Raw genomic sequence first — 115,343 nt, forward strand, 5'->3', positions numbered from 1 at the left:
TAAGGTCTTTAAGTTAGCTTGCACGCTTTTTAAGTCAGCTTTTGCACTATTTAACTGGGCCAAGTAACGCGCCTCATCTATTTGATACAGCTGCTGCCCTTTTTCAACATACGCACCTTCTTCAAACAAACGTTCGGTGATAACCCCATCCACCTGAGGGCGTACTTGCGACTGGCGCGACGGGCTTATCCGCCCTGGCAATACCATTTCATGCACTACAGGTTGCTGTTTTAACGTAACTACCGACACTGAAGGCGCAGGCATACCTTGCTGAGCACCTTGTTGTGCTTGCTCACCTTCATTTGAACAACCAATAACACCTATTAGCGTCATTAGTGCTGCAGTAACATAAAAGATGCGACTCATAAATTTTCTATTTCCCAATAACTTTCAGATAGAACACGGTCTGGGTTCTATACGGATAAATTAAACGTAAGTTTTGCTTCCAATGCACCGACGTATCCAACCCTATGACTTGAACGCGAGGATAACCGGAAAAGATGTGGCATAGTTAAGCGTTAATTGATACGAATCTACGCTCTTATAGGTCATATTGTGCGCATTTAGCGCGTACAATAAAAGTCAATGAAGCTGAAGTTACCGATGTTGTCGGTCAATTACCGAACCCCGTATACATTATGCGAATAATACGAAGTTTAAGGCCAACGCACGTTCTATTTTAACGAATAATGTTGAGTGAGGGTTTGGTAGGCATGAATAGCTTCCTGAGCATCTTGCTGTGTTCCACCTTTATCGGGATGTGCAAATTGCAGTACACGTTTGTAAGCACGTTTTAACTGCAACAACGTAACTGGCTCATTCTTAGAAAGACCAAGTACATCATGCGCTTTTTCAATATCCCCTTGCGTATAGCTGCCAGTATCTCCCCTCAACATTTTTTGCCAAAACGCGTTTAGCAGAGTATCGACAGTATCACGATCAGCTTCTTCAAAATTTCCCCAGTCGAGATAATACGTTGCAAGTGGGTCAGGAATATCTAAAGCCGTAGCACTTAGTTCATCATTGCTTTGCGGCAATTGACTCTCGTTAAACAGGTTTAGCTTTATACCAAGTGCGTGGATCTCTAACGTACCTTCGCTTTGTTTTATCCAATACTGCCTCAACTGATACAGTGCATTAAACAGAACAAAATGCGTTTTAAAAAGCATTAGCGGGTCTCGCAAAGCATCTTCATCAAAAAGCTGATAAGGCGGTTTTTTTAACATCTCAATAAGCGCATATTCAGTAATACCCTTGATGAACTCACCTTTTTGCGTCGATAGAATATCAACAAGAAGTTCAGCCTGCATTTCGTACGTATGACTGGCGTTTGGTTGTGTATGCAAAACCTATTACCTATAACTTGATGCTGATAAAAAGACCAGTGTACAAATATGTTACGCGCGGGCCTAGTTGAATTTTTCTTTGACGAAAGTAAACCAAATTACCGCTTTCACTGTTAAAGTAGGTTGGTCAAACTAAAAAGAATAACCTTGGAGTTCCCTTGAAAGCACTCATTGCCCTTACCAGTATTGTTGGTTTTTTAATGGTGGTGTTACCCGGACCACTTTATCAATATGCAGGTGTTAGTCTAGGTACCGCATTTACGTCACTTCGTTTTGGTGTATACGTGGGTGGCGCAGCACTAATACTCATTATTTTGCAGGTATTAATTAACCGTAAGAGCGTAAGTTGGGGTAGTACATTGGTATGCGCTGTTCTTGCTCTAGTAGCCGTTGGCATGCCCGTTAGCATGATGAGCAAAGCTAGCGCCGTTCCACCAATTCACGACATTACAACCGATGTTACAAACCCACCTGAATTTGTCGCTATTGCACCGCTAAGAGAAGGCGCACCAAACTCTGTAGCCTATGAAGGTGGTGATGTGACTAAGCAGCAGCTTGAGGCTTACCCTGAAATTAAAACTCAGCTGCTTCCACAACCTGTTAATCAAGTTTACATGGCTGCAGAAAAAGCCATAGCAGCATTAGGCTGGGAGCGAGTGAGTGAAGGCGCACTGCCCAACACACTAGAAGCTACAGATACAACAACATGGTTCGGTTTTAAAGACGATGTGGTCATTCGTTTAACTGCAAAAAGTGATGATACCCTTATTGATATTCGCAGTAAGTCGCGAGTAGGTAAAAGCGACTTAGGCAAAAATGCTGAACGTATCGAAACCTTTATGGCCGAGCTAAGAAAGCAGCTAGGCTATCAATAGGCTCACTTAGAAAATCAAACGCAAACTAAAAAGCCCGTCAGTAAATTACTAACGGGCTTTTTTGTCGTTGTACCAATTTGGTTTAAACAGGGCCATTTCCCACAGAAATCAATTTCTTACTAGTGCGCGAGTTTGAGCACCACTACACCGGCCACGATAAGCGCCACGCCGAAGTAACGTGCTAATGACGACGGGTCGCCGTAAAACATCACCCCCACCAAAAACGTGCCCGCGGCACCTATCCCCGTCCATACGGCATACGCCGTACCTATGGGTATTTGTTTTTGTGCCATCCAAAGGCAGAAACCACTGGCAGCCATGAAACCTATGGCTAGCAGAATTCCCATAACGCGGGTTTCCGCTTCTTGCGACATTTTAAGTCCTACGGGCCATCCAATTTCCAGTAAGCCCGCAACAATCAAATAAATCCAGCTCACTTATATATCCCTTTAAAACAGCAGTTTTGGCTTATATGTAGAAGTATACTTATTCGTTGATAGCAAGATATTCAACGCATCTTAGTATTTTGCTATTCAGCGTTTTTCTGACTAAAGACTTGCCAACTGGATACTCACCATTCCAAGTACTGCTGCATTTAACCGATTAAACCAACGCCAAAAGTTGGGCCGCTGCATATGATGGGCAAAACGTGCCGTAAGCGTACTTAAACCGACAAACCAGACAATAGAAGCACCAATCGCACCACCCACAAACCACCATTTATTTTCCTGCCACTGGCTCGCCAAATTGCCCATTAGCAGCAATGTATCTAAATAAAAGTGTGGATTTAACCAGGTGACCGCTAGCGCAATAAGTAGCGCTTTTTTGAACGACAGCTGCTTCTGCGCCATTTCTAAAACAAGAGCATCATTTGCCAGCGAAGACTTTATCTTGTTAAAAGCGATCCACAACAAAAACGCTACGCCAGCCCACTTGGTAACCGTTACTAGCATTGGGTACTCTTGCAGTAACAAGCCAAAGCCCATGGCCCCCAAGCTAATAGAAATGGCATCGCTTAAAATAAATAGTAAGACAAATAGCGTGGTCCACTGTCTTTTCATCGACTGTTCAATCAGAAAGCTGTTTTGTGCGCCTACTGCGATAATGAGGGTGCCGCCCATTACAAAACCACTGGTTACTGCCGCCAACATGCTAAATGCCTCTTTAAATAATTAATGGAATTAATGTTCTATTGCTTAGTCTTTCATTGCTTGGCTTTTCGATGCCTAGCGCTAGATATAGCCAACCAAACAAGAATTTGAAGTGGCGCTATTTTATACAGCTTGCGATACTTAATTAAATTAATGATACTTGTATTCAATAAGTAAAATTAATAACTTTAACTTTCCTTTCACAGGCTTTAAAAATGCTCGATTACGATGCGCTTCGATGTTTTCATGAAGTACTGCGCTATGGTGGCTTCGAAAAAGGCGCTCAAGCGTTAAACCTTACGCAGTCTGCAGTTTCGCAAAAAATCAAACGCCTTGAACAAAGTGTAGGCGGGCCTGTGATGGTGCGAACCAAGCCCCTTCGTGCTACACCCTTGGGGCAAGAATTGCTTTCGCATATACAAAAAGTGAGCGTGCTTGAAGAAGCACTGAATATAAAAAGTGGTTTAGAAGCTTCCGCGGTACCTATTAGCGTAGCGGTGAATAATGATGTGCTTGCCACTTGGTTTTCACAAGTTATGGCAGCATTCAGCGAAAGGCGAGCCAACCCTGTTCACATTGTTAACGCGGATCAAACCCAAACCCGAGACATTCTTCAGCAAGGCCGCGTTATGGCGTGTATTAGTCAAACGGGCACACCGGTTACTGGTGGTCAGTCGATGAGGCTGGGAACTATGCGCTATCAGCTGTACGCGTCACCAAGGTTTGTTGAACGATATCTTCATAAAGGCATAACGCCTGAAAATGTGATGAACACACCAGGCCTTTTGTACGACGAACACGACGTGACACTGCTTACTGATTTTCAAAGAGAGTGTTTAAATATTGCGCCTACGTTTACGTCATGTCACTGGTATCCTTCGTCTCACGGTTTTGTAAAAATGGCGCTGGACGGCGTAGTGTGGGCTCTACTCCCGGCTCTTCAGGTGGCACAAGAAGTGAAAGAAGGCGAGCTTACTGCGCTTTTCCCAGACAAAGCACTAGCGGTTCCTCTTTTTTGGCACTACGCAACTCTCGAGTCGTCCGCACTTGCCGACCTTACGAAAGCTGTTAAGCAGGTCGCAAAGGCACAATTAAGATAACGCTATATTAAGAGCTAGTAGCATACTCGGCGTTTTTACGCTTTTCTTTCACGCTATACATCAACTTGTCGGCGTTGTTTAACAAGCTTGGTAAGTCTTTGTAGCGTTCTTTAGTGATGTAAGCTCCTACACTCGCTGTGGTGTTTATCACCACGTTATCTGTTCTGATATCACGCTCAGCTAAGCTTTCCTCAATGCGGGCAGCCAGACGTTCAGACTGACCTTCACTGTAGCAGTGACTTAATACCACAAATTCATCGCCCCCTAAGCGTCCCACGGCATCTTGCTCGCGACAGCGGCTCACTAAAATTTTTGCCACGACCTGCAAGACCTTGTCTCCTGCGTGGTGTCCATATTGGTCATTAATTTCTTTGAATTTATCGATATCAATAAACAACAAAGTTAAATAGCCACCCTCTTTATTGAAGCTATTCAGCAGCGACTGCGCCACGCCTTCCCAACCGCTGCGGTTTGACACTTTGCATAACGAATCTGTAGAGGCGCGTTTAAATGCACTCAGCCTATCATCATCAAGCTTTTTAACTTTTCTCGATGTAGCAACAGCAAAGATAAAAGCCTCAATAGTTATACCCAGCACGAGGGCGTATCGGTATAAAAATGGCGATACCTCTGTAAAAACCAAACGAAAAAGCATGGACGAGACCATCACTGCGATCCCAAGCATTACCAAATTTGCACAATGCACGTTGCGATACGCAGCATAAATACAACTTGCTAGCGTACACGTCATGGTTATGAGAGTTATCAAGCTCAACATGCTGTTAATTTTCATAGCACCTGAGACCGGAAGGATAAGCTGAACTACAGAAAACGCGAGTGCAGTACAAGCCATACCTAATAAAAACTGACGCTGCCACACTTTTAGTAGCGATTTAAAATCGAGAAGCTGGTCTAAAAATTTCACACCGGCAAAAACTGTGACCCCAGCAAATAATAAGTGCAGTTGGAAATTCGCAAGAAAAGGGACTTGCGGGAATATAATGTTTAATAAACCTTCTTGAAGCAAAAAGAATATGCCAGCGCTAAAAACGTAAAAGCTATACGAGTAAAACCCATAATTACGCATGCTAGTGCCGAGCATGCCTACGTATAGAGTAAGCGCCAAACAAAAACCAATAAATGAGCTCATTGTGAGCGTGTGGATAGAAGCAAATTTATGAAAGTCACTAAGCGGCACCACTTTAAACGAAACGCGGCGATCCACCTGTGCATTGATATCCAGATAAAAGCGCTTGTTTGAACTGTCGATCATGTATGCTTCGAAGGCACTAGATAATCTATCCACTTTGCGCATTTTGCTATCGTATAGCTGGTTGTAATTAATATAGTTCCGCGGGAAATACAGAACATACTGCGCATCGACATTACAGGTTAATTCGAGTCGCTGATCTCCCGCTTTAAGAGGAAAAATTGTCGAAGCCGGCCCATTAAATTTGTTTTCTAAATTGCAATTAGCAAGCGAGTGGGCACTTGCTGCAAACAAAAAAAGCCCGATAAATAAGCGAATGAAATTGCCTGACACACGCCATGTCATAGATTTGCTTCCTACTGGTACCGCAGCCAAATCCGTGTAGCAAAAATATCCCTGTACAGCTATTACACTAAGATAAGTTATGCTTGGTTATATTTAGGTATAAAAACCAACACACGTTAAGTTTAGTTTATAATTTTCAGCTCGCCTTAAAATTTTCTCCTTAAACACTTAAAATTAATATTTAGAAATATAGTAATCCAAGTTAACAAACCCTCAGACGCTGAACTGAACACCACTTACGCCGTTGAGTTTAGGCCTAGCAAATAAATACCCTTGAAAGCGTTGTACACCTGCATGCTGTAACCACAACCATTCATTTAGGTCTTCTACCCCCTCAACCACTAAAGGAATACCCATTGAATTCGCAAACTCCAGTACCGCCTCAGTAATAGCTTGCCTATGTCCATTTTCATGAATTCCTGTTGTGATTTTTCTGTCTAACTTTATTTTGTCCGGAGAAAAGTCTGCAAGTAACGAAAGCCCAGCATAGCCTGCGCCAAAATCATCAATCGCGATACGGATACCAAAAGAACGAATCTGTTCAATTGCGGTGTGAAACGCATCACTTTCACTAATTATCTCAACCTCAGTTACCTCTACGACTAACTGCTGGGGTTTAAGGCCTGAGGAAGTAGCAAGGCTATGTAAGTATTCGCCTACATTTGCTCGATGGGTAATAGCACCGGGACATAGATTTATCGACAGCGATTGTTCAGAAGAGATTAGCGCCGCCCCCTGCTTTATGGCAATAGCTTTCGTCTCCAAGTCAAATTCGTACTTATCCGCTCCGTCAAAACATCGCATGATATCTTCGGGATACTTACCGTCTTCGCTCCGTATGAGGGCTTCTATGGATGACACTTTCCCTCTACTTGTATCGACAATGGGCTGGAACGCAAACTGAATAGGGGAGTCTTTGTAAGGCATAATGTCTTTTTCTGGTGTGACTATATTTACCGTCAGATTTCTGCGGGCTTCATCAGTGAAACATGTGCGCCATTTACCAGAAGCAAAGCTTTTAAGAAGGGCAAACATCCGGCTTTCCCGTTCGAGTGTAATATCGGGGGGTAACCAGTAACAACTGCTGCCTTCTACTATTGATAAGGCTCGTAAATGCCAATCACCAAAACTTCTCTTGTGAACAACAATTTCCGTTACCTTCACCACATTATTGTGGCGGCTGTCTTTTTTTATGTGCTCAAATAGAATATCTACGTGCTCACTCTCACCTTCAAGTACCTGAAAAAAATACTCTCCGTCGAAAAGCAAAATACCCGTTATATTGTGACGTTCATTAAAGGGTAAAGAGTCACCAGTTATTTTTTGTAAACCTGTGTCATCTACGTGACCAGTCGAATGGCTTCTATAAACTAACTGTTTTAGCACAAGACCCCTCTTTTACTTCATACCCCGATCCATTCTAAAGCGAGGCTGATGTTGTAAATTTGCAGAACGTCCATTTATAGCCGCTGCGGGTAAACCCACATGAATAATCATAGTAGTAAAAACGCCGTTTTCACAAAGTAAGTTCATAAGCGAAGGTTTATTTAACGACGCTCAATGGCCGGTATCGCAAAGTAAGCATCTAAATCTGACTCTTTTAATGCTTCGAGTTTGCGCTTTCTTTGTGCCCTTTCGTTGATAGTTTCGCCGAACACTTCTACATGCAAATCAGCAATAAGTGCCTTACCTTCTTCTTTGCTGATCAAGCCCATTAGTTCGCCTGCGTGCATAAACCCTTGCACTCTGTACTTTTCTGCATCAACCTTCTTTCCATCTTTGCTCGCCTTGTAAAGACTAAGAAGCTGTGTTGTGCAGGCATCTATAAATGTGTCTTTTTCATTCTTGCTTTGCATTCGCGCATCCCTTTTATAAAACCTTTTTACCTTAATGATATTTAATCATTTTAGATAGCGCCAAAAAAGCTAGCTTAGCGTAGCGTTACCCTCGCCATAACGCACTAAAAAATAGCTACAACTAAAGTTCATTGGTGAGAACGCCATTTAACACCTACGCTTTATCAAGTGCTGAAAGTTTAACTTTCATGAAGTCACAGACAAACGTAAGCGAGCATCACTATGCGAGTAAGAATAGCCTTGGGAATGGTCACAGCCATGGCGTTTGCTCCTGCTGTTGCAGCAAAAGGAAATGCTCATCATTGGGAAACGTCACCTCATCATTTATCGGCACTAGTCGGTACCACTTACACAAAGGAGTGTGGCAATGCGTTTACCTTGGGCATTGACTATGAGTACCGACTTAGTGACTTTCTCGGTGTGGGGTTTGTTGCTGAATATGCGTTTGAAGATTTAGATGCCTACACATACTTGCTTGTTGCCGACCTTCACATTACCAACAATTTTATCGCACAAATAGGCCCTGGCGTTGAATTTCACGGCAGCCATAAAATGGAAGTAGCCCGGTTAGGTTTTTTGTATGAATTTGAAATGTCGGGCATTACCGTATCACCCCAGCTTCATTACGATTACCACAGAAACCACAAAAGCGCGGTTGTTGCCGGGTTGGCAATTGGTATGTCGTTCTAAACCACCTGCCCTGCTGCCCAGCCGCTGCTCCACGCCCACTGGAAGTTAAAGCCACCGAGCCAGCCGGTAACGTCAACCACTTCGCCAATGAAGTACAGGCCTTCAACGTTTTTTGCCATCATGGTTTTTGATGAAAGTTCGTTAGTGTCTACGCCGCCTATAGTGACTTCGGCGGTGCGATATCCTTCTGTGCCATTAGGCTTTATTTGCCAATTTTCTAGCGTGTCGGCAATAAGATCGCACTCGCCGTGAGTAAGTTGCTTTACCGGCACATTGCGCCAGTTATGATATTCAATAAAGCTTTGTACCATGCGTTTGGGGAATACTTTATTTAAGCAGGTAGCAAGTAGGGCATCTGGCGTTTCGGTGCGAGCAGTTTGTATAAGTGCCGTAGCATCGTCATTAGGCAGCGTATTAATGCTTAAACTGTCACCCGCCTCCCAATAACTTGAGATTTGCAGCATAGCGGGGCCGCTTAAACCTCGATGAGTAAAGAGCATCGCTTCTTTAAACGTAGTGTCATTACAGCTAGCGTATACATCCACGGCTATACCGCTAAGTTCTGCCAGAGTCTCTTTGTCTTTATCGTGCAAGGTAAAGGGCACAAGTGCGGCGCGTGTGGGTAACACGTTAAGGCCAAATTGCTCGGCAATTTTGTAACCGAATGGCGTCGCCCCCAGCTTTGGCATACTTAAACCACCGGTTGCGATAACTAAAGACTCACAGCTATATTCGCCGTTCGAGGTAGTTAGTAAGTACCCACCTTCAACTTTTTCCACGCTTGTAATTTCACAGCGAGTAGTAATGGTAACGTCTGCTTTTTTACACTCGTTAAGTAATAAGTCGACGATATCTTTGGCGCTGTCATCACAAAACAGCTGACCTAAGGTTTTTTCGTGATAGGCAATACCATGCTCGGCAACCAAGCCTATAAAGTCCCATTGGGTATAACGGCTTAGTGCCGACTTACAAAAGTGAGGGTTTTGCGAAAGGAAATTTTCAGGGCCCGCGTACAAATTGGTGAAATTGCAGCGACCGCCCCCTGACATAAGGATCTTGCGGCCTACTTTTTTGGCATGATCGAGCACTTCTACGCTGCGCCCTCGCGCGCCTGCCTGTGCCGCGCAGAAAAGCCCTGCTGCACCTGCTCCAATCACAATAACATCGCGCTTAATCAAAATTAACCTCTGGGGAACACGGCCAATGGGTGTGTTGTAATCAACTGAACGAACGCACGAGTATTTGGCTTAATGGCATTTTCGTGACTTACGCGTACTTTAAGTTCATCGCCGCTGTCTAGCATAACTGCATATAGTCTGCTTTCGCCTTCATAGCGCACCCACTCCACCGTGCAGTTTGTTTCACTGAGCGTTGCATCTAAACTTAAATCGTCAGGGCGTACCAGCAAATCTACATTGCCGTTAGCACCTTGAAGCGGCGTGCCTGGCACGTTTCCAATTTCAGTAACCACTGTGTTGTCTGCGTTTGCTGCGCTAGCATCGAATGTGGCACTTAAAAAGCTCGCCTCGCCCATAAAACGCGCAACAAAACGGCTTGCCGGCGACGAGTAACAGGCTTCAGGAGTGTCTAACTGCTCAAGCACACCTTTATTAAGTATACCCACTCTATCGCCAACGCTTAGCGCCTCTTCTTGGTCATGGGTTACCCAAATTGCAGGAACGCCAGCCTTTTTAAGCGCATCGCGAATTTCCCAGCGCAAGCTGTCTTTTAACGCTGCATCTAAGTTAGACAGGGGCTCGTCTAGCAATACGTAAGAAGGTTCATGCGCTAGGGTGCGGGCCAATGCAACACGCTGCTTCTGACCGCCAGAAAGGCGTGCAGGTTTTGCATCGCGGAAGTTATCTAGACCTAACAGTTTAAGCCAGTGATCGGCAAGCTTAGTGTCTTTTAAACGAAAACATACGTTTTGCTGAACGGTAAGATGGGGAAATAGCGCAAAGTCTTGGAACACCATGCCAACGTTGCGCTTTTCAGGCGGTACGTGTTTGCTTGCTGTACTTTCCCAATGACCGAGGCTCATAGCGCCTTCTGAAATAGGGATGAGCCCCGCCAAAGCTTGCAAAATAGTAGTTTTACCGCAGCCGGTTGGGCCTACCAGCATCAGAATTTCGTCTTGCCCAAGCTCAAGATTTAACTTGTCGACAACGCGGGTAGACCCATAATTCACTGACAAATTACTTACACTAAGCATTACGAACGATCATCCTCGGTAACGGTAAACTGGGCTTTTCTCTCGCCCGACAGCATGAGAACCAGCCCCACACCAGATAATAAAACAAGCAGAAGCCCAGGTACGGCAGCGCGGCCAAAGTAACCCGCTTCGTAAACACGCCACATATAGGTCGCTAGGGTTTCGAAACCTGTGGGCCCTAACATTAAGGTGGCCGGCAACTCGCGCATGGCTTCTAAGAACACAAGTGCCGCGCCCGCTATCATACCACGAAGGGTGAGTGGTAACGTAACTCGTATAAACGCCTCACGAGGGCTTGCGCCAAGTACACGAGCAGCTTTGACTAAGCCCGAATCTATATTCTCTGCAGTACTTCTTACGCTGCCCACCGCAAGAGGAATAAAACGCAGTACATAGGCCATAACCAATAAGCTTAAGGTTTGATATAGCGCAGGCAAGTACGTAAGCCCTACATATACCAGCGCTGTTCCCATCACAATGCCTGGCACACCAAAGCCGAAATAAGTAATACGCTCCATAAAGCGCCCAGCTTTACCCGCAATGGCTGCATGAGCCACAGGAATGGCTAGTAACACGGCCACAATGGCCGCGATGAATGACGCGTGGGCTGAATTCCACGCATAGCTTAATTCAAAGCCGCCAGTGCCCTCTCGCACTAACCACAGCGTAAAGATGGCGAGGGGAAGTACAATAGCCATAAATACAACGGGCATAGTTGCAAACAACATGAGATTGCGCTGCCAGCGCGCAGGAAATAAGGATAGGTGCCTTCCAGGACGTTCTTGTGCCCCACCTATTCGGCTTTCTATAAACAGAATGAGCCCAACAATCACCATCAGCTGTAGGCTTAGCATAGCCGCCTGACTCAAACCAAAAGCGTTATACTCAACAAAGATAACGCGGGTAAAAGTGTCGAACCCCATTATTGCGGGCGTGCCAAAATCAGATAAAGCGTAAAGCGCAGCAAGCAATGCCCCTGCTGCAACGCTATTAACCACGCGCGGTAGCACCACACGCCATAAACTTGCGCCAAGCGATAGACCCAGTGTACGCGCCGCGTTAACTAGACTTGCATCTAAACTCAGTAAGTTTGAACGAGTTGTCATCATTACAAAGGGATAGGTGTATAGACTCATGACCAGAGCCGAGCCCCACAACCCGCTAATCGGCGGGGTAGAAAACCCCAATACATTTTCTATTTCGCCGCCACGACCGAATGAAAAATACATGGCGAATGCGCCAATATAGCTTGGCAGTGCCAGCGGCGCGGCCAACAATATAAGCCAGAACCGTTTAAATGGCATTTGTACATAGGCAGTTAAAAAGGCAAGGGGCACACCAATAAGCACCGAACCAATGATAGTCAGTACAACAAGAGAAATTGTGTTGCCCAGAACACGGAGATTATGGGTATCGAAAAACTGCGCACTATCTTGGGCTAAAGAAAACAAAACGCCGACGGGCAATAAAGCCATCAGCGCAATAAGAAGTGCCAGTGGATACGACTTTGGCCAGTTTGTCACAGTACGCCAACTTCCCTCATAAGGTTGAGTGTTGGGCGTAAATCAGCCAGTTTACGAAGGTCCATTTCTGGTGGCGAAAGCGTACTTAAATCCGCTAAGCCCTGTGGTGGTTCAACCCCTTGAACCAAAGGTATTTCGTATGCCTCGCGAGCAAGGTAAGACTGCACTTCTTGCGACAGTAGATAACGTATAAAGTTAACTGGTAAGTCGCCGTCGCTCAATGCAACAATACCTGATGCATTAACTAAACAGCCCGCATCACCTTTGCTGTAAGCAAGGGCTACGTTTGCGTTTGGCTTACCTGATTTGAGACGCAAGGTGTAATAGTGATTGGCAAAACCAATATCTACTTCACCACGTTCAACGCCCATCACTACGCCAAGTTCGCCCGCATACTTTTTAGAGTGCTTGTTAATGCCTTTAAGCCAAGATTTTGTTGCTTTTTCGCCTTCTAAGATACGCATCGCGGTAACAAAAGACTGAAAAGACGAGTAAGCCGGCGCCCAGCCCACTTTTAAATCACTATCGGCTAATGCCAATACGCTTTCGGGAATTTGTTCAGGCTTAACGCGCTCTGTGTTGTACGGCAGCGTGCGCACTCGGCCTGTCACTGGTGACCAGCTAGGGTATTGAAAGTCTTCGCGAAGCTGCGCGCGCAAATCATCAGGCAAGGGTTTTGCGGCGCCAGCATCTGTTACAACGCCAATAGAGCCGGTGTCTACAGCCCAAAACAGGTCAGCACGTTTAACGCCAGCTTTCGTTTCTGCAGCAATGGTGTTTGCCAGCGCTGCCGAGCCACCACGTCGAACCTTTAAGTTCAATTTGGGGTTTCGTTTTTCGATGGCTTTAAGAACATTTTCGTACAAACCGCCTTCACCACGACCTAAATAAAGGGTGAGATCACCCTCTAATTTAGGCAAAGACTCAACTGACACGCTGCCTGTTTGGGTCATGGCGTGAGCAAAGCTAAACGGCAGGCTAGTTAATGCACCAGCTGCGGCTAGACCCTGCAAAAATGTTCTACGTTGCATACCCCTTCCTTAAAAAACGTCTTTACGACTTTTCTCTACTTCAACTAACAGTGCGCGAGCGCGATCAAGTTTAGTCTGCATAGATTCTACAACTTTACGCACGGCATCTACGCCCGTATCTTTCGAAATGGCTTGTGGAAGCGTTACGTTAAAATCTTTCTCTAGGTCTTCTACCAAGGCTGCGTCTTTCGCGATCAAGTCACCTTCTACACCTTCAAAACGTTGAAGGTAGGTGTCGTGAACTAACGTTGTTGCCACTTCGTGCAGCTGTTCTGCGTACTTGGCAACAACACGATCAAGACGTGTTTTGATATCGTCGATAACTTCAGGGCCTGTAGTCGGCTCTTTTTCAGTGGTTTGAACTTTGCCTACCAAACCTTTCTTCTGATATTGAGACGCAAGTTTAACTGCGCCTAGCGCCTGCCACAAGGCATGATTTAGCTTCTCTTGCTCTACGCGTACATCAGAAACGGGTTTACCTTCATCAATAGCTACCTTTACACCATAAATTCCTTGCCAAATAGAAGCATAGATAGGCACGTACTGGGTTTCGATAGCCGAGTGAAAATCTACTTCTTCCCAGTACTCGATTAACACGTCTGTTTTTAAAGACTTGTCTTTTGCTTCATACGCATCAACAACACTGCCAAACTTACTTTCTAACCAATGTACTTCTTCGGTGTACTCACCAATATGCGCGTGCAGGTTATTTACGTGATCACCAATTGCACCGTTAGCAAGCGCTTGTGAAGAAAACATCGATAAAGTAACGGCCGAAGCCAGTACTAGGGCGCTTATTTTTTTCAGTGTTATTGTCATAATTTTTCCTAAAACGTTTGTCTTTTCACGCAAATGATACTTATTATCATTAATCAAGTAAAGGTAACTAAACGAGGCTACACGCTAAGTAACGCAGCGTACTAGCCCTTAATTTATCTACGTTTTCGACCAAGAATAATGCAGATGAGTTCATTAACCCCCGCTGAACATATTGATATTCAACGCAATTAGCAAACTGCTAGATCATAGTTGGATTACATTTTAATGAAATTAGCGACCAAGTATACGCATATGTGAATTAATGAATGTTCACAAAAAGCTAAACGAAAAAAGCCCGCAACAATTGTTGCGGGCTTTAAGTATTTAACGCCTTTTTAAAAATTAAAGGCTATCTAACATGGTTTGCGCATCGCTCACGTCAAAACGACCAGGGTCTTCAACGTTTAGCTTTTTAACTTCGCCATCTTCTACAAGCATAGAATAGCGTAGCGAACGCAAGCCACCGAAATTACCTGTACTCATGTCTAAACCAATTTGTTTCGTAAAGAAACCGTTGCCGTCGGCCAGCATGGTAATTTCTTCTGCATTGTTTGCTTTACCCCACGCATCCATAACGAATGCATCGTTCACACTCAGGCAAATAATGCTATCAACACCTTTTGCCTTAAGCTTATCAGCAAGCGTAACATAGCCCGGCAAGTGGGCTTGAGAACAGGTCGGTGTAAATGCACCGGGTACCGCAAACAATACAACGCGTTTATCCGAAAACAGTTCGTTCGTTCCTGGGTTAGTTATTTCGCCATTTTCTAAAAGGCTAAAATCTACTTCAGGCAAAGTGCCCCCAACTTGTATCATGCTACTCTCCTAGATTTTTTTGACACAAATACACATCAAATCTGTGTTTTTTGCTTTCAATAGCCATTGATGCTTTTATTCCTGCCAGCACGTCTGCACTGTTTGGGCGTTTAACCACTACCCGGTGCGTAGCTAGCTTGAGTGCTGGCGGTAACAGCGCATCTGCGTCTGGGTCATGACCAAGCAGTTGCTGAAACAGCCGCATTTCCTTTTTCACCAAGGCTGACTTCTTTTTATGTGGGAACATGGGGTCTAGATAAATAGCGTTCACATCCTCACCAGTGAAGTATTGCATTACCTCAGCGCTATTTCCATGTTGAAGCGACATTTTAGCTGCAAGTTCTGGAAAACTAAGTGCTAATCTGCGAATACCGTCTTCAAGTAAAGCGGCAACCACAGGCGAGCGTTCAATCATAGTGACCTTGCAGCCCACGCTTACCAACACAAATGCATCACGACCTAGTCCTGGCGTCGCATCCACTACGTGCCACGCTTCATTGCCTTTAAGGCCAATCGCTTTCACGATGGGCTCTTTGCGCCCACCGCCATGTTGTTTGCGATACAAACTAGCAGGCGAAGCAAAATCAACCTCAACCGGATTCACTTTTTTCTCGCCTGCGTCGGCAAGGCCAAGCACGCCGTTTTGAGCCTGCAAATACAAGCCTTCGATAGGCTTTTCACTGCTACAGATAACAGGAAAGCCCCATTTTTCGCTAATTGCGCTAATTAGCGCAGCGTCTTCACTATTGCCGTTATCGCAAATAATCAAAGGCACACTCTTAAGCATGACCGTATTGCTCCTTATGCCCTATCCATCTATTGATAATTGCTTGGGCGTGAGAAGGATATTTATCCCAAAGGGTATAGGCGATTTCCTGAACTTTTGGAATGAGTGCAGCGTCGCGAACTAGATCTGCTATTTTAAGCTCTGCCATTCCGGTTTGTTTTGTCCCCATAAACTCACCTGGGCCGCGAATTTCCAAATCCCGCTGTGCTATATAGAATCCGTCATTTGATTCTCGCAATACGCCAAGGCGCTGAGTAGCGGTTTTGGATAGCGGGCTTTGGTACATAAGTACGCACTGACTTTCCACCGCACCCCGCCCTACTCGGCCACGTAGCTGGTGAAGCTGTGCTAAACCCAAACGTTCAGGGTTTTCAATAATCATAATGCTGGCGTTAGGCACGTCTACGCCTACCTCAATAACCGTAGTTGCCACTAATAAGTCTAGCTTGCCATCTTTAAAATCAGCCATGACCTGCGCTTTTTCAGCAGATTTTAAGCGCCCGTGTACCAAGCCAACGTGTAAGTCTGGCAACGCTGTACGCAGGGTAACCGCGGCATCTTCAGCGGCCTGACACTCCAATACTTCCGACTCATCAATAAGCGTACACACCCAATAAGCCTGTCTGCCATTATCTTTACAAGCCTGACGCACGCGTTCTATCACATCGGCCCTGCGTGTATCTGGTAGCACAACGGTTTGTACCGGCGTTCTGCCCGGTGGCAGCTCATCTATGACCGAGGTATCTAGGTCGGCATAAGCTGTCATGGCCAGCGTTCTTGGTATAGGTGTTGCCGTCATAATTAGCTGATGAGGGTAGCGACCTTGCTGTTCACCTTTATCTCGCAGGGCCAAACGTTGATGTACACCAAAGCGGTGTTGTTCATCCACAATAACCAGTGCTAGCTGCTGGTAGTTCACGCTTTCCTGAAAAATAGCATGCGTACCCACCAACATTTGAATATCTCCAGCTTCTAAGCGCGCTAAAACTTCATTGCGAGCTTTGCCTTTTAGCTTTCCGGCAAGCCAGCCTACTTCAATACCTAAAGGTTCTAGCCAGCCACGAAAGTTATTCGCGTGTTGTTCAGCCAATAGCTCTGTTGGCGCCATCAGCGCTACCTGGTGACCAGCTCCAATGGCTGACAGTGCTGCCAGTGCCGCCACTAAGGTTTTACCCGAGCCCACGTCCCCCTGTACTAAGCGCATCATAGGCCGTGCATGCTGCATATCTTTTTGTATATCTTCTACAACCCTCGCCTGCGCGCCGGTAGGTGAAAATGGCAATTGTCCAAGCATCTTATCAATAAGCGGCTGGTTCACACTAATTGGAATACCGGGCTGTGCGTCAGATAGTTTGCGTACTTTCAATACGCTTAAATGGTGTGACAACAGCTCTTCAAGAATTAATCGATACTGAGCAGGGTGCAGCCCCTCTTCCATTTCGTGTACGTCTACATCTGGTGGTGGGCGATGCACCAAATGAAGCGCCTCATTAAGGCTAATTTGGTCATCGTAAATGCCGTCGGGCAGTAGGTCAGCTAGCGCGCCTTTATCTAGAAGTTTTAGAGCCTGATCAGTTAAATTGCGAAGGGTCAACTGTTTGACACCGTCTGTGGTGGGGTAAACTGGTGTCAGTGATTCTTCTGTGGGTGGCGCGTCTTCGTCCACTAGCTTAAATTCGGGGTGCATCATTTCAATGCCCCACTTGCCAGTACGCACTTCACCGAAACAGCGCACCGTATTTCCCGGCGTCATAATTGACCGCTGCACGGCACCAAAGTGGAAAAAGCGCAAAGTTATAGTACCCGTGCCATCACTCAGTTTTACCACCAGCATGCGTTTTTTGCCGTATTGAATGTCGGCGCTCATTACCTCGCCCTGCACGCTTACATGGGTAAACGGGCGGCACTCAGCCACGCTATAAATACGGGTTCTATCTTCGTAGCGATGAGGAAGGTGAAACAGTATATCTTGAAGGGTAAACAAGCCTATTTTATTGAGTTTTTCTGCCACCTTTGCGCCTACGCCTTTAAGCGCAGTAATGGGTGTAGTGGCCAGTGCTTGCATCAAGCGATATCCTTCTTTTGGAACATTAACTATGAAACCTTTGAATTGGCACAAGCTGGTGTTATTCAACGTGTTATAGAAAAAGAAGTGTAAAGGATTGTTCAGGGGTTGGCGAGTACGCTTTAGGCCAGTTTTTTACGCTGGCCTATACAAAAGTGACAGTAAAACCAAAACTTGTACATTGGTTCTTAGTCGGTTTCTAGCGCGTTGGCTTCTGCTTTAGTAATTTGCATTTCTCGCCACCAACTATCATCAGCATCGACTTCACCGATAGCGTTAATAGCAGGCAAAGGCAAGCCTTTGCGCTGGCACAGTTTGTACAAACGCGGGTAACCGTTTTGAAATGCCAATGCCTGACATTCTTCTTCCGGCAACTGCTGTGTGTTGTACATACCCGCAATAGTGCGCTGTCGCTGGGCTTCATAGAGAACCAAAGCTGCGGCCACCGATACATTTAACGACTGCACCATGCCCATCATAGGGATAACGATGTCATGATCGGCAATGGCTTTTGCCTCATCAGAAGCACCGTACTTCTCTTGTCCAAACAAAATTGCGGTGGGTTTAGTGTAATCAACATCACGAAAATCGACAGCGGTATCAGATAAATGGGTGACCAACACCTGCATGCCTTGGCCTTTTAGTTCAGCCATCGCGTCGTTGATATTATCGTGATTGGTTTGGCGCACCCATTGCTGACTGCCCATAGCCGTGCCACGACGAAACTGGTATTTCTTTTCCCACACTGTGTGCACGCGGTGAATACCTACTGCATCACACGTTCTTACTATTGCCGAAACATTATGGGGCTTATGCACATTTTCAAGGCATACCGTTAAGTCAGTTTGCCTTCTTTCCAGCACTTGTCTTATGCGCTGGTAACGCTCAGGTGACATGGCTTACTCCGGCAGTTCCATCACACCATCAATTTCAATCTGTGCGCCTTTAGGCAATGCTGAAACCTGAACCGCAGCGCGGGCTGGGTAAGGCTTGGTGAAGTAACGGCTCATAATTTCATTAACCGTTGCAAAGTGACCAAGGTCAATAAGAAAGATGTTCACTTTCACTAAGTCGTTTGTAGTACCGCCAGCAGCATCACACACCGCTTTAATATTCTCGAAAACTTGTACTGCTTGCGCTTCAAAGTCATCAGAGACCATTTCCATTGTTTCTGCAACAAGTGGAATTTGGCCTGAAAGGTAAACGGTAGTGCCAGCTTTAACCGCTTGGCTGTAAGTACCAATAGCAGCAGGTGCCTTATCGGTCTGAATAATAGACTTAGACATAATAGTTCCTAAATTTTGTAGTAATTAGTGTCGTGATTGACTATGACGAGACACTTTCTGAACTTCCGGCATAGTGCGTATCTTCTTCATTACGCGAGCCAAGTGCACACGGTTGTGCGTGGTAAGTTCAAGGTCAATAAAGTAGATGTTACTCTCTTTTTCTTCAGTTTGCAGACCAATGATGTTGGAATCGCAGCCTGAAATAGTGTTCGTTAATGTTGCCAGTGTGCCCTGATGGTTTATCAGCTCTATACGCAGTGACGCTTTGAATTCGCCTTGCGGGTTGTCGTCCCATTGCATAGGCAGCACGCGCTGTGGCTCTTCTCGCGTTAGCTTGCGGATATTGTTACAGCCAATTTGGTGAATGGTCATACCGCGACCTGGACTTAATACCGCTACAATTTCATCGTCGGGAATAGGATGACAGCAGCGAGAGTAGTGCACAAGCAGGCCTTCTGTACCGCGAATTGCTACATTGCCTTTCTTGTCTGATAAATCTGTTGTGCTTTCACCTAATAAACGACGCGCTACGATTGCACTTAGTTCGTTACCCAGGCCGATATCTACTAGCAAATCGTCAAAATTAGCGTGCTTGGTTTCGGCTACTACACGCTCAATATCAGCATTAGGGATATCATCTAACTTAACACTGCCTAACGCATGACGAAGTAGACGGTTCCCCATGTTCACCGCTTCTTGGGAATGCTGTTTACGCAGATACTGGCGAATACGGGTTCGCGCACGAGCGCTCACCACAAAGTTCAACCAATTTGCATTAGGCTTCGCCTTAGGCGAGGTAATGATTTCTACGGTTTGGCCATTTTCAAGGGGCTTACTTAAGCTGAAGTTTCTGCGCTCAACGCGCACACCTACGCAGGTATTACCTACATCAGAGTGTACCGCGTAAGCAAAGTCGACGGCGGTTGCGCCCATTGGCAATTCGATAATACGCCCGTCTGGCGTAAACACGTAAATTTCATCAGGAAACAAATCAGTTTTCACCGATTCGATAAATTCGAACGACGAACTGGCCGACTGCTGAAGCTCAAGCAAGCTTTGCATCCACTTGCGAGCACGAAGTTGTGCAGTAGTGCCGCTATCGCCTGGCTCTTTATAAAGCCAGTGGGCCGCTACACCTTTATCTGCCATCTGGTCCATTTCCTGAGTACGGATTTGAATTTCAACAGGAATACCATGAGGGCCAATTAATGACGTGTGTAACGACTGATAGCCGTTGGTACGCGGAATAGCGATGTAGTCTTTAAAACGGTTTTCAATTGGCTTATACAAGCCGTGCATAGCGCCAAGCGCGCGATAGCAGCTGTCCACTGATTTAACCACTATGCGAAACGCATAAATATCCATTACCTCGTTGAACATGAGTTCTTTGTTTTTCATTTTCCGGTAAATGGAATATAGGTGCTTCTCGCGGCCTAATACATCAGATTCTATCTCGTAGGCATCAAGGCGTGTCTTAAGCTCTTCGCGAATATTCTCGATGATTTCTTTACGATTTCCCCGAGCCTGACGCACGGCAGATTTTAATGCGCGATGTCGCATGGGGTACATTGCCTGAAAACCTAAATCTTCAAGCTCATTTTTAATATCGTGAATACCCAAGCGATGGGCAATAGGTGCATATATTTCTAGCGTTTCGCGAGCTATGCGACGGCGCTTGTCTGGACGTAAAGAACCCAGCGTGCGCATATTATGGGTGCGGTCGGCAAGCTTGATAAGAATAACCCTGATGTCTTGCACCATGGCCATCATCATTTTGCGGAAGTTTTCCGCCTGCGCTTCTTGTTTCGTGCTAAAGGCAAGTTTATCTAGCTTACTAACACCCTCTACCAGTTCGGCAACAGTCTCACCAAAAGCTTCAGCTAAATCTTCTTTGCTGTAATGGGTATCTTCAATAACGTCGTGTAAAAGAGCCGCCATGATCGTTTCGTGATCAAGGTGCATGTCGGCAAGAATACCGGCCACGGCAACAGGGTGAGTGATATAGGGGTCGCCACTTGAGCGCATTTGTCCATCGTGCGCTTCTTGGGCTAGCACAAAAGATTCCTGAACCAGCTGTACGCGTTCAGCTGATAAATACTCTAAAACTTTCTGCTTTAAACCTTCAAACAAATACACAGTGGAGCGTGACCCTTATCTAACGTTACAACCCTAAGAATACGTTTTATTGTGCAATAAGCCAATACACCAAAAGTAAAGCGCCAGTGCTTTTTTCAAAGCACTGGCGCCAAAATATCGATAAAACCGTTAAAAGGAGGTCTTACTGATCAGATAGAATGTTTGCTACTGATGCAAATTCAGCGTGTTCTTGCTGCTCTTGTGCTTGAAGTTCAGCTTGTTCAAGTGTCGATGCAGTTACAAGACCTTCCTCGATTTCACGAAGTGCTGTAACAGTTGGCTTGTCGTTTTGAACGTCAACCATAGGATCTTTGCCTTCAGTGGCAATTTGACGTGCACGGCGTGCAGCAACAAGCACTAGGTCAAAGCGGTTACCAATTTTATCTACGGCATCTTCTACAGTTACGCGAGCCATGTATTTCTCCGAAAATTAGGTTGAGCAAGTTATTCAAAAAACGGCCGCGTAGTATACACAGATACGTAGCGCGATCCTAGCATTTTGTTTGAATTTGAAGCAGTCAGATCGTGCAAGATGTGCAGCGATCGCAATGCGTTTAAACAAAACACTTATCGTTTGGTAAAGCTTACGCGCTACCGAGCAGTTCGTCCAATAGCACTTGATGACGCATTTGCTGTTTTGCCGTGCGTAGACGCTGGGCAGTAACAATGGCTTCTAAGTCACTTAATGCAGTCGCAAAATCATCGTTAATGATCACGCTATCAAACTCACTAAAATGAGACATCTCTGCTACAGCCTGTGCCATACGCCCAGCAATGACTTCTTCGCTATCTTGACCACGATTATTTAATCGCTGTTCAAGTACATTTAGCGACGGTGGAAGAATGAAAATACCACATGTATCAGGCATAAGCTTTTTGACTTGGCGAGCGCCCTGCCAATCAATATCTAAAAACACATCAATACCGCGGTGCAACGTCTGCTCAATTGTCACGCGAGATGTGCCGTAATAATTGCCAAACACTTCCGCATATTCAAAAAAAACGCCCTGTTCGATAAGCGCTTCAAACTGCTCTCGGCTTACAAAATGATAATGTACCCCGTCTACTTCACCTGGACGCGGTTGACGCGTGGTATGAGACACAGACACCTGCATAGGCGTGGCTGCATTGCCTTCATACTTTTCCATTAGTGCCTTGATGAGGCTTGATTTTCCTGCTCCTGAAGGAGCAGCAAGAATAAATAAATTGCCGAGTAGTGAAGCCATAGGGTATTAAAATTCTATCAAAATGTGGTTATTTCAAGTGGCAATGATAGCATATGAAGCCATTGCGCCGTAACTGTGATTATCGGGTTTATCCATTGATGGTTTGTCCAATTTAATCGCAGGCCGGTGTTAGCAAAATAAATAACAATTATAATTTTCTGAAGATGATGGTGACAGAAAAAGTACTCTGACCCCACGTTTTTTGGAAAGGACAGAGATTGCCCGTGAGAAAGGATAACCATTGGTAATAGGGTAACAACAAAATTAGGAAACAAAGAATGACTCAGCAACTTCTGCCGTGCGTAGAGATAAATCCATCCACTACGCCTGATGCCTGCGTTATCTGGCTACATGGTTTAGGCGATTCTGGCCACGGTTTTGCGCCTATCGTGCCCGAATTAAAGCTTCCTGAATCAATGGCAGTCAAATTTCTATTTCCCCATGCACCTGAACGCCCCGTTACTATTAACGGTGGAATGCGTATGCGAGCATGGTACGACATTAAATCACTGGATTTTGAAAGCCGCGCAGACTTAGAAGGCGTAAAAGAATCTGCTGCACAAATAGAAGCACTTATTGAAGCGCAAATTGAAAGTGGTATTCCCAGTGAACGCATAGTACTTGCTGGATTCTCGCAAGGCGGTGTGATTGCACTTCACTTAGCGCCTAGATATAGCCGTAAGTTTGCTGGCGTTATTGCACTATCAACCTATATGTGTGAGCCATCGCTACTTGCAAGTGAGGCAACAGACACAAACCGTGAAACGCCAATTATGATGGCACACGGTGAACAAGACGAAGTGGTACCCGTATTCATGGGCAACGCGGCGTTTAAAACACTTAGCGAGAGTGGTTTCAACGCTACTTGGCAAACCTACACCATGCAGCATAATGTCTGCATGCAAGAGCTTAATGACGTAAGCGCTTGGCTTCAGAAGGTTTTAAACTAAGTTTTTTGAGGCATTATCCAGTGTGGTTCCAGTGTGATAGCTAGCTACAATACGGCTAGTTATCGCACTGCGTCGAGCGCCGCTCAAACTATTACAATTACATCCACGGGTTGCACTTATGGTTTGTCACTGAACGCCAAAAGCAATATGTTTTAAACATCTTGCTATTCTGCAACCTGATTTCTGCCCCCATTTTTTGCCTTATAAAGATTATCATCGGCTTGTTTTAAGCTAGCGTGCAGCTTGTCGTCGGTAAGCGCGGTAGCCACGCCAAAGCTGGCGGTAATATTGTGATTGATATCACCTTCTACAAACGGGCTTTCTTCAACAACTTTTCTCGTCTTTTCCGCAAGCTTTACGCCTTGGCTCAACGGCGCCAGAGGAAAAAGTACTAGAAACTCTTCTCCGCCGGTACGCGCAACGATGTCTGATGCTCTAACAGCATCCTTGATAATGCTAGTGAAGTGAATTAGTACCTCATCACCGATATCATGCCCATAGGTGTCATTAATCTTTTTGAAGTGGTCTATATCGACAACCACTGCGGTTAATGGGAAATAGGCGCCAGGGTCTTTCATAACGCGTTCAAAAAAGACGGTTTCTAAAAAGCGTCTATTCGGTAACTTGGTGAGGGGGTCAGTATTCGCCTGCCTCATGCGCTCTAAGTTTTCACGCAGCATTTCTTTTCGGCTTTTGTGCCAGAAATTTTCACCAATAAAGGCAACGCAAATAAAGCAAAAGGTTGCAATCAAAAACCGAGAAACATGTTCATCAGGGTATTTCGCAACGATGACATCTTGGTTGTAGAGCATATAGATAGCAAGCACCATGGTGACTGCAACATAAACCATGGCTGGCTTGAATCGCACCACTATTATTTGAATAAATATCAGAGGGAAAATGAAATATAGGCCTGTGCTATTCAACCCTCCGGTATAAACCAGAGCATTAATAGTAAATAAAACGATAACCCCTGCGACATAGTAAAAGACGTCACTTTTCGGAAAAATATGCGACAGCGCAACATTGAGATAAATCACCGAAGCAGAGGTAGCTAAAGCGCCTACTAATAGTGGGTTATCCGTGCCCCAGTTAAGCCATGCCATGAACGCCATAATGGTCGCCCCGACGTAGGAAATGAAGTACAGCGTTAACCTACGCCTTTTTTCTTCAGCCCCATCTTGCTGTGCGTTTTTTAGCAATTGTCCTACTGGCGTGTTGTCCATACTAACAACTGTACTCCCCAAATTTATAAGCGCACTTTTTCATGGTTGTAATCATAGACGCATATTTGCACAAAAACCAAGTAGAAAACTGCGCCTAATTTCAAACATTAACGCAGAAAATGCGTATACTACGAGGTATCTCGTATAGCGTTGTGTTACAACGTTTAAGTTTCTTTTTTACAGAGTTTGGAATAGCCATGAGTCACCTCAACACTACCCGCACCGTTCGAATTGCTACTAGAAAAAGCGCGCTAGCGCTTTGGCAAGCAGAGTATGTGAAGGCAAAATTAATGGAGCATTATCCATCAATGACCGTTGAGCTTGTGCCTATGAGTACACAGGGCGATAAAATTTTAGATACGCCATTGGCGAAAATTGGCGGTAAAGGGCTGTTCATTAAAGAACTTGAAATAGCCATGCTGGAAGGCCGTGCTGATATTGCGGTTCACTCAATGAAAGACGTTCCCGTAGAATTTCCTGAAGGTTTTGGCCTGCACGCTATTTGTGAACGCGAAAACCCGTTTGACGCCTTTGTTTCAAATGATCACGATAGCCTAGACGCGTTACCACATGGCGCAGTAGTGGGCACGTCGAGCCTTCGCAGACAGTGCCAAATTCGTAAATATCGCCCCGATCTCATCATTAAAGATTTGCGTGGCAATGTGAACACGCGATTAGCAAAGCTAGATGCGGGTGAATACGACGCTATTATCCTAGCTTCTGCAGGCCTTATTCGCCTTGAAATGGAATCTCGTATTCGTATGCCGTTGCCTGCTGACATTTCGCTGCCGGCTGTAGGCCAAGGTGCAGTAGGTATTGAATGCCGTAACGACGACGAAGAACTAATTAACTTGCTACAAGCGTTAAATCATACCGACACCAACACCCGTGTTACCGCAGAGCGCGCCATGAACGAAAGATTAGAAGGCGGCTGCCAAGTACCTATTGGCAGTTTTGCTACACTTGACGGCAACACATTAACGTTAACCGGCATGGTTGGGAAACCAGATGGCTCTGAGCTGCTGTTTGCGTCGGCTACCGCATCCCGCGAAAAAGCCACTGACATCGGCGTTGAAGTGGCTGAGGCGCTTTTAGAGCAAGGTGCTGGGGAAATTCTTAAAGCACTTTATAACTAAGTTATATTTAGTAGAAGCGCGCATTCCTAAACACGTAGGAATGCGCAGCAAACTTAAAAGGATGAGAGTTCGATAGAATGCTTCTGTTCACGCGCCCACTGCCAAAATTAAAAGCAAGTGCTTCAGCTTTCGAGCAAGCGGGCATTAACGCGGTAGGGATAGCCACCTCTGACATTATTGATATCTCATCTGAACGAAAAGCCGCAGCGGAGTATTTAGCTTCCAATACAGTAAACGCAATTATTGTTACCAGCGTATACGCTGTGAATAGTGTTATTTCGGGGCTGCGTAACACAGCCACCCCACTCCCTTTGATTATCGCCGTTGGCGATGCCACAGCTCGCAAACTTAAGGCAGGCCTTGAAACGATTTCTTCGGCAAACGTTATTACTCCAAAGGTTCATACATCCGAAGGTATACTGGCAATGCATCAACTTAATGAGGCAAACTGTCAGCATGTCGTTATTATTAAAGGTGAAGGTGGGCGAGACGCCATAGCAAAAGGGTTAGACGAAAACGGTATTTTAGTAAATAGCTTTTGCGTTTACAAAAGAGAGCAACTTACACGCCCAATTTACACAAAACGGTGGAAAATAGGCGAAGTTAGCGGCATTATCGCTACAAGCGAAGCAATGGCACTGCAATTGATAGAACAATTTGGTGACGCGCTCATAACCTTTAAATGGTTAACTGTTAGCAGCCGAATAGCCAAAACCCTTAACAGCAAAGGTGTTAAAGAGGTAGCGGTTTGTCAGCGAGCCACCGATCAGGCACTCATCGCCTGGGTAAAGGATAACTGGGAGTATTGAATGGCCAACAATAACGAAAATAGCCCACAAAAAGAGGAACTCGTAAAAGTGGAAGCTGAAAAAGAAGTAATTGAGTCTTCTGCCACGCAGAGTGAATCGACTGAATCTGGCACTAAGAAAAAGAAATCATCAGGCAATGGCCTGCTATGGTTCGTTGTAATCATTTTGTTCTTAGCCGTAATAGGTATGGCTGGCGCGGGCTACTGGTATTACATGCAGCAGCAGTCGGCTAGCGCAGATTCCGCCAACACACAGCAAAGCAACACGGCAAAGTTAAACAATATCGAACGAGAACGTAGCGAAATCTTAGCGTCTCTAGAAGAAGTGTCGCGAACGAATAAAGCTCTACAAAGTACGGTCGATGAACTTAAGTCTGAAAACGAGAAACTTAGCCTACAGACCGAGTCTACGCTTCAACAGCTTAACAATTTGGAAGGTCGCCGCCCAGCCGACTGGCTAATAGCAGAAGCTGACTATTTAGTTCGCATGGCGGGCCGAAAGCTTTGGCTTGAAAACGATGTTCGCACAGCAATTTTGCTATTGGTTAATGCAGATAAGCGCTTAAAGTCTTTGGCTGACCCGTCGGTACTACCCGTTCGCGCTAACCTAGCTGAAGATATTCAAACGCTACAGCAGCTAAACCCTGTATCGCAAAGTTCGGTAGCGCTTGCCCTTACTGGCATGATTGCGCAAATCGACAAGCTGCCGTTGGATACCTTCGAGAAACCAGAAGATGCTAGCGCAGAAGACACCACCTTGTCAGAATCAGCCGACGACTGGCAGGAAAATTTAGCAAAAGTATGGCGCTCATTGGTTAACGATTTTCTTACGGTTAAAACCATTGAAGGCCCGGTTGAGCCGGTGCTTTCATTAGAAGCGCAGTTCTTGGCAAAAGAGCAGCTTCGCCTACAGCTTATGCATGCACAAACCGCCGCGCTTCAAGGCGATGCGGGTCTTTACAACCAGTCACTTCAGTACGCACAAACGCTGCTTATTGAAAAATACGATACTGAAAAAAGCCAAGTAACTGGCTTTGTAGATGCACTACAAAACCTAATTGCCACCGATATATCACGCCCTATTCCAACAGAGTTAGCGTCACAAAAACCGCTAGAGCGTTTATTGGATAGCCGTGTTAAGCAGGTGTTCGGACAAGGAGCAAGTGCACTATGAAATGGTTAGCTATTGCCCTTGCGGTATTAGCCGCATTCGTTGTTGCGCTTATTGTTGGGCCAATGATACTTGGCGATAAAGGTTACGTACTTATTTCCCTAGGCAGTACTGCTATTGAAATGACCGTGATCAGCTTTTGTATTTTGGTCATTGGTGCCGTTATCGCTTGGTATGTGTTATCCCGTTTTGTTTTGTGGGCGTTAAGCTTAATTACAGGCTCACATAAATGGTTCGGCACCTTAGGTGAACGCAAGCGCAAGCGCGCGTTTTACGATGGACTGCACGCTATGGCCGCAGGTGACTTTGAGTCGGCACAAAAAGCATTAGGCAAAACCACCAACGGTGATTTTGAAGGCGTGAACTATCTAGCCTCAGCGCAAATTGCTTTTGCCAACGACGACTTAGCCAAAGCCCGTTATTTTCTGGTTCAGGCCACGGACTTTCCGAAAGCGAAAGTAGCGGCAACAGTCATGCATGCACGCATTGATGTAGCTGAAGAAAAGTTTGATGCAGCGCTAGAAAAGCTTAACGAACTAGACGAGCAAGACCGTGACAACAAGCAGGTTGTGCAGTTAAAAGCGCAAATTCTTGCCAAGCTAGGTAAATGGCAGATTCTTCAAGAGAATTTATCGGGCTGGCGTAAAGCCTTGCCTAAAGCTGACTACACCACGTGGAGCCAGCGTATTGCTAAAGGTAAGTTTGCCGAAATTGCCAGTAAGCAAGGTGCCGTTGAGCTAAAATCGTATTGGGATACACTGCCCCGCAAGCTGCGCCACGACGACGCTTATCGCGCCGCTTATGTTCAACAACTTCTTGACCAAGGTATGCATGCCGACGCTCAAAATTTATTAGTTGAATGGCAAAAACGTGGGCCGAACAGCGCGTTATTCGCGCTGTTCGCTCAGCTTAATATTCCTGATGCATCGCCATCATTACGTCTACTTGAAAGCTGGATAAAGCAAGACGAAGAAAACGTTGAGCTTTATTCCACGCTAGGTCAAGTGGCGTTCAACTCTGGTGATGACGTATTGGCGGAAAAAGCCCTGCTTAAAGCCACAAAAATGAAATCGCGCAAAGAGGATTTATTGCTTCTGTCTGCCATTAGCGAGCGCAAACACGATACTGCCGCCGCACTTCAGCTTTACAAAGAAAGTCAGCAGCTAGCAGTTTAGCCACATGATGTCGCCAAGCTAACCACGCGTGGCGAGTAAACTGAAAAGCCCCCATTAGTTGACGTTTCAACTGCTGGGGGCTTTTTTGTTTTGAAGATAAAATCGCTAGGCCATGCCTAGCTGCTCATATACCTCGTCTAGCTCGTCACGAATTTTTGCATTGGCGAAACTCAACCCGTTTCCACGTTTTTCATCATCAATAACGCGAACCCAAGACTTACCGTATCTCTCAACTTCATCGTCACTGCATGCATCTGCGTTAAACATGTACAGCGGCTGTGCGTAGTTCATCTGTGCTAAGTTTGCCGTAAGTTGGAAGGGTTTTAGTATTTCGGGCACGGTGGCAAACATGTCAAACCCGCTATAATTCTTCGCCTGTCCGCCGGCAGAACAAATAAGCATGAGATCTTTACCTTTCAGCTTGTCACCTTTGCTGCCATAAGCAAATTGATATTCAAGCACATCATCCAGCCACTTTTTAAGTAACGGTGTCATCGACCACCAATAAATAGGGAATTGAATAACAATACGATCGTGCTCTAAAAGCAGCTTTTGCTCCTTGTCTTTATCAATTTGAAAGTCGGGATACTCGTTGTACATATCGCGGCTTGTGGTCACTTTTCCAGATGCAATAATTTGCTTTTGCCAAGTATTATTCACTCTGGATGTTGCTAAGTTGGGGTGGAATACCAAGTGTAAAATCTTCATAACGCCCTCTTAAATAAGACCAAACTGTTTTAGTGCGGCAGATGCAACTGTTTCTCCGAACTCTTGAACGAAATGTCCGGCCTCCGGCACTTCCATTGGCTCTGGGCACCCCTTAATAACACCCTGCATGAAATGCATAACATCTGGCCCCAACATTTTGTCTTTCATACCAATAGCCATGAAGGTTTCCCCATCCCAATCATTCTTCCAAAAAGAGAAGGCTCTAGTAGAAGTTTCAATACACACTTGATCGGGGTTTGCGACAATTTTGGGAAACTTCAATACCCCTGATAAGTAACTGCTGTCAGGGAATGGTGCAGCGTAAGCGTTAGCTTCGTCTTCATTGATAGTAGGTGCATATTGCTTAAAAAAGTGCGACAGCGACAGCGGATTAGCTTTTACAATATCGTCATGCCATTCAATAAACGCTGGCGCAGTAACAGGCTCCACCAACAGCCCCGTATTCATAATGATTAAACGTTTAAACCGGCGCTGCATATCCATAGGCAATGTAAGCCCAAGTAAACCACCCCAGTCTTGGCATACCAATGTAATGTTTTTAAGGTCTAGGCGCTCAATAAGCTGTATCAAATAATTGCGGTGAAACTCGAAGGTGTAAGTATCTTCACCGATAGGTTTATCTGATTTACCAAAACCTAATAAATCGGGCGCAACGACACGACCACCCGCTTTAACAAACTCTGGAATCATTTTTCTGTATAAATAACTCCAAGCGGGCTCACCATGAAGACAAAGAAATACATTCTCTGCGCCTTTGCTACCTTCATCAATATAGTGGCCACGCAAGCCTTCATACCCTTCAAGATCATCTACATAGTTGGGCTCAAAAGGGTAATCAACGAGATTTTTAAATCTGTCATCGGGGGTTCTTAACGCTTTAATCATCACACATCCTCATAAACTCGGCTTCAACACCACAAATTAGGTCATACGACCTAATCATTGAAACATTAGGTCATCCGACCTAAAATATCAAGCCGTTATTTTGGAAAAATCACCGCGCTTTAGGTAAATTACTCAAAGTGAAGAAAAAATTGATAAGCAAAGGCAGCATGAAAAAAAGCGAAAAATCACAGAAAATATTAGACGTCGCATTAACTTTGCTAAAAAATGAGGGTGACTATGGTGTAACCATGAGGCAAGTTGCTGCTGGTGCAAATATGACATTAAGCAACGTGCAGTATTACTTCAAAAACAAAGATAACTTGCTTGTTACTCTTGCCGACCGTTACTTTCAATCGTGCCTGTCTGAAATGCGCGAAATGCCCAAACTTACGTCTGAAGCTACCCTACATGAAGACCTTACATCCTTAGTAAAAGCGTTTTTATGCCACGGACTTGAATTGTCAGAAATGTGTCGTATATTTCGCGAATATTGGGCAATTTCCACTAGAAATGCTGCCATTGAACAGTATTTAAAGGCCTATTACCAATCATCTGCACAGGTGCTTAATGCTATTTTCAGCCCTGTAGCTGCAACACCAGACAACGCCTCAAAAGCGGTGGCGTTATTCATACCCTTTGTAGAAGGCTATTCGATTACCGCCATGTCGCTAACAACCGACTTCGAAGGTGACGTTAAAGATATGTGCGATTTATTACACATGATTTTGCTTCGCCCATAGTGCGACTTTTAGCATTTCCCTACTCTTCAGCACTTGTAATCTTTTCGGCATTGACGATATAGTAAAAAGGAATTGTTGATTTGTGTTGTGTAATTAACACGAATCAAAGTAACAACTTGTCGGAGTGCTTCACTGGTAATCCAGTAAGCTGAGACCACGAAAGTGGGATCCGTAGAACCTGATCAGGCTAATACCTGCGAAGGGAACAAGAAAATGCAATGTGTGCAATACCAAGCACTAGCTTGGCATTGTGAAGCGAAGTTATTTAGCTGTTGATGCTAAACACACCACGCTTTACGACACTTTGAGTCACTCATAGTCAGTTGTTTAAGTGGGTTACCCAATGAACATCAACACAGGTTAAGCGTGTAATTTTCGTAGCCTAATCTGAATAGCCCGCTAACGTAAAAGGTCTAGCCCCTTCTGCACTTACACTTTGTATTCTCCTTCACTCCTGACAAGCATTTTTAGAACCTATACTTACAAGGTAAAATGCTATGTCGAACAGACGCGAACAACGCCAACAAGCTCAGCAATTCATAAATGAACTAGCGGGCGAAGCTTATCCCAATTCAACTCGCCACTACGAGTGTGGCAGCCGCGACGATATCCGCGTTACCATGCGCCTTATCCACCAGCACGACAGCCTAGTCGGTGGCACCGAAGAAAGCCCCATTCTAGAGCCTAACCCACCAATTCCGGTGTACGATACCTCTGGACCCTACGGCGACCCGCAAGAAAACATAGATGTGCACAAAGGTTTAAGCCCACTTCGCCAAAAGTGGATTGAAGAGCGCAGCGATACCATCGAACTAGCAGGTGTATCATCAAGCTTTGCGAAAGAGCGTGAAAACGACATTTTTACCGAAGATTTCCGCTTTATCCGCAGCCGCAAACCGTTAAAAGCGAAGGCAGGTAAGAACGTCACCCAGCTTCACTACGCAAGGCAGGGCATTATTACCCCTGAAATGGAATACATTGCCATACGTGAAAACATGGGCCGCCAAGCCATTAAAGACGCCGAGCTAACGCAGCAACACAAGGGCGAGCACTTCGGCGCGAATTTGCCCGATACCATTACGCCTGAGTTTGTACGCCAGGAAGTTGCCGCAGGCCGCGCCATTATTCCGTGTAACATTAATCACCCCGAACTAGAGCCAATGATTATCGGCCGCAATTTCTTGGTGAAAATTAACGCCAACATTGGGAATTCGGCGGTAACCTCGTCTATCGAAGAAGAGGTAGAAAAGCTTGTTTGGTCAACGCGCTGGGGCGCAGATACCATCATGGACCTTTCTACCGGCAGAAATATTCACGAAACCCGCGAATGGCTGCTGCGAAATAGCCCGGTACCTCTTGGCACCGTACCTATTTATCAAGCGCTAGAAAAAGTAAACGGCATAGCCGAAGACTTAACCTGGGAGATGTTTAAAGACACGCTCATCGAACAAGCCGAGCAAGGAGTGGATTACTTCACCATTCACGCAGGCGTACTGTTAGAGTACGTGCACCTTACCGCAAAACGGGTTACTGGCATTGTCTCGCGCGGCGGTTCAATCATGGCGAAGTGGTGCTTAAGCCATCACCAGCAAAGCTTTTTGTACGAACATTTCCACGAAATCTGCGAAATTTGCGCTAAGTACGATGTAGCGCTGTCGCTAGGTGATGGCTTGCGCCCTGGAAGCGTTGCCGATGCCAACGATGATGCGCAGTTCTCTGAATTACGTACCTTGGGTGAGCTGACCAAAATAGCCTGGGAATACGATGTTCAGGTAATGATTGAAGGCCCAGGGCACGTACCAATGCACATGATTAAAGCAAACATGGAAGAGCAGCTTAAGCACTGTCACGAAGCGCCGTTTTATACCCTTGGCCCCCTCACCACCGATATCGCTCCTGGCTACGATCACTTCACCTCAGGTATTGGCGCCGCCATGATTGGTTGGTATGGCTGCGCAATGCTGTGCTACGTAACCCCAAAAGAACATTTAGGTTTACCTAACAAAGAAGACGTTAAGCAGGGGCTTATTACCTACAAAATAGCGGCTCACGCTGCCGACTTAGCGAAAGGTCACCCCGGCGCGCAAATACGCGACAACGCTATGTCGAAAGCGCGCTTCGAGTTTAGATGGGAAGATCAGTTTAACCTTGCATTAGACCCCCACACTGCTCGCGCTTATCACGATGAAACCTTGCCGCAGGCCTCTGGCAAAGTTGCGCACTTTTGTTCTATGTGCGGCCCTAAATTTTGCAGCATGAAAATTTCTCAAGAAGTACGTGATGTCGCTAAACAAGCAGAAACCCAAGAGCTTGAGAAAGAAAAAGGCATGAAAGACATGGCTGATGCATTTAATCAGTCGGGTGCTCAGCTTTATCACACAGTAGATAGCAAGGTAGAGTTGCCATGACAAACCGCCACCTTACTAAACCCGTACTAGAGCCACCTAGCATAAGGCTGCCGGCGGTATGGTGCATAGGCGGCGTTGACTCAAGTGGTGGCGCGGGTATAACCCGCGACGCCATCACGCTTGCCGATTTAAGCGTTCATGCCTGTGTGCTCACCACACAACTTACCGTGCAATCAAACCAGCATCTGCTTAGCAAAGAAAGCATGAGTGCATCTGCGCTGAACCAGCAGTGGCAAGTACTTTACGAAGATACGCCACCACGCGCCATTAAAGTTGGCGCTGTCGCAAACGATGAACAAGCGCTTTTACTATGCGCACGTATTCAATCGTTAAAAAAACCTCGCCCCTTTGTGATATGGGACCCTGTGCAGTCTTCTTCATCTGGCGGCATGTTAAGCGACTTAAGCGAAAGCGTTGTTGACGAGTTGCTGAATACAGTTGATTTGGTCACCCCAAATATTGACGAGCTAGCTTGGCTGTCTAATTTGCCGGTAAACGACGATACTAGCCTAGCGTCAGCAATAAACCGGCTTATTGGAAAAGGGGCAAAGAGTGTTTACGTTAAAGGCGGCCACGCCGAGTGGCAAACTCAGGTATATGACACCTTTGTTTGCGCCTCGCACACCCTTCACTTTAGTCAACCGATAATCGATAACGGTAAACTTCGGGGTACTGGCTGCATGTTAGCAAGTGCGATTGCAGGTTTTATTGTTAACGACTATTGCATTGAAGATGCGCTCACCCTAGCAAATGCCTATGTATGCGAAGTAAGGCGAAATACCCTTTGCAAGCCCGATATTAATAGCGCTAAGGTCCATAGTAATGGGACAAGTTTGCCCACGTATTTCCCTCGAACTAACGGTTTTCCCGCAAACGCCGCAAGTTTTCCAAAGGTAGATTTTCACCAAGGTAGCGCTGTTTATTACAATAAAGATTTAAGCCTAAATTTTCCGTCGAACAGCGACGTACCCTCAGAAAGTACAAAAGCTAATATAGTCCAATTTCCTACACTTACTCATACGAACCTAGGCATTTACCCCGTAGTAGACAGCGTTGAGTGGATAGCGAGACTTTGGCCAACGGGCGTAAAAATTATCCAGCTGAGGGTGAAGAAAGGTTCACAACAAGACATTCGCCAACAGATTAAAGATGCCATTGAGTTAGTGGAGCACACCAACTGTCAGTTATTTATTAACGACTATTGGGAGTTAGCCATAGAGCTAGGCGCTTATGGCGTACATCTAGGTCAAGAAGATCTCGACACTGCAGATTTAAACGCTATTCAAAGTGCCGGGCTTAGACTGGGTATTTCAACCCATGGATTCGCTGAAATTCAGCGCGTTCGCGCGCTAAACCCTTCTTACATTGCCCTTGGCCATATATTTCCAACCAATACCAAAGATATGCCGTCTAAACCCCAAGGTGTAGAGCGCTTGGCAAAATATGTGAAGCTGTGTGAAGGCATACCTACCGTGGCCATTGGCGGTATTAATTTATCACGTATAAATGACGTGGCTAAAACCGGGGTTGACGGGATTGCCGTGGTTAGTGCCATTACACACGCGGAGCATCCTCTGCAAGCATACCAAGCGCTAGCGCAGGAGGCAGGTTTTGCTTAAGCACCAGGATATACAGCGTTACAGCAGACAGCTCTTGCTCGACTGTATCGACCACGACGGTCAGTCTAATTTAGCAAGCGCCCACGCGGTGGTTTTTGGGCTGGGCGGCTTGGGAAGCTTAACCGCCCGATATTTAGTTGGCGCAGGTGTTGGAAATATTACACTGGTAGATGGTGACACTGTTGATATCAGCAACTTACAGCGCCAAGTTAGCTACAACGAAATGCATTTAGGCGAGCTTAAAGCTAAGTCGCTGTATAACGAACTTCGCAAAGTTAACTCTGACTTAAACATTCAATTTAAAAGCAAGTTTGCTGATAGTAACAACTTACCAACCTTAATTTCATCTGCCACTTGTGTACTGGATTGCACCGACAACATTACGGTGAGACGGCAGATAAATGCGGCGTCCTATCGCGCCTCTATTCCGCTTTTTATTGCAGCAGCCAGCGGCCTTACATGGCAAGCACTTAATTTGCCGCAAACCTCGGACTCTTGTGGTTGTTACGAGTGCCTAGTAAATAAGATTTCCGTACGTGAAGACTGTTTGAGCAAAGGCGTACTGGGCCCTGTTGTTGGTATGGCCGCTTGCCATCAGGCAACACAAGCATTGTTGTTTTTAGCAAAAGGGTTCCAAGCCGACATTAAGTGGGGACACTACCTAACTGGAAATGCAGGCCTTGGTTCGCTGCAAAGCTTTACGTTACCCCCTTCTTCTAGCTGCGAGGTTTGCAATGACCCCAATTAAAGTAAACGTAAACAATCAACCTATGAACGTGATCTCGCCCATCTCGCTAAGCGAGTTAATTGCCCTTAAACAACTGAATGACGACGGTACCGCCATTGCTAGAAATGCCGCCATAGTGAGTAAAAAAGAATGGCCGACCACTTACCTTAAAGACAACGACACCGTTGATATCTTCACCCTAGTTGCAGGAGGCTAATATGTTAACGCTTGCAAACCACACTTTTTCATCACGTCTTTTAACCGGTACAGGAAAGTTCAGCAACGCCACCACCATGAAAGATGCAGTGGCCGCCACACAAAGTAACATTGTTACCTTGGCAATGAAGCGCGTGGCGAGTAACAGCGCGCAAGACGAAACGCTAACGGCACTTCGAGAGTTAGGGGTTACTCTGCTGCCTAATACATCGGGGGCTAAAAATGCCCAAGAAGCCATATTTGCCGCAGAACTTTCTTATGAAGCGCTTGGTAGCCCATGGATAAAGTTGGAAATTCACCCCGACCAACGCTATTTACTGCCCGACCCAATCGAAACCCTTCAGGCCGCCGAGGCTTTGGTAAAAAAAGGGTTTCACGTTCTGCCCTACTGCGGCGCAGACCCCGTTTTGTGTAAACGACTAGAAGAAGTAGGCTGCGCCGCCGTTATGCCGTTAGGCGCACCCATTGGTAGCAATCAGGGCTTACAAACTAAGCCTTTCTTACAAATTATTGTTGAGCAAGCTTCTATTCCGGTCATAGTAGATGCAGGTATTGGCAAGCCCAGTGAAGCCATGGCGGCCATGGAAATGGGTGTTGATGCGGTACTAGTAAATACTGCTATTGCCACTGCACAAAACCCTGTTGCCATGGCAGAGGCCTTTGCAAGCGCCGTAGAAACAGGCCGAAAAGCGTTTGAAGCAGGGCTTGGTGCAACATCTAATTTGGCGCAGGCTTCTAGCCCGCTTACTGCCTTTTTGGAGCCTGCGGTATGAAGGTAGCACAAGCGCTAATGCATCAAGACTTAGCCCATCTAGCTATGTCAATTAACAGTAAAACGGCGAGTGACGTAGAGCGAGCATTAGGTAAAAAATCACTCTCACTCGATGATTTTATGGCGCTTATCTCGCCTGCCGGCTCACATTACTTGGAAGCCATGGCAAGTCGCGCGCAGGCACTCACTCGCCACCGCTTTGGTAATACCATGCAGCTATTCGTGCCTTTGTATTTGTCGAACCTGTGTGCCAACGAATGTACCTATTGCGGCTTTACCATGAGCAATAAAATAAAGCGCAAGACTCTATCTATAAGTGAAGTACTCACTGAAATTGAAGCCATTAAAGATATGGGGTTTTCTCAAGTGTTGCTGGTAACTGGCGAACACGAAACCAAAGTGGGCATGAACTATTTTGAGCAAACCCTTAGCGCCATTCGCGACAAGGTAAGCTACCTTATGATGGAAGTGCAGCCTCTGAAATGGGAACAATACCAATCATTAAAACATCTGGGGTTAGATGCCGTACTGGTGTATCAAGAAACCTATTCGCCGCAGCAATACGCCAGCTACCATACCCGAGGTAAAAAGCAGGACTTTTTATGGCGACTGGAAGCCAGCGACCGCATTGGGAAAGCGGGTATCGATAAAATAGGTATAGGTGCGCTACTTGGTTTAGGTGACTGGAGAGTTGACAGCGCTATGACCGCTCTTCACGGCAAGTTAATTCAGCAGCACTATTGGCAAAGCCGTGTATCTATTGCCTTTCCGCGCCTGAGAAGCTGCGAAGGTAATAGCACTGGTGGCAACGCGCTTACCAATAACAAACTACCTAACGAGCGAGACCTGCTGCAGCTTATATGTGCCCATCGCTTGTTTAACCCGCAAGCAGAATTATCCCTGTCTACCCGCGAGTCGGCGGTATTCAGAGATGGCGTAATGCCGCTGGGTATCACATCAATGAGTGCTGCGTCACAAACTCAGCCAGGCGGTTACAGCGAGCCCTCGCAGGCATTAAATCAGTTTGATATTGATGACAGTCGCTCGGTGCCAGAAGTGATAAACGCGATTGCAAGTAAAGGGCTAGAGCCTGTTTGGAAAGATTGGATGCCCTTTGAAGCACGTGCATAAATGTTCGCGTTAAAGCACCAGTTAACACGCTGCTTTATCACGCAATAACCGATTAGTTTTTTTAAGGCAAAACAAATAGAAAATTTGTTTTGCTTTCGTGTAAAACCCTCCGTAGAATCCGCCCAAATTTTAGCCAGACGCTATTTTTAAACGTCTGGCTTTTTCGTCTTATTTATCCCATATTACATTTATCAGAAGTTAAGGAATTGGCGTTGGATACCTTTGAATTTATTCAAATTCGAAAATTTATTGTGAAGCTTGGAAAAATGCTTCACAAATACGGTACGCCTGCATTTCGGCTAGAGGCCTATTTAGGCGACGTGGCCGAGTATTTAGGCGTCCATGCCTCTTTTATTTCTACTCCCACCTCGCTCACTTTTGTTATTTGGAGCGACCGTCACGAAGACGAATACAACCACTCGGCGCGATTACAGCCCGGCGATCTAGATATGAACGCGCTGTCGCTAACCGACGAATTAGCCAGCGAACTTCTATCGGGAAATCTTTCGCTAGCTGAAGCCGATAAGCGCCTAAATGAAATAGATGCGATGGGCAGTCCCTACGGTAAATTATCTACCGGTACGGCATTTGCCATGGCCACCGGTGCATTCGCTATGCTAATGGGTGCAAGCTGGAGCGAAATAGGTTGGTCTGCTGCGCTGGGAATTGTGGCCTACTTGTGGACGTTATGGGCAGAACGTTCGAAGCGCGTAAACCTAATGCTAGAGCCTGTTACCGCATTTGTAGGCGGCATTTTAACCTGTGCCATAAGCCAATATGTTGACCCAGGAATTAACATTCCCTTAGTTGTGCTCTCATCGGTGATTGTATTTGTACCTGGGCTTGCGCTGACAATGGGGTTAGCCGAACTATCTTCCCGAAATATGGTGTCGGGCACGGCCCGTACCATGGACGCCATTATGCAGCTATTTAAACTGTATTTCGGTGCATTTCTAGGTGTATCGGTAGGTTTCAGTGTGTTTGGTGAGAACGTGTATACCCCAGCTGAATCCCTGCCCTATTGGGCAACCTGGCTGGCGGTATTTTTACTTTGTATTGCGCTAGTTGCCATATTTAGAACCCGTATTAAGCACATACCCTGGGCACTGGCAGCTGCATTTATTGCTTACAGTGCAACTGCATGGAGCTCAGACTACATGAGCCCAGGGCTTGGTGCGTTTGTGGGTGCATTTGCCCTGGGTATTTTTGCCAATGCGTTCACCCGCATTGCCGATCAGCCCGCCACCATTGTTGCAATGCACGGGCTTATCGTTCTCGTACCGGGGTCTAAAACCTATATCGGCTTGAACTCATTTATGACCGGCCAAGACTTTGTAAAGGCCGACCATTTGGGCCAAGAAGTGTTTCTGATCTTTATGTCGCTAGTGGCTGGGTTAATCTTTGCTAACGTGGTTGTGCCCACCAAAAAGGCGCTATAACGTAAATGCAATAACCTGAAGGTTTCGCGTTTGAGTGCGGCTAGTACCATTAGGCTGCGCAAAATTGCTAGCGCAGCCTAACAAGTGGGCGAGAGTTGCTATTTAAGCAGCTTGATTAACGCTCTTCCTAAGCGGGCGTTAAGCGCACCGGCGGCAATGGCTTCAGCCGAGTTTTCCATGAACTTGGCCGACAAGCTGCCGCCAATCTGGTTGGCTACTTCATCGGTGGCTAGGTCGAATACGCCTTGCGCAGCAATATTTTGTGCCAGCACTTTTAGCAGCTTCCAATTCCCTACAGTGCTTGGCCTTAGCCCATATACACGGGCCATACGGCGAATGGTGCGAAAGCTAATCCATACTACTGCAAAAGTTTGAATAAGGTTGTTAGGGCTTATAAACGCCAAGCTTCCTGCCGTTACCGATTCTTTGTTTAGCACCTTGTGTGCTTTTTCCTGCACCGGCTTTAATACCGCATCTTCGTAAAGGCCGAGTCGTTCTGGCCCCGTCATATCGTCTTGAAGCTGCTGCTGATAACGCTCGAAACAATGGGCCGCGTAAGACCCTCTAGAAAAGCGTTTGCCATGTTGGGTCAACACACGGTCTATTTCTTGTGGCGAGGATGGCATATCCGCTGAAGGCTTTTTACCCGCTGAAGGCTCTCTTTTAAAAGCCAGTAAATCACGGATAACACTCGCGTCTTCCATGGCTGTATTTACTTGCTTATAGCCGCGCCATTCTTTGAAGCTTAGAAAGCTAAAGCAGCTTACGAAGCCCACCAGCAGTGCACTTAAAACGCCTGTACCAATAGGGTGCTCATAAACATTCGCGGCAAGGGTTGTATAGGCTTCAAAAACAAAAAAGCCAATTAACGACACTACCCCAAACCCTAGGGTTGCGGCACCTAAAGAAAAACCGTCTTTCTTAGCTTCAACTTCCCATACATCTTCACCAACCTGCTGCGGAAGCTTGGTTTCAGGCTGCGCAATATCTAACGTTTGTGTTTTAACTTTGGTTTTGTACTTAGGCTTGTTTACCACGCTACTATTTTGCTCGCCCTGAGACGCTTTTTGAGATTGCGTGCTTGTTTCATCTTGCTGATTGCTATTTTCGCCATACAGCGCTTCGCTTCTTTCGCTTCTAGAAATGGACGAACTGGGCGAGTTACTAATATCGGACGAGCTACCCGGCTCAGGGACTTCGTCGAACTTATAGGGTTTATCACTCATTATTGCTCTCCTTTGCCCAGTAAAAACTGAAGCAATCTGTCTACACCCTTACCCGCCAAAATACGCGCTTTAAAATCGCTAGGCACACTGACATTGGGTACTGGGAAGTGGCTGCCCTCTTCCATATCTTTAAGTGTGCTGGGTATGGGTTCAAACGTAGATTCTACATAGTGACCATCGTTGTCTTTATAGCGAATAGCGTCTTCATTGCTGCCGTCGTCGGTGACTTGCATGCTAGATACTAAAAAGTGCTCGAACTGGATAGGTTTTCCATCGAACCGGGCTCTGGCCCCTTCGGTAATTTGCGTAAGCAAAGTAAGTAAATTGGCGCGCTGACTTACCGGCACTAAGTCAGACTTTGTAGCCACAAATGCCACTTTACCTATTTGCTCTTTTTTCAATACATTGCGCGAAAACCACGTACTTTGCCCGTATACAAAGGTATCGGCCAAATGGCTTAAGGTTTCCTTTAACTGATATAAATGCTGCCTGCTATGGTTTAGCCCTTCAAACAAGTCCACCAGAATTATTTGTTTATCGGTTTCTTTAAAAATGGACTGTTTTAACGGCGTTAGCCAAGCACTTTGAAACTTCGAGAAATGCTTATCAAATATTTTAAACCACGGGTGTGACACATCGCTGGTAATGCTTGAGGGCAGCGGCGTAAAACCAAAAGCCTGCCAATCGAAGTCGCTCGACTCCAATAAGAAACTACCCGGCTGAAGCAAAGATATACCGTTAGCTTTAGCTTCAACTAAATAATCACGATAGGCGTTCACAAGCAGTTGAATGCGCTGCTCTGTGGGCTCTTGTTCAAAGTCGAACTGATTAACAAAGGCTTTCCACTGGCTTGCAAAATATTGCTGCGGTCCGCTGCTAAGCTGCGCCCACGCAGAGTCTGACCAATGGGCATAGGTTTTACTTAACATGGGAATGTCAGTAACCCACTCGCCTGGGTAGTCAATAAATTCAAACACCACTTCGCTATGGGGCAAAACATGACGCTTTAGTGAAGCGGTTTCTTTTAAACGCACCACCAACTTGAAACCAAACGCTTCTTCAGTAGCTTTTGGCCACTGGCCGTTTTCAAGATCAGCAATATTCTCTAAATGGGGAAAGGGTTTATAGCCCTCAATGGGCTCAATGCGCATATCAAGCACATGGGATGGCGGCAAATATCGCAGCAAAGGTAAGCAAGCATAACCCTCTTCACTGCGGCTTTTCAACATGGTGATAAGGCTGGTAAATAGCATGGACTTACCGCTTCGACTAAGCCCAGTAATAGTAAATCGGTGCGTTTCTTTGTTAAACGCACTACTTAGTTTGTCGCCGGTTAGCGACGCTATTTCCCGAGTTTTGTCAAAAAGCGTAGCGATATTTTTCTGCATTGTTGTTTTGTGTTCTGCCTTTGCAGCTCCTATACCTTTGAGCCTATCTCAATAAATATAACGTGCCGAGATAGACTGCACTCACTTTATTACAAAGTTAGCTATATAAGAGTAATGAGGTTTTGTGCGTGTAAAAGCAAGGGCAGTGCCATTTAATCAAGCCGCTTAACAGGAAAAGCCAAGTTGCCCTTGGCCTGTAAGTTAATGTTCTCGAGTTTGATTGAAGAGTTTTTTCTTTATACGGTTTTTGCTGGAATGCCAGTGGTTCTTAGGTTTGCGAGGTGCATTCTCGATAACATGTTCAAAATCAATATCCGACTTTTTAGTTGGCGGTACATGTGCACAAAAGAATGTATCAATTTGTGACTGAGCCAGCTTTTCTAGGCTTTCACGATATTGATTAGGGTGACATAGCGGATACGGCGGTACTAGTTCGCCTTTCACCTGCACTAAGACATCGGCAATATAAGCCTGCTGCGTGGGAATGTGCTTAAGCGTTAAGTCGTGATCGGTATGGCCCGGCGTGTACATCACCTGCCAATCGGGAAAACCCGGCAACAGCTGATTGTCGGCAAGCGTAATGTCTGGCGCTAATATCGGGTTGTACCAAATAGGCATTCTAGGCTTGCCAATACGGTTCGCCACCCACCAAGTTAGCAGTAAATCAATACCATGGGCGGTACGCCCTGCAAAGCCCGCATACCATTTAATAGCTTTGGGATGAGAGGCTACCTGCGCCCCAGTGCGCTTACGTAATTTAATAGCGCCACCAGCGTGATCGGGGTGCATGTGGGTAACAACAATAAGCTTTAGGTCTGCTAACGAGCGGCCTAAGGTTTGCGTGATGTATTGACACACCTGGTCTACATCGGCTCGGCTGCAGCCATCAAGCAATAGTATGCCGTTGCTGTCTTCAACAAGATAAATATGCTGGATATAGCCTGCTAATGTGTGAATTTTCATTACCGCTTCCTTTTCACCCGAACCTGCAACGCTTGCTAAAAGTACTTCCTAACAAGTCTACGCACTTACTTTTACTTATCTATATACCGTCGCGCTTTTTACTGTGAAAGTCGCTTGGCATTACAAAGCGTAAAATACTGTGCTAGTACCTGTATGCTATTAGCGATGATTGGAATGAATCCTATCAGAACCTATCTGGTATGACCAGATTCAGCGAACAAGTGTAACATTAAATCCCTAAGCCACATTAGCCCTGGCTCGCCCTCTTGTTGGCTATGCCAATAAAGGTGTGTCTCCAAAGCCGGAAGTTGATACGGCAATTTAGTACTTATTAAATTGTCATCGCTTACCGCATCAGCTACGGAGCCTGGCAAGGTTAACAAAGCGTCTGTATTAGCCACTACATCGGCTGCCGCGCGATAGTTTTGGCAGCGCCACAAAGAAGGCCGACTTACGCCCAATTGTTGAAGCGCAATTTCCTCTACCGACGCTCCTTTAGCACGATTAGACACGGTTATATGACGGGCCGCCACATACTTTTTCCTATCTAAATTCTGTGCCAATGGGTTTTGCTTATTCATAAGCACTTTGTAGGTATCGCGACGCAATAAAGAATGTGAAATAGGCGCGGCAACCGCGCGGCCAATATCAATAACTAAATGAAGGTTTCGATTTGATAGGTCTGCCAACATGGCATCGCGATGTAAGCGAGTGCTCACTATTTCGATATTAGGTGCTTGTTTTTCTAAGGTTGATAGCAGTATGGGCAACACACCTAACTCTAACGATTCCTGCATAGCAACGACAAAGCGCTGATGGCTGTGCAGCGGGTCGAAATCGGCAAACTCGCCAAGCGCTTTTCGAATATCGCCTAAAGCTTTTAAGATAGCTGGGGCTAACCGTTCGCAGGCAGCGGTAGGCAACATGCTTTGCTTTTCTTTTACAAAAAGCGGATCGCCTAAAATATCCCGAAATCTTCGCATGGCATGACTGACTGCCGACGGCGTAATGTGCAGCGTTTCGGCAACGCGGGTCATGTTTCTATGTTGCCAGAGCGCTTCGAAAACCTTTAGTAAATTCAAATCTAGCTTTTCAAATTGCCTGTTTTCAAACACTCGCCTCACCATGAATGATATTCACACCATTTAAGGATTATATTTCATTTCATTCACCGAGCAAGTTTAACTACTATGAACACATCGAACAGTTTTTGCGCGCCGCAGATACAAGCCTAACTATTCAGGTTTGGCCTCTTCTAAGCGGCGTTGAATGCGCAATACAAAACACAGTACGCAAATTTTAAGTGCATAAGTATAAAAAGGTGCCCTATGGATTTTTCACACAACGACAAAACTAAGGCTTTATTAGAAAAGCTAGATAACTTTATTGCAGAGCATATAGCGCCGATTGAAGATGAGGTTTACGACTTTCACCATAAAGAGAATAACCACGGCGACTGGAAAAGCTGGAAGCTACACCCTGGTACAGAAGCCCTCAAAGCCAAGGCACGTGAAGCGGGCTTAGCGAATTTATTCTTACCCGATGCTGAGCTAGGCCAAGGCCTTACTACGCTAGAATATGCGCCAATGGCTGAGCGCATGGGTAAATACCTGTTTGCCCCTGAAATATTTAACTGCAATGCGCCTGATACCGGCAACATGGAAGTGCTGTATCACTTTGGTAGCGATGCACAAAAAGAACAGTGGCTAAAACCCTTACTCGCTGGCGAGATTCGTTCAGTGTTTGGCATGACTGAACCGGATGTTGCGTCATCTGACGCTACCAACATGGCTGCAACCATCATTGAAGATGGTGACGACGTCGTTATTAATGGTAAGAAGTGGTGGTCGACAGGCTTAGGCCATCCTAATGCAGCTTTCACAATATTCATGGGTTTATCAAACCCTGACAACGACAAGCACAGCCGCCACAGTATGGTAATAGTTCCGCTAGACACGCCCGGAATTACCATTAAGCGTATGCTAGATGCCTACGGTGATTATGATGCGCCATACGGCCACGGCGAAATGCACTTTGATAATGTTCGTGTAAGTAAAGACAACATTATAATGGGTTTAGGCAAAGGGTTTGCGATAGCACAAGGTCGCTTAGGCCCAGGCCGTATTCACCACTGCATGCGCGCTATCGGCATGGCGGAAAAAGCACTAGAGCTTGCGCTTAAACGCGGTCACGAGCGGGTTGCTTTTGGTAAGCCGATAATCCGTTTAGGGGGTAACTTAGAGCGTGTTGCTGATGCTCGTATGGCAATAGAGCAAGCGCGGTTACTTACCCTTCACGCGGCGTGGAAGATAGATAACTTAGGCGTTAAACATGCCATGACAGAGATCTCAGCCATTAAAGTAGTAGTGCCAAACATGCTACAAAGCGTGGTAGATATGGCGCTACAAATTCACGGTGGCGCAGGTATGTGTAGCGACTTCCCATTAGCCCGTTTTGCCGCAGGCGCAAGAGCACTTCGCTTAGCAGATGGTCCTGACGAGGTACACAAAGGCATGGTGTCTCGGTTAGAGCTTAAAAAGTATCAGTAATGAAAAGCCATAAAAAATGCCGCTTCTTGTTATAAGAGGCGGCATTTTATTTTGTTTAGCTTACTAGTAGTTTGCTATCGGCTTAGTAAGTATAGCGAGCCTGTACGTACCACATACCGCCGTTGAAACCAAACGGGCTAGCTTCTGAGTAAAGCTGGCCTAAGCTTCCTGCGCTTGGGTTTTCTTCTGGGTATTCGTCGAACAGGTTGTTCACACCAATCACAAGATCTAGGTTTTCGCTATAAGAGTATTTGGCTTCTACGTCTATCAAGACAGCTGCATCAATACCGTCTACACCATTACCTGTATCGTCCCAACCACCGTAGTAGTTAGCGCGTACTAAAGTGCGAAGCGCACCTTGTGTGTGTGTCCAAGAAATATTACCGCGAAGGTTTGGCAGTAAGTCTTCAATTGCAGCAACACGGCCTTCACCAATTGGATTAAGCGTACCTACATCGTCCACTTCGGTCTCGTTGTAGTTCGCCGCTAGCGTAATCCGTGAATTACCTTCCCATAAATCGAAGCTGTAGTTACCTACGATGTCGATACCGCGCGTTGTGGTGTCGAAGCTGTTAGAGAAGAAACGGAACTGCGACAAGTCATCCAAACCAATAAAGTCTGAACGGTCGATAATGCCCGACGCATCAAGCTCGGTAAGCGCTTCAGATACGGTTGCGTAGTCTGTACCGCCACCAGCAAAGTTAAGCGCATCTAGGAAGTTTACGTTTGCACCCAGCGCAACACGGTTTTCCATTTCGATGTTGTAGAAGTCGATGGTCCAGCTCATATCTGCCACATCAACTGACGCACCAAACGAGAAGTTAACCGCTTCCTCTGGCCCTAAGTCTGGGCGACCATTACCTTGACTTTCGATGAAGTCAGCCGCTAGCTGACCTGCCGCTGATGACAATGGCAACGTACCTTGGTCAATCAATACGCCGTTCACGTTTTGCGTGGTAACGTTAGTAATGCTTGCCTGCCCCGCTGTTGGCGCGTGGAAACCGGTTGAGTATGCACCGCGTAAACGGAAGTCGTCAGTTACGTGGAAAATACCCGCAAGTTTAAAGTCGGTGGTATCACCGAATTCGCTGAAGTCTTCACGACGCAACGCGGCTTGCAAGGTTAATTGGTCGGTAACGTCAGCTTCTAAATCAATGTAAACCGCGTTACTGTCTTGCGACGAGCTGGTATCACGAGGGAAACCACCAAAACCGTTAGAGCTAGACGAGAAGCCTTGGCTTGCTAGTGGACCAAGCGCATAAGACGCTTCATCACCCGCAAACAAATCAAACTCTTCTTTACGGTATTCTGCACCAAACGCAACGTTCAAGTCAGACGCTAGACCTACATCAACACCGTACACAAAGTTAAGGTTAACTAGGGTTTCGGTTTGCTCCTGGCCGCCAGGAACAAAGTCACGTGGTGTTGCTGGGCCTAGTGACGCATTAATAGTGTTCTTAATAAAGAAGTCTGTACGGTTAGAGCCACGCTGAGCACTGAAGTCGTAACCTAAGCCGTTACCAATTTCTAAATCACCACGTACGCCTACGGTAAATGCCATATCTTCGTTGTCGCCACCAAAGCGCGGCACAAAACCCGTTGGAATAGTTTCAATGAACGAGAAACAGTTATCGTCAGCCTGTACTTGCGCTAGGAAAGTTGGGTCTGGGAATACATTGCCTTCACCGCCAATTGGAATACCGTCGATACAGCTTCCACCTACGCCTACACCGTCAAGGTCGCCTACTAGCACTGAGTGTACGCCGTCTGGATCGGCCAAACCTGTTAGTGGGTCAACCAATGGACCTGCATATACACCGCCGCGCTGACTACCTTCAGTTACCGGGTTACGGTAGAAGAAACCGCCGGTTACTGTACGCTTGCCGTAGTTACCAAATAAGTAAAGTTCGGCTTTATCGTTTAGTTCGTACGCTGAGTTGATGAAAACTTTATAGTCGTCTTCTACGTCTGGCTGGCCCCAGTACTGCGGTACTTCATTGGTATAGGTGTTGATAGTAGAAAAATCTGACTGAGATAGGTAACCCGCATCGACCATACCCTGAACGTCGTTGCGCACTACTGAACGTACGGTACCTTCAACATCACGAATTTCACCTGTGATGTTCACAAAACCGTCTGCACCTAGCGAAAAGCCAGCGTTGGCTGAAATAGTATAGTTGTCGCCATCGCCTTCGTAGGTAGAGCCATAGTTAGCGCGGAACTCAAACCCTTCGTCGTTATCGCGAAGTAAGAAGTTAAGTACGCCAGCGATAGCATCTGAACCGTACTGTGATGATGCACCGTCACGCAGTACTTCTACTTGCTTCAGAGCGAGTGATGGAATTGCTGAAATATCAACACCCTGCGCACCATCAGAAATACCGCCACCAAGGAAAGAAATGATAGAGCCACGGTGACGCCGCTTACCGTTTACCAGTACCAACACGTTATCTGGCGACAGACCACGCATGTTAGCCGGGCGCACAATGGTAGCCGCATCACTGATTGGCTGTGTGTTTACATCGAACGACGGTACATTCGTACGCAACATATCTTGCACGTCGCTTGACGAGTTCTGGCGGAATTCCTCACCCGTAATTACATCTACCGGAACTGGCGAGTCGGCTGCAGAGCGGTTGCTCATGCGTGTACCCGTTACAATAATATTTTCAAAATCTTCTGCTTTCTCTTCCGCTTCTTGTGCAAAAGCAGGTGCTGACATTGCCGCAAAAAACGGTAATGAACTAGCAATAATGGCTGAGGTTATTCGATTAAGTTTTTTCCCTTTTGGAAAGTTACCTTGATCCAATGTGTTTCTCCTTCAAGACTTGTGGTTTTTTAAGCGTTTTAAGGTTTTTGATTATTTTTATTATTGGCGTAGGCAACACTTATTAGCGGTTGTTGAATAGAATGTGATACAACCAAACTAATATGCATCTTTAAATTAGAATAAATTCACTAAAAAATACACCTTATTGATATAATTATCACTCATTAGACGAATATTATATTAGTCTTTAGGATAAAGTAACGCTTTGTTATTAAGGAGAGTCGATAAAACGCCGCACGCAACAGCATGCAGCGCTTATAAGAACAGATTAATTATTGGTAAAATTTTGAAAGACTACCTTGCCGTTTACCACCGTCATCACCACGTTGGCCTTCAAAATATCGCTAGGTTCTGCCGTCATAAAATTAGTGTCGAAAACGGAAAAGTCGGCATATTTGCCCACTTCAATAGAGCCTAAATCATCTTCTTGAAACGACGCATAGGCAGGCCAAAGGGTGAACATGCGGAGCGCATCTTCCCGAGATAACGACAATTCTGGGTGCCAACCTTTATCTTGCGTGCCATTCAGCCTGCTGCGGGTAATAGCTGCATAAAATTCAATGCGCGGGTCGCCCACTTCAACCGGAGCATCTGAGCCACCTACTAATATAACGCCTTTATCCACCAGCGACTTCCAAGGGTAGGCATACTCTAAACGGCTATACCCTAAGCGACTTGGCGCAAAGTTTAAGTCGCCTATAGCATGACTGGGCTGCATCGAGGCCACAATATTCATGTCTGCCAGCCTGTCTTGCTGCTTGGGCGGAATAATTTGCGCGTGTTCTAAGCGCCAGCGCAGATCATCGGTTTTCCACTTGGTCTTGGGCAACGCCTCCCATGCTTCTTCATACCAATTAAGCGTGGAATATAATGCTCGGTCGCCAATAACGTGGGTCATCACCTGGAACCCCTGCTTCAAGGCCTGTTCCAGTACCGGCATAAGTTTACCTTTCGTGGTGCGGTTCATAAAACCGCTGTGATCAGCATCACTATAGGGCGCAAGTAGCGCAGCACCACGAGAACCTAAGGTACCGTCGATAAACACCTTTATTCCATTTAAATAAAACAGCCCGTTGGCAAGGGTTTCCGTGCCATTTTGAAAAAGCTTTTCTGACTCGCTGATGGGAATAGCAATATAAACACGGTGCAACATTTGGTTGTTGTTCGCCAATTGCCTTAGCTGCTGTACCTCTCGCCACTTCATGCCGGCGTCGTGAGTTGCTGTCCATCCTTGCGACACATTGACCTGCATGCCGCGTTTTAAATTGTCTTGTATATATTGGTCGGATTCGGGCGGCAAAATATCTCGAAAGAAATCCATCGCTGTGGCCAATACATAACCGGTAGGCGTGCCATCGTCATAGCGTTCAAACTTTCCACCTTCCGGGTCAGGCGTATTTTTGGTCACACCGGCTAGGGCCAGCGCTTTTGAATTTACCACCGCCGATACACCATCGGCGCGAGGCATAAATAGCGGTTTGTTCTGGGTGAACGCGTCGAGATCGGTAGCTGTTAGAAAGCGTTGCTCGTCTTGCCATTCGCGTTCTATCCAGCCACGGCCTAACACCCAGTCGCCGTCTGGCACAGTTTCGGCAAAGGCTTTAATTTCAGCCACTGTAGCTTTTAACGTAGGAATGCCGAATAAACTCAATGTGCGCGTGCGTTTACCTATACCTTCAAGGTGCTGATGACTATCGGTAAAGCCCGGGAAAAGCGTGTTGCCTTTTAAATCAATACGTTTTTTAGCACCGCAATGCCAAGGTGAGGCGTCGGCCTCTTCACCAACAAACGCAATGCGCCCGTTTTTAACCGCAATCACCTCGGCCTGCCAGTTGCTATCGTCTACGGTATATATAACACCGTTATAAAACACCACATCTGAACTTAGACACGGCTCAGAAGCTTGCGCAAAAGTAACATTAGAGACAAAGGCTGTGATGGCAATAAAGCCTTTAGCTAGAGTAGTGAAGCCTTTAGCGCTGGAAAAGAGGCCTTTAGCGCTGGGAGATAAGCCCTTAGCACTGAAAAGGAAGCCCTTAGCGATAGTAGAAAAGCTTTTGACTATGAAGCGCGATAGCACGTTTGAAAACATTACGTTCACCTACTTTATTATTGTCAGCTTTCATTGGTAAACAAAAGCGAAATGCGGCCAGTTAAGTAAACCCATGCTTGATGAAACATACGTCATTAAAAGTCCATTTTTTGTACAGAACAAAAACACTAGCAACTGCCCTAAATTTAATCAAGGCAGTTGCTCTGCGTTAGCAGAATTGGAAATTCGGTAGGTGAGCTACCCAAAAGCCACACACTCTCGCAGTTTCAAAACTCTATGCTATGTTTTTTTAGGGAGTTTAAAGGAGATGCCCCGTGTACGGCATGATTAATAAATTTGCCAATCTGCAGAAGTAGACTCGGGCACGGGGTTTGGTTTGGCCATAAGCCACGGCATAATTGAGAATTACAATGGCAGTATTTAAGTAGAAAGTAAGGAAGGAGAAGGCACCATCTTTACGGTAGAGCTTCCCCTTGCTGATAGCCAAGCGATAGTTGGCTAGTTAAAAGCTATACGAAGCACTTAGCTGCGCGTTAATGCCAGCGCCGTAGTAACCAACAGTATGAAGGCTGTTTATGTATTTCTTATCAAAGATATTGTTGATATTCATGCGAACGGTTAGGTCTTCAGTAAACGCTCGCGATGCGTATACATTACCCAAGAAATAAGCACCTTGTTCTACGTTATAATCAACGTTGCTTATTTCAGACTGCCAGCGACCGCCAAAGCCCAGTTCCACCTCTGGTGCTTGCGGTACAGTGTACGCTAACTGAAAGGTTACTACGTCGCGCGGTGCCCATAGGTTAGCATCGTTACCTTGCTCATCTTCTACGTCGATAGCGGTATAAGAGGCATTAACACGCAACTCGTCGGTTACCTGACCGGCCACTTCAATTTCAAAACCATCAGACTCTACCGATACGCCTTTGTAGTAAAACTGAAGCGTGTCTGAGTTGGTGCCAGCGTAGGCCGCCAAATTATCTTGCTCTGCAGTAAAGTAAGCGAACGTAGTTAATAAACGGTCGTCGAACCACTGGGCTTTCACCCCTGCTTCAAAGTTTTGACCTTTTGTAGGGTCTAGGTACTGGCCGTTAATGTCGTACTGCTCTTGCGGCTGATACACATCTGAATAACTTACGTACGCGTTCACGTCTTCTGTTACTGCGTAAGTAGCACCAACGTAAGGGCTGGCTTCGCTTTCTGAGTTATCGATAACCGCACCAGCGTTTTGCCCTGTACGCTCAAAATCAATAGCGTTGAAACCAGCAATAACATGCATTTCATCGGTAACACTGAAACGTGCAGAACCGAAATAACGGGTTAGCGTTTGTTCAATGTTTGAATACTCAGAAGCGGCAAGCCAATCAGGCTCGGCAATGGCATCTAACGCATAAGGGAACGCAGGCGTTGGGCCATAGGCAGGTGTAGTGGCATAGTCAAATGCATGAACAAAAGACACATCATCGCTAGTAGCGTGACTTACCCCAAAGTTCACTTCATGGTCGCGGCCAAATAGCGAAAAATTACCAAACATACGGCCCTCTACAAGATGAGAGTCGCGCTCTGAGTCATAACGACCCGGCCAGCCAACAAGACCTAAGCCTGTGTCTTTATCAATTGCGCCGTAGGCGTAAAACAGTTTGCTTTGATCTTCAAAGTCGCGGTAGTTATAGCTAAGTAGTAACTGCCAGTCGTTGTCGAACACATAGTCTAGCTCTACAAATGCATTGGTAGTTTCGGTATCCCATTTGGTCCAATCTTGGCTTGTGGTATCGCTAATGTCCCACTCGGCTTGGGTGCCATCGGTGTAATTAAATACTAGCCCGCCCCAAGTGTTGCCATCGGTATTAGCATCTTGATAAGACAACCCAAAGGTTACGGTAGCGTTATCGGTTAACTGGCCATCGACAACACCGTAAACAAAGCTGCGATCGTTTTCCAGGCCATCAATGTGCGACTCTTTATCTTCAACACTGGCTACTACGCGGGCTGCCCAGCTGCCGTCTTCGGTAAGCAGCATTGAATAGTCGCCCTGTACACGCTTAAAGTTGTACGAGCCAATGCTTGCGCCAATTTCACCGCCCTCTTCATTGGTTGGGCGCTTGCGTACGTAGTTAATGGTACCCGACGCATTACCCACACCAGTTAAAAGACCATTGGCACCACGAATAACTTCAATTTTTTCATAACCGTACGCTTCAACAGCGCCAGTAACAATGCCCCAGTCATTTGGCAGGCCTACACCGTCTATTTGAGTGTTTTTAATTTCAAAACCACGGGCCGTGTAGTTAGTGCGGTTAGTTTCCCACTCTTCTACGTTAATACCCGGCGCTAGCTTTAGCGCATCATTAATATTAAACGCACCGAACGACTGCATTAGGTCTTCAGACAGAATACTAATAGACTGCGGCGTTTCGCTAATTTCCATGGTTAAGCCCGTTGCACCGCGGCTAACGCGGTTTTGACGAACGCCAACAATACGAATTTTTTCAACGTCTGCTTCTTTAACTTCTACCGTATCGTTTTGCGTAGTTTGCGCATTTACCGACAATGCAAACGCGATAGGCGTAAGTGCAAATAAACTGCTTAATTTCATGGTGTTCTCTGTTATTGGTTTTGAAGGGTTTGGTTGTTTTCGGGGCTGGAGTATAAAACAGCTTAAACTTAATTTAAATGATAATTATTATTATTTAAATTAAATTCGGAGAGATAATTGCAGTTACACGGCGCATAGTATTAAAACAAAGAAATAAGGATCAACCTTCAAGCCAAAGCTGTCTGCAACTTCAGCTTAAACGATGAATATGTAAATAAATTACTTTAGCGCCTGTTAAGGAGTGGGGATTGGCATTTCTCAACAAGGCGGGAAGCACTCGGTACATATCGACAAACGGCATGTACCTGCGCTTAGGGCGTGCTAAAGTTACGCTTACTATTCATCTTTATAGTGCTGAATAAAGTTGAGAATGAAGCGGGAGTCTATGTCATCTGAGACTGTGCGATGGCCGCTCTCGATACTGGCGAATAGTTGTTCAAGTTCGTCAAAGCCTTTACCAGCAGATAAAACCTTCATATGAGACCAGTCATTAAAATACCGTTGGTTAATGCTTTCATAACGAACTAGGGTAAATTTTCTATGTCTTTTATCCTGCTTTATTCTTTCGATTGTTTTATCAATCACATCTCTTTTACCTTCTAATCTTTGAATGAATCGATTACGGCAAAAAAGCAATATGCCAGATATTTCTTGTGGTGCATTATTTCGAGAAGAGATGGCCTCGATATTGTTACATTCTGACTCTACTTCTGAAGGTTTTATCAAAGAGTGGCTAATGTAGGTAACAGCCACTAAATCCTTATCACTTAATTCATGAACACTCATTTTCTCGACCTCGTTTTTGCGTGTACATTCTGTCGTCAGCTACTCTTAACAGTCTATTCATCGAGTCACCATCGTGTGGAAAACACGATGAACCAACACTTATGCCTACTTCAAAAAGGTTGTCGTTTATTTTAATAGGATCCATCACAGCGCGGGATATTTTTGATGCTACAGTGTCTATATCAATGGGTATAGCGTTTGGCTTACACATAATGACAAATTCATCACCCCCCACTCGGGCACAGACATCATCGTCACGCAAAATGTTGCGCATACGCTTGGACACTATTTTCAATACCTCATCGCCCGTATCGTGCCCATAGCAGTCATTAATCGGCTTGAATTTATTTAAGTCTAAATAAAGAATACAGAACGATTTATCCTCTCGAATAGACTCGCTTATAGCGTCTTCAATCTTCTGCTCTAACAGCCGACGAGAAGGTAGCTTTGTTAACGAGTCATGCAATGCTAAGTATTCAAGAGACTGAAGTTTTTTAACCTGTTCGCTAATATCTCGCATGGTGCCAATAAAACTGACTTCGCCATTAGTTTCACATTGAGAAATTGACAGGAATGCATAGAACATCTGTCCGGACTTTTTCTTTGCAACGACCTCGCGACCTCCACCAATGATTTTTGCATGACCGGTTTTTAGGTAGTTGCTTAGATAAGCATCGTGCTGTTTTGCATCGTCGTCATTCATTAAGTTTGAAACGTTAAGGCCAATCATTTCTTGACGGTCATAACCGAAAAGCGTTTCCGCAGCTCTATTGAAATCTTTAATTTTCCCAAACTTATCGATAACAATCACACTGTCTAACATGGCATTGAAAAGCACTTGCTTCTCTTCAAGTAGCGCCGTGTTGCGACTCATTAAACTACTGAGCTGATTATTCGATTGTTGAAGTTGTTCCAGCAGTGCTTCCCGTTCTGTTACGTCTCGGGCCACGCCTAAGATAAATTCGGCATTAGCACTATCAACAAATTTTATTTTCTTGGTATGGAGTGTTCGGTACTCACCGTTCGGAAATAGGATCCGTTCAAAGGTCTCAGAAAATCCTTTTTCAAACGCCTCTTTATCGTATTTTAGAAACTCCTCAGCTTCATCTTGCTCATATTCTTCAAGCGTAGTGTACCCGATAACTTTATCTCTTTTGTCTTTAGGATAGAGTGAGAAGAAGGCTTTATTAGCATAAACAATCCGAAAATCACTGTCCTTTGCAAACAGATAGTCTTGGTTGTTTTCTGAGATTAGCCTAAAAAGCTGATTGGTATTTTCGACCTCACTAACGTCACGTACATTCGCCATGACCAACTGTCTACCTTTAACAGGCAAAGCGGTTAACGAGACTAAGCAAGGAAACAATGCGCCATCTGCACGCATATGTGTCCACATAAAGCACTGCGGGCCCTCTTTGATCGCTTTGGATAAATTTCTACTCGCACAGCTTTGAGAGCTTTCTCCAGAGGGCTGAAACTCAGGAGACCAATCTGCAGGCGTTGAGTAGAGAAATTCGCTTTTTGAACTTAGCCCCATCATCTTTACAGCAGCATTATTACATTCAATAAATTGCCCTGTTGCTAAGTCTAAAATAGAAAGCGCATCGGTAGATACGTTAAACAGTATTTCGTGCTTGCGCTTCTGAAACTCGCCCTCGGTCAGCACACCTTCAATTGAACAAAGGCTAGGATTCGGATGTTTAACTTTGTTAGTAAGCATGATGTTCACTCATCCACCACCTGAATTATACTAAAGTATAGACTCGTATGGGTAATTCGTGGTTCAACTACTAAATTTCTATACACTTACGAAGTAGATATAAATTCAATTGGATTGGATTGGATTGGATTGGATTAAAGAAACTTTTCGCGAAGGTGACCGGGTAGTAAACAAAAATTAAAAGCCCTAAATGAGCCCGGTGCTACCATCTAGCTAGTTTGTAGAAACACTATCACGACGTTAATTTATGGTTTAGTGTTGAGGAGTTACACAGCGCATTAAGGAAGAGGCAAGCAGTTTGAGCAAAACCATTACGCACTACAGCGAAAAAGCACAGCACTATTTCGATTTATACAATTCGGTAGAGGCCGAAAGTGTTCACGGCGATTGGAAAGCATTTCTACAAAAAACCAAGGCGAGCACGGCGCTAGACGTAGGCGCTGGCAGTGGCCGCGACGCCAACTGGCTAGCAGAGCAAGGATGGAAAGTAACAGCAGCAGAGCCAGCTGATGAACTAAGAAATTTAGCACAAGCCAATTCCCATAACAGTGTTACATGGTGTAACGCCAGCCTACCCGCACTCACCTCCCTATCCCAAGCGCCAGAAACATACGACCTAATACTGCTTTCTGCCGTGTGGATGCATTTGCATAAAGATGAAAGGCCACAAGCGTTGAAATGTTTGGCGGAGCTGCTTTCGGAAAATGGAACAATGTATATAAGCCTTCGGTTCGGCCCCAACGATGAAGCAAGGCCCATGCACCCCGTTAGCTATGAGGAATTGGCGGCTTTAGCACAAAGCAACGGACTAACTGCACGCAATTTAAATCCAGTTCCGAGTCAGGATGGTTTGAAGCGAGATGATGTGAAGTGGGTTACGGTTGAAGTGGTGAAGGGATAATGACTGCTACAAATTATCTGGTTACTGGTAGAAACAAGCAATACCTTCTACATGAGATTCGCGACGCCCTAAAAAAAGCGACAAGTATAGAAATAGCAGTTTCGTTTATCCGTATGTCGGGCCTAAACCTTATCATTCAAGACATTGAAGATGCGATGAATTCGGAAGAGCGCAATGTGAAGTTGTCATTGCTGACTTCTGACTATATGAACATAACTGAGCCACAAGCCTTAAAGCGTTTAATGCTGCTTAAAGAACGGGGCGCTGATATCCAAATCTTTGAAAGTAAGCAAGCCACCAGCTTTCATTTGAAGTCATATATTTTTGTCAAAAATAGTGGCGAAGCACTAACCTCAGCTAGAGCGTTCGTTGGCTCTAGCAACATCAGTAAAACCGCACTTACCGACGGTATAGAGTGGAACTATCGAATTGATTACCCAAATCATAACGACAAAGAAGCCATAGCCCGAATTGAAGAAATTCGAGAGCTGTACCACTACCTCTTAACATTACCCCAAGTTAAGCCATTAACTTATGACCTAATAGCTGATTACGAAATTAGGTACAACACAGCAAGAGTTGTTACACCTATTCAATCTGCTGCATCATTGCCAGATGAAAAAGAGCATGAAATTCCGGAGCCAAGAGAACACCAAGTAACAGCACTAGCAGCACTCAAGCAGGCCCGAGAAGAAGGGGTTATGAAAGGTTTAGTGGTACTAGCGACAGGTATGGGTAAAACCTATCTAGCAGCTTTTGATTCTGCGCAGGTAAACGCTGAAAAAGTACTTTTTGTAGCACATCGTGAAGAGATCTTACTTCAAGCAGAGGCTAGCTTTCTTAAGATACACCCAAATAAAAAGGTAGGTCGATACAGCGGAAGGCAAAAGGATGAAGAATATGACTTTCTGTTTGCCTCCATCCAAACCATCGGTCAGTCGACTCATCTAGCTAAATTTCCTGCTGTTACTTTCGATTATATTGTTGTAGACGAGTTTCATCACGCTGCAGCGGGTGGTTACCAACGTTTACTACAGCATTTCACGCCGTCATTTTTGCTAGGTTTAACCGCAACACCGAACAGAACTGATGGTAGCGATATCCTCAAACTATGCGACAACAATCTTATTTACCAGCAAGACCTGTTCGATGGAGTAAAAGCAGATGCATTGTGCCCTTTTACTTACTTCGGAATATTCGACAAAGAAGTAGACTACGAGCACCTGCCTTGGCGCAATGGTAAATTCGACCCTGAAAAGCTATCCAATAAATTAGCGACCAAAAGCCGTGCAAAACATGTTCTGTCTGAGTGGAAAACTAAGTCGCAAGATGTATCACTGGCTTTTTGCGTCTCTCGCAAACACGCCGATTACATGGCAGATTACTTTAATCAACAAGGTGTCGCAGCAGCTAGTGTTCACTCGGACTCTTCACTTACGCGCAGCGAAGCCTTAGAAAAACTAAACGACGGTGAAATTAAAATATTGTTTTCGGTAGACCTATTCAATGAAGGCGTCGATTTACCGAAGATAGATACCGTATTAATGCTTAGGCCTACTGAATCGAAAATACTTTTTCTACAGCAAATGGGGCGCGGCCTTCGTAAAAGCGAAGGAAAGGACAGGCTAATTATTTTAGATTTTGTGGGTAATCATCATAGCTTTTTAAACCGCCCAGAAATGTTATTAGCTAGCATTATAGATGGCCCGCAAGGCCGTAAAAAAATGGTCGACCTAGCAAAAAATGCCAACAAACTTCTTCCAGCCGGTTGTTACGTTAACTTCGACTTAGAGTTTATTGATTTCCTTACGAGCCTCTCTGAAGACGAACTTGATATCCAATACGATAAGTTAAAAGAAACCTTAGGTAGAAGGCCAACTTATACAGAGTTCTATCAGTCAGGCGCTAGCTTAGAAAAGCTTAGACGAAACAGAGGATCATGGTGGGAGTTTGTAGATAGCAAAGGCGACCTTGAAGCTGGTGAACTAGAAGTTCTTGAAGAACATCTGCAGTGGTTTAAGGACCTAGCTGTTACTCGTACTTCGAAGTGCTACAAGTTGGTATTACTTGCCACATTGATTGAGCACAATGCTTTTCAGTCACAGGTAAGTGTTGATGATTTAGCAGAGTGGGCAAGACAGTGGTTTTTAGATAACCAAGAATGGATTTCAGATTTACCGGAAAGTAAACAACAATTAGCCTCGTTAAGTAAATCAGAGTGGCGAGCGCATTGGCGCAGCAATCCGATTAAATTTTGGTGCACTGAAGAGCCTGAATCGAAGGTTTCGTGGTTTAGCATTAGTAATCAGCAATTTCATTTCAAGCAGAGTATCACAGCAATTCAACATGATTTGTTTTTAGCAATGACCGTTGAGGTAAATAACCAGCGCCTTGCCAAATACAGACATAAGAAGTTAGCTATAGCGGCCCCTTCTTCCAACAACATTGTTCAATTTCCCGAGAAAGTACAGCTTCCCTTTTTCCCTGACATCAAAATAGCTTGCGGGCATTTCAAAACGGGCAATGCGGAGGCGTCTGAACTTGTAAATGCACCATATGGCTATGGAAATATAGACAACTCTCGACATTTCATCGCTCGTGCATCTGGTAATTCCATGAACGGCGGTAAGAACCCTATTTATGATGGTGACTACCTGCTTTTAGAGCAAATCACACCAAATAATGCTGGTAGTATTAGCAATACAACAGTAGCCATCGAAAGGCAGGATGAAACTGGCGACAATCAATACTTACTAAGGAAAGTACTTAAAAATCCAGATGGCTCTTATACTCTGAGAGCAGCTAATTCAGGTTACGATGATCTCATAGCAAGTGAAGAAATGGTGACCTTCGCGCGCCTAAAAGGAAAAGTCGACCCGCTTGAGCTTTTTGTAGGGCAAGAACTAATGCGCGAAGAGATTCCATCGTTATTTGATGAAGAGTTTAACCCCGGAAATTGGCAATCGGGGCATGTGGTGCTCAAAGAAAAGAATGTTCAAATTTTGCTGGTTACCCTAAACAAACAAGGGAAAGGCAGCGAACATCAGTACCATGATTATTTTATTGACGATAAACATTTTCATTGGCAGTCGCAAAATAGCACTTCACCAAGTAACAAGCGTGGCAGAGAGATAATTGAACACCAGAAATTAGGTAGCCGCGTTTACCTTTTCGTTCGAGAGAGCAAATTGAGAGGGAAAACAGCCTCACCTTTTATGTTCTATGGCGAAGTGAAATACGTAAAACATGAAAGTGAAAAACCGATGAATGTGACTTGGGAGTTATTGAATGAATAAGGTTAATACCTACTGCTGAATTTAAATACCCTATGAAAGGTTAGCTGGTATTAACCTAAAGTAGTACACCAGAACAAGGATGTTTGATTATGCCCCAAAAAAGCCATTCTATTTCAGAGTTTCTTTTACAAGCTCCATGGTGGGTATCTGTTGTAACAGCTGCAGTCGTTTATATTGTAATGGGACTTATCATCCCATCTATAGAAACCAATAATCAGTTTTTAAATATTGTTTTAAATGCAGTAGCAGTGCCTGCCCCCTTTTTCAGTATTGTATTCCTACTTTTAGCGCCTCTGGCGTTTCTAAACACCCGCAGAAAAGTAGAATTGTTAGACCAGCAAACTAACTTAAACTCAATTCGACAACTTCACTGGAGAAATTTTGAAGAGCTTGTTGCAGAAGCTTACAGAAGGCTTGGGTACCAGGTTACTGAAGGTGGATTCGGACCAGACGGCGGTATCGACTTAGAGCTAAGAAAGAATGGAAATACCTCACTTGTTCAATGCAAGCAATGGAAAGCTCAGAAAGTAGGCGTAAATGTTGTTCGTGAAATGTATGGTGTACTTGCTGCCAGCAATGCTAATCAAATCAATATCATTTGTTCGGGGAAATTTACTCAGGAAGCGTATAGTTTTGCAGCCGGCAAGCCTATATTTCTTATAGGTGGAAATGAACTTTCAGCGTTAATTCGAGATGTTCAATCGCCTGTTGCCATACCCGAAGAGAAACAAGCCTTTTGCCCTCGTTGCGGAAGCAACTTGATTGAGAGAGTTGCAAAGCGGGGCGTAAACTCGGGCAAAACGTTCCTAGGATGTGCTAGCTTCCCTAAATGCCGTTACACAGAGTAAACCCGAACACACAACCTTTGCCTCCGGAGTGCAAAGCGATCGTTCAGCTTTTCATAGGTTAACACTCAACTGCCCTATCAAAGCTTTCATTATTGTCGAAATAAAGCTGACTTAGTCAGCTTTTCTTTATTTTGAAAGTAGCGCAGGCAAAAGCGAGCGCTCCTTTAAAGCGACTAAATTATTGATCGGTCACCTCACACTACGGTTTTCCACCCGCTTTTTAAACACGCTAATCATTGGCGCCAATTGAGTTTATAATAGCGGTTCAACAGTTTTGAATTACATCGACCAACCTGAGTAGAACATGGCCCATAAAGTACGTTATAAGTTTAAAGGTGTGGCAAAAGAGATAAATTTTTCTTACAGCCGCCATCAAAATATGCATGAAGCTGTGGCCGATGCTGAGGGAATAGACCTTTCCCAGTTTCTGCAAACTGAACAGCAACTTGCCACTATCAGTAAAGACAAAAAAACCGTAAGAAATTTTAGAGATACCGAATTTGCAAAAATGGGGTTTTCTGATTTGTACTTCTTAAAAAACGGTCAGGAATGATAGTTGGGCCCGAAAAGTTTCGAACCGCTGATTTCGGAGCGCAGTGCCATCAATCAGCTTTTGATTGATGGTCTTCAACCAACCCATGAAAAGCCTCAATAGCCCTATCGAAGCATTCATCATTATCGAAATAAAGTTGGCTTAGTCGGCTTTTCTTAATTTTGTAGGTAGCGCTGGCAAAGGCTAGCGCTTCTCTAAAGCTGCTAAATTCTTCATCGAATACTTTAAACACCTCGCGCTGTGGCTTTGCCACCCGCGTTATGCTGCCGTTTACTTCATAGTCGAACCCAGCAAATTGAAGGCGTGAAAGGGTTTCTTTGCCCAATCGCATGCCACCTTTTAGGCTTATTTGAAACGCGGCGTCCATTTCTTCTATTTCTTCCATGCTCCAGTGGCCATAAACCCTAATGGCCTTTTTATACTTTTCTGCCAATAGCTTTTTTAACGCTATTATTCTGGGCTCTAGCGAGGCGTTGTTTTCGTTTTTAAGCAGGTCGAAGCACTCATTACATGAGGGTACGGATATAAAGTCGGCCTGTAAGTGCCCGCTTTGCCAGTCGTGAATGAATTTTATAGGCGGAATAAAATCTTGGCGCGCCGCTTCGCAGCCGCAGTAAATACAGCGGTTAAAGTCACCCGAATAAACTGCGTTTAAGGGCTGATAGAATTTTTGATAATTCTTTACTGACATACTGTTACTTGTTCGATTGTTAAAGTTATCTGGGCGCTATTAATCCTGGCTACGTTAACACAGCGAACTTTATGTAAAAGTGAGATATTGATTTCTTTTACTGAATAGTCTGGCTGATAGTGCATGTCATAATTAGCTGCCCGCACTGCAACGTAACAGTATTAAGGCGTTGCAACAGTTGGTAGATTGGCGCTAACTTTGAAAGTTCCTTTATTAAAAGTTTGTTACGGTGGAAGCAATACTTCCCGAGTAAAAGGTATGCTTTCCTATACCTAATTATAAAAATTAGCCGTTATGCTCAAATTTTTCTCTGCAATTTAAATTAAATGGCGCTAATATAACCAATATGCAATCAAATGGATTTGAACGCGGTGTTTCGATCCGTAAATGTAAATGGAGTTAATAGTGCTCAAACGCAACCTTCAGATAATCGCTTTATCTACTACGCTTGCTCTAGCAGCAGGTTGTAGCTCAACACCAAAAACAAATGCTACAGATATGGGGATGACCCTGCCCTCTTGGGTAACAAACCCGACAGTAGAGTCCGGTTTAGCAGCATCATCTTGTGTAGCAGCATCAAACAGCTTTTCTATGGATAAAACTCAAGCTGCTACTATGGCACGTACTGAGTTGGCGGCCCAATTAGATGCCCGCGTATCTTCTCTACAAGAACAATATGCACAAACGGTATCTAGTGCTAGTAGCAGTACCACTAATACTGACTTTTCTACCACCACTACCCAGTTCGTGAATCAAGCGCTTCAGGGCTCGAAAGTAACCAAGGTCGACTACGCTCAAATGGGTCAACAGAAAAATGTGTGTGCATTGGTCACTGTGTCTGAAGACAACGCAAAGAGATTATTTGAACGCGTTATCAATAGTGCTCCTACTAAGTTGAGTCCAGAAGATGAAACATTACTTTATCTGAACTTTTTAAAGTCGGAAAATCAGCTTTAGAACGGGTTTAAGTGATGAGTGAAAATCAGAGAAGTTCGGATGAGGCTGACACAGCGCCTGGTCGAAAAAAATCAGTCTATGAATACTTTGTAGCAGGTGCTCTTGGTCTTATGGCTTTAGGTCAGTGGGGAGACACTAAAGACGTTATTGTTGAAGCCTGGCGACTTACTCTTTCTAACTTCACGCATCAATATGAATATCAGGCATTAGATCGTATAAATGTAGGCAGTAATTTACGCTACATAAAAAACCTTATTGGCGAGCCGCAGTTAATCAAAACCAGTAAATACAATGATGAAATCAGCTTTGCTTATTACCTGAAAGAAAAATACATACTAACGCTGATAGTAGAAGAAAACCGTGTAAGTGCATACACCATCACAAGCCTAATTGATGACTTTGTGCCGCATCGTCTCCTCACAAAGACCGCTACCGACGACAAAACTAGCATTGCCGATAACTACGGCACTATTGAAGATTTCACACTAGATTTCAACAACATTGAATACCTTTTAGTTAAGGAAGAGCTTGGTAAAGAAAAGTTATTCGTTAACAACTACTTTGGTGCTATCAGCTACGGTGTCGAGGTACAACTGCCCAGTGAAGAACTACGAGAGATCTACAACACCTTAAATATGGATGAGACATCATCAGAGGCGTTAACAAAAGTGAGGCAGTTAACTACGAGAGCCATAAATAACTTTTACGGCGCAGGTGAAAATGACCTATCAGTCATTGCCGACTCAGTTTTAACCAACTTTGAATACTCTTTGTATTACAAGAAATAAGGACATACTTGCCATGTTGCAAAGCAGAGCGTTAAAGAAGGCAGTTATTGCATCGATGCTATTAAGCGCACCTTCAGTGGCGCAACAGTCAAAGTTTGATGCCTATAAGGAAAAGCATAAAGAGAGGTACGAACGCTTTGCTAACGATTACTCTCAGCGGTATGAAGCATTTAAAGAAAAGTTAATCGAAAAATGGGGCGTAGCTGAGCTGAGTTCAACCACTGAGTACGTGGCATATTCAAACGATAACAATATAAAAGTCATTGCTGATTTCGAAAAAGACACTATTGAGGTGAGTATTCGTGACGACGAATTCGACACACTTGATGAACAGGAAAAGAACGATCAAGTCAAAGCTGCGATTGAAAGTACGCTAAAATTGTCAGCATCTGAAGCAAAAGAAGTAAACCCTGAGTTTGTCATTTTAGACGGTAACTCAGCAAAAAAAGCACACATTCCCACGCTAAAAAACAATAAAAGCGCAGCCCCTACCTTGCTTAACGCATTGGGAATAAAAAGTGATGCTGATTTAGCAAAATCGATAGTTGCTGCAAAAGCGATACCCGTAGAAAAACAGGCTGCATTAGTTACACAACGAACTAAAGCTCGCTTAGAGAAGCAGATAAAAGAAGTTGAACAGTTTGCTTCAAGAGAAGATGTGCCGAAGCAAACAAAAGAACGAGCCACAAAGACAGTGGCGACGCTCACTACACAACTTAATGAAGTATCAGAAGCAAAGGTTGACGCAACAGCCAAAAACACGCGTTCTTATAAAATACAACTGCAGCGGGCGCGTTACGAAAAAGCAGCTGAATTTTTAAATGCCGTTTCACAACAGGCTTCACGTTGGCAAGTAGCCGAAGATACCCTGCTGGCAGTAATGGAAACCGAAAGCCACTTTAACCCCCTGGCCAAATCACATATCCCCGCTTACGGGTTGATGCAAATTGTGCCCGCCACCGCAGGCGCAGATGTGAATAAGCAAGTATTTTCCAGTGATAAAAAGCCAACGCCTGAAGAATTGTATGACAGCGAACGCAATATTGAATATGGCAGCGCATATTTCAATATTTTAATGACGCGTTATCTTAAAGAAGTTGAAAACCCCACCAGCCGCTTGTACTGCGCTATAGCCGCTTATAATACTGGCATAGGCAACCTCTCAAAAGCATTCAACAATGGTAAGCGCGGCAGGATGGCAGCCATTGAGAAAATTAATCAGATGACGCCAGAGCAAGTAATGCAAGTAATAAAAAGTAAAACACACACTGAAACGCAACGCTATTTAGAGAAAGTATTAGGCAGTAAAGCGTACTTTTCACAACACATTTAGCGCCGAGGTTTGATAATGCGACAACTACTTCACCTTTTGCTGTTTGCTGTATCTTCCGCAGCGGCCGTTGAATTACCGCCAGATTCAGAAAAATACATTTATGGCATAGGTACCGACACCAGCTACGACCTCGCGCAAAAAGCGGCCATGGCAGATATTGTGATGAAACTGGCTACAAGGGTAAACGTAAGCACCAAAATCAACCAAACAAAACACTTTAATAGAACCCAAGTTGATGCCCAGTCACAAGTAATAGCTGAGAGCCGAGGTATAGAACTACCCAATGTAGAGGTCATTGATACTGACCAAAAGAATAATCTTTGGCAGGTCCTGGTACGGGTAGAGCGAGAGCAAGTTAAACGCGCTATAAAACATCAACTAGATACCATAAACAGTGACTTGCAGTTTGTTCTTGAAGAATTTGAGAATCATTACGCGCCTTCGTGCTTTTATACGTTAAGTAATGAAGAAAATAAAAGAACACTGCTTAACGAGTTAATACCAGCATACATAGGCATTGGCAGCGAAGATGGCGCTGAAACTCAGTTTAACCGCACCATTAACACTTTCGACCGCACTTACAAACGCTGCAAAAAGCGTAACCGTTACACCCTAACCTTCTCACGGCCTGTAACTAGCGCACTAAAAAATTCAACGAAAGCGCTGTTGAAAAAGCAAGGATTTGACGTTGTTAGTAAAGGTGAGAACACGGGGAGCGTGCAGTTAAATATAAAAGCCAAGTCTTCAATGTTTAAAAAGACGCACTTCACCATTTTAACCGCTGAAATCCTTGTTTTTGATGAAAGGGAATCGTTGCAGTTTAAAGATTCCTTCAAAGTAAAAGGCGCCTCTTTCAAATCTAGCAGTGAGTCTGTTGCTAGAGCAGAGCAAGCGTTACTGCAACGCGTGAAACTAAAATAAAAATCTAAAGGTACTGAGAGAATGAGAAAAGCACACTACTTAACTAGTTTAGCCGCTGCACTTACCATCACTGCGTGCGGCTCTACTGCCCCAACGGCCTTGCCAACTTACCCTGATTTTAATATACCAGCATTGCCCGGCGCACCCATTGATGCAGCCAACGTTCAAAGCAATAAGCTTTTAGTTGCACCAGGCGTAAAAAGCGATGTACCGTCATTCATTCAAAGTATGTTTGTAGACAATATGACTGCGTTTGTTAACGAGAGTGGTTCCGAAGTTATAGACCGTCAGTTAGCACAACGCTTCATTGATGAAATTCAGTTAAAAGAAAACTTATCAGAAACCTACGAAGCCTACCAAGGGCCTGTAGAAGCAAAGTTTTTGATCATTCCGACAATCACAGACTATTCATGGAGTAGTGAATACGAAAAAGCAGACTCACGCAAAAACAAAGACGGAGAAACCATCCGTTACCCAGCCGAGTGCGACTACACAGGCAAAGTGAAAGGAAATGTTCAAATTCGCGCGTTGCCTTCGATGAAACAGATTATTTCGGTAAACCTAACTGGCAGAGAAAGCGGCTCAAAAGAAAACCCACCAAGCAAAAAATGTGACGAGACAAGCATGATAAATGGCGCAATTAAGGGCGCTATTGCTGACCTATTGGTAAAAGGGGACGATGACTATATCACGCTGAGCAAGTATGTAAGCTCGCAAGGTATGATCACCGGAGCTAAAAAGGCCGAAGGTGAAATATACTTCGAAACAAACTTAGGCCGTTTACATGGTGCGAAAGAAGAAGCTGCCGTTGCTATTTACCAAGAAATTGATGGTGAGTTAGTGAAGATTGCTTCGGGCGAAATGGTAGACAAAGACAATGTTTTTAACAGTAAGTCTTACATTAAAGTAGAAGGTGATAGCGTAGAGCGCATTAAACGCGGCATGATCGTAATGCTTTCTGGTGAATGCACTGGCTTTGGCTGTAAATGGAATAGCTCTCTAAAGAACTTAACGAAGTAACTAGCCAAGCAATTCAAACTGAGCCTGCAGCTCTTACTGCAGGCTTGGCTCTTTATAGCCATTCTTGGGCTGTCGAAGCGAGAACCTAAAACCCGCGCCGGTACTACCTAGACTACTGGTCTTGGTTACGTTAACACAGCGCACTTTATGTGAAAGTGAAATGTGTGGCTTTAAAATGAAAAAAAGCGCCACCAATCGGCAGCGCTCTGTTTTATAGCTTAAACACTATTTATAATTGAACGACTAAAAACTACAATCGCGACGGCTTGCTGTGCGGGTCGCCTTCAATGTGATCTTTCGGTTCGCGAGGTTTAGGTTTAGCCGCTATAGGCACTTCTTCTTCACCTTCCTCGTCGAGCTCCCATGTGCCTTCTTCGCTCCATGGGTCGTCATCTGGGAACTCACCAATATTGATTTCTTTCACTGAATAGTCGGGCTGATAGCGCATGTCGTAATTAGCTGCCCGTACTATGGCAATACACAACATCAAGGCTACAGCTAATAGCGGCACGCCCCCTATTATTGATGCGGTTTGCAGGGTTTCTAACCCGCCCACAAACATAAGCACTATGGGCATGAAAGATAGTGCAAAGGCCCAGAATAAGCGGTTCCAGCGCAGTGGCTCTTCGTCTACTTCTTTTTGCACTACGGCAGCCAGAATGTACGAAATAGAGTCAAACGTAGTGGCGGTAAATATTAGCGCCAATAAGGTGAATACAAATATAACCACGTAATCCATTGGCAGTGTGTGCAGCATGGCAAAAATGGCTGCTGTTGGGCTTTGTTGGTTAAGTATGGTGACTACGTCTAGTTCGCCAGATAGTTGTAGATAAAGGCCATAATTTCCCATTACCATGAAGAATAAGAAGCAGCCCATGGTGCCAAAGAACATAGAGCCTGCCACCATAGTTCGGATGGTACGCCCTCGTGAAATACGCGCGATGAAAAGCCCTACGCTTGGGGCAAATACCAGCCACCATGCCCAGTAGAATATGGTCCAGTCTTGTGGGAAGTGGGTGTTTTCAAAACCGTTGAATTCGGCGAAGGGTTCTAACCATGTGGCCATTTTAATGATGTTGCTCATTACACGGCCCAAGGCATCTAACCCTGTGTTAGCCATAAATAAGGTTGGGCCCACTATAAATATGAACAGCAACAACCCTACTGCCAGCCAAAAGTTGATGTCTGATAGCAGCTTAATGCCTTTTTTAAGGCCAACATACGCGCTGTAGCCGAATATGGCGGTACAGGTTACAAGCACAATTACTTGGGTAGTTAGCGATTTAGGTACCCCGAACAGCTCGTGAACCCCTTCGTTTATCATAGGTGCAGCCAAGCCAAGCGTTGTAGCCCCGCCGCCTAACATACCGAATATAAAGCTGATATCGATGATTTTACCTAGCCAGCCGTGGGCCATTTTCTCGCCAATTACCGGCATTAAGGCTTCGGATATTTTAAGTACGCTGTGGTTACGCACGTAGTAGAAGTAAGCAATGGGTACCGCTGGAATCAGGTAAATAGCCCAGGCAAGCGGGCCCCAATGGAAAATGCCGTAGGCCGCGGCCCATTTGGCAGCTTCTGGCGTTTCGCCTTCTATGTGAAACGGTGGGGCTTGGTAATAGTACACCCACTCAATCATTGACCAATACAAGATAGACGCCCCAATACCTGCGCAAAACAGCATGGCAGCCCAGGATACAGGCGAGAACTCGGGCTTTTCTTCGGGCTCGCCCAGTTTTATCTGGCCAATGTCGCTAAACATGATGTACACCATAAAGCCACCGGCGCCCACGCCAAGTAGCAGGTACAGCACACCCAGTTTGCTGGTAACAAAATCTTTGGCGGCTGCCACCCATTGTGCGCCTTGGTCGGGCCAAATGATAAGAGGAATAGTGACAGACAAAAGAAGAATTAAAGAGCCAAAAAACGTTGGCTTATCAATAACGCTAAACGCACCTTCCTGTTTAGTGGCAGCCTTCGATGAAGCCGATTTTCGGGTATTACTACTCATACACGATCCTTTGTTTTGTTTTTTATAGATGCCATTGTGCAATAAAGCTTTAAACGGGCAATCTTATAAAACAGTTTATCAAAACTAGGTGATGAAAGGGCGTGTATTGTTTTAGTGTGGCCCGCCGGTATTTGTTAACCCGCTTATTTGCTCGCTAAGGTTGTAGCCAGCTTTTTGTGAAATGCTATGTATTTCCTCACAGGAAAGCGTTTTAGCTGCGCCTAATGCCCAAAGCGTAATAGCGCGCATGCCGGTTTTACAAAAGGCCAATACTGGGCCTTCCAAATTTTGTAAATGTGCTTCAAAGGTTGTGGCGTCTTGTTGCGTTACTTTACCGCTAACCACAGGCTGATACACACAGTGCAAGCCAAGCGACATAGCTTTTGCTGCTATTTCTGCAAAGGTTGGCTGGTTTACGCCCTCGTTATCGGGGCGGTTACAAATAATGGCTTTAAATCCAGCGGCTTTAATTTTCTCTATATCATTCACAGAAATTTGAGCGCTAACAGATAGCCGTTGTGTTACGTTGCCGTATTGCATTGCTTGCTCCTTTATATCGCATTCACAGGAATTTTAATGAACTGCTTACCACCTTCAGAGGGTGCGCCAAACTGCCCGTTGCGCAGGTTTGCCTGAATTGCGGGTAATAATAATTTGGGGACGGCAAGCGTGGCGTCTCTCGCCTCGCGCTTTTGCACATATTCTTGAAGGGTTACGTCAGGGCGTATCTGCGTGTTGGTCTCTTTCGCTTGTTTAATAGTCACCGTTGATACTGGCAACTCGCCCTGCTTAGGGTAGTCGTGACCAAGATAAACCGTTGTATCGTTAGGAAGCGTGAAGAAGCGCTGAATAGTATGGTAAAGCTGCTGGGCGCTACCACCAAGGAAGTCGCACCGCGCTGTGCCTAAATGAGGGGCAAACATGGTGTCGCCTACAAATATTTTGCCGTCTACCAGGAAGCTTGCGCAGGCTGGCGTATGCCATACTTTTACTTCATATTCACCGATGTTGAAGGCGTCACCTTCTTCGAACAGCACATCGAACTGACTGCCATCCCTTGGGGTGTCGTTCGCCGTTTCAAATACGTCTAGCCAGGTATCTAGCACCATTTTAATACCTGAGCCAATACCAATTTTGCCGCCAACTTTAGACTTTAAATAGTGCGCTGCGGTAATGTGATCGGCATGCACGTGGGTTTCTAAAATCCACTTATTCTTAAGCCCATTTTGGTTGATAAAGTCGATAACCTTATCGACACTTTGCTTTGATGTGCGACCTGAAAAGATATCGAAATCGGTAACCGAGTCGATTACCGCACTTTCTTTAGCGATGGGGTCGAATAGCACGTAGGTAAACGTGGCCGTTTTGTTATCGTAAAATGTCTCAACGTTCATGGATATTCTCCTAAAGAAGTTCTTTGGTCATGATGAAAACGGCAATACTTAAGGTGAAAAATGCAAAGAACTTTTGCAAAGCTGTACCGTCCAGTTTTCCCGCTACCTTCGTGGAGACAGCCATCCCAATAAACGTGGCTACCAGCATAAGGGGCAGCAAAGGCATCTCCAATTGAATTCCGGCTTGTAGGTCACCAATAAAGCCAAGCAACGACTTTAAGGCGATAATGAATAGCGACGCGCCCACCGCATTTTTCATGGGCATGCCTAAAATTAGTACCAAGGCAGGTATGATAAGAAAGCCCCCGCCCGCGCCGAGTATGCCGGTGACTACACCAACTACTGCGCCTTCAATAACTATCAGCCCAATGTTGGGTTGCTTATTCTCGATAACCTGTGTTGTTGGCGCAGGTTTGCTGTAAGCCTTTTTCAACATCATGGTAGCCGAGACCAACATCAGCATGGCGAACAGCACCATGATGCCCAGATTTTTATCTATGGTTAGCGATTGAAAGGAAATGGTTTCAGGAATGGCGGGCATAAGAAAGGCCCGTGTCAGATAAACAGCAATGATGGAAGGCACGGCAAATAAAATAGACGCTTTAACGTCTACCAAACCTTCTTTGAAATATCTTACTGCGCCAAATGCGGCTGTGGCACCCACAATAAGCAATGAATAGCCGGTGGCGACATCTGGCGTAACGCTCATTAAGTAAACGAGGATAGGCACGGTAAGGATTGAGCCCCCTCCGCCTATTACGCCTAAAACCATTCCCATAAGAACAGCAGCGATGTAGCCAAGAATAATCATATCGACACCTTATTTCATTTTGTTATATCATAGAACAAAATATATAATAATGTACATCTCAAATATATATTTAATTTTCGTGCTGCTGTAATATCAAGAAAGTTGAACTTATCGTTTATGATAAACTCTATGAAAATCAATACTTTTACCAATTTAGCGTTTCGCGTTTTGATCTATCTCGCGCTACGAAAAAACCATCTTGTGAAGACAAGCGATATTGCAGATGCGTACTTCGTGTCTTTCAATCACTTAAAGAAAGTCATTACGCTGCTTATTGAGCAGGGGTATGTCACTGGCACAAAAGGTCGCGGTGGTGGTATTACGCTGGCCAAAGAAGCAGAAGAAATTAATTTAGGCGGTGTTTTTCGCCTTACCGTAGAAGACGTGGCATTGGCTGAATGCTTTGCATCACCAACGAATAAGTGCGTGATCTCGCCCGCGTGTCGCTTGAAGTCAATTCTTCAAGACGCGGCTGATAAATTCATCAGCGAGCTTGATCAATTTACACTGCATGATTTAGTGAAAGATAGAGAGGGCGCGCTGGCCATGCACCTAGCTATCGATTTTATTGAAGTTGAATAGGCGTGTTTACAGCGCCTTTGTTTGTATTTTGCTATGTAGTGAGAACGTTATTTGAATCACGTCTTTCACTAGGTTGAGGAGAGAAAATTGGAAAACTGGACAACAACACCATTTGAGCCGCTAGCCGGTTTAGCAGGAGGGCTGCTTATAGGCTTATCAGTGGTACTTTTATTGTATACGCTTGGACGCATTGCGGGCATTTCAGGCATTGCCGCAGGCGCAATGACACAGCGTGGCATTGAACGCTACTGGCGGTTAGCGTTTTTAATAGGGGTTGTTTTATCTGCCGTGCTTTACATGGTGTTTGTTGGCGATTTACAGGTTCAAACTCAAATGAGCTCAGGTTGGTTGATAGTAGCCGGTTTATTAGTAGGCTTTGGTACGCGCCTTGGTTCTGGGTGTACGTCGGGTCATGGTGTTGCCGGGCTTTCTAGATTATCCCCCCGTTCTATTGTGGCAACGCTTACTTTTATGGCGGCTGCCATTGTCACCACGAATATCATCAGACACCTATAAATAACCGAGGAGAGAATATTATGAGAGCAATTATCGCCTCGCTTATTTGTGGGCTTTTATTTGGTTTAGGCCTTATTGTATCGGGTATGAGCAACCCTGCCCGCGTGCTGAACTTTTTAGATTTCAGTGCCAACTGGGACGCTACGCTAGCATTTGTGATGGGTGGCGCTATTTTGGTGGCTGCACCGGGAATGTATTGGGTGCGCAAGCGCAGTAAACCCTTGTTTGCGAATAAGTTCGACATTCCTACCAGCAAAACCATTGATGCAAAGCTAATTCTGGGCTCTGCGGCTTTTGGCATTGGTTGGGGTATCAGCGGTTTTTGCCCAGGCCCTGCCGTAGTGGCGATTGCGTCGCTTCAAACTGATGTGCTGATGTTTGTAGGTGCCATGATTGTCGGCATGCTGGCGCAGCATTGGTTGAAGCCAAAAGCGGCTTAAAACATAACTGCTCTTGCGGCTTTATCGCCTAATGGGGATAAAGTCGTAATTATTCCTTCAAGGGGGTAAGCCCGGCAGCCACTTACAAAAGTGAAAAAAGCTGACTTATCGTTTTGCGGTTCTCCCTTTCAATAAACCTACCCCCAGTGCGGCCATGATCACTGCAACAACGCCGTTTAAGTAATTGAAAAAGGCATAGGGTGCATAGTCGAGCACATCAACGCCCAGGGTGGCAGAGTAGAACGCTCCGGCGGTTGTCCACGGAATTAGGCCAGTGGTCATAGTTGCACCTTCTTCTACTGACCTTGATAGCACAGCAGGGTCAAGGTTCTGCTGTTCATATTTTGGTTTAAATAGTTGGCAGTTTAAGATGATTGAGATGTAGGCTTCGCCCATAGCCACATTGCCCAAAAAGCCAGAGGCTATGGTTACCGCTATTAAGCTTGCTGTTCGCTTCACCTTGTCGATAATGCCTGCCAGTAAAGCAGCTAAAAAGCCCGCGCCGTGTAGTATGCCGCCCAATGCTATTGCCATTAAGGCAAGGAGTAGCGTCCAACTCATGCTGCTGATGCCGCCCCTACCTAAAAGCGCATCTAAGTTTTCGATACCCGTGGTTTGTGGTTTGTTTTCCCACAGTGCATTGAGAACGCTAATGGTGTTGGTATCTTGGTAAAAAATAGCGATGATTACGGCAAGCAAAATGCTGCATGACATGGTTACTTCAGCAGGCACTTTTTTGATGCTTAGTACGGTAAGTAGCACGAGCGGTAACAGTGTTATGTAGGGTGCAAGGTTATAGTGGCTGGCAAGCGCGGCTTTAATTTCAACTACATGTTCAACATTTAAATTCTGGTTTGCGTAACTGAACCCTAATGCCAAGAAAATAACGAAGGTGAGAAGAAAGCTAGGCAGTGTAGTCAACAACATGGCGTACATATGCCGATAAAGGTTGGTGCCCGCACTCATCGCAGCGAGGTTGGTGGTATCAGAAACTGGCGACATTTTATCGCCAAAGGTGGCACCGCATACCACCATTGCCGCCACTATGGGTAGTGGTATGTTCATGGCAGCACCAATACCCATTAGCACTACGCCCATAGTACCCACCGTTCCCCACGAGGTGCCCGTAGCTACCGACATTACCGCACAAAGAATTAACCCCACCGCCAAAAACACACTAGGGTTTAACCAACTTAACCCGTAATAAATGAGCGTTGAAATAGTGCCGCTTTGCATAAAGCTGGCGATAACCATACCTATAAGAATGAATATGTATATTGCCGGCATGGCCCGGGTTAATGCGCTGGTCATTAATTCGCGGATTTGCAGGTATGTGTACCCCAAACTAAACGCATTAATACCGGCCCATAATAAACACATAAATATAAGCGCGTGCAGGCTAATACCTAAGCCAAACAATCCACCCGCTATTAGCGCAACAATAACGCTAAAACAAAGCAGTGACTGAGCAAAACTAAGGCTACGTAAAGACTGAGGCGACATGAAGGGCTCGTTGATACGTTTTTAAAAAATGAAAGTCGTGAAAAACAGTATAACGACTTTGCTAAGCGTTGGAATGACTTTGGCGCAGCATAGGCTTGAAATACGCACAACGCTTCAGAAAGAAATGGCCCGTTCAGCCAATAAGTGCTGCCTAAATGAGGAAACTGAAAAAACAACCTCCTTTTAATACGCCATAAATGGCATTTTAAGACCTTAAACGCCATTTATGGCTATTTAATTGACATGTCATAATAAATAGCCATACTTAAAGAATCACGTCACTGAAGGCTATTTTGGTGTTTTATGGGCAAGGTTGAATATACGAAAAAACTGCTTGGTAACCTTGTAAAGCAAGCGAGAGCCGCTTCTATGGATCAAGAAGAGTTAGCGCTTAGAACCGGTACTAGCAAAAATACTGTTAGCAGGTTAGAGCGAGGAAAAGGCATAAATTCAGATACGTTGCTAACAATATTAAATCAACTCGAAGTGCTTGACCCACTTATTGAAACCATCGAAAAGGAGTACGAATTAGTAAGCAATAACCCTTCGAGAAAAAGCTCACTCGTAGAAAAGGAGTTACCTAATGACTTCTAGAGCTTATGTTTTTATTGATGGACTTGAAAATAGTCCGGTTATATGTGGCGTTGTTGAGTTAGAACCTAAGACTAATATCGGGAAATTTCGATATGGACAAAGCTACCTACAAAGGGATGATGCATTCCCTCTAGATCCAGTTCACCTCCCCCTACTTAGCGATCAGTTTATTACTAGAGTAAATAAAGGAATGTTTGGCGCTATCTTAGATGCTGGTGCAGATAGCTGGGGTAAAAAGCTTATTTTGTCACTGCACTCGACTAAGCCTAACAATGATCTAGAACTCGTTCTGGCTGGCTCTGGGATGGGTGTTGGCGCACTTACTTTTAGCTTATCTAGAAGTGCAAGTAAGCCAAAGAAGAATAAGAATACGCTTGGCGATATCCCCATGCTTTTGCAGGGAAAAAGGGCAATTCTTAAAAATGAAGACATTCCTAAAGAAGTCAAAAAAGCATTTGAATACGGGTCCAGTATGGGTGGCGCCCGACCTAAAACACTGATTGAAGACAGTGGTATAAATTACTTAGCGAAATTTAACCGTCCAGATGATTTATACAACGTGTGTTTAGTAGAACATGCAACAATGACAATGCTAGAAGAACTGGACGTAAGAGTTGCAGCCACGTCTATAGTGAACAACCAACAAGAAGACATATTATTAGTAAAGCGCTTCGACTGTAACTCTGATAGACCAACACACCATTTCTTAAGTGCTAATTCTCTAATCAACCAAGAAAAGTTGACGAATCAGGCACTAACTGAGAATTATAGTTATGGTGCGTTGGCAGAGTTTATAATGAAGCATGGGGCAGAGCCGAAAGATGCACATGAACTGTACACACGCATGGTTTTTAATATCTTAATGGGTAACACTGATGACCATTCCAGAAATCACGCATTCTTGTATTCCTTCTCAGATAAAAACTGGCGCTTATCTCCAGCCTACGACGTATTGCCGATAAACAATTCCCGCCAGCATGGAATTGGAATAGGGGTTCACGGCAGAGAAGGAACGCTTGAAAATGCGCTGTCTCAATCTAAAAGGTTTGGACTTTCTCAAGCAAAAGCCAAAACAATCATTTCTAACGTGCAGGCGTTAACTAATGAATGGATACCTTATTTCACCAAGGCTGGTGTACGTGATGCCGATATGGAAACGCTTAAGGGGGTTATTCCTCTATATAAGTCATCAGAAAGAAATGGCCCGCCCTAGAGGATTCGAACCTCTGACCTCGGCCTCCGGAGGGCCGCGCTCTATCCAGCTGAGCTAAGGGCGGTTTGTAGAACCAGTGAGATAATCACCGAACGTTTCCAACAAGGAATACGCGACTACACGTATGCTGCAAACGGGGCGTAATAATACTGACGCCACGGGCTGGCTTCAACTCATTTATTAAAATCTCTTTAGATGGCTTGGCATAAGTGTTAAAAATCCTTACTTTTTATAGGTAATTGGCCTCAAATAGTTGTTCAGCCCCAATTAACCGTTATAATCTGGCCAGTTATATTTTAAACAAATTCATCATTGCCTGGAGACAGATGTGAAATTAAAGACTTGGTTAACTGTTGCTGCTACTGCGCTAACTGTTTTTGCAGCACAAGCACAAGAAATGAGTAACGATGAAATTGCCGAGCGCATTAAGCCGTTAGGTCAAGTACACGTTGCAGGTGCAGCGGCAGAAGGTAGTGCTGGCGCAGCGGGCGGCGCGAAGTCTGGTGAAGACGTTTACAACTCTGCATGTGTAGCTTGCCACGCAGCAGGTGTTTTAGGTGCTCCTAAACTTCAAAATGCAGCAGACTGGCAGCCTCGTCTAGACGAACGCGGCCTTGACGGTGTGTGGCAAAATGCTCTAAACGGTATCAATGCTATGCCTCCTCGTGGTACTTGTGGCAATTGCTCTGATGACGAAATTAAAGCAGCTATTGAGTACATGATTGAAGGTATCTAGTACCTACACAATCACAACAACTTGATGGAAAAAGTAGCGTTTTACCCTCTAATCGGGTAATTTAACCCATTGGGGAACGTTACTTTTTTTACTGGCGAGCGGAATGTCACAAGATTCGACGCAACACGAGTTGACGGAAGAAGAACTGCGCGAACTTATACCGCAGCTTCAACAACTCACTGACAAATATAAGCGCGCTGAACGTGTTCAGAAGGCGCTTTTTGATATATCCGAACTCGCCAGTTCTGTAAGTCACCTAAACCGCCTTTATTCCGCTATTCACGAAATCATTGCCGATTTCATGAACGCAGACAACTTTTTTGTCGCCTTTTACGAACCCGAAAACCACGTTGTCGACTTTGCCTATTTTATTGATGAGTTCGACGAACAAACTGTTCCTCAGCTTCCCGCTGAATCTTTGATGGACGGTATGACGGGTTATATTCTCAGAACCGGCAACCACCTTTTTTATAAGCGCGACGAAGAAGAAACTTTCGCCTCTGAGCACGATATTAAGCTAGTCGGTTCCCAACCTTTTGAATTACTGGGCGTGCCTTTGAAGCGTGGCAGTCAGGTGATTGGTGCCATGGTAGTGCAAACTTACGATGAAGGCGTGCATTACACTCAAGAGGATTTAGAAGTTCTGCTGTTTGTTTCACAGCATATTGTCACAACAGTAGATCGAGTAAAGAACAGAGAGCTTACTGAACGTACCATTCGAGAACGTACCCGCCAGCTTCGAAAGATTAACGACGACCTTCAAGAAGAAATTTTAGAACGCCAAAAAGTAGAGTCGTTACAGCAAGCGCTGTTTGAAATTTCTGAATTGGCGGCCACTCTAGAAGGCGATATGAATGCCTTTTATTCCAGCCTACACGATATTCTTGCACGGCTGATCAGTGCCCCTAACTGCTACATAGCAATTCTCGACAAAGATAAAGAGATGCTGGAGTTCCCGTATTTCAGCGACACGAAGCAAAAAGAAATCAGCGCTAGACCTCTTGGCTTAGGGCTTACCGAATACGTTTTACGTACAGGGCAAGCCGAGCTAATTAACCCACCAAAAGTACTCGAGTTGGCTGAGTCGGGGGACCTAGATGTTACGGTTGCTCAGAACATGCTAAATAGCGCTAACTCTTGGCTTGGCTCCCCACTTGTTGTTGAAGGGGAAATAGCCGGGGTTATTGCAGTGCAAACTTACGGTAAATTGGCAAAATATAACTCCCGAGACCAAGAGCTACTTCGCTTTGTTTCGCACCATATTGCTGTAGCCATTGAGCGCAAGCGCAACACCGAGTCGATGCAGCGCTATAACATTGAGCTTGAGGAGCGCGTAAAAGAGCGCACCGCAGAGCTTAACCGCACGAATAAATTTCTCAAGCAGCAAATTGAAGAGCGTAAAGAGATTGAGCTTAAGCTAATTCACGACGCTCACCACGACTCATTAACCGACTTACCTAACCGCGCTATGTTCACCAGCAGATTAGAACTCGCCATTGCCAGTAAGCAACGTTACAGCGATAACTTATTCGCGGTTTTATTTATCGACTTAGACCGCTTTAAAGTTATTAACGACACGCTAGGTCACCACGCGGGCGACGAGTTTTTAGTTGAGGTCGCAAGACGCATTGCGCTGTGTATTCGCGGTCACGACTTATTAGCCCGCTTAGGAGGGGATGAGTTCGTAGTGCTTTTGGATAACTTCGAAGATGAAGCGGATGTTGAAGAAGTAGCCAGCCGCATTATTTCATCGATTTCAGAGCCATTTTTACTGGATGGCCGCGAAATGTATTCAGGCGCCAGTGTGGGTATCGCTCACTTAGAAACCTATTATCGCAGCGCCGACGAGGTACTACGCGATGCTGACGCTGCCATGTACCAAGCGAAAACCCTCGGGCGTGGCCGCTATGTCATGTTTGATAAGAGCATGCGCGATAGGCTGATAGAAGAGCTTGAGCTTGAAAATGAGTTTAGGCGCGCCCTGCGTGAAGAAGAGTTTGATTACTTTTTGCAGCCAGTGATTAACTTAAATGACAGCAGCACGCTGTATAAAGAAATGTATATTCGCTGGTCTCACCCGGCCTACGGCAAAATAGCCCGTGAGCAGTTTAGACAAGTGGCTGAGCAAAGCGGCCTGACGCTGGATCTTGATTTATTCCAGCTAAACAAAGCCTGCGATTTGCTTAAGCACTACAAAAATACCGATGAGTCCATTGACAAGATAGCGGTTAACGTGTCGATTAATCATTTACTACAGGCTTCTATGGTTAATCAAATGATTGATGTAATTGCATCTTCTAACGTTACACCAAGCCAGCTGGTATTTGAGTTTGATGAGAATGATTTAAACCGACGTTCGCAGTTCATCTTACCGGCTATTAAAAAGCTTAAACGCGCTGGTGTAACTCTTGTTCTTGATAACTTTGGCAGCGGTTTGGCTTCACTTAGCTACTTGTTTGCCTACCCGTTCGACTTCATAAAAATTGATCACCGATTTGTGAAGTCACTCCCGCGTTCACAGCGCAATTTAAAACTTATTCAATCAGTGATGCTAATTTCTGAACACCTGAAGTTTCAGGTTATCGCAGAGGGTGTGGATTCTGAGGAGCAGCTGGAAGCCCTTAGTGAAATTGAATGTTCATACGGTCAAGGCAAGATACTGAAGCACGCAAAAGTGCTAGATATGGCATCACTAGCAAGCTAAAAGTAAGTACTCACTCGCATCTTAGGCCCTGCTACTTCTTCCCTAAGATGCCTCTTAAATTAGCAATGCCTACCTGTGCTTTTTGCTGGCGCTCTTCTTTGGTAACTTTCGGCTTTTGGTTTTCCCACTGTACGTCGTCAGCTGGCAGTTCAAATAAAAAGCGACTTGGCTCTGGGTTTATGACTTCACCAAACTGTCGGCGCTCTTTGGCTAAGCTGAATATCAGCTCGCGTTGGGCACGGGTAATTCCTACGTAAGCAAGCCGACGCTCTTCTTCTACGTTGTCTTCGTCAATGCTGCTTTGGTGTGGCAATAAGCCTTCTTCCATGCCAACTAAGAACACAATGGGGAATTCCAAACCTTTTGAAGCGTGGAGCGTCATTAACTGTACCTGGTCCCCTTCCCCATCGTCTTCGCCGCGCTCCATCATGTCGCGCAGAATTAAGCGGTTCACTACTTCGGTTAAGGTCATGGGTTGGTCTAGGTCGTTGCCTTCCAGCATGTCATTCACCCAACCGAATAGGGTACTTACGTTGGCCATGGCCATTTCGGCGGCTTTGGGGCTGGCGCTGGTTTCATACAGCCATTCTTCATACCCCATGGTGCGGATCATGGTGCGCACTGCATCAGCGGTGTTGCCGCGCTCTGCATTGTCCGATAACTCCACTATCCAGCGGGCAAAGGTGGAAACAGAGTGAAAGGCTTTGTCGGGCAGCACGCTGTTTAAGTTAGGGTGCGTTGCCGCTTCGAACATAGACACGCCTAAACTATTGGCAAAGTTACCCAACTTTTCTAGCGTAGCGCGGCCTATACCGCGCCCTGGCGTGTTAATGATGCGAAGCAAAGCGTTATCGTCGTCCTGATTCACCAGTAACCTTAAATAGGCCATGATGTCTTTCACTTCGGCACGACCAAAGAACGACATGCCACCGCTTATTTTGTAAGGAATGCGGTTACTCATTAACAGCTTTTCAAAAATACGGCTTTGGTGATTTCCGCGATACAAAATGGCGTAGTCTTTAAACTGCGTGCGGTTCATGAACTTGTGCGCAAGCAGTTCAGCCACCACTCGTTCACCTTCATGTTCTTCGTTCTTTGCCTCTATCACTTTAAGCGGCTCGCCGTACTGCAGTTCAGAGAAGAGGGTTTTATCGAACAAGTGCGGGTTGTTCTGAATTAGAATATTCGCGCAATGCAGAATACGCCCTGACGAGCGGTAGTTCTGCTGCAGCTTAATCACGTTCAGTCGCGGGAAATCTTCTTGCAGCAAATGTAGATTTTGCGGCTTTGCGCCACGCCATGAGTAGATAGACTGGTCGTCGTCGCCAACTACAGTAAAGCGTGCGCGCTCGCCAACCAATAGCTTTACCAACTCGTACTGGCTGGTATTGGTATCTTGGTATTCATCCACCAGCAGATAGCGAATTTTGCTCTGCCATTTGGCTCTGATTGCTTCGCTACTTTTTAAAAGCAGTGTAGGCAATAGAATTAAGTCGTCAAAATCTAGTGCGTTATAGGCTTTTAAGTTGTCTTGGTAGCGCTTGTAGGCTTCTGCAAACTCTCGCTCGCCCGTGCTGGTAGCTGATTTTAATAAAGCATCGGGTAAGATAAGGTCGTTTTTCCAATTCGATATGCAGCTTTGCAGCAGCTGAAGCTGATCTTTATCGCCATCGAGGGTGTCGGACGTTAGGTCGTTAAGCAGGGCAAACGAATCTTTATCATCGAACAGCGAGAACCCCGGTTTTAAACCAAGATCTTTCACGTGAGCTTTGATAATGGTTAAACCCATGGTGTGGAAGGTCGATACTTTTAGCCCACGCGCCTCTGGCTTACCTAAGGTTTGCGCCACACGTTCTTTCATTTCACGTGCTGCTTTGTTGGTAAAGGTTACCGCTGCAATATAGCGTGCTGGCATATCGCAGTTTCTAACTAAATGAGCAATTTTGTTGGTAATTACACGAGTTTTACCACTGCCCGCCCCTGCCAGCACCAAACATGGGCCAGACACATAGGTTACGGCAGATTCTTGAGCTTCATTTAGTTTCATTTAATTCCTAAAACAACGTACATTTGGGCGTAACACGGTTTTCATTGCATGTCGCGACGATACCGATAGAATAGCTTTCATATTTTGAGCTGCGCATTATAAGGGAATTCCATGTTGGATCCGAAGAAACTCGAAGATTTAGCGAAACAAATTGCTGATGCCGTACCACCAGGCGTTAAAAACATGGCTGAAGAAGCAGAAGGCCGAGTGAAAACAGTATTGCAGTCGCAGCTGTCGAAACTTGATTTAGTTACTCGCGAAGAGTTCGATATTCAAAGCCAGGTGCTTATTCGCACTCGCGAAAAGCTAGACGCTATGGAAAGTCGCATTGCCGAGCTAGAAGCGAAACTAGCAGAAAAGTAGTTGTTCACAGCTTATAGAAAACTCAAAGGCGCCTTCATGGCGCTTTTTTATTGAAACCGATAAAATAAAGAATGCTCTTCTGTCTTTGAAAAAGCGCAGAACAAAAGAAACGTTACATCAAGATCTCTAAACCTTTCTGCTCAACAAGGCTCAGAAGCTTTAAAGAAGTACCTCGAGGCTTTTTGTTCCCCTGCTCCCACTGCTTGATTGTAGATGGCGTGATATTTAAATAGGCAGCAAAAACAGCTTGGCTTACTCTTGCTTTTTCACGTATTGCTTTTATCCGCTGTCCATCATATTGCTTGAGTTTGGGTAAACATAATGCATCAAACTTATGCATAGTCTGCTTATCCATTACTCCAGCTTCGCTCAAATCTTTTGCAGTACTATGTACCACATCTAAAATGCTTTCTTTCATGTTATCTCACCTCTTCAATACTACCTGAATCAATAGCTTTCTTAAGCTTTTCCTCGCTGTAGTTCAGTAGCTCTTTAGCTAAGAGTTTTAAAGACTTCATCTCTTTAACACTAATGTTAGAGCGGGTGCTTTTGGAAAAACCGTAAATAAAAAAGGCTTTATTATCCACTTGAAAAGCTATGAGGGTTCTTAAACTTCTACTTTTGCCTTGTCCCAAAAGAGGTACTCGCTTTTTATATACGTTTGCACCTAAATCGGCGTCAACTAATCCCTGTTGCATTTCTGTAATTGCTAATTTTAGCAAGCTGTCTGATAAACCTTCCTTACTCGCCCACCTATTGAACCACTTCAATTTATATATGCGTATAGATTCCATTCGACACCTAAAGTATAACACTTAGTAGCATATTTTGTGCGCGACTTTAAAAACATTTAGTGAATAAAGCGCGTGCCTATAAAAGCTAGTAAATACTTTAGAGGGGCTATAAATAATTTATAAGGGGACGTTGGTACAGGTTAAAGTTTGCTGTTGGTAAGTTTTACCTTACCAAACAAAATGCAGCGCCGTACCAAGCGTGATGGCAAGGCCAATGTAGTGGTTTTCAATAAACGCGGTGAAGCAGCCTTCACGCTGGCGGCGTTTAATGAGCTGATATTGGCGCACACATAGCAAAGCCGAAAACAGTACCGCTATGTAGTAAGGCCATGTCGCATTGATTGTTAAGCCTATGCACCACAAAATGGTTAGCGCCAAGGCCTGCAACAACATCACAATTAACACGTCGTTTTTACCGAACAGGATAGCGGTAGACTTAACGCCTATTTGCAAATCGTCGTCGCGATCTACCATGGCGTACATGGTATCGTACGCTACTGTCCAAAGTAAGTTAGCAATGAACAACCACCAAGCGTACGTTGGTACAGTTTCTAGCACGGCCATAAAAGCCATGGGAATGGCCCAGCCAAATGCCGCACCTAATACCACCTGCGGCAAGTGGGTATAACGCTTCATGAAGGGATAGCTTGCAGCAAGCAAGAGCGCTACAACAGATAACGCGATAGTTTGCCAATTAAGAAACAGCACTAACACAAATGCGAAGGCGATAAGTGCACCAAATAACTGCAGCGCTTGTTTTGGTTTAACTTCGCCCGTTGCAAGCGGACGCTGGGTTGTGCGCTTTACGCGTCCGTCCACTTTTCTGTCAGCATAGTCGTTGATAACGCAGCCCGCTGAACGCATTACGACTACGCCAGCCACGAAGATAAGCGTAATACCTAAAGGCGGTAAACCTTGCGCAGCCATGAGCAGCGCCCACAATGTAGGCCACAACAATAAATAAATACCTACGGGTTTATCTAAGCGCATAAGTCGCGCATATGCATTCCAATTGTGTTTCATAATTGCTGTTCGCTTTCCTTTTCGCTTGTCGCTAATTGACTGTAAGCAGGAGAATGAGGAAGAAAAACTTCTGCCACTATCATGCTGTAGTTATCTAAGGTAAATAACGAGCGTCTTCCCCATAAGGTTTGGTCACTGTTAATGCCAAACTGGGAGGCTTGAGCAGTACACAATTGGAATTGTGAACGAGTGAACCGCGTGTCGTTAAATAAGCGTTTTCCCAGAGGCTCGCGACCTAAGTCAGACAGCTCTCTGTCTACAAACGCTTGAGGAATAATAGAGCGTGCAAATACCCAAGGTTGATGGTTACCGCACAGTAGAATTTCCCGAGCTTGATAACTGGTATTGCCGTTATTGTGTAATAGCGATAACTCGTTGTCGTGAGGTATCTGCGTGCGCTGTCCAATAAGCTCCAGCGAAAAATGGTCACTTAAGGACTGTACTCGCTCGGTTAATGACCCAGTGTCTAACAACCAGTTTTTAAGCTGTGCATTAGGAATTGTGATGCCAGAAGGTGCTTGCCAGTCAACCGCCAAACCCACTGGAAAAGTGGCATTAAAACTCACACTAAAAGCCCGAATAATGAATCTGTTAATATAATAACACGTCATGTCAGAATATTTTCACTTGGTTAAACTTTTGCAGTAGTGTGTTTGATCAGAGATTTGCTAAACTACCTGTTGAATCTATTACTTGGGTGTTTCGGACTTCACTATGTTTAAGTCACTTGTTTTACGTGTATTTGCGGTTAGTTTTCTTGTTTTAGGATGCAATTCAGCGCTGGCACAAGATAAAGCCAACTATGCTTATTTAGGTTTAGAGCCTGAGATTGTTACTAACTATATTAGTGATAGCGCACAGAAGCTGGGTTACGTTCGCGTGTCGGTTGAATTAATGATTCACGATGTGAACCAACTGGAAATTGCTGAACACCACATGCCACTGCTACGCTCTACCGCCATTGAAATTTTCGGACAGCAGCCGGCAGAAAAAGTGAAGTCGCTAACCGGTCGAGAAGATATTCGCCGCGCCATTTTGAAAGCCCTTCAAGAGCACATGCAGCAAGAAACCGGTGGTGAGGTCATTAAGAACGTTATTTTTACCAAGTATTTATATCAGGGTGCTTAAGCAGGATAACCGCTGCCTGGCCAGCGGTTAACGTTTAGCAGAGCCTAAACTAAGCGTGGCGGCAAGTAAGCAGCCTGAAATAAGCCCCGCAGTATGCGCTGCGTTCGCCATGTTCACCCATAATATGTCGGCATAGCCAAGCACTAACCAAACCAGCATAAAACCGACAATGGAGTTTGGCAGCGAAAGCCCCCAACTTGGGCGCAGCCAGCCAAGCCACCACACGAAGCCCATTACGGCATATACCACACCAGAAAGCCCACCAAACAAGAATAAGTTGCCTTGTACTGGGTCGCTAAATAGTGCCTGTGCAGCATTTGAAACCGTAGCTGAAATCAAAAATACAATAAGCAGCATACTGATACCTAAAGTACGTTCAATTTTGGCCCCTAGCATGCCCCACCATAGTAGATTGAATATGATGTGAAGCGCTGAGAAATGAATGAACGCCGGACCGAGCAGTCGCCACCACTCATTATTCTGCAACAACACAGAAAACGGCTGCATCAGTAAGTGCTGAGCAATGGGGGCAAATAGCCCAAATAAAGACAATAGGTAAACCACTGCACACAGCACGAACACCACAGAGGTAAACGGCGCTTTAACAGCATCGGACACTATTTTGCTTAACGAAAAGCCGCCGCCGGATGGGGCAAGCTGTACGTTCTTACCACTGTCCCATGCCGCTTGCTGATATTTAGGGTTTGTTGGGTTTGCTAAAAAGTCTTCAGCTATCACTTTTGCACGGTCGGTATGCTCGTTGTTATCCAGCACAACCACAAACTCTTTTTCGTGCTGTACTACGTTGGCGTTGATTTGCTGACTGGTTAAATAGTTGGCGAGAAGGTGCGCTGGACTCTGCTGATTAAACGCAATTAAAGGATGACCCATAAGCTAGTTGTTACCCCAAAAGCAAAAAGAGTGTAAAGCGATAGTGATGTACAAGAGCGTAGAATCCTAGCTCTCGTCACTGATTCTTTATACTGAAATAGTGAAGGACCTGCAAAACATAAAATAAAGGTGCACATTGTGCACCTCTAGAAAATCGCTATTCGGTTACTACCGGGTTAGCCAGTCGCCACGCTTCAAAGCCCCCGTCCATACTATAAACGGTCTCAAAACCTTGCTGAGCAATCACTTGCGCAGCCTGTTGACTGCTTACGCCGTGGTAACACACTACAACAACAGGGGTATCTTTAGGCGCTTGGTCAATAAACGCCCCAAAGTTGTCGTTGTTAAGCGGTGCCGCATTGGGCATATGGCCATTAGCAAACGATTGGGGATCGCGAATATCCACAATTGTTACGTCGCCTTGAAAGTTAGCTACGTCGTTTACGCTAATGTGTGAGAATGTTGTCATTATTGCCAATCCAAAATAACTTTACCTGAGTGTCCTGACCCCATGGTATCAAACCCTTTCTGAAAGTCATCAATGGAAAAGGTATGGGTGATGATGGGAGAAAGGTCCAGGCCACTTTGTAGCAAGCTTGCCATTTTGTACCAAGTCTCGAACATTTCACGACCGTAAATGCCTTTTATCACCAACCCTTTGAAAATAACTTGGTTCCAGTCAACAGCAACATCTTGCGGAGGAATCCCCAGCATGGCTACTTTACCGCCGTGATTCATTTTATCTAGCATGTCTCTAAACGCTACTGGTACACCAGACATTTCAAGGCCCACATCAAAGCCCTCGGTCATACCCAGTTCGTTCATAACATCTTGTAAGTTTTCTTTACTTACATCAACAGCGCGCGTGGCGCCCATCTTTTCAGCAAGTTCAAGGCGATACGGGTTGATATCAGTGATAACTACATGACGCGCCCCAACATGCTTAGCTACTGCTGCGGCCATGATACCGATCGGTCCTGCACCTGTGATAAGTACGTCTTCGCCTACTAGGTCGAAACTTAGCGCGGTATGAACAGCATTACCAAATGGGTCGAAAATAGACGCGAGGTCGTCGCTGATATTGTCTGGAATCTTAAATGCGTTGAACGCTGGAATAACTAGGTATTCTGCAAACGCACCAGGGCGGTTTACGCCCACACCTTCGGTGTTGCGACACAAATGTACGCGGCCAGCACGGCAGTTACGACAATGGCCACAGGTAATATGACCTTCACCTGATACGCGGTCGCCAACGTTGAAGCCTTTTACTTCTTGGCCCATACCGACTACTTCGCCCACGTATTCGTGACCAACCACCATGGGTACTGGAATAGTGTTCTGCGACCACTCATCCCAATTGTAAATGTGCATGTCGGTACCGCAAATCGCGGTTTTGCGAATTTTAATCAGTAAGTCGTTGTGCCCTACTTCAGGCTTTGGTGTGTCTTGTAGCCAAATACCTTTTTCCGCTTTCGCTTTTACTAGCGACTTCATGAAATCACTCCCATTTCGCGACCTACTTCGATAAACGCATCGATGGCTTTATCGACGTGTTCAAGGCTATGACCTGCAGACATTTGCGTACGAATGCGAGCTTGGCCTTTTGGCACAACTGGGTAAGAGAAGCCAATAACGTAAATGCCTTTTTCTAGCAGTTTGTCAGCCATTTCACTGGCTAAGCGGGCATCACCAAGCATTACTGGAATTATGGCGTGATCTTTACCTGCAAGGGTGAAACCCGCCTCTTCCATGCGGTTGCGGAAGTGGTTGGCATTTCGCCATAAATTAGCACGTAACTCATCACCCTCTTTCATCATTTCAAACACTTTTAATGATGCTGAAACAATAGGTGGCGCAACTGAATTAGAAAATAGGTAAGGACGCGAGCGCTGACGTAGCCACTCTACAACTTCTTTTTTGCCCGACGTATAACCGCCAGATGCGCCGCCAAGGGCTTTGCCTAAAGTACCTGTAATAATGTCTACACGGCCCATTACACCGCAATATTCATGGCTACCTTTACCGTTTTCGCCCAAGAAACCCGTGGCGTGGCAGTCATCAACCATTACCATAGCATCATATTTGTCGGCTAGGTCGCAGATTGAAGCAAGATCGGCAATAACGCCGTCCATAGAAAATACGCCATCGGTAGCAATGATTTTAAAACGTGCACCGTCAGCCTCGGCTTGCTTTAATTGCTCTTCTAAGGCCGCCATGTCGTTGTTGGCATAACGGTAACGCTTGGCTTTACACAAACGTACGCCGTCAATGATACTCGCATGGTTTAGCGCATCAGATATGATGGCATCTTCCGGCCCAAGAAGGGTTTCAAACAAACCGCCATTTGCGTCGAAGCAAGATGGATAAAGAATGGTGTCTTCGGTACCTAAGAAGTCGCTAATAGAGGCTTCTAGTTGCTTGTGAATGTCTTGCGTTCCGCAGATGAATCGCACAGATGCTACACCGAAGCCATGGCTATCTAAGCCCTCTTTCGCCGCTTCGATTAAGCTTTCGTTGTTTGCTAGGCCAAGGTAGTTGTTCGCACAAAAATTAATAACCTGCTCACCACCATCAACACCAATATCCGCTTGTTGTTGCGACGTGATCACACGCTCTTTTTTGTACAAACCATCTTCTTTTGTGGCTTCAATTTGCGATTGCAAATGAGAAATAAATGCCGCAGACATGCCATTCTCCAAGTGTGGGTATATAAAAACCGCTAGTGTAATGAAAGCGCGTGAAAGGGTACACACCCATGCGCTGTATTTAATGGGTTTGTCGACTAAGTTTGTAAATTATTCAGCACACTCTAAGAAAAACACTAAAATCACACTAATTTGCTTCAAGCGCTATGTGAAATCTTTCCAAAAGCCGTTTTCTACCTTATCGCTTAGTGTGTCCCATAGGTTTACTTCAGGTATAGGACGGCTAATAAGGTATCCCTGGCCCTGATGACAGTCGAAATGGCACAGCAGTTCGTATTGCTCATTGCTTTCTATGCCTTCAGCTATTACCTGCATGCCCATATTACGCACCATAGATATGGTGGAGTGCACAATGTTTCTGTCATCTGCACTGCTGGCAATGTTGGCAACGAAAGAGCGATCTATCTTTATATAATCGGCAGGCAATGACTTTAAGTAGCTTAATGATGAATAGCCGGTTCCAAAATCGTCAATTGCCAACATACAGCCCATGTCGCGTATAGTTTGCATTATTCCCATTGCCCGTTTGATATCTGAGACCAGAACGGTTTCCGTTAGCTCTAAGCAGACCTGGTCGGGAGCGATGTCGTTTTTGATAATTTGGTGCTGTAAAAACTCAGGTAAGCTAGGGTCAAGGAACTGCCCTGCTGATAAGTTAATCGCAACCTTAATATCTGGGTAGCCGCTATTTTTTAACTCGTTTATTAAGTTCGTGGAGCGTGTGATAACCCAATAATCTAGCTCGAGCATAAACGACGTATTCTCAAGCAATGGAATAAAATCAGCTGGCGATATAGGGCCTTTTTTAGGATGATACCAGCGCAGTAGTGCTTCGAACCCCATGAGTTTGCCGCTGTGCATGTCTATTTGTGGTTGCAAGGCAAGGCTAAATTGATCGCCTCTTAGCGCTTCACGAGCCTCAGACTCCAGTTCAACCTTTTGCATTACCTTAAGGTTCATAGTGGCGTCATATACCCTAAACTCAGCACCTTTTTTCGCTTTGGCTTCGTACATCGCAATATCGGCATGACGCAGCAGCTCAACCGGCGTGGCGCGTGAGTGGTTAGTAATGGCAATGCCTATGCTGATTGAAACGTAAAAGGTTACGTCATCAACAATAATGGGCGCTTGAAACTCGTCGATAATTTTTTGCGCTACCGTGTCGACATGTTTTTTATTCTCTATATTCGAAAGCAAAATGACAAACTCATCGCCTCCGAACCGTGATGCAATATCAGATTCCCGAATAGGTCGGGAAATTCTCATTGCAGCAGCTTTAAGCAACTTATCGCCAACGTCGTGCCCATGGCTGTCGTTAACTTTCTTAAAGTCATCTAAGTCCATGAACATGAGAGCCACTAGCCTGTCATCGCGAATTGAACTGGCCAATTGTTTTTCAATTTGAAAGGTCAACATGTTGCGGTTAGGCAGACCTGTTAGCACGTCGAACATCGCCATTTTTTCTAGCTTAGCGGTATTGATCGCCATTTGACCGTCGAAGCTTTCCATCTGACGAGCTAAATCATTAGCCGCTTCCTCAACCACATCTAATTCGTCGGTCAGCTGAAATATAGGCGGCTTTCGACGCTTAGCGGCAACAGTATAAAACTCACTAAATTTATGTTCAGCCAGCATTGGAAGGCGTTCGCTAATATCCAGCAGCCTTGTGCGATATTGATTTAAGAAGAGGTAAAGCAATGATGAAAATAGTAAAAATAAGCCGACAGCGCTTGAGATGACCACGTAACGATATTGCTCATTTTGCCGCATCATTGCCGACACATCTTGTACAATAAGTAAATAAGGATGGTCGCCTGACGCGTGGTCAAAAGGTAGAAGGCTTACTAAAAGCTGCTGGCTGTCTAAACCAACATTCACTCCTTTAATAACAAGGTCATCAACGCGCCAGTTAATGGGTAAAGCGTCGAAAAGCGAGCTCAAAAACTGCCGATTAGCTGCGGTAATTTGACTTGCTACCTTCAACCCTAATTTTCCAGTTTGTGATTCATCTAATTGAACTACCGCCACTTTATAAACATCGGTGGCGCGGCTGAACAGGTAAAGCAACTCGCGCATGGAGGTAGACACAACAATAACCGGCACCTTATCGCTCGGCGACATTATGGGTATGGAAATATAATGAGTGCATACGCTCTCGCAGACCAGTAACGAGCGGCTTTCAAATGTTGCCCGGGTTGAATCTACAAGGCGCTTTATGGTGGTGTTAACAGGATAAGCGGGCTGTCCGACAACGCCGTTTTCATCGAATAAGTACAGGCTTTCGACCTGAAAGTTGAGCGTTAGGTATTCGTTAAGGTCATCTAGCGTGTGGTGTAACTCATCAAGGTTATTGGAATACGCGCCATTTTTACGGCTTATTATATCGATAAGCGTAATCATGCGGCTGTGAAGTATATCTTCAAAGAGCTGAACCCGGCGCTGGTTGCTAATTTGGCTTTCCCGCTGCTGCATGACAACTTGTGCTTCAGATTCTTTAATTAGCACGGTAGATATTACGATAGTAACAGTTAGAACCATGGCCAGCAGAATAGCGATAGTTTTAGTGGTAAAAGATACCTGAACCTTCATCTTTTAGCCTTAAAACCAATACGTTAACTGCATTGACCACATTTCCCAATGTTTATCAGCGTGGGATGCCACATCGCGGTTTAACAGGCTTACAACGCGAGTCGCCCCTTCAACCCAGTGATACTCTCCCTGTAGTCTCCATTTAGGTGCAATGTCCCAGCGTAACCCCAATGTATAAGTGTCTTGATAGCCAAAGTAAGCAGGAATAAGGCCGCCAGTTCTTGCCTCTAAGTCTTTACCGTCACTGTCGGAGGTATCATTAATATAGGTATCGTAACCAATAAGGCCGCTAAATTCGTTGTTAAATAGATATCTAAATTGAACAAAGCCACCTTCACCGGTACGTTTTTCAGCAAAGTCAGGGGCAAACAAACCTTGGCTGTCTTGCTTTTCACGAAGTAGCTCGGCAGATACTTCCCAATTCTCTGCAAAATATTGGGCAGAAAGCATAAACCGCTCTACGTTAGCCCCGCCCGACAAGCGATTGTCATCTTGTGATGGCGTATATCTGAAGTCAGAGTTAAGCCAACTCGCCCCTAGTCTCCACGTCATGAACGAGGGCTGTACAAACACACTTGCTTGGTGCACAAAATCCTGTTTTATCTTACCTTTCGCTTCATTACCTAAGAGAAAATCGCGCTGAGAGTCATTGATGTTCGAGCGCCCATAGCTCCAGTTAAGCTCCCACGTATATTCTTTACCGTAATGAGAGAAACTGGTCAGAATACCGTTACTGCCCAAAGCGACATCACGGAACCCGTCAAAATACACCGACTGAGGCAATACTGACGTATATCGCGTTTGAGGAACATCCCTAGTGGAGGAATACAACCAATGAGTATTTTTAAAGCGTCCTGCGTGAATTTGCCCTCGCCACCCGCCTGGTAAGTCAGGCAGTTTCCAGTCGACAAATAAATAATCCAGGCGAGCCCCCTGTTCGAAACGGTTCCCCCCGTCTAAATAGTTAACTTGACCTGCAATAGAGATATTTTTTGCAAGTTGATAATAACCGTTTAAGCCAATCTCAGTGAGTTCACCCGTCACATTATTATCGTCGGTAATAAAGCTGCTGTCTTTCGACTGAGTTAAGCCCTGTGAAAGATAACCATGCCATGTAAAATCTGATTGCGCGCAAGCAACAGACGTTCCGAATAGCCCAAGCGCTAAAGCGATGTGTTTTTTCATTCTATATCTACCTCAACGCGTCTAAGCTTAACGATATCAGTTCGTTCAACATAACCGATAGAGCCCACCGTGCTTTCCAATGCATCAACTAGCGCTTGATAAGAGGTTACTCTGATAGGAGTGATACCTTGGCCAGAATAGGTAATTTGATCCCAAAGCCGAGATAATTGATAAGGGAACATTTGGAGAATATCACGACAAAATTGACGATGTAGTTCGTCGCTGTCTTGTAATACGAAAACGGTGATTTTAGTGCCATTGTCCCAGTATTGACGCTGTCCCGTAAAAATTTGACGAAGTTCAGAGCGACTGAGCTCTGCAACCATCACGCTCTCGTTCACCATGACATTAAGTTCTGATGCTTTTACTTTAGGCACACACAAGAACAGCACTGCTAATGTTAGCAGTACTTTCCTAGATGTAGTAAAAGCATGAAACTCGGACAGCCATCGCAAAGCGGGCTTATTCATTCAGTAACAACTCCCTGTTAAACAGAAGTACACATAACCACACTAAGTGTAGATAATATTAGTAGTTTTACCTTACGATAAAAAAATTAAACGAGGAACTGCGCAACTTTTTGCTTAACCATATCCACGGTAATTTTTTCCATTAACTGGCTCCCTTTGGCTCGCGTTCCCCACGGTAAAGCGCTCCAAGGTTTTCCTTTTTGCTCTTCTATACACTCATCATATACCGATACCGACCTATCAAGGTTATTGTAAGGCCCTGTTCTACGTGGATTAGAATGTGCGTATAGCCCAATTACTGGTGTGCCAACGGTTGTAGCCATGTGAGCAGGTCCAGTGTCTGGTGCAATAACTAGGTGGGCATGCTTGAGTAACATAAGCAGCTGATGCAATGTTGTTTGCCCAGTAAAGTCTTTAAGCGGATATTTCACACACGCTTTTATTGCATCAGCAGTTTTGCGGTCTAAATCTCCTGGACCGCCACATAATATCACGCTGATGCCGGCTTCTTGGATATAGTCAGCAATACTTGCGTATCGCTGTGGCAACCAATTTCTTTCAGCTTTACTTGCAGCTGGTGAAATAACGACATATTTACCCAAGGTTTTAGCTTGTTCCGCTCCCCACGTTGCATCTTCTGATGCAACAGGAATATTCCAAGAAACTGCTTTTGGCTCAGGTACGCCCAATGCATCGGCAAAATCCATAAAACCTTTAAGCACATGAGCATGTTTTGTAGCAGCAACTCGCTTATTAGCGAACAGCCAGTGCAGTTCTTTACTTCGCGCCCAGTCAAAACCTATGCGCTGTTTTGCTTTAATTACTCGCGAAGCCAAGTTAGCCCTTAGCGCCACCTGCATCATCAATAGAGCATCAAAGGTCTCACCAGACACTTGTGCTTTGAGCGACTCCACTGCTGCTTTGCCTTTTGATTTATCAAAAATAATGAATCGTACATTCGGCATCAGCTTAACAAGCTGATACTCCACCTTCCCAATTACCCACGTAATTTCAGCGTCGCGCCACTGTGATTGAATTCGAGTAACCATAGCGACGGCATGACACACATCCCCAATAGCCGATAAGCGCATTAAACAAATCTTTTTTCCCACAGAAGCTCTCTCGTTGCTGAAAAACCAAAATAAATCATTAGAATATGAAATTTACCATAAGTTGTGGGCAACATGGCGACGATGCGACGAGACATAGGTGCTGGGCACCACTTTATTTTCGACAACACCTTGGTCAGTCAGCCTAACACGGAAATGTTTAGCCCTGAGTTTTGGCAACTCCAAAATAAAATAACCGGCCAAGCTAAAGGACGTGGTACCACCATTTTCATCGAGCATGAAGGTCAGCATTGGGTTTTACGGCACTTTATGCGTGGCGGCCTGGTAGGCAAGATACTCAGTGACCAATACTTTTTTAATGGTATTGAGCGCTCTAGGCCTTTCGAAGAGTTTAGATTACTCGAATACATGCGAGGAGAAGGCCTGTTGGTACCCATTCCTGTTGCTGCACGTATCCATCGTAGAGGCCTGATTTATCGGGGCGATATCATCACACTTAACATTCCAAATAGCCAAGATCTGCACCACTTTTTGTGCCAGCAGCCATTGTCAAAAGGCGGATGGAATGAAGTAGGGCGAGCGCTAGCACGAATGCACAATTGTCAGGTTTATCATCACGATGCAAACGTTCGAAACATTATGATTGATAGCGAAAAACAAATTTGGATTATCGACTTTGACCGCTGCTCGAAACGTCAAGGGAATAGCTGGAAGCAAAATAATTTAGACCGCCTATTGCGTTCTTTGCATAAAGAGCAAGCCAAAAACAAAGTATTTCATTGGAAAGAAGATGATTGGACTGCATGCTTAGATGGCTATAACGAATTGGTTAAGCGTTAACGACCACGAATAAGAAACATAATTGCAGCAGTACTTAGCATTACTTATTAATGTGGTACAGTAGCCCCGTTGAACCTATAAACCCTATACGACGATAAGATTCAATTTTATGCACACTAGAGCACTTTACCCAGGTACTTTCGACCCAATCACCAACGGTCACGCAGACCTTATTGAACGCGCTTCTCAGTTGTTTTCTCACGTTATTGTGGCTATCGCTTCTAATCCAAGTAAAAAGCCATTATTCACGTTAGAGGAACGGGTAGAAATGATAAAGAAGGTAACGGCCGATCTACCTAACGTAGAAGTAGTAGGGTTTACGGGTTTACTCGCTGACTTTGCTGACGATCAAAATGCGACTATTTTAATTCGTGGCTTGCGCGCGGTTTCCGATTTCGAATATGAATTCCAGCTGGCGAATATGAATCGACGCCTAAATCCAAAGCTTGAGAGCGTATTTTTAACCCCCGCGGAAGAAAACTCTTTTATATCTTCGACTCTAGTAAAAGAAGTGGCGTTGCACCGAGGTGCAGTAAGTGGTTTCTGCCACCCCGTAGTAGAGCAAGCGCTAAGAGACAGGCTGGGTAAAAAAAGCTAAGTGAACCAGCTTGTAACATACCATAGGTAAAGTTGTTCAGTGGTTTCTAGCTGTAGCTCTTGCTAACTACAACGCTTTTTAACTACATCTAGCGCTGGCAGCGAGTACAGAAAAAAGTGTTTCGCTGCCCTATTACTTTGCTTTCAATAGCTTTGCCACACACTTCGCAAGGCTCCCCTTTTCTTCCATACACATTTAAATGCTGCGCAAAATAACCTGGCTTGCCGTCAGTTTGTGCAAAGTCTTTGAGCGTAGTGCCGCCCTGCTCGATAGCTTTAGCGAGTACTTGCTTTATTGTGGCAGTGAGCGACTTGTAGCGGGCTGCGCTGATATTACCCGCGGCTCTTCTTGGGTCTATGCCGGCAAGAAATAAGGCTTCGTTTGCATAGATATTGCCCACACCAACAACGATTGCGTTATCCATAATGAAATTCTTTACTGGGCCTTTGCGGTTGCGCGATAGGCTGAACAAGCGCTTATCGTCAAAGTCCTCTGTAAGTGGCTCTGGGCCTAGATTGTCAAACATTGCTTGATGCGTATTGGGCGCTTGAAATAAAACTGCTCCAAAGCGCCTAGGGTCATTTAAACGCAAGCATTTCCCAGTATTTAGAACAATGTCCACGTGGTCGTGTTTCACAACGGGTGTGGCCGCGTCGATGACACGCAGCTTGCCTGACATGCCTAAATGTAAAATAAGCGTGCCTGTTGCTGTTTCAATCAGCAGGTATTTCGCCCTACGCTTTACCGCAATTACCTTCTGACCCTCAACGCTTGAGACCTCCTCAGGTATGGGCCAGCGCATTCTTCGTTCCCGTACCACTACATGAGTAATGGTATTGCCGAGCAAATGCGGTGATATGCCTAGCCGGCTTACTTCAACTTCTGGTAATTCAGGCATTTATCATGTCCAAGGTAATAATTTATCAAGGTCGGTATTGGTTAATGTGTACCAATTATTTTCGAATTTGATCACAGTTGGTGATGTATTGGGGTAAATAGCATAAACCTTGCCGTCACTATCGCCCGCAAGCCAAACTACAACAATATACGGCTGCGTATTCATGACTGACTCAGGTACCTCAGTAGCCGGGTTCAGCATAGCCCTTTGCCAGTGTGAGAACTGTTCATCGGGTTTTACTGCAAGGCTGGTATTAAGACCTTTCTGACGCCATTGTTGCCCTATGCGCTCAAGACTATTGTTATCCTGCTCTATTTTGAGTACGTAGGCATCTTCAGGTAATAAGCTACGCGTTTTTACAGAGTCTTTCTTTGGTACCAAACTGTCTAAGTTAAACAGTGCAATCATAATGAGCATTGCAATGATAACGACGTTGTTCATTGCCCGCTGAGAAATTCTTGCCACGCGTTATTCCCGTAATATGGTCGACTATAAACAACGCAGTATAGTAATACCTCGTTCTCCTATAAGCTAATCCAATGTGCAGATTACCTGCTTAACTTCTTTTGGATCGCTTTTAACGAAAAGGTGGCGATGCTAGGAGCCTAGCTTAATACGTTTCTACAGGTTACTGTAAGCCTTAATCAGCTTACTGCTTAAGACTGATCTGCTGCAGGTAAGGCAACTATTTATGTTTGAGCAAAAGCGGGATCGTTTAAATGCGACGTCGGGATCCTATGGGATCTGTGAGGTATGCGAGCAAGTATTGCGAATTTAAAAGCAAAAAACCCAGCAAAGGCTGGGTTTTCGTGGAGACAAAAGCAAGCTAATTACTTGATTTTGGCCTCTTTGAACATAACGTGCTTACGCACAACGGGATCATACTTTTTGATCTCCATTTTGCCAGGCATGTTACGCTTGTTTTTATCAGTGGTGTAGAAGAAACCTGTACCTGCTGAAGAAACTAGTTTAATTTTATCACGCATTGTCGGCTTCCTTAGATTTTCTCACCACGGGCACGGATGTCAGTTAGTACTGAATCAATACCTTTCTTATCGATGATACGCATGCCTTTAGCAGACAAACGTAGTTTTACAAAACGGCTTTCGCTCTCAACCCAAAAACGGTGTGTTTGAAGGTTTGGTAAAAAGCGACGACGAGTCGCATTTCGTGCGTGTGAACGGTTATTACCAACCGTTGGACGCTTACCTGTTACTTGGCATACTCTTGACATTGTATTTGTCTCCAGAACAACGATAACTGTCGCGTCAGTTAATCCCAAGCGCTCAAACAGTGGTTGGGTCAAATGACGTATTACTATAAATTAGAGGGCGCATTTTATACAGCAAAGGCAGGATCATTTCAATAAGAAAGTACAAAAAGGTTACTTTTACGTACTATTTTTGCACAAAATACCACCAGCACTCATTTTTCACGGCCAGTATTGTACTTTTCTCTTGCTCTTTTAGCTACGAATAAATACCCAATGTATATTTTAATTTTATAGCTGAATTGGAATATTTAGGGGCAAAAAAAACGCCACATTCACGTGGCGTTTTTCTACTTAATCATAAAAAGGAGACCTAACTTCGGTTAAGTCTATCAACCTTGAAGGTCGGCGTAACAGCTGACCACCATCACGAGAGATGGGTACCCAAGGGAACAATCCACGACCTTTCGACGGTTCTAGCAAGAACAGGTCAGTAGGAATGGAAATATAGAAACCTTTGGTAAAACTCCCCTCTCCATATTCTTCAGACGAAACATCAGTGAACGCAGCATAAGCACCTACTATAATGCCGCTATCAAAGCGCTTGGCGTAATCAATATTAACACCCTTGTCTTTTGCCAAGAATTGACCTGCACTAACCGTGATTTGGGTACCATCAAGGAATTCAGGCTGCCAATAAACACTCGCATGACCGGTGATCGCATCGTAATCCTCTAAGCCGGTTTGACTGTAAGGGTCACGCTGCTTAACGTAGTTGATATCGATGCCATAGGCGATATTACTGTCGACAGGACGATACAGAATTTCTCCGCCAACACCTGCGAACATAGTTTCAAGGTAACCTGCGTATGCTTGGGCATAAAGGTCTTCGGCAATATTGTCTTTGTAATGTAAAAACGCAGTATCTAACCATACATCATTTTCAGACACATATTCACGAACCCTAGTACGTACACGAGGTAGTGACACATCTTCACCGTCAACGAGATAATTAAACTTATCGAAGTTATCAAGCAGTGTTACCCGTGCGCTGCTCATTACCGAGAAGTTTTCGTTTAACGCATAGCCGCCATTTAGCATTACCCCTGTTTGATAAAGAAAGAAATCTTCTGGGTTACCAAATGACTGAGTGAAAAAGAAATCGGCGCTGTAGAAAAGGCCCGACGTATTTTCAGGGTCATATGCTTCCATCACTTCTTCAGAAGGTGACGTTCTTACGTAGGTTTCTGTTATGTCAGCATCTACTGACTCATAACGGGCTGCTGAGATAAAGGCTTCAGCGTCTATTTGAGTATCAACCAATGGAAGGCCGCCACGATTATCTACCATGTGATAAGTTTTTACGCTATCTGGCAGTTCTGAAGCCGCAACGCGACCTACCCGCTCCATTGCTTCATCCTGATCGCGGTACTTTACCTGCGTTCCATAGAAAGTGGCGCTGTCTTCTTTAATTTCAGCATCAGATAAGATGAAACCGCCTGAGTTATAAAGGTCATTGTAAAGGCGTGATTTATTCACATCCTTGACATCAGATGGCGCATTTCTTCCCATCAAATTTCGCGGCGCATCGTCGAATTTAATCTGCGACGCAGTATTCATATTGAAACGGTATGTCACACCGAAACCAATGGTGTTGCCACGTTGGTAATTTAACGAGAAATCAAAGTCTTTATAGCGATATACCGCGCCAACATTCCAGCGAGAGTCCTGCTCTAAACGACCCGCTCTGTCACGGGAGTAATCGTTTCCTTCAAACTCTAGTTTAAGGGTTAATGGCTCCCATGGTGTTTGGTATTCTACGCCACCAAAGAAGGCTGTGGTGCCTTTGAAAAATTGGTCGTAGTCTACCTTTCCACCGCGGCCTGAAAACCCGCCAGGACGTTCACAAAAGCTATCTTTAACCTCACAAAATGGGTTAGTAATATCGTCTGCTGTACCTAAGTACCCCCAACCTAAGCCTAGGTGGAAATCAAATGGTCCTATAGATTTACTGGCGTTTACGTACTCACTTTCAAAGAAGCCAGTGCCACCGAAGTCTCTAAAACCAACGCTGATATCAGGTAGGTAGTAACTTTCTTTCCATAGTCTGAATTTAACGTCTAGGCCTTTATCTTTTAAGGTTTGATCACCACTGAATGATTCAACTTGGCTATAGAGACGTGTACGTACATCTGTATAGCGAGCGGTCGCTTCCATCCAGTCATAGAGCTGAATATTAACTGACCAAAAACGATATTCGCCATTATCGGTATAGTTGATAGCCATTCCGCCCTCGTCTCGCATACGCGCGGTTGGTGTTTGGATTAGGCCATTACCACCTTGCACCATCTGCGAAGGCGTAACGCGCAGCTGGGTATCGGCTAGCGTGGTAGAAGATAATGCGCTGCCAATTACCAACGCGAGTGTTTTTTTCTTAGATATTCTTTTCTTAGATAGTTTTTTCTTAGATATTAGTGGCGCACTCATTGAGGTAAAACCCTATGTACAGCTAACGCGGCAACCCGCTCATTTAATTGCTTAAGTTTATTGCTGAAAAGCTCTGAAGAAATAGGCACGTAAACCTGGCTACCCGGCATAAGCTGAGCAAAATCTAAATTCCAGTAAGCAATACCCTTTTCTTCTATATTACCCATTGGGTCAATGACATAAACAACGCTTCTGTCAGCGTCTACTGCCTTTTTGACCGTATGAGCCGCCGTGTATATTGAGGTATCGCTTTGGTGTTGATAAGCGCCCGGCTTTATCACCGCACCCGAAAAATGCACTACGTTAGGACGCCCGTTCAAACGAATCCAATACTTACCCGGCTGGAACATAGGGTTGTCTTCGAAGAACAACCGAGCTCGATTGTAAGAAATAGGCATATCTATGCGCGTTGACACTGTCCATGAAGATACTTGATCAAAGAGGTTTTGCAGCGCTTTGTGAGTATCTGAGTCTGTATCGAAACCAACCAGCAGTTCTCTTATTTGCGATAGCGCTATCTCTTTTTCTCTTTCAGCTGTTGGGTTGGTTAAATCAAACGCAGAAGCTGTGGGCCAATACCAGTCGCCATTGTCTGCCACAATAGACAACACACTTGATAACCTGATTGGTCGGTCAAACTGGTAGGTCTGCTTGTTCACCATCACACTTACAATACCGTCATTGGCGTACAAACTTGTGGATATAATAAGACCCAAGGCAATAAAAAGCGTATGAATAAACTTCATTATTGCATTACTCCTTGTTTTTTCATCTGACGCACAATACGGCTTAAATAAACCATATCGTATACGTCTCCCTCTGGGCTAAACTGTTGCTTCGAGGCCAGCATTTCTTTTGTGTGTTTGTGTAAGAAGTAGGTATTTTCCCAGGACAACCCCACATCAATAAAGGGGGTATATTCTGAAAAATCTACGGTTTCTACGACTTTAATAAGGGGAACAGAAAAGCCTAGGTATTCGCGGGTTTCCTCTCCCACAATTCGCCATGAAGATTCCACCGGAACCCCGTAGCCAATTGAAGCAACATCGACTTTACGCTTCCAGCTAAAAGGCAAAACGTCATTGGTGGCTAACGGATTGTGCTGCAAATTGCCTGTGTAAAAGAGGTCGTTATCTAAACCTTCCGTTTTCACAATAATACCGTGATGCATAGTGAAAATAACTTTATCACCCGACACCCACTTATATTTGTCGCCATCGATATAGGCTAGTGCAAGAGACGCAGCGTCTCGTTCGCCCGCTTTAATTCGCATAAGATCCGCCTTACTCGCCGCGATTTCTTCAACGGTGTAAGTTACTGTGCGGTCTTTAAAAGCAAGTTTAAGCGTATTGTAATAGGCTAGTGTTGTTGTAGAGCATCCTGAAAGAGACAGGCAAAGAACGCCGATAATGGCTGATAGAATGTGTAGTTTCATTAAGGTACGCCGACAAAAACTAAAAAAATTAAATTTTGCTGTAAAAATAAAAAAAGCCGCTAAAGAAAGCGGCTTTTTCGAATACTCTTAAATTTACTGTACGGTCGGCGCGTAAGTAAATGTAACAGGCACAGTAATTGTTTTAGTTACAGTGCTAGTACCAGAAGTAGTAACAGTAACAGTGTTAGTTGTACCAACACATACGCCGTCTACTAGTGGATCGTCACCTTCACAAGTAGGTTGACCTGGATCAGTGCCGCCATCTCCTGGCGCATCTGCAGAGTTGTTGTTTGCAACACCAGCGATAATACCAGCAGCAACAACACCAGTAGCGATTAGACCACCGCTTACTGCGCCTGCACCACCTGCACCAGCACCACCTTCACCGTCTTGTGCGTTAACACCTGCTGCCATTGTAGCAGCTGCAAATAATGCAATGATTGACTTTTTCATAACAGTCCTTTAATAAAATTACCCACTAAGTCCTATGCTAAATCATTTTCAACTATTTGACTAGATTATAATCGACAAATGACTTAGATTTCTTATGTTAGCAAGCCTCGCTGAGCAAATGAAATGGTTTCTTTATCTCCAACCACAAAATGATCCAGCACGGGTACGTCGATCGATGCCATAGCACTTTTGATCTCAGTCGTTAACCGAATATCCGCATGGCTTGGTTCTGCTACGCCTGAAGGGTGGTTATGGACCAAAATGATCGCCGCCGCATTGTCGATCATAACTTGTTTGATCAATTCTCGAGGATATACCGCAGCACTATTGATCGTGCCATTAAACATAGTGCGAAAAGCGATAAGTTGATGTTGGCTATCAAGCATCAAAAGCGCAAACTTTTCTCTTTCACAGTCTCGTAGTTTAGCCTGTAAGTAACGCTTGGTGTCATCTACGTTATTAAACACATCTTGCCGTTTGAGTTTTATTTCCAAATTGCGTTTAAAGATTTCAAAGCCTGCTTGAAACTGCGCGTATTTGCACGGCCCAATGCCAGACACCTTTGCATAGCTTTCTTTTGTCGCAGTTACCACACCTCGCAAACACCCTAATTCATTTAACAATTCGTGCGCTACAGATAAGGCGCTCTTTCCTTTAACACCTTTACCCAGCAACACTGCGATAAGCTCAGCATCACTCAAGCTTTCTGCACCGTGCTGCAATAGCTTCTCTCTTGGCCTTTCGCTTATCGGCCATACTTTTATCGACATGCCCTTGGTCCGTTAACTTCATAAAACAGTGGTTATAGTTGAATTGAAAGAGATTAACGACTGTATAAAAGGCGGGTTTCTTCTTTTGAAGTTGAACAGATAAGAAACACATAGTATCCGTACACTAGGATCGACGTTTGTTCAGCTATCCGATTTTTTGTCACCATGGTAGGCTAATATTAATATTTAGATTTCGTGTTCTTTTATGTCTATTGCTAATAAAAACATTTTGCTGGGCGTGACCGGTGGTATTGCCGCATACAAAGCCCCAGATTTAGTTCGCAAGCTCACCGCATTAGGTGCAAACGTACGTGTTGTTGTCACCGACTCTGCAGCAGAGTTTGTGAGCACTTTATCGCTACAAGCGGTGTCGGGAAACCCGGTGCATCAGCATCTTCTAGACCCGGCTGCTGAAGCCGCGATGGGACATATTGAATTAGCAAAATGGGCCGACATTCTACTTATTGCGCCAGCCACGGCAAATACGATCGCTAAACTTGTTCATGGCATGGCAGATGATTTACTGACCACGCTTTACTTGGCCACAACCGCTAGGCTTTTTGTTGCCCCAGCAATGAACCAGCAAATGTGGAAAGCTTCGGCGACACAGCGCAATATTGCTACACTTCAAGAAGACGGTGTAACCTTTATTGGCCCAGCAAGTGGTGAGCAAGCTTGTGGTGATGTGGGCTCGGGCCGTATGGTTGAACCTGTAGATATCGCCAATGCGTTAAATGAAAATGAAGATAAGTCTTCTGAGTTGGCATTAGCGTTAAAAAATTTAGCGGGAAAACACATTACGATTACCGCAGGACCAACCAGAGAGCCGTTAGACCCGGTACGCTATATCTCTAATCACAGTTCTGGAAAAATGGGGTTTGCCATTGCGCAAGCCGCGGCTCAAGCAGGCGCAAACGTAACGTTAGTTGCAGGGCCTGTAACCCTTTCTACGCCTACCCACTGTAACCGAATTGATGTTACCACCGCAGATGAAATGCTTAACGCTTGTGAAAAGCTTGTACCTTCTACAGATATTTTTATAAGCACCGCAGCGGTTGCCGACTATAAGGCTTGCTCAGTTGCTGATAATAAAATAAAGAAAACAGGTGATGAGTTAACACTTACTTTTGTTAAAAACCCTGATATTCTAGCAACTGTATCTAACAGACAAGACCGTCCATTTTGCGTAGGCTTTGCAGCTGAAAGCCAAAATGTGGAAGATTATGCCCGTGGCAAACTCGCTAAAAAGAAGCTAGATATGATTGCGGCAAATGATATAACGGCTGAAGGTCTGGGGTTTAATAGCGATAAAAATGCGCTGCATGTAATATGGCAAGAGGGCGATAAAAGATTGCCTGCCACCAGCAAAAATGCACTAGCCGAGCAGCTGCTAGCACTTATTGCAGAACGTTTCGCTTTAAACAATAAAAACTAACAGATACTTATTAAGTGTCGATAATAAAAACGATAAATATAAACGCTTTAGCGTAAGCCAACTTAACATGGAGCCCGAGTTGTTATAACTCGGTAGCGGAGGAATCACTTTCGTCATGCCTGCTGTCAAAAAAACAAATCGCAGAGCCCAAATTCTGCAAGCACTTGCTGGAATGTTAGAAACCAGCCCAGGTCAACGTATCACTACTGCTAAATTAGCGGAAAAAGTCGGTGTGTCTGAAGCAGCACTGTATCGCCACTTTCCCAGTAAAGCGCGAATGTTTGAAGGGCTTATCGAATTTATTGAAGAAACGCTATTTACGCGTATCAATAAAATTGTGAACGAAGAAAAAGACTCGTTAACGCGCTGTCAGCTTATTCTTCACCTTATTTTAGGCTTTGCCGAGAAAAATCCTGGCATTACCCGTATTTTAAACGGCGACGCGTTAATGGGTGAACAAGACCGATTACGGGCGCGTATCGCCAAGCTTTTTGAACGTTTAGAAACCCAGCTTAAACAAGTGCTACGAGAGCGTAAGCTGCGCGAAGGGAAAACCCTTTCTGCCGATGAAGCGATTATCGCCAATATGATGATTTGCTATACCGACGGACGTATTAACGGCTTTATTCGTAGTGGCTTTACCCGCAAACCCACCGAGCAGTTCAATGAGCAATGGGCTGCGTTTAAACAAATGTTTGTGTAAGGCCATAGATTTGAACTAAGCATCAGTTTTTGTTTTGCTTTATAGTACTGATGCTCAATTCTGCTTCATTTCAACACAACTATTCGCAGTTAGTTTTTCTCAATATAATCAACTATGCGTAGCGAGCTTTTACCGTCAGTAGGGCCTACGTGGTCTTCCGTATATGTCTCACGCTCTTCTTTATATAACGCTTTATTTTCTAATTGTTTCTCTATTGCGCCTCGTAGCTCTTTGTAGCTGTTTATGTGAAGTCCAATATTTTGATATATCACGTTATCTTTACCAAAGCGCTTCTTAAAACGGTACTTGAAAATACCGCGATATGACCACTTCAACTTAAAGAAATTACATACGATCACGGGTTTAGATAACGCGACAAACTCAAAGAGCGTACTCGATGCTTCACTGACTAAAATATCCGCTTCTTTCATGAAAGGAAGTAAAGATATGTCTGTTTCGGTTGCTACATAGGTATTGGTAAACCCTTCCCACTTTTTCAGTTTTTTCCGTTGATTTTTGTAAGCTTCACGGGTGTAAGTAAAAGTATGCGGCTTAATAAGAATGTTGAAATCAGTAAAGTGGCTCGGCCAGTCATCAGGAAAACACTCAAGTGAACTTGGGTTAAAGGTGGGCGCAAATAATAGTGTAGGCTTATTCTCATCTAAACCTAATTCAGCATATCTTAAGCCTGATTCTGTATTGTTGAATAAAGGGTCGAGTTTAGAAAAACCAACCTGAACAAATTCGTCGTTCGGATAAAGCTCCCTGATTTTAGCCAAACGTGCCTTACCTTCAATAAACCGCACGGTCATAGGCGTAGATGATTTGTGATAGTAGCTTGGCTTAGGGCCTATACCATGGCCAAGTTGTGCGGTTTTACTGACTTTGTGAATATCATCTAAATAAGGAAAGCCATTGCCAAAGAAAATCCAGTCAGGAGACTCTTTCAAATAAAAGTCTCTGGCTGCTTTATCGTTATCTACCCAGCAACACTCATAGCCTAGCGATAATAAAACTTGTTCGAATTTCTGAACGTTATTTTTATTGCTATAGCAAACGAGTTGAACTTTATGACCGCGTTTAGCAAGTTCTTCACATATAGGAATAAATTGAGGTAGGTAATATACATTAACGGTGTCAAAAGCTATTTTCATAAATTTTCGTATTATTATTTATTGTAAGTATCAAAAAGAAATAGGCGACTGGGCGTAATACTTAATTTGTATTACAGTGTGAACAATATCATTTATAAAATAAAATTTATGCTTAACACTACCCTATCTAAATTCGGTTATCCCGATAATCTTCTTAAAACATACGACTATTGGCATGTTTTACTCAGACCTGGACAGGTCACGCTTGGCTCATTAGTTCTTATTTGTAAAGAAGATGTCTTTAACTATTCTGATATTTCAGAAAGCGCAGCTCAAGAACAAAAGATAGTTGTTGCAGATATAGAGAAGGTGCTAAAAAAGCGTTTCAACTTCTGCAAAATAAACTATTTAATGTTAATGATGGTCGATCCGGCTGTTCATTTTCACGTTATTCCTCGTTACGAACATCCAGTAGTTTTTTGCGAAAAGTCATTTGAAGACAAACACTGGCCAAAACCACCAGTATTAAGCGAAAAGCTTGAATTGGATGACGATTATTTTGCTGAATTGAGAGCAACGTTACGCGCTGACTTTGCCTTGCTTTCCTCTACAAACGCATCCGAAACGGGTAAAAAATATCAAAGAATGTATACATCAGGCTGCTTTGACATTTTTCACCAAGGGCACCTAAATATACTGAAGAAGACAAAAGCGCTTTGTGATTATTTAATTGTAGGTGTCTCTACCGACGAGCTTATCGAGAAGTCTAAAGGACGACCACCGCTTATCCCGTTTGAAGAACGAATTTCCATCCTCGAATCAAACCGATATGTGGATGAGGTCATCCCTCAGGTAGATAAAAATAAACAAAGAGTGGTAGATGAATACAATATTGATGCGATTTCAGTGGGTTCCGATTGGAAAGGAAAATACCCTAGCGTAACTTGCGACATGGTCTATTTCGATTATACCCCCAACGTTAGCTCTACCGTGCTCAAAAGAAAACTATAACCGGGCTATGAGCTAGCAGTTATCTGCTAGCTCATGCATAGTCGTTTACTTACTAAACGTGTTACCGAAGAAGTCGCCCTCGTTCCATTTCGGCTTATCTTCTTGATTTGCTAACGTCCAACCAATTTGCGCGTTAACTTTGGTGAACGTCTCTGCTGCATTCCAGTTAAATGGCTGGTTAATATCATCGCTCGGCTTGTGATAGTGCGTAGATAAGAACTTACCAAATACCTTACTGCCATCTACGTTAGGATCTTTTGATTTAAGACCCGGTACCATAAATACTGAAGGTACACCTTGTTTTACAAACGCATAGTGGTCTGAGCGAGTGAAAAGCGCCTGTTCTGGCCATGGATCGGGGCTTAGCTCGATATCAGCATTAGCAGCCGCTTTTTCCACTGATTCTTGCAAATCACTGTGGTTTGCGCCAAAGGCTATAACGTCAGCAAACTCGTAGGTCAGAATTGGCATATCTAGGTTTACGTTCGCCACCATTGATGTAACAGGTACCGTCGGGTTACGGGCAAAATAGTCAGCACCTAACAGGCCTTTCTCTTCACCGGTTACCGACACGAACAGAATTGAGCGCTTTGGCTTTTCTTTCATTTCGCTAAACAGGCGTGCAGTTTCTAACATTACTGACGTGCCCGACGCATTGTCCATGGCACCATTGTTAATGTTGTCTTTTTTCACTGTTTTGGCAAAACCAATGTGATCAGAGTGAGCAGAGAAAACCACGTATTCGTTTTTAAGCTCAGGGTCTGAACCTTCTAATATCCCTACAACATTAGGGCTTGTAATGGTGTCGTGAACACTTTTTTTACTGATATCTACCACACCATTTAGCGCAAAACCTTGTGGTACTTTATCTGCTTCAAGCTGTGCATAAACATCATCAAGGCTTTTTTCTGCGCCTTCAAATAACTTACGCGCAGCACCTTCACTCATATAAGCGCCGCCTTTAAGCTGAGAAAAGCGGTTAGCCGGTTGACCTTTGTCGTCTAACCAAGCCATACGCGGCGTATGAATATAGTTTAAACGACTTTGATAAGGGCGTACTTTTTCATTTTTAGGCGTAGTGATAGTGATCATGCCAATAGCACCATTGTCTACGGCATACTTTTGCTTTTGATAGCCAGATGCAAAGTGAGCGCCTTCTTCTGAAGGGAAGTCACTTGGCTTGCCCGCAAGAGCAACAACAATTTTACCTTCTACATCGAGATCTTTGTAATCGTTGTGGGATAGCTCGTCAGCCACAATACCGTAGCCGACAAATACCATTTCGCCTTTTACATTAGCTTCAGTGCTTAGCAAGCTCGGGCTAGCTAAATACTCTTTCGGATAGTCAAACTCGACGGTTTCACCATTGTGCGTAAAAGAAAACTGTGGCGACTCTTGTACTAAGTTTGCTTTGCGAAAAGATACATTTTGTATATAGCCATCTGTACCTGCTGGCTTCAAACCATATTTGCCAAATTCGGTAGCAATGTAAAGCGCTGCAATTTCATGACCGCGAGAGCCAGTATCACGACCTTCGAGTAAATCATCTGCTAAGAAAAACAGATGTGATTTAATTCGCTGTGTATCAGGGTTAAAAGCATTGTCTGTCGATGCGTGGTTATGCGCAGTGGCAGCAAAGGTCATTGCTGTCATTGCACTACCTATTAGTAGTTTTTTTATCATTGTAATTTCACCGTATAACTAAGTGTGCGTCATGGTAACGCAGTTAATAGGGGGAATACCATTAAACTGCTCACGTTTACCATGCGTTTCCTACCGTTGCTCGCATTTTAGGAGCAAGGTAAAATTGTTAGCCAAACGCCGGATCAGATTCCGGAAGGCTTTATTTTTTAGTGAAGAGCAGCACCTATGTCGAAAGACGATATTCTTTACCGCGTTCAATTTATCAGTAATGGTGAACGCTATGAGCTATATGTAAAAACCCTTATGCAAGGCACTTTGTTTGGCTTTATCGAGATAGGCGACTTTGTGTGGGATACACACACGAGCGTTGTTGTAGACCCTAGCCATGAAAGATTAAAAGCTGAATTTTCTGAAGTAACAAAAACTTATGTTCCTATGCATAACGTTTTGCGCATTGACGCCGTAAATAAAAAAGGAACAGCCAAAATTACTCAATTAGAAAATAAATCTGATAAAGTAACTGCTTTCCCTAGCCCAATATATACACCAACGAAAGAGTAACCGCCGGAGTTAAACCGGTGAAGGTTACCGGAGACCCTTATGTATCGCTATCTATTAGCAGCATTACTATTTATTTGCAGTGTTAGTTCATCTGCAAAGAACCTTAACGATGAAAGCTTGTACCAACTACTTGATGACATTTGGCAGTATGAGCTCTCAGTCTCCCCGCTTTTAGCGTCTCGCCAAGGCGATACTTCCCTCGCTCATGTGCTACCCGATATTTCGCCCGAAGCACTTAAAGCACAAAATGAACAATGGCGTACGTTTCAAAAAGCCTTGAATCGGTACAAAAAAGACAATATCTCTACTGACGCTTATATTGCTTTGCTAATGCAGCAATACCGTTTAGCCAATTATGTGGATGAATATACGTATCGCTCGCACTTAGTGCCCATCAATTCAGAATATGGCTTTCATGGTGCCATGGCCTCGCTTCCCAATTTATCAACGTTTAAACGCGTAGAAGACTATCAAGCTTACATTAGTCGCTTAAACGCGCTTAAGCCTTATTTTGACCAACAAATTACTTACATGAAGCAGGCGCTAAAAGAAGGCTATACGCAACCTAAAGTAGTGCTTAAAGGGTTTGAAGACTCAGTTGCGTCTTATATTGTTGAAAATGCAGCGGACAGTGGTTTTTATTCTCCATTTACCCGTTTTCCAGAGTACTTTACTGCCGAGCAAAAATCAGCGCTAACGGAGCAAGGCAAGGCTGCCATAAACAGCAGCGTATTGCCTGCATATCAAATGTTCTATGACTTCATGGTAGATGAATACATTCCCAATGCCCGTGAAGATATTGCCGCAAACAACTGGCCAGACGGCGTGGCATATTACGCCAATAGAGCTAAGCATTACACCACCACGGATATGACGCCTCAGGAAATCCATAATTTAGGTTTGTCTGAAGTAAAACGCATTCGCGCCCAAATGCAGCAAATTGTGGATGAGCTTGGCTTTGATGGCGACATTAACGACTTCATTAGTTTTTTACGCGAAGACCCGCAGTTCTATGCCACCAGCGCTGAAGACTTGCTAAAAGAAGCGTCGTTTATCGCAAAGAAAATGGACGCGAAACTCCCTTCTCTTTTTGAGTATTTGCCAAGAACGCCTTACGGTGTAGCCCCTGTACCAGACGCTATCGCGCCTAAATATACAACGGGCCGTTACATTCACCCTAGCCGCGATGATCAGCCTGGATATTACTGGGTAAATACCTACGCCCTTGATAAGCGCCCTTTATATGCGCTGCCTGCACTGACTTTGCACGAAGCAGTTCCAGGGCATCACCTTCAAATCTCATTAGCAGCAGAGCTTGAAGACTTACCTATGGTACGTCGTAACACCTATATTTCAGCGTTTGGTGAAGGCTGGGGTCTGTACTCTGAGTTTTTGGGTATTGAAGCAGGTATTTACGAAACGCCGTACGACAACTTCGGTCGCTTAAGCTACGAAATGTGGCGTGCGTGTCGTTTGGTTGTTGATACCGGTATGCACACGATGGGCTGGAGTCGTCAACAGGCGGTTGATTATATGATGGAAAACACCGCGCTTTCAGAACACAACGTAAATACTGAAATAGACCGATATATCTCTTGGCCAGCGCAAGCCTTGTCTTACAAGATTGGTGAAATCAAAATTAAAGGCCTTCGCAAGAAAGCAGAGAAAGCAGAGAAAGCATTAGGCGAGCGTTTTGACGTGCGTAAATTCCACCGCGCCGTGTTAGAAAATGGCTCAGTTCCACTGTTTATCTTGGAGCAAAACATCAATACGTTTATAGAAGAACAAAAGGCACAATAAACATGATCGTTGCATTTGGTATTATTGGATTACTTATCCTGTTTTTAATTTACTTTGTGCTGCGAGCGCAGAATTTACAGAAAGAACTGGCGCTATTGCGTCACTCGAATAAACAGAGCAACAACAAGGTTACATATGCTTATCGCAACCTTGTTCTTGTTACAGATGCGTTGGAGAAAAATCTTAATACGCGTATTGAAAGTGCCTATAAAAGCCGCCTTATCGACCAAACTCAATACAATGCACTACACCCGCTTATGCGCAACTTTTCAACCATTATTATGGCTTGTTGTGAAAAAGGCATGTCCCTTGAAGAGTCTTTAAATAAAGCGTTGCAGAATGAAGAAGTCACTCTTGAGGAAGTTCGTGAAGTGGTGAAGGCCCTACCTAGCAACGTTCGCATGGTGTGGGCAAAAAATACCGCCGATGGATTTATAGCTTTTTGCCAAACCGTTACAGCAACCGTAAGCGGTACTGCAGCAAAATCACAAAAAGAACCGTCGACGCAAGAGTAACCTCGCATTCTATTTTTCCTCTCATTAGTACTTCATTAGTGCTATGACGTGCTAGGGTCACCCGCTTTACTATGTAGTTAAGGTAGGCGGCCCTCCACGATATCCCACTCTTTTAAAAGTTTAATCTTTTTACCTTTTCAAACTAATCAGTGAGTTAGCGGTTAAAACAACAAGACAAAAACCTTTTGTCTTGAAAAGGGTTATTGCTGCTCTATAATACTGTATAAAAATACAGTTTATTTTGAGTGCCATGAATAAATCGTTATCCGTGCTTAACAATCATCCCCAAATTTGGCGGGCCAGAAATCAAAAGCAAAGTGAAACTAAATTTTCGCTGGGCTTTCCACGCCTAGATAAAGCACTTAACGGTGGCGTTGCTTCTACGGGGCTTGTGCGTATTGCCTCACTGACCGGCGTGGGTGAGCTTTCATTATTTAAACGAGTTATTTGCCAGCATCGCACGCATAAACTGGTGGTGTTTATTAACCCTCCCGGGTTACTACAGTCACCATGGTTAGAAAACCTGGGGCTGAAAGCACAACAGGTACTCGTAGTTAAAGCAGGTACTGAGCAGGAGTCTTTATGGGCAGCAGAACAGTGTTTAAAAAGTACGGCTTGCCATTGCGTTGTGCTGTGGAGTAATGCGGTAAATCAAAAAGAAGCACGGCGCCTGCAAGTAGCGGCAACGCATAATGACGCACTGTGCTTGCTGTATACTCCCCCGCAACAACAGGCATCATCGTTAAATTATTCAAAAACAAGCTCACAAGCTGATACACCAAGCCAAAGCGACAGTTCATTGCCCATCACTTTAGATATTGCACTACTTGGTAAACCCCACGCTTTATCGGTGAACATACGCAAACAACGTCATGGGTGGCCAAAAGATAACGTTGTTATTTCTCATCAGTGGACCCCTGACAATCACGCCATTAAATGGGCCATGGCACATAACACGCTTTCCGATCAGGCTTTACATTCTGTGAGCTAACAATGCTGTGGGCCTATATTTACTGCTATCAACTCACTTTAGACAGCCACATCAAAGCGGCTAAAAATAAACATGCGCACCGCCAAGCGCTTAAAGGCGATCTTAGAAATGAACCTAGACGCGAAGCTAACAAAAGCTCTTCGTCATTACCGTCGAATACTCCCGTTGCGGTGTACTGCAGTAAAACAAACAAAATTACGCAGTGTAATGATATTGCAAAAAAAGAAGGCATTGAAATTGGGCATGGGCTAGCTCAAGCGGCGGCGCTATGCCCTTACGTGCATATTCTGCCTTTCAGTGAAGAAGCCGAAAAGCATATGCTGACGCAGTTAGCCCATCGGCTTTATCCACTGGCTTCTGACATCGTATTAGACAACCACATTCACTCAAATAGTGTAAACGGTCTGGCTGTAAGGCTTGATAACCTAACTCATTACTATGGCGGTCATACGCCACTGTGGAAAACTTTAAGTCAAACTCTGGCAGAAGCAGATATTCGCTATCATTTTGCTAGCGCATGGACAATTGAGGCCGCAAAAGTATTAGCGCTTCATAAATTTAATACCTACTTACATACACCCAATGACATAAAAAAGGCGCTAAGTACGTGCCCGCTTTCTATTACTGCTTTGTCACCTAAAGTCATTGACTCGTTGGCAAGAGTGGGTGTTACCCGTGTACAGCAACTGCTGGCCATGCCGGTACAAGAACTGGGGCGGCGCTTCGACAATAACACCATTATGTATCTTACTGCATTAAGAGGAGAAACCTTTCCCCAGGTTACGCTATTTAGGCCTTTGGAGCACTTCGATAACTTTATCCTATTGCCTTTCGATATTGAAAACACGCAGCATCTAACCCCTTTTGTCACCCAGCAGTTTGAACATTTGTCTCACTATTTACGAGCAAGAAACTTATATACATCCAGCATCAACGTGCGTATTCATTTCAGAGAAGCACCTGTTATGGATATTAATATTCATTCTGCACTGCCTCAGTCATCGGTGAAAAGTTGGCTACCGCTGTTTAATCTTAAAACTGAGAACCTAGAGTTACCCGAGCCTGCCACAGCGATTGCGCTTACCTGCCAGCAGTTTGAAGAAATAGATTCGCAAAATGGCGACTTTTTTAGCGATAGGTTTAATGACGTTGCACAGAAACAATTGATTGGGCGCTTAAACGCCAAGCTAGGCGATAATAGTACGTTTCAACCTCGCGCTGCTGACAGTCATCAGTTCGAATATATGACGGTAACGGAATCAAGCGCCGGTGACGGCACCGGTAATTATGCTTACAACAGTGACATTACGCCCACCTTTACTTTTGATACACCTAAACCGCTTATTCAGGCGACCCACATTTGCTTTGGCCCCGTGCGTTTACACAGCGAGTGGTGGCATGACAGCCCAACAAAGCGAGATTATTTCATCGCCCAAACTGAGCAATGTGTAAGGCTTTTAGTATTTAAAGATGAAGAGAGCCGCTGGTGGGTACAGGGCCTTTTTTGCTAGCCGTACGCGGTTAAAGAAAAAGTAGAGGTAAAAGCAATATCATGAAATACAGCGAACTCTTTTGCCAAAGTAACTATAGCTTTCTTTGCGGAGCCTCCTCTCCTTCAGAGCTTGTGACCACGGCGTCTTTTCTTGGCTACGACGCGCTTGCCATAACTGACGAATGCTCGGTAGCGGGAGTAGTACGCGCTTTCGATGAAATAACCCATCAAGGCCTACCTATTAAGCTTATTGTTGGCAGTTACTTTGTATTTGATGACACCTTATCTTTTGTACTGCTGTGCCCGAACAAAGCGGCCTACAGCGAACTGTGCCGAATTATTACTAACGCCAGGCGTCGCTCTGAGAAAGGAGAATATCAACTTGCTGAATGGGACTTGCGTACCATTCGCCACTGCAAATTCATCTGGCTACCTAGCGGAAAAGAAGCTCACGACAAGCATTGGGCTGAGTGGCTGCAAAAGCATCCCAGCATCGATGCCTATATTGGCGCTCAGCGTTTATTAGACGGACGGGATCACCAGCGGTTTGCGCACTACAACCATTTACAGTCTGCCTTTCCCTTTCCGGTTATTGCTTGTACAGGTGTGTTAATGCATCACGCTGACAGGCTTCCGCTTCAACATGTATTGCATGCTACTAATGTGCACACCAGTGTAGACAAAATAGGTCGGGAGGCGTTGAGTAACGCAGAGCGTAGTCTGCGCACCATACAAAAAATAAAGAAGCTCTACCCTGAGAAATGGATAGCCAATACCAATGCCCTAGCCCAGGTATTCACGTTTTCTTTAGAAGAGTTGCGCTATCACTACCCTTCGGAACTGGTGCCAGAAGGGTATACGCCTACATCGTATTTACGGGAGCGCGTAGAAGCCGGTATTAAAGTGCGCTTTCCAGAAGGTATAACCTCTGAAATCCGCCAAATTATAGAAAAAGAACTGACACTTATTGCCGAGCAAGAATACGAATATTTCTTTTTAACCATTTACGATATCGTTCAGTTTGCCAAGCGGCAGCGCATTTTGTATCAAGGGCGAGGCTCTGCGGCCAACTCGGTAGTGTGCTATTGCCTAGAGATAACGGCCGTAGATCCAAGACAAATAAGCGTACTGTTCGAGCGTTTTATATCCAAAGAACGTAACGAGCCGCCCGATATTGATGTGGATTTCGAGCATCAGCGCCGTGAAGAGATCATTCAATATATTTATCAAAAATACGGCAGAGAAAGAACCGCTATCGCGGCTACCGTTATTTGCTACCGCTTTAAATCTGCATTTAAAGATGTGGGCAAGGCGCTGGGCTTTAGCGAGTCACAGCTTGATTTTGTGGTAAAACAAATTAATCGACGGGACAGCGTTATTCCGTGGAAGTCTCAGCTGGCTGGACTAGGACTAAACCCTGAGGAGCCTAGGGTACAGCAGTTAATTACCCTTACCGAAGCTTTACTGGGCACGCCCCGACATTTGTCGCAGCATGTAGGTGGTTTTGTTATTAGCGCAGGGCCGCTCTACGATCTTGTTCCTGTTGAGAACGCCGCAATGGAAGACCGTACCATCATTCAATGGGATAAGGATGACATTGAAACCTTAGGTC

At 44.8% G+C, this 115,343-nt stretch carries 108 protein-coding genes, 1 tRNA gene and 1 riboswitch (2 of these 110 running past the window's edge); of the genes, 46 read left to right on the top strand and 63 right to left on the bottom strand.

Annotated elements, in window-relative coordinates:
* A protein-coding gene (locus tag V7R55_RS07445) for an efflux RND transporter periplasmic adaptor subunit (protein WP_334058709.1) crosses the window boundary here: on the bottom strand, positions 1-366 show its 5' end (the start). 780 nt of this gene lie to the left of the window's left edge; the window shows 366 of its 1,146 coding nt (coding positions 1-366); the start codon lies at positions 364-366; its stop codon lies off the left edge, out of view.
* A 308-nt stretch (positions 367-674) separates the two neighbouring features.
* Entirely contained in the window at positions 675-1,346 is a 672-nt protein-coding gene (locus tag V7R55_RS07450; RefSeq protein WP_334058711.1) for a DNA-J related domain-containing protein, read from the bottom strand.
* Positions 1,347-1,504: 158 nt separating this feature from the next.
* Between V7R55_RS07450 and V7R55_RS07455 the strand changes: the two genes are divergently transcribed.
* The gene (locus V7R55_RS07455; protein ID WP_334058713.1) at positions 1,505-2,221 is read left to right on the top strand and encodes a DUF1499 domain-containing protein; all 717 of its coding nucleotides are present in this window, start codon (positions 1,505-1,507) and stop codon (positions 2,219-2,221) included.
* Positions 2,222-2,340: 119 nt separating this feature from the next.
* On the opposite strand, the gene V7R55_RS07460 is transcribed toward V7R55_RS07455, so the two are convergent.
* Positions 2,341-2,658: a DMT family transporter gene (locus tag V7R55_RS07460; protein WP_334058715.1), complete on the bottom strand. Its 318-nt coding sequence runs from the start codon at positions 2,656-2,658 to the stop codon at positions 2,341-2,343.
* Between the two features lie 111 nt (positions 2,659-2,769).
* Positions 2,770-3,372 (bottom strand): LysE/ArgO family amino acid transporter, encoded by a 603-nt coding sequence (locus V7R55_RS07465; RefSeq protein WP_334058717.1) that lies wholly within the window; start codon positions 3,370-3,372, stop codon positions 2,770-2,772.
* 215 nt (positions 3,373-3,587) lie between these two features.
* Between V7R55_RS07465 and V7R55_RS07470 the strand changes: the two genes are divergently transcribed.
* A complete protein-coding gene (locus tag V7R55_RS07470; RefSeq protein ID WP_334058719.1) occupies positions 3,588-4,472 on the top strand; it encodes an ArgP/LysG family DNA-binding transcriptional regulator in 885 nt (294 codons plus the stop codon).
* 7 nt (positions 4,473-4,479) lie between these two features.
* Here V7R55_RS07470 and V7R55_RS07475 read toward each other — a convergent pair whose 3' ends face one another.
* The 3 genes from V7R55_RS07475 to V7R55_RS07485 form a co-directional block, all read right to left on the bottom strand.
* The gene (locus V7R55_RS07475) at positions 4,480-6,027 is read right to left on the bottom strand and encodes a diguanylate cyclase (RefSeq protein ID WP_334058721.1); all 1,548 of its coding nucleotides are present in this window, start codon (positions 6,025-6,027) and stop codon (positions 4,480-4,482) included.
* 213 nt (positions 6,028-6,240) lie between these two features.
* Positions 6,241-7,413: a diguanylate phosphodiesterase gene (locus V7R55_RS07480; protein WP_334058723.1), complete on the bottom strand. Its 1,173-nt coding sequence runs from the start codon at positions 7,411-7,413 to the stop codon at positions 6,241-6,243.
* Positions 7,414-7,574: 161 nt separating this feature from the next.
* A complete protein-coding gene (locus V7R55_RS07485) occupies positions 7,575-7,883 on the bottom strand; it encodes a hypothetical protein (RefSeq protein WP_334058725.1) in 309 nt (102 codons plus the stop codon).
* 222 nt (positions 7,884-8,105) lie between these two features.
* On the opposite strand from V7R55_RS07485, the gene V7R55_RS07490 reads away from it, so the two are divergent.
* The gene (locus V7R55_RS07490) at positions 8,106-8,573 is read left to right on the top strand and encodes a hypothetical protein (protein WP_334058727.1); all 468 of its coding nucleotides are present in this window, start codon (positions 8,106-8,108) and stop codon (positions 8,571-8,573) included.
* Here V7R55_RS07490 and V7R55_RS07495 read toward each other — a convergent pair.
* The 13 genes from V7R55_RS07495 to gmk all read right to left on the bottom strand — a co-directional run bounded on the left by V7R55_RS07495 (position 8,570) and on the right by gmk (position 22,474).
* Positions 8,570-9,751 (bottom strand): NAD(P)/FAD-dependent oxidoreductase, encoded by a 1,182-nt coding sequence (locus V7R55_RS07495; RefSeq protein WP_334058729.1) that lies wholly within the window; start codon positions 9,749-9,751, stop codon positions 8,570-8,572. The genes V7R55_RS07490 and V7R55_RS07495 overlap by 4 nt on opposite strands.
* A 2-nt stretch (positions 9,752-9,753) precedes the next feature.
* Complete coding sequence (locus V7R55_RS07500; RefSeq protein ID WP_334058731.1) at positions 9,754-10,785, bottom strand: ABC transporter ATP-binding protein; 1,032 nt, start codon at positions 10,783-10,785, stop codon at positions 9,754-9,756.
* Entirely contained in the window at positions 10,785-12,308 is a 1,524-nt protein-coding gene (locus V7R55_RS07505) for an ABC transporter permease (RefSeq protein WP_334058733.1), read from the bottom strand. The genes V7R55_RS07500 and V7R55_RS07505 overlap by 1 nt, the downstream gene beginning before the upstream one ends.
* Positions 12,305-13,339 (bottom strand): extracellular solute-binding protein, encoded by a 1,035-nt coding sequence (locus tag V7R55_RS07510; RefSeq protein WP_334058735.1) that lies wholly within the window; start codon positions 13,337-13,339, stop codon positions 12,305-12,307. The genes V7R55_RS07505 and V7R55_RS07510 overlap by 4 nt, the downstream gene beginning before the upstream one ends.
* A gap of 9 nt (positions 13,340-13,348) precedes the next feature.
* Positions 13,349-14,158 (bottom strand): hypothetical protein, encoded by an 810-nt coding sequence (locus V7R55_RS07515; RefSeq protein ID WP_334058737.1) that lies wholly within the window; start codon positions 14,156-14,158, stop codon positions 13,349-13,351.
* A 342-nt stretch (positions 14,159-14,500) separates the two neighbouring features.
* Positions 14,501-14,974, bottom strand: a complete 474-nt coding sequence (locus V7R55_RS07520) for a peroxiredoxin (RefSeq protein WP_334058739.1) — start codon at positions 14,972-14,974, stop codon at positions 14,501-14,503.
* A 1-nt stretch (position 14,975) separates the two neighbouring features.
* Positions 14,976-15,761, bottom strand: a complete 786-nt coding sequence (locus V7R55_RS07525) for a class I SAM-dependent methyltransferase (protein ID WP_334058741.1) — start codon at positions 15,759-15,761, stop codon at positions 14,976-14,978.
* Positions 15,754-17,826, bottom strand: a complete 2,073-nt coding sequence (gene recG, locus V7R55_RS07530) for an ATP-dependent DNA helicase RecG (RefSeq protein WP_334058906.1) — start codon at positions 17,824-17,826, stop codon at positions 15,754-15,756. The genes V7R55_RS07525 and recG overlap by 8 nt, the downstream gene beginning before the upstream one ends.
* Positions 17,827-18,014: 188 nt before the next feature.
* Positions 18,015-18,722 (bottom strand): tRNA (guanosine(18)-2'-O)-methyltransferase TrmH, encoded by a 708-nt coding sequence (trmH, locus tag V7R55_RS07535; protein WP_334058743.1) that lies wholly within the window; start codon positions 18,720-18,722, stop codon positions 18,015-18,017.
* A 3-nt stretch (positions 18,723-18,725) separates the two neighbouring features.
* Positions 18,726-19,112 (bottom strand): RidA family protein, encoded by a 387-nt coding sequence (locus tag V7R55_RS07540; protein ID WP_014975316.1) that lies wholly within the window; start codon positions 19,110-19,112, stop codon positions 18,726-18,728.
* A gap of 24 nt (positions 19,113-19,136) precedes the next feature.
* Positions 19,137-21,248: a bifunctional GTP diphosphokinase/guanosine-3',5'-bis pyrophosphate 3'-pyrophosphohydrolase gene (gene spoT / locus V7R55_RS07545; protein WP_334058745.1), complete on the bottom strand. Its 2,112-nt coding sequence runs from the start codon at positions 21,246-21,248 to the stop codon at positions 19,137-19,139.
* A 142-nt stretch (positions 21,249-21,390) separates the two neighbouring features.
* Complete coding sequence (rpoZ, locus tag V7R55_RS07550) at positions 21,391-21,663, bottom strand: DNA-directed RNA polymerase subunit omega (RefSeq protein WP_179981967.1); 273 nt, start codon at positions 21,661-21,663, stop codon at positions 21,391-21,393.
* A 169-nt stretch (positions 21,664-21,832) separates the two neighbouring features.
* On the bottom strand, positions 21,833-22,474 hold the full coding sequence (gene gmk / locus V7R55_RS07555; RefSeq protein ID WP_334058749.1) for a guanylate kinase: 642 nt from the start codon (positions 22,472-22,474) through the stop codon (positions 21,833-21,835).
* 278 nt (positions 22,475-22,752) lie between these two features.
* On the opposite strand from gmk, the gene V7R55_RS07560 reads away from it, so the two are divergent.
* The gene (locus V7R55_RS07560; protein ID WP_334058751.1) at positions 22,753-23,424 is read left to right on the top strand and encodes an alpha/beta hydrolase; all 672 of its coding nucleotides are present in this window, start codon (positions 22,753-22,755) and stop codon (positions 23,422-23,424) included.
* A 164-nt stretch (positions 23,425-23,588) separates the two neighbouring features.
* On the opposite strand, the gene V7R55_RS07565 is transcribed toward V7R55_RS07560, so the two are convergent.
* Positions 23,589-24,650: a GGDEF domain-containing protein gene (locus V7R55_RS07565; protein WP_334058753.1), complete on the bottom strand. Its 1,062-nt coding sequence runs from the start codon at positions 24,648-24,650 to the stop codon at positions 23,589-23,591.
* 197 nt (positions 24,651-24,847) lie between these two features.
* Here V7R55_RS07565 and hemC point away from each other — a divergent pair, with 197 nt between their 5' ends.
* The 4 genes from hemC to V7R55_RS07585 all read left to right on the top strand — a co-directional run bounded on the left by hemC (position 24,848) and on the right by V7R55_RS07585 (position 28,940).
* Entirely contained in the window at positions 24,848-25,786 is a 939-nt protein-coding gene (hemC, locus tag V7R55_RS07570) for a hydroxymethylbilane synthase (RefSeq protein WP_334058755.1), read from the top strand.
* Between the two features lie 77 nt (positions 25,787-25,863).
* On the top strand, positions 25,864-26,595 hold the full coding sequence (locus tag V7R55_RS07575) for a uroporphyrinogen-III synthase (protein ID WP_334058757.1): 732 nt from the start codon (positions 25,864-25,866) through the stop codon (positions 26,593-26,595).
* The gene (locus V7R55_RS07580) at positions 26,596-27,768 is read left to right on the top strand and encodes a uroporphyrinogen-III C-methyltransferase (protein WP_334058758.1); all 1,173 of its coding nucleotides are present in this window, start codon (positions 26,596-26,598) and stop codon (positions 27,766-27,768) included.
* A complete protein-coding gene (locus V7R55_RS07585) occupies positions 27,765-28,940 on the top strand; it encodes a heme biosynthesis HemY N-terminal domain-containing protein (protein ID WP_334058760.1) in 1,176 nt (391 codons plus the stop codon). Before V7R55_RS07580 ends, V7R55_RS07585 begins: the two co-directional genes overlap by 4 nt.
* Before the next feature lie 105 nt (positions 28,941-29,045).
* Here the strand turns inward: V7R55_RS07585 and V7R55_RS07590 are convergent, their stop codons facing one another.
* Both V7R55_RS07590 and V7R55_RS07595 read right to left on the bottom strand, forming a co-directional pair.
* Positions 29,046-29,648, bottom strand: coding sequence for an NAD(P)H-dependent oxidoreductase (locus V7R55_RS07590; protein WP_334058761.1), 603 nt, complete (start codon positions 29,646-29,648; stop codon positions 29,046-29,048).
* A gap of 9 nt (positions 29,649-29,657) precedes the next feature.
* Positions 29,658-30,554 carry a haloalkane dehalogenase gene (locus V7R55_RS07595; RefSeq protein WP_334058763.1) on the bottom strand — a complete coding sequence of 299 codons (897 nt, stop codon included), beginning with the start codon at positions 30,552-30,554 and terminating at the stop codon, positions 29,658-29,660.
* 167 nt (positions 30,555-30,721) lie between these two features.
* Here V7R55_RS07595 and V7R55_RS07600 point away from each other — a divergent pair, with 167 nt between their 5' ends.
* From V7R55_RS07600 to V7R55_RS07635, 8 genes are all read left to right on the top strand, one after another.
* Complete coding sequence (locus tag V7R55_RS07600) at positions 30,722-31,294, top strand: TetR/AcrR family transcriptional regulator (RefSeq protein WP_334058765.1); 573 nt, start codon at positions 30,722-30,724, stop codon at positions 31,292-31,294.
* A 110-nt stretch (positions 31,295-31,404) separates the two neighbouring features.
* Positions 31,405-31,516, top strand: a riboswitch (TPP riboswitch).
* A 275-nt stretch (positions 31,517-31,791) separates the two neighbouring features.
* Entirely contained in the window at positions 31,792-33,702 is a 1,911-nt protein-coding gene (gene thiC / locus V7R55_RS07605; protein WP_334058767.1) for a phosphomethylpyrimidine synthase ThiC, read from the top strand.
* Positions 33,699-35,321: a thiamine phosphate synthase gene (gene thiE / locus V7R55_RS07610; protein WP_334058769.1), complete on the top strand. Its 1,623-nt coding sequence runs from the start codon at positions 33,699-33,701 to the stop codon at positions 35,319-35,321. Before thiC ends, thiE begins: the two co-directional genes overlap by 4 nt.
* Complete coding sequence (locus tag V7R55_RS07615) at positions 35,314-36,069, top strand: HesA/MoeB/ThiF family protein (protein ID WP_334058771.1); 756 nt, start codon at positions 35,314-35,316, stop codon at positions 36,067-36,069. Before thiE ends, V7R55_RS07615 begins: the two co-directional genes overlap by 8 nt.
* Complete coding sequence (gene thiS, locus V7R55_RS07620; RefSeq protein WP_334058774.1) at positions 36,056-36,265, top strand: sulfur carrier protein ThiS; 210 nt, start codon at positions 36,056-36,058, stop codon at positions 36,263-36,265. Before V7R55_RS07615 ends, thiS begins: the two co-directional genes overlap by 14 nt.
* Position 36,266: 1 nt before the next feature.
* Positions 36,267-37,037 (top strand): thiazole synthase, encoded by a 771-nt coding sequence (locus tag V7R55_RS07625; RefSeq protein ID WP_334058776.1) that lies wholly within the window; start codon positions 36,267-36,269, stop codon positions 37,035-37,037.
* Entirely contained in the window at positions 37,034-38,167 is a 1,134-nt protein-coding gene (gene thiH, locus V7R55_RS07630; protein WP_334058778.1) for a 2-iminoacetate synthase ThiH, read from the top strand. The genes V7R55_RS07625 and thiH overlap by 4 nt, the downstream gene beginning before the upstream one ends.
* Positions 38,168-38,379: 212 nt before the next feature.
* Entirely contained in the window at positions 38,380-39,606 is a 1,227-nt protein-coding gene (locus V7R55_RS07635; RefSeq protein ID WP_269917550.1) for a threonine/serine ThrE exporter family protein, read from the top strand.
* 98 nt (positions 39,607-39,704) lie between these two features.
* On the opposite strand, the gene V7R55_RS07640 is transcribed toward V7R55_RS07635, so the two are convergent.
* The 4 genes from V7R55_RS07640 to V7R55_RS07655 form a co-directional block, all read right to left on the bottom strand.
* On the bottom strand, positions 39,705-40,832 hold the full coding sequence (locus V7R55_RS07640) for a YcjF family protein (RefSeq protein WP_334058781.1): 1,128 nt from the start codon (positions 40,830-40,832) through the stop codon (positions 39,705-39,707).
* Positions 40,832-42,220, bottom strand: coding sequence for a YcjX family protein (locus V7R55_RS07645; protein ID WP_334058783.1), 1,389 nt, complete (start codon positions 42,218-42,220; stop codon positions 40,832-40,834). Before V7R55_RS07645 ends, V7R55_RS07640 begins: the two co-directional genes overlap by 1 nt.
* 201 nt (positions 42,221-42,421) lie before the next feature.
* Positions 42,422-43,183, bottom strand: coding sequence for an MBL fold metallo-hydrolase (locus V7R55_RS07650; RefSeq protein ID WP_334058785.1), 762 nt, complete (start codon positions 43,181-43,183; stop codon positions 42,422-42,424).
* Positions 43,184-43,374: 191 nt separating this feature from the next.
* Positions 43,375-44,310: a LysR family transcriptional regulator gene (locus V7R55_RS07655; protein WP_334058787.1), complete on the bottom strand. Its 936-nt coding sequence runs from the start codon at positions 44,308-44,310 to the stop codon at positions 43,375-43,377.
* A 201-nt stretch (positions 44,311-44,511) separates the two neighbouring features.
* Between V7R55_RS07655 and V7R55_RS07660 the strand changes: the two genes are divergently transcribed.
* Positions 44,512-45,732 carry an acyl-CoA dehydrogenase family protein gene (locus V7R55_RS07660; protein ID WP_334058789.1) on the top strand — a complete coding sequence of 407 codons (1,221 nt, stop codon included), beginning with the start codon at positions 44,512-44,514 and terminating at the stop codon, positions 45,730-45,732.
* An 82-nt stretch (positions 45,733-45,814) separates the two neighbouring features.
* Here the strand turns inward: V7R55_RS07660 and V7R55_RS07665 are convergent, their stop codons facing one another.
* From V7R55_RS07665 to V7R55_RS07685, 5 genes are all read right to left on the bottom strand, one after another.
* On the bottom strand, positions 45,815-48,541 hold the full coding sequence (locus tag V7R55_RS07665; protein WP_334058791.1) for a TonB-dependent receptor plug domain-containing protein: 2,727 nt from the start codon (positions 48,539-48,541) through the stop codon (positions 45,815-45,817).
* A gap of 289 nt (positions 48,542-48,830) precedes the next feature.
* Positions 48,831-50,654: an amidohydrolase gene (locus V7R55_RS07670; RefSeq protein WP_334058792.1), complete on the bottom strand. Its 1,824-nt coding sequence runs from the start codon at positions 50,652-50,654 to the stop codon at positions 48,831-48,833.
* Positions 50,655-51,117: 463 nt separating this feature from the next.
* On the bottom strand, positions 51,118-53,211 hold the full coding sequence (locus V7R55_RS07675; protein WP_334058794.1) for a TonB-dependent siderophore receptor: 2,094 nt from the start codon (positions 53,209-53,211) through the stop codon (positions 51,118-51,120).
* Between the two features lie 336 nt (positions 53,212-53,547).
* On the bottom strand, positions 53,548-53,997 hold the full coding sequence (locus V7R55_RS07680) for a BLUF domain-containing protein (protein ID WP_334058795.1): 450 nt from the start codon (positions 53,995-53,997) through the stop codon (positions 53,548-53,550).
* Complete coding sequence (locus tag V7R55_RS07685) at positions 53,984-55,717, bottom strand: sensor domain-containing diguanylate cyclase (protein WP_334058908.1); 1,734 nt, start codon at positions 55,715-55,717, stop codon at positions 53,984-53,986. The genes V7R55_RS07680 and V7R55_RS07685 overlap by 14 nt, the downstream gene beginning before the upstream one ends.
* A gap of 298 nt (positions 55,718-56,015) precedes the next feature.
* Here V7R55_RS07685 and V7R55_RS07690 point away from each other — a divergent pair, with 298 nt between their 5' ends.
* From V7R55_RS07690 to V7R55_RS07705, 4 genes are all read left to right on the top strand, one after another.
* Complete coding sequence (locus tag V7R55_RS07690; RefSeq protein ID WP_334058796.1) at positions 56,016-56,618, top strand: class I SAM-dependent methyltransferase; 603 nt, start codon at positions 56,016-56,018, stop codon at positions 56,616-56,618.
* Positions 56,618-59,914: a DUF3427 domain-containing protein gene (locus V7R55_RS07695; protein WP_334058797.1), complete on the top strand. Its 3,297-nt coding sequence runs from the start codon at positions 56,618-56,620 to the stop codon at positions 59,912-59,914. The genes V7R55_RS07690 and V7R55_RS07695 overlap by 1 nt, the downstream gene beginning before the upstream one ends.
* Before the next feature lie 89 nt (positions 59,915-60,003).
* Positions 60,004-60,762, top strand: coding sequence for a restriction endonuclease (locus V7R55_RS07700; RefSeq protein ID WP_334058799.1), 759 nt, complete (start codon positions 60,004-60,006; stop codon positions 60,760-60,762).
* 304 nt (positions 60,763-61,066) lie between these two features.
* Positions 61,067-61,315: a DUF2960 family protein gene (locus V7R55_RS07705; RefSeq protein WP_334058801.1), complete on the top strand. Its 249-nt coding sequence runs from the start codon at positions 61,067-61,069 to the stop codon at positions 61,313-61,315.
* 49 nt (positions 61,316-61,364) lie between these two features.
* Here the strand turns inward: V7R55_RS07705 and V7R55_RS07710 are convergent, their stop codons facing one another.
* On the bottom strand, positions 61,365-62,006 hold the full coding sequence (locus V7R55_RS07710; protein ID WP_334058803.1) for a hypothetical protein: 642 nt from the start codon (positions 62,004-62,006) through the stop codon (positions 61,365-61,367).
* Positions 62,007-62,411: 405 nt separating this feature from the next.
* On the opposite strand from V7R55_RS07710, the gene V7R55_RS07715 reads away from it, so the two are divergent.
* The 5 genes from V7R55_RS07715 to V7R55_RS07735 are packed head-to-tail and all read left to right on the top strand — an operon-like array spanning position 62,412 to position 67,025.
* Complete coding sequence (locus tag V7R55_RS07715; RefSeq protein ID WP_334058805.1) at positions 62,412-62,963, top strand: hypothetical protein; 552 nt, start codon at positions 62,412-62,414, stop codon at positions 62,961-62,963.
* A gap of 14 nt (positions 62,964-62,977) precedes the next feature.
* Positions 62,978-63,751, top strand: coding sequence for an ETEC_3214 domain-containing protein (locus tag V7R55_RS07720; protein WP_334058807.1), 774 nt, complete (start codon positions 62,978-62,980; stop codon positions 63,749-63,751).
* Between the two features lie 13 nt (positions 63,752-63,764).
* Positions 63,765-65,084, top strand: coding sequence for a transglycosylase SLT domain-containing protein (locus V7R55_RS07725; RefSeq protein WP_334058809.1), 1,320 nt, complete (start codon positions 63,765-63,767; stop codon positions 65,082-65,084).
* 15 nt (positions 65,085-65,099) lie between these two features.
* A complete protein-coding gene (locus tag V7R55_RS07730; RefSeq protein ID WP_334058811.1) occupies positions 65,100-66,005 on the top strand; it encodes an LPP20 family lipoprotein in 906 nt (301 codons plus the stop codon).
* Positions 66,006-66,026: 21 nt separating this feature from the next.
* On the top strand, positions 66,027-67,025 hold the full coding sequence (locus V7R55_RS07735; protein WP_334058813.1) for a hypothetical protein: 999 nt from the start codon (positions 66,027-66,029) through the stop codon (positions 67,023-67,025).
* A gap of 250 nt (positions 67,026-67,275) precedes the next feature.
* Here V7R55_RS07735 and V7R55_RS07740 read toward each other — a convergent pair whose 3' ends face one another.
* The 4 genes from V7R55_RS07740 to V7R55_RS07755 form a co-directional block, all read right to left on the bottom strand.
* Positions 67,276-69,036, bottom strand: a complete 1,761-nt coding sequence (locus V7R55_RS07740) for a BCCT family transporter (protein ID WP_334058815.1) — start codon at positions 69,034-69,036, stop codon at positions 67,276-67,278.
* 111 nt (positions 69,037-69,147) lie between these two features.
* Positions 69,148-69,576, bottom strand: a complete 429-nt coding sequence (locus V7R55_RS07745; RefSeq protein ID WP_334058816.1) for a TIGR01244 family sulfur transferase — start codon at positions 69,574-69,576, stop codon at positions 69,148-69,150.
* 11 nt (positions 69,577-69,587) lie between these two features.
* A complete protein-coding gene (locus tag V7R55_RS07750; protein ID WP_334058818.1) occupies positions 69,588-70,430 on the bottom strand; it encodes an MBL fold metallo-hydrolase in 843 nt (280 codons plus the stop codon).
* 10 nt (positions 70,431-70,440) lie between these two features.
* Positions 70,441-71,241, bottom strand: coding sequence for a sulfite exporter TauE/SafE family protein (locus V7R55_RS07755; protein WP_334058819.1), 801 nt, complete (start codon positions 71,239-71,241; stop codon positions 70,441-70,443).
* Positions 71,242-71,370: 129 nt separating this feature from the next.
* Between V7R55_RS07755 and V7R55_RS07760 the strand changes: the two genes are divergently transcribed.
* The 3 genes from V7R55_RS07760 (at position 71,371) to V7R55_RS07770 (ending at position 72,779) form a co-directional block, all read left to right on the top strand.
* A complete protein-coding gene (locus V7R55_RS07760; RefSeq protein ID WP_334058820.1) occupies positions 71,371-71,823 on the top strand; it encodes an RrF2 family transcriptional regulator in 453 nt (150 codons plus the stop codon).
* Between the two features lie 87 nt (positions 71,824-71,910).
* On the top strand, positions 71,911-72,339 hold the full coding sequence (locus V7R55_RS07765; RefSeq protein WP_334058822.1) for a YeeE/YedE family protein: 429 nt from the start codon (positions 71,911-71,913) through the stop codon (positions 72,337-72,339).
* A 20-nt stretch (positions 72,340-72,359) separates the two neighbouring features.
* Positions 72,360-72,779: a YeeE/YedE family protein gene (locus V7R55_RS07770; RefSeq protein WP_334058823.1), complete on the top strand. Its 420-nt coding sequence runs from the start codon at positions 72,360-72,362 to the stop codon at positions 72,777-72,779.
* Positions 72,780-72,884: 105 nt separating this feature from the next.
* Here V7R55_RS07770 and nhaC read toward each other — a convergent pair whose 3' ends face one another.
* On the bottom strand, positions 72,885-74,282 hold the full coding sequence (gene nhaC / locus V7R55_RS07775) for a Na+/H+ antiporter NhaC (RefSeq protein ID WP_334058825.1): 1,398 nt from the start codon (positions 74,280-74,282) through the stop codon (positions 72,885-72,887).
* A 303-nt stretch (positions 74,283-74,585) separates the two neighbouring features.
* Here nhaC and V7R55_RS07780 point away from each other — a divergent pair, with 303 nt between their 5' ends.
* Together V7R55_RS07780 and V7R55_RS07785 are read left to right on the top strand one after the other, a co-directional pair.
* On the top strand, positions 74,586-74,876 hold the full coding sequence (locus V7R55_RS07780) for a helix-turn-helix domain-containing protein (RefSeq protein ID WP_334058827.1): 291 nt from the start codon (positions 74,586-74,588) through the stop codon (positions 74,874-74,876).
* Positions 74,866-76,089 carry a type II toxin-antitoxin system HipA family toxin gene (locus tag V7R55_RS07785; RefSeq protein ID WP_334058829.1) on the top strand — a complete coding sequence of 408 codons (1,224 nt, stop codon included), beginning with the start codon at positions 74,866-74,868 and terminating at the stop codon, positions 76,087-76,089. Before V7R55_RS07780 ends, V7R55_RS07785 begins: the two co-directional genes overlap by 11 nt.
* Here the strand turns inward: V7R55_RS07785 and V7R55_RS07790 are convergent.
* A tRNA-Arg gene (locus V7R55_RS07790) sits at positions 76,077-76,153 on the bottom strand. The genes V7R55_RS07785 and V7R55_RS07790 overlap by 13 nt on opposite strands.
* Before the next feature lie 264 nt (positions 76,154-76,417).
* Between V7R55_RS07790 and V7R55_RS07795 the strand changes: the two genes are divergently transcribed.
* Both V7R55_RS07795 and V7R55_RS07800 read left to right on the top strand, forming a co-directional pair.
* Entirely contained in the window at positions 76,418-76,825 is a 408-nt protein-coding gene (locus V7R55_RS07795) for a c-type cytochrome (RefSeq protein ID WP_334058831.1), read from the top strand.
* A gap of 103 nt (positions 76,826-76,928) precedes the next feature.
* Entirely contained in the window at positions 76,929-79,529 is a 2,601-nt protein-coding gene (locus tag V7R55_RS07800; RefSeq protein ID WP_334058832.1) for a bifunctional diguanylate cyclase/phosphodiesterase, read from the top strand.
* Between the two features lie 31 nt (positions 79,530-79,560).
* On the opposite strand, the gene rep is transcribed toward V7R55_RS07800, so the two are convergent.
* A complete protein-coding gene (rep, locus tag V7R55_RS07805) occupies positions 79,561-81,576 on the bottom strand; it encodes a DNA helicase Rep (RefSeq protein WP_334058834.1) in 2,016 nt (671 codons plus the stop codon).
* 111 nt (positions 81,577-81,687) lie between these two features.
* Between rep and ubiK the strand changes: the two genes are divergently transcribed.
* A complete protein-coding gene (gene ubiK, locus V7R55_RS07810) occupies positions 81,688-81,939 on the top strand; it encodes a ubiquinone biosynthesis accessory factor UbiK (protein ID WP_012516595.1) in 252 nt (83 codons plus the stop codon).
* A 112-nt stretch (positions 81,940-82,051) separates the two neighbouring features.
* Here the strand turns inward: ubiK and V7R55_RS07815 are convergent, their stop codons facing one another.
* The 4 genes from V7R55_RS07815 to V7R55_RS07830 form a co-directional block, all read right to left on the bottom strand.
* On the bottom strand, positions 82,052-82,357 hold the full coding sequence (locus V7R55_RS07815; RefSeq protein WP_071816592.1) for a helix-turn-helix domain-containing protein: 306 nt from the start codon (positions 82,355-82,357) through the stop codon (positions 82,052-82,054).
* 1 nt (position 82,358) lies between these two features.
* Positions 82,359-82,733 (bottom strand): type II toxin-antitoxin system RelE/ParE family toxin, encoded by a 375-nt coding sequence (locus V7R55_RS07820; protein ID WP_334058838.1) that lies wholly within the window; start codon positions 82,731-82,733, stop codon positions 82,359-82,361.
* A gap of 168 nt (positions 82,734-82,901) precedes the next feature.
* Positions 82,902-83,756 carry a 4-hydroxybenzoate octaprenyltransferase gene (gene ubiA, locus V7R55_RS07825; protein ID WP_334058840.1) on the bottom strand — a complete coding sequence of 285 codons (855 nt, stop codon included), beginning with the start codon at positions 83,754-83,756 and terminating at the stop codon, positions 82,902-82,904.
* Positions 83,753-84,322 (bottom strand): chorismate--pyruvate lyase family protein, encoded by a 570-nt coding sequence (locus V7R55_RS07830; protein WP_334058842.1) that lies wholly within the window; start codon positions 84,320-84,322, stop codon positions 83,753-83,755. Before V7R55_RS07830 ends, ubiA begins: the two co-directional genes overlap by 4 nt.
* Before the next feature lie 148 nt (positions 84,323-84,470).
* Here V7R55_RS07830 and V7R55_RS07835 point away from each other — a divergent pair, with 148 nt between their 5' ends.
* Positions 84,471-84,884, top strand: coding sequence for a flagellar basal body-associated protein FliL (locus V7R55_RS07835; protein ID WP_334058844.1), 414 nt, complete (start codon positions 84,471-84,473; stop codon positions 84,882-84,884).
* A gap of 27 nt (positions 84,885-84,911) precedes the next feature.
* Here V7R55_RS07835 and glpG read toward each other — a convergent pair whose 3' ends face one another.
* The 8 genes from glpG to V7R55_RS07875 all read right to left on the bottom strand — a co-directional run bounded on the left by glpG (position 84,912) and on the right by V7R55_RS07875 (position 93,836).
* Complete coding sequence (glpG, locus tag V7R55_RS07840) at positions 84,912-85,775, bottom strand: rhomboid family intramembrane serine protease GlpG (RefSeq protein ID WP_334058846.1); 864 nt, start codon at positions 85,773-85,775, stop codon at positions 84,912-84,914.
* A gap of 157 nt (positions 85,776-85,932) precedes the next feature.
* Entirely contained in the window at positions 85,933-86,244 is a 312-nt protein-coding gene (glpE, locus tag V7R55_RS07845; protein ID WP_334058849.1) for a thiosulfate sulfurtransferase GlpE, read from the bottom strand.
* Positions 86,244-87,269 (bottom strand): L-threonine 3-dehydrogenase, encoded by a 1,026-nt coding sequence (gene tdh / locus V7R55_RS07850; RefSeq protein ID WP_334058850.1) that lies wholly within the window; start codon positions 87,267-87,269, stop codon positions 86,244-86,246. The genes glpE and tdh overlap by 1 nt, the downstream gene beginning before the upstream one ends.
* The gene (locus tag V7R55_RS07855; protein ID WP_334058852.1) at positions 87,266-88,462 is read right to left on the bottom strand and encodes a glycine C-acetyltransferase; all 1,197 of its coding nucleotides are present in this window, start codon (positions 88,460-88,462) and stop codon (positions 87,266-87,268) included. The genes tdh and V7R55_RS07855 overlap by 4 nt, the downstream gene beginning before the upstream one ends.
* Before the next feature lie 162 nt (positions 88,463-88,624).
* Positions 88,625-91,069 (bottom strand): putative bifunctional diguanylate cyclase/phosphodiesterase, encoded by a 2,445-nt coding sequence (locus V7R55_RS07860; RefSeq protein WP_334058854.1) that lies wholly within the window; start codon positions 91,067-91,069, stop codon positions 88,625-88,627.
* 9 nt (positions 91,070-91,078) lie between these two features.
* A complete protein-coding gene (locus tag V7R55_RS07865; protein WP_334058856.1) occupies positions 91,079-92,254 on the bottom strand; it encodes a hypothetical protein in 1,176 nt (391 codons plus the stop codon).
* On the bottom strand, positions 92,251-92,724 hold the full coding sequence (locus V7R55_RS07870) for a hypothetical protein (RefSeq protein ID WP_334058858.1): 474 nt from the start codon (positions 92,722-92,724) through the stop codon (positions 92,251-92,253). The genes V7R55_RS07865 and V7R55_RS07870 overlap by 4 nt, the downstream gene beginning before the upstream one ends.
* 86 nt (positions 92,725-92,810) lie before the next feature.
* Positions 92,811-93,836, bottom strand: a complete 1,026-nt coding sequence (locus tag V7R55_RS07875; RefSeq protein WP_334058860.1) for a glycosyltransferase family 9 protein — start codon at positions 93,834-93,836, stop codon at positions 92,811-92,813.
* A 72-nt stretch (positions 93,837-93,908) separates the two neighbouring features.
* On the opposite strand from V7R55_RS07875, the gene V7R55_RS07880 reads away from it, so the two are divergent.
* Both V7R55_RS07880 and coaD read left to right on the top strand, forming a co-directional pair.
* Positions 93,909-94,634: a 3-deoxy-D-manno-octulosonic acid kinase gene (locus V7R55_RS07880; protein ID WP_334058862.1), complete on the top strand. Its 726-nt coding sequence runs from the start codon at positions 93,909-93,911 to the stop codon at positions 94,632-94,634.
* A 109-nt stretch (positions 94,635-94,743) separates the two neighbouring features.
* The gene (coaD, locus tag V7R55_RS07885; protein ID WP_334058864.1) at positions 94,744-95,232 is read left to right on the top strand and encodes a pantetheine-phosphate adenylyltransferase; all 489 of its coding nucleotides are present in this window, start codon (positions 94,744-94,746) and stop codon (positions 95,230-95,232) included.
* Between the two features lie 88 nt (positions 95,233-95,320).
* Here coaD and mutM read toward each other — a convergent pair whose 3' ends face one another.
* The 9 genes from mutM to radC form a co-directional block, all read right to left on the bottom strand.
* On the bottom strand, positions 95,321-96,130 hold the full coding sequence (gene mutM, locus V7R55_RS07890; protein WP_334058866.1) for a bifunctional DNA-formamidopyrimidine glycosylase/DNA-(apurinic or apyrimidinic site) lyase: 810 nt from the start codon (positions 96,128-96,130) through the stop codon (positions 95,321-95,323).
* 3 nt (positions 96,131-96,133) lie between these two features.
* Entirely contained in the window at positions 96,134-96,595 is a 462-nt protein-coding gene (locus V7R55_RS07895; protein WP_334058868.1) for a hypothetical protein, read from the bottom strand.
* A gap of 365 nt (positions 96,596-96,960) precedes the next feature.
* Positions 96,961-97,116, bottom strand: coding sequence for a 50S ribosomal protein L33 (gene rpmG, locus V7R55_RS07900; protein ID WP_012516577.1), 156 nt, complete (start codon positions 97,114-97,116; stop codon positions 96,961-96,963).
* A gap of 11 nt (positions 97,117-97,127) precedes the next feature.
* The gene (gene rpmB, locus V7R55_RS07905) at positions 97,128-97,364 is read right to left on the bottom strand and encodes a 50S ribosomal protein L28 (protein WP_012516576.1); all 237 of its coding nucleotides are present in this window, start codon (positions 97,362-97,364) and stop codon (positions 97,128-97,130) included.
* A gap of 330 nt (positions 97,365-97,694) precedes the next feature.
* Positions 97,695-99,827: a YjbH domain-containing protein gene (locus V7R55_RS07910; protein ID WP_334058870.1), complete on the bottom strand. Its 2,133-nt coding sequence runs from the start codon at positions 99,825-99,827 to the stop codon at positions 97,695-97,697.
* Complete coding sequence (locus tag V7R55_RS07915; RefSeq protein WP_334058871.1) at positions 99,824-100,573, bottom strand: capsule biosynthesis GfcC family protein; 750 nt, start codon at positions 100,571-100,573, stop codon at positions 99,824-99,826. The genes V7R55_RS07910 and V7R55_RS07915 overlap by 4 nt, the downstream gene beginning before the upstream one ends.
* Complete coding sequence (locus V7R55_RS07920; protein ID WP_334058873.1) at positions 100,573-101,262, bottom strand: YjbF family lipoprotein; 690 nt, start codon at positions 101,260-101,262, stop codon at positions 100,573-100,575. Before V7R55_RS07920 ends, V7R55_RS07915 begins: the two co-directional genes overlap by 1 nt.
* A gap of 93 nt (positions 101,263-101,355) precedes the next feature.
* Positions 101,356-101,715, bottom strand: coding sequence for a hypothetical protein (locus V7R55_RS07925; RefSeq protein WP_334058875.1), 360 nt, complete (start codon positions 101,713-101,715; stop codon positions 101,356-101,358).
* Between the two features lie 92 nt (positions 101,716-101,807).
* Positions 101,808-102,485: a RadC family protein gene (radC, locus tag V7R55_RS07930; protein ID WP_334058877.1), complete on the bottom strand. Its 678-nt coding sequence runs from the start codon at positions 102,483-102,485 to the stop codon at positions 101,808-101,810.
* Between the two features lie 205 nt (positions 102,486-102,690).
* Here radC and coaBC point away from each other — a divergent pair, with 205 nt between their 5' ends.
* The gene (gene coaBC, locus V7R55_RS07935) at positions 102,691-103,920 is read left to right on the top strand and encodes a bifunctional phosphopantothenoylcysteine decarboxylase/phosphopantothenate--cysteine ligase CoaBC (RefSeq protein ID WP_334058879.1); all 1,230 of its coding nucleotides are present in this window, start codon (positions 102,691-102,693) and stop codon (positions 103,918-103,920) included.
* Positions 103,921-104,035: 115 nt separating this feature from the next.
* Entirely contained in the window at positions 104,036-104,623 is a 588-nt protein-coding gene (slmA, locus tag V7R55_RS07940) for a nucleoid occlusion factor SlmA (protein WP_012516568.1), read from the top strand.
* Positions 104,624-104,712: 89 nt separating this feature from the next.
* Here the strand turns inward: slmA and V7R55_RS07945 are convergent, their stop codons facing one another.
* On the bottom strand, positions 104,713-105,777 hold the full coding sequence (locus V7R55_RS07945; RefSeq protein ID WP_334058881.1) for a CDP-glycerol glycerophosphotransferase family protein: 1,065 nt from the start codon (positions 105,775-105,777) through the stop codon (positions 104,713-104,715).
* 108 nt (positions 105,778-105,885) lie between these two features.
* On the opposite strand from V7R55_RS07945, the gene V7R55_RS07950 reads away from it, so the two are divergent.
* Positions 105,886-106,728 carry an adenylyltransferase/cytidyltransferase family protein gene (locus V7R55_RS07950; RefSeq protein WP_334058883.1) on the top strand — a complete coding sequence of 281 codons (843 nt, stop codon included), beginning with the start codon at positions 105,886-105,888 and terminating at the stop codon, positions 106,726-106,728.
* A gap of 45 nt (positions 106,729-106,773) precedes the next feature.
* Here the strand turns inward: V7R55_RS07950 and V7R55_RS07955 are convergent, their stop codons facing one another.
* Entirely contained in the window at positions 106,774-108,411 is a 1,638-nt protein-coding gene (locus V7R55_RS07955; RefSeq protein ID WP_334058885.1) for a M28 family metallopeptidase, read from the bottom strand.
* 186 nt (positions 108,412-108,597) lie between these two features.
* On the opposite strand from V7R55_RS07955, the gene V7R55_RS07960 reads away from it, so the two are divergent.
* The 6 genes from V7R55_RS07960 to V7R55_RS07985 all read left to right on the top strand — a co-directional run.
* Positions 108,598-108,933, top strand: a complete 336-nt coding sequence (locus V7R55_RS07960; protein WP_334058887.1) for a DUF1820 family protein — start codon at positions 108,598-108,600, stop codon at positions 108,931-108,933.
* A gap of 39 nt (positions 108,934-108,972) precedes the next feature.
* A complete protein-coding gene (locus V7R55_RS07965) occupies positions 108,973-110,733 on the top strand; it encodes a DUF885 domain-containing protein (RefSeq protein ID WP_334058889.1) in 1,761 nt (586 codons plus the stop codon).
* 2 nt (positions 110,734-110,735) lie between these two features.
* Entirely contained in the window at positions 110,736-111,248 is a 513-nt protein-coding gene (locus V7R55_RS07970) for a hypothetical protein (RefSeq protein WP_334058890.1), read from the top strand.
* A gap of 250 nt (positions 111,249-111,498) precedes the next feature.
* Positions 111,499-112,239 carry a recombinase RecA gene (locus V7R55_RS07975; protein ID WP_334058891.1) on the top strand — a complete coding sequence of 247 codons (741 nt, stop codon included), beginning with the start codon at positions 111,499-111,501 and terminating at the stop codon, positions 112,237-112,239.
* Positions 112,240-112,241: 2 nt separating this feature from the next.
* On the top strand, positions 112,242-113,750 hold the full coding sequence (locus V7R55_RS07980) for a Y-family DNA polymerase (RefSeq protein WP_334058893.1): 1,509 nt from the start codon (positions 112,242-112,244) through the stop codon (positions 113,748-113,750).
* A 41-nt stretch (positions 113,751-113,791) separates the two neighbouring features.
* On the top strand, positions 113,792-115,343 hold the 5' portion of the coding sequence (locus V7R55_RS07985) for an error-prone DNA polymerase (protein ID WP_334058895.1). Its footprint extends 1,538 nt past the window's final position; the window shows 1,552 of its 3,090 coding nt (coding positions 1-1,552); the start codon lies at positions 113,792-113,794; its stop codon lies beyond the right edge, outside the window.

Origin of the sequence: Alteromonas sp. S005 (assembly GCF_036864475.1) — a bacterium.
Classification (GTDB): domain Bacteria; phylum Pseudomonadota; class Gammaproteobacteria; order Enterobacterales; family Alteromonadaceae; genus Alteromonas.

Excerpts from the sequence above, each read along its gene's own strand:
- V7R55_RS07465 (WP_334058717.1), bottom strand. The coding sequence starts at position 3,372 with ATGTTGGCGGCAGTAACCAGTGGTTTTGTAATGGGCGGCACCCTCATT.
- V7R55_RS07470 (WP_334058719.1), top strand. The coding sequence starts at position 3,588 with ATGCTCGATTACGATGCGCTTCGATGTTTTCATGAAGTACTGCGCTAT.
- V7R55_RS07475 (WP_334058721.1), bottom strand. The coding sequence starts at position 6,027 with ATGACATGGCGTGTGTCAGGCAATTTCATTCGCTTATTTATCGGGCTT.
- V7R55_RS07485 (WP_334058725.1), bottom strand. The coding sequence starts at position 7,883 with ATGCAAAGCAAGAATGAAAAAGACACATTTATAGATGCCTGCACAACA.
- V7R55_RS07490 (WP_334058727.1), top strand. The coding sequence starts at position 8,106 with ATGCGAGTAAGAATAGCCTTGGGAATGGTCACAGCCATGGCGTTTGCT.
- V7R55_RS07500 (WP_334058731.1), bottom strand. The coding sequence starts at position 10,785 with ATGCTTAGTGTAAGTAATTTGTCAGTGAATTATGGGTCTACCCGCGTT.
- V7R55_RS07510 (WP_334058735.1), bottom strand. The coding sequence starts at position 13,339 with ATGCAACGTAGAACATTTTTGCAGGGTCTAGCCGCAGCTGGTGCATTA.
- V7R55_RS07515 (WP_334058737.1), bottom strand. The coding sequence starts at position 14,158 with ATGACAATAACACTGAAAAAAATAAGCGCCCTAGTACTGGCTTCGGCC.
- V7R55_RS07520 (WP_334058739.1), bottom strand. The coding sequence starts at position 14,974 with ATGATACAAGTTGGGGGCACTTTGCCTGAAGTAGATTTTAGCCTTTTA.
- V7R55_RS07525 (WP_334058741.1), bottom strand. The coding sequence starts at position 15,761 with ATGCTTAAGAGTGTGCCTTTGATTATTTGCGATAACGGCAATAGTGAA.
- recG (WP_334058906.1), bottom strand. The coding sequence starts at position 17,826 with ATGCAAGCACTGGCCACTACACCCATTACTGCGCTTAAAGGCGTAGGC.
- trmH (WP_334058743.1), bottom strand. The coding sequence starts at position 18,722 with ATGTCACCTGAGCGTTACCAGCGCATAAGACAAGTGCTGGAAAGAAGG.
- V7R55_RS07540 (WP_014975316.1), bottom strand. The coding sequence starts at position 19,112 with ATGTCTAAGTCTATTATTCAGACCGATAAGGCACCTGCTGCTATTGGT.
- rpoZ (WP_179981967.1), bottom strand. The coding sequence starts at position 21,663 with ATGGCTCGCGTAACTGTAGAAGATGCCGTAGATAAAATTGGTAACCGC.
- gmk (WP_334058749.1), bottom strand. The coding sequence starts at position 22,474 with ATGGCTTCACTACTCGGCAATTTATTTATTCTTGCTGCTCCTTCAGGA.
- V7R55_RS07560 (WP_334058751.1), top strand. The coding sequence starts at position 22,753 with ATGACTCAGCAACTTCTGCCGTGCGTAGAGATAAATCCATCCACTACG.
- V7R55_RS07565 (WP_334058753.1), bottom strand. The coding sequence starts at position 24,650 with ATGGACAACACGCCAGTAGGACAATTGCTAAAAAACGCACAGCAAGAT.
- hemC (WP_334058755.1), top strand. The coding sequence starts at position 24,848 with ATGAGTCACCTCAACACTACCCGCACCGTTCGAATTGCTACTAGAAAA.
- V7R55_RS07575 (WP_334058757.1), top strand. The coding sequence starts at position 25,864 with ATGCTTCTGTTCACGCGCCCACTGCCAAAATTAAAAGCAAGTGCTTCA.
- V7R55_RS07580 (WP_334058758.1), top strand. The coding sequence starts at position 26,596 with ATGGCCAACAATAACGAAAATAGCCCACAAAAAGAGGAACTCGTAAAA.
- V7R55_RS07585 (WP_334058760.1), top strand. The coding sequence starts at position 27,765 with ATGAAATGGTTAGCTATTGCCCTTGCGGTATTAGCCGCATTCGTTGTT.
- V7R55_RS07590 (WP_334058761.1), bottom strand. The coding sequence starts at position 29,648 with ATGAAGATTTTACACTTGGTATTCCACCCCAACTTAGCAACATCCAGA.
- V7R55_RS07595 (WP_334058763.1), bottom strand. The coding sequence starts at position 30,554 with ATGATTAAAGCGTTAAGAACCCCCGATGACAGATTTAAAAATCTCGTT.
- V7R55_RS07600 (WP_334058765.1), top strand. The coding sequence starts at position 30,722 with ATGAAAAAAAGCGAAAAATCACAGAAAATATTAGACGTCGCATTAACT.
- thiC (WP_334058767.1), top strand. The coding sequence starts at position 31,792 with ATGTCGAACAGACGCGAACAACGCCAACAAGCTCAGCAATTCATAAAT.
- thiE (WP_334058769.1), top strand. The coding sequence starts at position 33,699 with ATGACAAACCGCCACCTTACTAAACCCGTACTAGAGCCACCTAGCATA.
- thiS (WP_334058774.1), top strand. The coding sequence starts at position 36,056 with ATGACCCCAATTAAAGTAAACGTAAACAATCAACCTATGAACGTGATC.
- V7R55_RS07625 (WP_334058776.1), top strand. The coding sequence starts at position 36,267 with ATGTTAACGCTTGCAAACCACACTTTTTCATCACGTCTTTTAACCGGT.
- thiH (WP_334058778.1), top strand. The coding sequence starts at position 37,034 with ATGAAGGTAGCACAAGCGCTAATGCATCAAGACTTAGCCCATCTAGCT.
- V7R55_RS07640 (WP_334058781.1), bottom strand. The coding sequence starts at position 40,832 with ATGAGTGATAAACCCTATAAGTTCGACGAAGTCCCTGAGCCGGGTAGC.
- V7R55_RS07645 (WP_334058783.1), bottom strand. The coding sequence starts at position 42,220 with ATGCAGAAAAATATCGCTACGCTTTTTGACAAAACTCGGGAAATAGCG.
- V7R55_RS07650 (WP_334058785.1), bottom strand. The coding sequence starts at position 43,183 with ATGAAAATTCACACATTAGCAGGCTATATCCAGCATATTTATCTTGTT.
- V7R55_RS07655 (WP_334058787.1), bottom strand. The coding sequence starts at position 44,310 with ATGGTGAGGCGAGTGTTTGAAAACAGGCAATTTGAAAAGCTAGATTTG.
- V7R55_RS07660 (WP_334058789.1), top strand. The coding sequence starts at position 44,512 with ATGGATTTTTCACACAACGACAAAACTAAGGCTTTATTAGAAAAGCTA.
- V7R55_RS07670 (WP_334058792.1), bottom strand. The coding sequence starts at position 50,654 with ATGTTTTCAAACGTGCTATCGCGCTTCATAGTCAAAAGCTTTTCTACT.
- V7R55_RS07675 (WP_334058794.1), bottom strand. The coding sequence starts at position 53,211 with ATGAAATTAAGCAGTTTATTTGCACTTACGCCTATCGCGTTTGCATTG.
- V7R55_RS07680 (WP_334058795.1), bottom strand. The coding sequence starts at position 53,997 with ATGAGTGTTCATGAATTAAGTGATAAGGATTTAGTGGCTGTTACCTAC.
- V7R55_RS07685 (WP_334058908.1), bottom strand. The coding sequence starts at position 55,717 with ATGCTTACTAACAAAGTTAAACATCCGAATCCTAGCCTTTGTTCAATT.
- V7R55_RS07695 (WP_334058797.1), top strand. The coding sequence starts at position 56,618 with ATGACTGCTACAAATTATCTGGTTACTGGTAGAAACAAGCAATACCTT.
- V7R55_RS07700 (WP_334058799.1), top strand. The coding sequence starts at position 60,004 with ATGCCCCAAAAAAGCCATTCTATTTCAGAGTTTCTTTTACAAGCTCCA.
- V7R55_RS07705 (WP_334058801.1), top strand. The coding sequence starts at position 61,067 with ATGGCCCATAAAGTACGTTATAAGTTTAAAGGTGTGGCAAAAGAGATA.
- V7R55_RS07710 (WP_334058803.1), bottom strand. The coding sequence starts at position 62,006 with ATGTCAGTAAAGAATTATCAAAAATTCTATCAGCCCTTAAACGCAGTT.
- V7R55_RS07720 (WP_334058807.1), top strand. The coding sequence starts at position 62,978 with ATGAGTGAAAATCAGAGAAGTTCGGATGAGGCTGACACAGCGCCTGGT.
- V7R55_RS07725 (WP_334058809.1), top strand. The coding sequence starts at position 63,765 with ATGTTGCAAAGCAGAGCGTTAAAGAAGGCAGTTATTGCATCGATGCTA.
- V7R55_RS07730 (WP_334058811.1), top strand. The coding sequence starts at position 65,100 with ATGCGACAACTACTTCACCTTTTGCTGTTTGCTGTATCTTCCGCAGCG.
- V7R55_RS07735 (WP_334058813.1), top strand. The coding sequence starts at position 66,027 with ATGAGAAAAGCACACTACTTAACTAGTTTAGCCGCTGCACTTACCATC.
- V7R55_RS07740 (WP_334058815.1), bottom strand. The coding sequence starts at position 69,036 with ATGAGTAGTAATACCCGAAAATCGGCTTCATCGAAGGCTGCCACTAAA.
- V7R55_RS07745 (WP_334058816.1), bottom strand. The coding sequence starts at position 69,576 with ATGCAATACGGCAACGTAACACAACGGCTATCTGTTAGCGCTCAAATT.
- V7R55_RS07750 (WP_334058818.1), bottom strand. The coding sequence starts at position 70,430 with ATGAACGTTGAGACATTTTACGATAACAAAACGGCCACGTTTACCTAC.
- V7R55_RS07755 (WP_334058819.1), bottom strand. The coding sequence starts at position 71,241 with ATGATTATTCTTGGCTACATCGCTGCTGTTCTTATGGGAATGGTTTTA.
- V7R55_RS07760 (WP_334058820.1), top strand. The coding sequence starts at position 71,371 with ATGAAAATCAATACTTTTACCAATTTAGCGTTTCGCGTTTTGATCTAT.
- V7R55_RS07770 (WP_334058823.1), top strand. The coding sequence starts at position 72,360 with ATGAGAGCAATTATCGCCTCGCTTATTTGTGGGCTTTTATTTGGTTTA.
- nhaC (WP_334058825.1), bottom strand. The coding sequence starts at position 74,282 with ATGTCGCCTCAGTCTTTACGTAGCCTTAGTTTTGCTCAGTCACTGCTT.
- V7R55_RS07780 (WP_334058827.1), top strand. The coding sequence starts at position 74,586 with ATGGGCAAGGTTGAATATACGAAAAAACTGCTTGGTAACCTTGTAAAG.
- V7R55_RS07785 (WP_334058829.1), top strand. The coding sequence starts at position 74,866 with ATGACTTCTAGAGCTTATGTTTTTATTGATGGACTTGAAAATAGTCCG.
- V7R55_RS07800 (WP_334058832.1), top strand. The coding sequence starts at position 76,929 with ATGTCACAAGATTCGACGCAACACGAGTTGACGGAAGAAGAACTGCGC.
- rep (WP_334058834.1), bottom strand. The coding sequence starts at position 81,576 with ATGAAACTAAATGAAGCTCAAGAATCTGCCGTAACCTATGTGTCTGGC.
- ubiK (WP_012516595.1), top strand. The coding sequence starts at position 81,688 with ATGTTGGATCCGAAGAAACTCGAAGATTTAGCGAAACAAATTGCTGAT.
- V7R55_RS07815 (WP_071816592.1), bottom strand. The coding sequence starts at position 82,357 with ATGAAAGAAAGCATTTTAGATGTGGTACATAGTACTGCAAAAGATTTG.
- V7R55_RS07820 (WP_334058838.1), bottom strand. The coding sequence starts at position 82,733 with ATGGAATCTATACGCATATATAAATTGAAGTGGTTCAATAGGTGGGCG.
- ubiA (WP_334058840.1), bottom strand. The coding sequence starts at position 83,756 with ATGAAACACAATTGGAATGCATATGCGCGACTTATGCGCTTAGATAAA.
- V7R55_RS07835 (WP_334058844.1), top strand. The coding sequence starts at position 84,471 with ATGTTTAAGTCACTTGTTTTACGTGTATTTGCGGTTAGTTTTCTTGTT.
- glpG (WP_334058846.1), bottom strand. The coding sequence starts at position 85,775 with ATGGGTCATCCTTTAATTGCGTTTAATCAGCAGAGTCCAGCGCACCTT.
- glpE (WP_334058849.1), bottom strand. The coding sequence starts at position 86,244 with ATGACAACATTCTCACACATTAGCGTAAACGACGTAGCTAACTTTCAA.
- tdh (WP_334058850.1), bottom strand. The coding sequence starts at position 87,269 with ATGAAGTCGCTAGTAAAAGCGAAAGCGGAAAAAGGTATTTGGCTACAA.
- V7R55_RS07855 (WP_334058852.1), bottom strand. The coding sequence starts at position 88,462 with ATGTCTGCGGCATTTATTTCTCATTTGCAATCGCAAATTGAAGCCACA.
- V7R55_RS07860 (WP_334058854.1), bottom strand. The coding sequence starts at position 91,069 with ATGAAGGTTCAGGTATCTTTTACCACTAAAACTATCGCTATTCTGCTG.
- V7R55_RS07865 (WP_334058856.1), bottom strand. The coding sequence starts at position 92,254 with ATGAAAAAACACATCGCTTTAGCGCTTGGGCTATTCGGAACGTCTGTT.
- V7R55_RS07870 (WP_334058858.1), bottom strand. The coding sequence starts at position 92,724 with ATGAATAAGCCCGCTTTGCGATGGCTGTCCGAGTTTCATGCTTTTACT.
- V7R55_RS07880 (WP_334058862.1), top strand. The coding sequence starts at position 93,909 with ATGGCGACGATGCGACGAGACATAGGTGCTGGGCACCACTTTATTTTC.
- coaD (WP_334058864.1), top strand. The coding sequence starts at position 94,744 with ATGCACACTAGAGCACTTTACCCAGGTACTTTCGACCCAATCACCAAC.
- mutM (WP_334058866.1), bottom strand. The coding sequence starts at position 96,130 with ATGCCTGAATTACCAGAAGTTGAAGTAAGCCGGCTAGGCATATCACCG.
- rpmG (WP_012516577.1), bottom strand. The coding sequence starts at position 97,116 with ATGCGTGATAAAATTAAACTAGTTTCTTCAGCAGGTACAGGTTTCTTC.
- rpmB (WP_012516576.1), bottom strand. The coding sequence starts at position 97,364 with ATGTCAAGAGTATGCCAAGTAACAGGTAAGCGTCCAACGGTTGGTAAT.
- V7R55_RS07910 (WP_334058870.1), bottom strand. The coding sequence starts at position 99,827 with ATGAGTGCGCCACTAATATCTAAGAAAAAACTATCTAAGAAAAGAATA.
- V7R55_RS07915 (WP_334058871.1), bottom strand. The coding sequence starts at position 100,573 with ATGAAGTTTATTCATACGCTTTTTATTGCCTTGGGTCTTATTATATCC.
- V7R55_RS07920 (WP_334058873.1), bottom strand. The coding sequence starts at position 101,262 with ATGAAACTACACATTCTATCAGCCATTATCGGCGTTCTTTGCCTGTCT.
- V7R55_RS07925 (WP_334058875.1), bottom strand. The coding sequence starts at position 101,715 with ATGAAAAAGTCAATCATTGCATTATTTGCAGCTGCTACAATGGCAGCA.
- radC (WP_334058877.1), bottom strand. The coding sequence starts at position 102,485 with ATGTCGATAAAAGTATGGCCGATAAGCGAAAGGCCAAGAGAGAAGCTA.
- coaBC (WP_334058879.1), top strand. The coding sequence starts at position 102,691 with ATGTCTATTGCTAATAAAAACATTTTGCTGGGCGTGACCGGTGGTATT.
- slmA (WP_012516568.1), top strand. The coding sequence starts at position 104,036 with ATGCCTGCTGTCAAAAAAACAAATCGCAGAGCCCAAATTCTGCAAGCA.
- V7R55_RS07945 (WP_334058881.1), bottom strand. The coding sequence starts at position 105,777 with ATGAAAATAGCTTTTGACACCGTTAATGTATATTACCTACCTCAATTT.
- V7R55_RS07950 (WP_334058883.1), top strand. The coding sequence starts at position 105,886 with ATGCTTAACACTACCCTATCTAAATTCGGTTATCCCGATAATCTTCTT.
- V7R55_RS07955 (WP_334058885.1), bottom strand. The coding sequence starts at position 108,411 with ATGATAAAAAAACTACTAATAGGTAGTGCAATGACAGCAATGACCTTT.
- V7R55_RS07960 (WP_334058887.1), top strand. The coding sequence starts at position 108,598 with ATGTCGAAAGACGATATTCTTTACCGCGTTCAATTTATCAGTAATGGT.
- V7R55_RS07965 (WP_334058889.1), top strand. The coding sequence starts at position 108,973 with ATGTATCGCTATCTATTAGCAGCATTACTATTTATTTGCAGTGTTAGT.
- V7R55_RS07970 (WP_334058890.1), top strand. The coding sequence starts at position 110,736 with ATGATCGTTGCATTTGGTATTATTGGATTACTTATCCTGTTTTTAATT.
- V7R55_RS07975 (WP_334058891.1), top strand. The coding sequence starts at position 111,499 with ATGAATAAATCGTTATCCGTGCTTAACAATCATCCCCAAATTTGGCGG.
- V7R55_RS07980 (WP_334058893.1), top strand. The coding sequence starts at position 112,242 with ATGCTGTGGGCCTATATTTACTGCTATCAACTCACTTTAGACAGCCAC.